This is a genomic window from Micromonospora sp. NPDC006766 (assembly GCF_040636055.1).
GTDB lineage: Bacteria > Actinomycetota > Actinomycetes > Mycobacteriales > Micromonosporaceae > Micromonospora.
The window spans coordinates 57672-170219 of record NZ_JBEYIX010000004.1 but is presented as its reverse complement, the minus strand read 5'-3'; the positions used below and the strand labels follow the sequence as shown (position 1 = coordinate 170219).

General features: G+C 71.9%; 112 protein-coding genes, 3 pseudogenes and 1 riboswitch (2 of these 116 running past the window's edge). Of the genes and pseudogenes, 77 read left to right on the top strand and 38 right to left on the bottom strand.

All coding sequences use genetic code 11. The features are described 5' to 3' along the window. From ABZ671_RS08055 to ABZ671_RS08040, 4 genes are all read left to right on the top strand, one after another. Positions 1-820, top strand: partial view of an aldehyde dehydrogenase family protein gene (locus ABZ671_RS08055; RefSeq protein ID WP_357853118.1) — the 3' portion only. 662 nt of this gene lie to the left of the window's left edge; the window shows 820 of its 1482 coding nt (coding positions 663-1482); its start codon lies beyond the left edge, outside the window; it ends in the stop codon at positions 818-820. Continuing rightward, a complete protein-coding gene (gene lhgO, locus ABZ671_RS08050) occupies positions 820-2022 on the top strand; it encodes an L-2-hydroxyglutarate oxidase (protein ID WP_357853115.1) in 1203 nt (400 codons plus the stop codon). The genes ABZ671_RS08055 and lhgO overlap by 1 nt, the downstream gene beginning before the upstream one ends. 2 nt (positions 2023-2024) lie before the next feature. Then, entirely contained in the window at positions 2025-4940 is a 2916-nt protein-coding gene (locus tag ABZ671_RS08045) for an FAD-linked oxidase C-terminal domain-containing protein (RefSeq protein ID WP_357853112.1), read from the top strand. 118 nt (positions 4941-5058) lie between these two features. Then, positions 5059-6138 (top strand): prenyltransferase, encoded by a 1080-nt coding sequence (locus ABZ671_RS08040; RefSeq protein WP_357853109.1) that lies wholly within the window; start codon positions 5059-5061, stop codon positions 6136-6138. 101 nt (positions 6139-6239) lie between these two features. Here the strand turns inward: ABZ671_RS08040 and ABZ671_RS08035 are convergent, their stop codons facing one another. Then, positions 6240-7682, bottom strand: a complete 1443-nt coding sequence (locus ABZ671_RS08035) for an APC family permease (protein ID WP_357853106.1) — start codon at positions 7680-7682, stop codon at positions 6240-6242. A gap of 258 nt (positions 7683-7940) precedes the next feature. Between ABZ671_RS08035 and ABZ671_RS08030 the strand changes: the two genes are divergently transcribed. Continuing rightward, a complete protein-coding gene (locus ABZ671_RS08030; protein ID WP_357853103.1) occupies positions 7941-8594 on the top strand; it encodes a GPP34 family phosphoprotein in 654 nt (217 codons plus the stop codon). Between the two features lie 36 nt (positions 8595-8630). Here the strand turns inward: ABZ671_RS08030 and ABZ671_RS08025 are convergent, their stop codons facing one another. Next, entirely contained in the window at positions 8631-9152 is a 522-nt protein-coding gene (locus tag ABZ671_RS08025) for a GNAT family N-acetyltransferase (RefSeq protein ID WP_357853100.1), read from the bottom strand. A gap of 597 nt (positions 9153-9749) precedes the next feature. On the opposite strand from ABZ671_RS08025, the gene ABZ671_RS08020 reads away from it, so the two are divergent. The 3 genes from ABZ671_RS08020 to ABZ671_RS08010 are packed head-to-tail and all read left to right on the top strand — an operon-like array spanning position 9750 to position 12115. Continuing rightward, positions 9750-10502, top strand: a complete 753-nt coding sequence (locus ABZ671_RS08020; RefSeq protein ID WP_357853097.1) for a DUF2306 domain-containing protein — start codon at positions 9750-9752, stop codon at positions 10500-10502. 46 nt (positions 10503-10548) lie between these two features. Next, positions 10549-11205, top strand: coding sequence for a hypothetical protein (locus tag ABZ671_RS08015; RefSeq protein WP_357853094.1), 657 nt, complete (start codon positions 10549-10551; stop codon positions 11203-11205). A 16-nt stretch (positions 11206-11221) separates the two neighbouring features. Beyond that, complete coding sequence (locus tag ABZ671_RS08010; RefSeq protein WP_357853091.1) at positions 11222-12115, top strand: nucleotidyl transferase AbiEii/AbiGii toxin family protein; 894 nt, start codon at positions 11222-11224, stop codon at positions 12113-12115. Between the two features lie 430 nt (positions 12116-12545). Here ABZ671_RS08010 and ABZ671_RS08005 read toward each other — a convergent pair whose 3' ends face one another. Continuing rightward, on the bottom strand, positions 12546-13409 hold the full coding sequence (locus tag ABZ671_RS08005; protein WP_357853241.1) for an SAM-dependent methyltransferase: 864 nt from the start codon (positions 13407-13409) through the stop codon (positions 12546-12548). 308 nt (positions 13410-13717) lie between these two features. On the opposite strand from ABZ671_RS08005, the gene hpnC reads away from it, so the two are divergent. The 7 genes from hpnC to hpnH are packed head-to-tail and all read left to right on the top strand — an operon-like array spanning position 13718 to position 22312. Beyond that, a complete protein-coding gene (gene hpnC, locus ABZ671_RS08000) occupies positions 13718-14575 on the top strand; it encodes a squalene synthase HpnC (RefSeq protein WP_357853088.1) in 858 nt (285 codons plus the stop codon). After that, positions 14572-15441, top strand: coding sequence for a presqualene diphosphate synthase HpnD (gene hpnD / locus ABZ671_RS07995; RefSeq protein ID WP_357853085.1), 870 nt, complete (start codon positions 14572-14574; stop codon positions 15439-15441). The genes hpnC and hpnD overlap by 4 nt, the downstream gene beginning before the upstream one ends. Then, a complete protein-coding gene (gene hpnE / locus ABZ671_RS07990; RefSeq protein ID WP_357853082.1) occupies positions 15438-16805 on the top strand; it encodes a hydroxysqualene dehydroxylase HpnE in 1368 nt (455 codons plus the stop codon). The genes hpnD and hpnE overlap by 4 nt, the downstream gene beginning before the upstream one ends. Continuing rightward, positions 16802-17809, top strand: a complete 1008-nt coding sequence (locus ABZ671_RS07985) for a polyprenyl synthetase family protein (protein ID WP_357853079.1) — start codon at positions 16802-16804, stop codon at positions 17807-17809. Before hpnE ends, ABZ671_RS07985 begins: the two co-directional genes overlap by 4 nt. Continuing rightward, complete coding sequence (gene shc / locus ABZ671_RS07980; RefSeq protein WP_357853076.1) at positions 17809-19761, top strand: squalene--hopene cyclase; 1953 nt, start codon at positions 17809-17811, stop codon at positions 19759-19761. Before ABZ671_RS07985 ends, shc begins: the two co-directional genes overlap by 1 nt. Continuing rightward, positions 19758-21311: a 4-hydroxy-3-methylbut-2-enyl diphosphate reductase gene (gene ispH, locus ABZ671_RS07975; protein ID WP_357853073.1), complete on the top strand. Its 1554-nt coding sequence runs from the start codon at positions 19758-19760 to the stop codon at positions 21309-21311. The genes shc and ispH overlap by 4 nt, the downstream gene beginning before the upstream one ends. Positions 21312-21313: 2 nt before the next feature. After that, positions 21314-22312, top strand: a complete 999-nt coding sequence (hpnH, locus tag ABZ671_RS07970; RefSeq protein WP_357853238.1) for an adenosyl-hopene transferase HpnH — start codon at positions 21314-21316, stop codon at positions 22310-22312. 34 nt (positions 22313-22346) lie between these two features. On the opposite strand, the gene ABZ671_RS07965 is transcribed toward hpnH, so the two are convergent. Continuing rightward, the gene (locus tag ABZ671_RS07965; protein WP_357853070.1) at positions 22347-22667 is read right to left on the bottom strand and encodes a DUF6596 domain-containing protein; all 321 of its coding nucleotides are present in this window, start codon (positions 22665-22667) and stop codon (positions 22347-22349) included. A gap of 20 nt (positions 22668-22687) precedes the next feature. Then, a complete protein-coding gene (locus ABZ671_RS07960) occupies positions 22688-23317 on the bottom strand; it encodes a sugar O-acetyltransferase (RefSeq protein WP_357853067.1) in 630 nt (209 codons plus the stop codon). Positions 23318-23348: 31 nt separating this feature from the next. On the opposite strand from ABZ671_RS07960, the gene ABZ671_RS07955 reads away from it, so the two are divergent. Then, positions 23349-23684 carry a class I SAM-dependent methyltransferase gene (locus tag ABZ671_RS07955; protein WP_357853064.1) on the top strand — a complete coding sequence of 112 codons (336 nt, stop codon included), beginning with the start codon at positions 23349-23351 and terminating at the stop codon, positions 23682-23684. Positions 23685-23918: 234 nt separating this feature from the next. Here ABZ671_RS07955 and ABZ671_RS07950 read toward each other — a convergent pair whose 3' ends face one another. Further along, a complete protein-coding gene (locus tag ABZ671_RS07950) occupies positions 23919-24668 on the bottom strand; it encodes an SDR family oxidoreductase (protein WP_357853061.1) in 750 nt (249 codons plus the stop codon). Next, positions 24659-27217 (bottom strand): wax ester/triacylglycerol synthase domain-containing protein, encoded by a 2559-nt coding sequence (locus ABZ671_RS07945; protein WP_357853058.1) that lies wholly within the window; start codon positions 27215-27217, stop codon positions 24659-24661. Before ABZ671_RS07945 ends, ABZ671_RS07950 begins: the two co-directional genes overlap by 10 nt. 144 nt (positions 27218-27361) lie before the next feature. Here ABZ671_RS07945 and ABZ671_RS07940 point away from each other — a divergent pair, with 144 nt between their 5' ends. From ABZ671_RS07940 to ABZ671_RS07930, 3 genes are all read left to right on the top strand, one after another. Further along, positions 27362-28072: a phosphatase PAP2 family protein gene (locus ABZ671_RS07940; protein ID WP_357853055.1), complete on the top strand. Its 711-nt coding sequence runs from the start codon at positions 27362-27364 to the stop codon at positions 28070-28072. A 66-nt stretch (positions 28073-28138) separates the two neighbouring features. Beyond that, positions 28139-29008 carry a DMT family transporter gene (locus tag ABZ671_RS07935; RefSeq protein ID WP_357853052.1) on the top strand — a complete coding sequence of 290 codons (870 nt, stop codon included), beginning with the start codon at positions 28139-28141 and terminating at the stop codon, positions 29006-29008. Positions 29009-29088: 80 nt separating this feature from the next. Next, positions 29089-29538, top strand: a complete 450-nt coding sequence (locus ABZ671_RS07930; RefSeq protein WP_357853049.1) for a VOC family protein — start codon at positions 29089-29091, stop codon at positions 29536-29538. Positions 29539-29575: 37 nt separating this feature from the next. Here the strand turns inward: ABZ671_RS07930 and ABZ671_RS07925 are convergent, their stop codons facing one another. Beyond that, positions 29576-30832, bottom strand: a complete 1257-nt coding sequence (locus ABZ671_RS07925) for a hypothetical protein (protein ID WP_357853046.1) — start codon at positions 30830-30832, stop codon at positions 29576-29578. A 69-nt stretch (positions 30833-30901) separates the two neighbouring features. Between ABZ671_RS07925 and ABZ671_RS07920 the strand changes: the two genes are divergently transcribed. From ABZ671_RS07920 to ABZ671_RS07890, 7 genes are all read left to right on the top strand, one after another. Beyond that, entirely contained in the window at positions 30902-31483 is a 582-nt protein-coding gene (locus ABZ671_RS07920; RefSeq protein WP_357853043.1) for an RNA polymerase sigma factor, read from the top strand. Continuing rightward, positions 31476-32192: a hypothetical protein gene (locus ABZ671_RS07915; RefSeq protein ID WP_357853040.1), complete on the top strand. Its 717-nt coding sequence runs from the start codon at positions 31476-31478 to the stop codon at positions 32190-32192. Before ABZ671_RS07920 ends, ABZ671_RS07915 begins: the two co-directional genes overlap by 8 nt. Positions 32193-32336: 144 nt before the next feature. After that, the gene (locus ABZ671_RS07910; RefSeq protein ID WP_357853037.1) at positions 32337-32849 is read left to right on the top strand and encodes a hypothetical protein; all 513 of its coding nucleotides are present in this window, start codon (positions 32337-32339) and stop codon (positions 32847-32849) included. 119 nt (positions 32850-32968) lie between these two features. Next, a complete protein-coding gene (locus tag ABZ671_RS07905) occupies positions 32969-33517 on the top strand; it encodes a phosphatase PAP2 family protein (protein ID WP_357853034.1) in 549 nt (182 codons plus the stop codon). A gap of 145 nt (positions 33518-33662) precedes the next feature. Then, entirely contained in the window at positions 33663-34712 is a 1050-nt protein-coding gene (locus ABZ671_RS07900; protein WP_357853031.1) for a glycosyltransferase family 39 protein, read from the top strand. 333 nt (positions 34713-35045) lie between these two features. Further along, positions 35046-36716, top strand: coding sequence for a glycosyltransferase family 2 protein (locus ABZ671_RS07895; protein ID WP_357853028.1), 1671 nt, complete (start codon positions 35046-35048; stop codon positions 36714-36716). Further along, on the top strand, positions 36710-37885 hold the full coding sequence (locus ABZ671_RS07890; protein WP_357853025.1) for a glycosyl hydrolase: 1176 nt from the start codon (positions 36710-36712) through the stop codon (positions 37883-37885). The genes ABZ671_RS07895 and ABZ671_RS07890 overlap by 7 nt, the downstream gene beginning before the upstream one ends. A gap of 43 nt (positions 37886-37928) precedes the next feature. On the opposite strand, the gene ABZ671_RS07885 is transcribed toward ABZ671_RS07890, so the two are convergent. The 4 genes and pseudogenes from ABZ671_RS07885 to ABZ671_RS07870 all read right to left on the bottom strand — a co-directional run bounded on the left by ABZ671_RS07885 (position 37929) and on the right by ABZ671_RS07870 (position 39692). After that, positions 37929-38213 carry a BON domain-containing protein gene (locus tag ABZ671_RS07885; RefSeq protein WP_357853023.1) on the bottom strand — a complete coding sequence of 95 codons (285 nt, stop codon included), beginning with the start codon at positions 38211-38213 and terminating at the stop codon, positions 37929-37931. A 173-nt stretch (positions 38214-38386) separates the two neighbouring features. Beyond that, positions 38387-38914, bottom strand: a pseudogene (locus tag ABZ671_RS07880) (STAS domain-containing protein); the annotation flags it as partial. Positions 38915-38980: 66 nt separating this feature from the next. Then, positions 38981-39259, bottom strand: coding sequence for a hypothetical protein (locus ABZ671_RS07875; RefSeq protein ID WP_357853020.1), 279 nt, complete (start codon positions 39257-39259; stop codon positions 38981-38983). A gap of 34 nt (positions 39260-39293) precedes the next feature. Beyond that, entirely contained in the window at positions 39294-39692 is a 399-nt protein-coding gene (locus tag ABZ671_RS07870) for an STAS domain-containing protein (protein ID WP_357853017.1), read from the bottom strand. A 152-nt stretch (positions 39693-39844) separates the two neighbouring features. Between ABZ671_RS07870 and ABZ671_RS07865 the strand changes: the two genes are divergently transcribed. The 3 genes from ABZ671_RS07865 to ABZ671_RS07855 are packed head-to-tail and all read left to right on the top strand — an operon-like array spanning position 39845 to position 42428. Beyond that, positions 39845-40519, top strand: coding sequence for a response regulator transcription factor (locus ABZ671_RS07865; RefSeq protein ID WP_357853014.1), 675 nt, complete (start codon positions 39845-39847; stop codon positions 40517-40519). After that, positions 40516-41868, top strand: a complete 1353-nt coding sequence (locus ABZ671_RS07860; RefSeq protein WP_357853011.1) for a HAMP domain-containing sensor histidine kinase — start codon at positions 40516-40518, stop codon at positions 41866-41868. Before ABZ671_RS07865 ends, ABZ671_RS07860 begins: the two co-directional genes overlap by 4 nt. After that, positions 41865-42428 carry a GerMN domain-containing protein gene (locus ABZ671_RS07855; RefSeq protein WP_357853008.1) on the top strand — a complete coding sequence of 188 codons (564 nt, stop codon included), beginning with the start codon at positions 41865-41867 and terminating at the stop codon, positions 42426-42428. The genes ABZ671_RS07860 and ABZ671_RS07855 overlap by 4 nt, the downstream gene beginning before the upstream one ends. Before the next feature lie 51 nt (positions 42429-42479). Here ABZ671_RS07855 and ABZ671_RS07850 read toward each other — a convergent pair whose 3' ends face one another. Further along, positions 42480-42638 carry a hypothetical protein gene (locus tag ABZ671_RS07850; protein ID WP_357853005.1) on the bottom strand — a complete coding sequence of 53 codons (159 nt, stop codon included), beginning with the start codon at positions 42636-42638 and terminating at the stop codon, positions 42480-42482. 145 nt (positions 42639-42783) lie between these two features. Here ABZ671_RS07850 and ABZ671_RS07845 point away from each other — a divergent pair, with 145 nt between their 5' ends. Then, the gene (locus ABZ671_RS07845; RefSeq protein ID WP_357853002.1) at positions 42784-43227 is read left to right on the top strand and encodes a PPC domain-containing DNA-binding protein; all 444 of its coding nucleotides are present in this window, start codon (positions 42784-42786) and stop codon (positions 43225-43227) included. Between the two features lie 45 nt (positions 43228-43272). On the opposite strand, the gene ABZ671_RS07840 is transcribed toward ABZ671_RS07845, so the two are convergent. Next, complete coding sequence (locus tag ABZ671_RS07840; RefSeq protein ID WP_357852998.1) at positions 43273-43662, bottom strand: DUF2267 domain-containing protein; 390 nt, start codon at positions 43660-43662, stop codon at positions 43273-43275. Positions 43663-43774: 112 nt separating this feature from the next. On the opposite strand from ABZ671_RS07840, the gene ABZ671_RS07835 reads away from it, so the two are divergent. Further along, complete coding sequence (locus tag ABZ671_RS07835; protein WP_357852995.1) at positions 43775-44656, top strand: NAD(P)-dependent oxidoreductase; 882 nt, start codon at positions 43775-43777, stop codon at positions 44654-44656. 32 nt (positions 44657-44688) lie between these two features. Here ABZ671_RS07835 and ABZ671_RS07830 read toward each other — a convergent pair whose 3' ends face one another. After that, positions 44689-45285: a TetR/AcrR family transcriptional regulator gene (locus ABZ671_RS07830; protein WP_357852992.1), complete on the bottom strand. Its 597-nt coding sequence runs from the start codon at positions 45283-45285 to the stop codon at positions 44689-44691. 22 nt (positions 45286-45307) lie between these two features. Between ABZ671_RS07830 and ABZ671_RS07825 the strand changes: the two genes are divergently transcribed. The 5 genes from ABZ671_RS07825 (at position 45308) to ABZ671_RS07805 (ending at position 50741) form a co-directional block, all read left to right on the top strand. Continuing rightward, positions 45308-46021 carry an alpha/beta fold hydrolase gene (locus tag ABZ671_RS07825; RefSeq protein ID WP_357852989.1) on the top strand — a complete coding sequence of 238 codons (714 nt, stop codon included), beginning with the start codon at positions 45308-45310 and terminating at the stop codon, positions 46019-46021. Positions 46022-46202: 181 nt separating this feature from the next. After that, positions 46203-48485 carry an FAD-dependent monooxygenase gene (locus ABZ671_RS07820; protein ID WP_357852985.1) on the top strand — a complete coding sequence of 761 codons (2283 nt, stop codon included), beginning with the start codon at positions 46203-46205 and terminating at the stop codon, positions 48483-48485. Positions 48486-48508: 23 nt separating this feature from the next. Next, the gene (locus tag ABZ671_RS07815; RefSeq protein ID WP_357852983.1) at positions 48509-48802 is read left to right on the top strand and encodes an antibiotic biosynthesis monooxygenase; all 294 of its coding nucleotides are present in this window, start codon (positions 48509-48511) and stop codon (positions 48800-48802) included. Continuing rightward, on the top strand, positions 48799-50025 hold the full coding sequence (locus ABZ671_RS07810; RefSeq protein ID WP_357852980.1) for a cytochrome P450: 1227 nt from the start codon (positions 48799-48801) through the stop codon (positions 50023-50025). The genes ABZ671_RS07815 and ABZ671_RS07810 overlap by 4 nt, the downstream gene beginning before the upstream one ends. 53 nt (positions 50026-50078) lie before the next feature. Beyond that, complete coding sequence (locus ABZ671_RS07805) at positions 50079-50741, top strand: TcmI family type II polyketide cyclase (protein ID WP_357852977.1); 663 nt, start codon at positions 50079-50081, stop codon at positions 50739-50741. 41 nt (positions 50742-50782) lie between these two features. On the opposite strand, the gene ABZ671_RS07800 is transcribed toward ABZ671_RS07805, so the two are convergent. Continuing rightward, positions 50783-50950 (bottom strand): hypothetical protein, encoded by a 168-nt coding sequence (locus ABZ671_RS07800; protein ID WP_198940372.1) that lies wholly within the window; start codon positions 50948-50950, stop codon positions 50783-50785. Between the two features lie 155 nt (positions 50951-51105). Here ABZ671_RS07800 and ABZ671_RS07795 point away from each other — a divergent pair, with 155 nt between their 5' ends. Together ABZ671_RS07795 and ABZ671_RS07790 are read left to right on the top strand one after the other, a co-directional pair. After that, positions 51106-52146 carry an RNA-guided endonuclease TnpB family protein gene (locus tag ABZ671_RS07795; RefSeq protein WP_357852972.1) on the top strand — a complete coding sequence of 347 codons (1041 nt, stop codon included), beginning with the start codon at positions 51106-51108 and terminating at the stop codon, positions 52144-52146. A 186-nt stretch (positions 52147-52332) separates the two neighbouring features. Then, a complete protein-coding gene (locus ABZ671_RS07790; protein ID WP_357852969.1) occupies positions 52333-52815 on the top strand; it encodes a macro domain-containing protein in 483 nt (160 codons plus the stop codon). Positions 52816-52822: 7 nt separating this feature from the next. Here ABZ671_RS07790 and ygiD read toward each other — a convergent pair whose 3' ends face one another. Further along, positions 52823-53692: a 4,5-DOPA dioxygenase extradiol gene (ygiD, locus tag ABZ671_RS07785; protein ID WP_357852965.1), complete on the bottom strand. Its 870-nt coding sequence runs from the start codon at positions 53690-53692 to the stop codon at positions 52823-52825. A gap of 243 nt (positions 53693-53935) precedes the next feature. On the opposite strand from ygiD, the gene ABZ671_RS07780 reads away from it, so the two are divergent. The 6 genes from ABZ671_RS07780 (at position 53936) to ABZ671_RS07755 (ending at position 59435) form a co-directional block, all read left to right on the top strand. Next, a complete protein-coding gene (locus ABZ671_RS07780; RefSeq protein ID WP_357853235.1) occupies positions 53936-55912 on the top strand; it encodes a heavy metal translocating P-type ATPase in 1977 nt (658 codons plus the stop codon). An 86-nt stretch (positions 55913-55998) separates the two neighbouring features. Further along, positions 55999-56400, top strand: a complete 402-nt coding sequence (locus ABZ671_RS07775; protein WP_357852962.1) for a TOBE domain-containing protein — start codon at positions 55999-56001, stop codon at positions 56398-56400. Next, a complete protein-coding gene (gene modA, locus ABZ671_RS07770) occupies positions 56397-57179 on the top strand; it encodes a molybdate ABC transporter substrate-binding protein (RefSeq protein ID WP_357852959.1) in 783 nt (260 codons plus the stop codon). The genes ABZ671_RS07775 and modA overlap by 4 nt, the downstream gene beginning before the upstream one ends. Continuing rightward, the gene (locus ABZ671_RS07765) at positions 57176-57970 is read left to right on the top strand and encodes an ABC transporter permease (RefSeq protein WP_357852956.1); all 795 of its coding nucleotides are present in this window, start codon (positions 57176-57178) and stop codon (positions 57968-57970) included. The genes modA and ABZ671_RS07765 overlap by 4 nt, the downstream gene beginning before the upstream one ends. Next, positions 57967-59028 (top strand): ABC transporter ATP-binding protein, encoded by a 1062-nt coding sequence (locus ABZ671_RS07760; protein ID WP_357852953.1) that lies wholly within the window; start codon positions 57967-57969, stop codon positions 59026-59028. The genes ABZ671_RS07765 and ABZ671_RS07760 overlap by 4 nt, the downstream gene beginning before the upstream one ends. A gap of 137 nt (positions 59029-59165) precedes the next feature. Beyond that, a complete protein-coding gene (locus ABZ671_RS07755) occupies positions 59166-59435 on the top strand; it encodes a hypothetical protein (protein ID WP_357852950.1) in 270 nt (89 codons plus the stop codon). Positions 59436-59484: 49 nt separating this feature from the next. On the opposite strand, the pseudogene ABZ671_RS07750 reads toward ABZ671_RS07755, so the two are convergent. Next, positions 59485-60207 (bottom strand): annotated as a pseudogene (locus ABZ671_RS07750) (CDP-alcohol phosphatidyltransferase family protein); the annotation flags it as partial. 78 nt (positions 60208-60285) lie between these two features. Here ABZ671_RS07750 and ABZ671_RS07745 point away from each other — a divergent pair. From ABZ671_RS07745 to ABZ671_RS07720, 6 genes are read left to right on the top strand one after another with little or no spacing between them, the layout of a single operon-like run. After that, the gene (locus ABZ671_RS07745) at positions 60286-61290 is read left to right on the top strand and encodes a dehydrogenase (protein ID WP_357852947.1); all 1005 of its coding nucleotides are present in this window, start codon (positions 60286-60288) and stop codon (positions 61288-61290) included. Further along, on the top strand, positions 61278-61676 hold the full coding sequence (locus ABZ671_RS07740) for a 6-carboxytetrahydropterin synthase (protein WP_357852944.1): 399 nt from the start codon (positions 61278-61280) through the stop codon (positions 61674-61676). The genes ABZ671_RS07745 and ABZ671_RS07740 overlap by 13 nt, the downstream gene beginning before the upstream one ends. A gap of 4 nt (positions 61677-61680) precedes the next feature. Then, positions 61681-62718, top strand: a complete 1038-nt coding sequence (locus tag ABZ671_RS07735; protein WP_357852941.1) for a glycosyltransferase family 4 protein — start codon at positions 61681-61683, stop codon at positions 62716-62718. Continuing rightward, positions 62715-63614, top strand: a complete 900-nt coding sequence (locus ABZ671_RS07730) for a class I SAM-dependent methyltransferase (RefSeq protein ID WP_357852938.1) — start codon at positions 62715-62717, stop codon at positions 63612-63614. Before ABZ671_RS07735 ends, ABZ671_RS07730 begins: the two co-directional genes overlap by 4 nt. A 2-nt stretch (positions 63615-63616) precedes the next feature. Then, positions 63617-64270: a GTP cyclohydrolase II gene (ribA, locus tag ABZ671_RS07725; protein WP_357852935.1), complete on the top strand. Its 654-nt coding sequence runs from the start codon at positions 63617-63619 to the stop codon at positions 64268-64270. Next, positions 64267-64959, top strand: a complete 693-nt coding sequence (locus ABZ671_RS07720; RefSeq protein ID WP_357852932.1) for a dihydrofolate reductase family protein — start codon at positions 64267-64269, stop codon at positions 64957-64959. The genes ribA and ABZ671_RS07720 overlap by 4 nt, the downstream gene beginning before the upstream one ends. 23 nt (positions 64960-64982) lie before the next feature. Here ABZ671_RS07720 and ABZ671_RS07715 read toward each other — a convergent pair whose 3' ends face one another. The 4 genes from ABZ671_RS07715 to ABZ671_RS07700 form a co-directional block, all read right to left on the bottom strand. Beyond that, positions 64983-65726, bottom strand: coding sequence for an amino acid ABC transporter ATP-binding protein (locus tag ABZ671_RS07715; protein ID WP_357852928.1), 744 nt, complete (start codon positions 65724-65726; stop codon positions 64983-64985). Next, positions 65723-66508, bottom strand: coding sequence for an amino acid ABC transporter permease (locus tag ABZ671_RS07710; protein WP_357852925.1), 786 nt, complete (start codon positions 66506-66508; stop codon positions 65723-65725). The genes ABZ671_RS07715 and ABZ671_RS07710 overlap by 4 nt, the downstream gene beginning before the upstream one ends. Before the next feature lie 35 nt (positions 66509-66543). Then, positions 66544-67398 (bottom strand): ABC transporter substrate-binding protein, encoded by an 855-nt coding sequence (locus ABZ671_RS07705; protein ID WP_357852922.1) that lies wholly within the window; start codon positions 67396-67398, stop codon positions 66544-66546. A gap of 100 nt (positions 67399-67498) precedes the next feature. Next, the gene (locus ABZ671_RS07700) at positions 67499-67630 is read right to left on the bottom strand and encodes a hypothetical protein (RefSeq protein ID WP_357852919.1); all 132 of its coding nucleotides are present in this window, start codon (positions 67628-67630) and stop codon (positions 67499-67501) included. 32 nt (positions 67631-67662) lie between these two features. Next, a riboswitch (SAM riboswitch) is annotated at positions 67663-67775 on the bottom strand. A 320-nt stretch (positions 67776-68095) separates the two neighbouring features. Here ABZ671_RS07700 and ABZ671_RS07695 point away from each other — a divergent pair. The 4 genes and pseudogenes from ABZ671_RS07695 (at position 68096) to ABZ671_RS07680 (ending at position 71259) form a co-directional block, all read left to right on the top strand. Beyond that, positions 68096-68653 (top strand): GNAT family protein, encoded by a 558-nt coding sequence (locus tag ABZ671_RS07695; protein WP_357852916.1) that lies wholly within the window; start codon positions 68096-68098, stop codon positions 68651-68653. A gap of 354 nt (positions 68654-69007) precedes the next feature. Beyond that, positions 69008-69094: pseudogene (locus ABZ671_RS07690) on the top strand (type II toxin-antitoxin system Phd/YefM family antitoxin); the annotation flags it as partial. Between the two features lie 96 nt (positions 69095-69190). Beyond that, positions 69191-70297: a transporter substrate-binding domain-containing protein gene (locus tag ABZ671_RS07685; protein WP_357852913.1), complete on the top strand. Its 1107-nt coding sequence runs from the start codon at positions 69191-69193 to the stop codon at positions 70295-70297. Continuing rightward, the gene (locus tag ABZ671_RS07680) at positions 70204-71259 is read left to right on the top strand and encodes a hypothetical protein (RefSeq protein WP_357852909.1); all 1056 of its coding nucleotides are present in this window, start codon (positions 70204-70206) and stop codon (positions 71257-71259) included. Before ABZ671_RS07685 ends, ABZ671_RS07680 begins: the two co-directional genes overlap by 94 nt. A 52-nt stretch (positions 71260-71311) precedes the next feature. Here ABZ671_RS07680 and pgi read toward each other — a convergent pair whose 3' ends face one another. Together pgi and ABZ671_RS07670 are read right to left on the bottom strand one after the other, a co-directional pair. Then, positions 71312-72946: a glucose-6-phosphate isomerase gene (pgi, locus tag ABZ671_RS07675; protein ID WP_357852906.1), complete on the bottom strand. Its 1635-nt coding sequence runs from the start codon at positions 72944-72946 to the stop codon at positions 71312-71314. 78 nt (positions 72947-73024) lie between these two features. Beyond that, positions 73025-73339 (bottom strand): hypothetical protein, encoded by a 315-nt coding sequence (locus ABZ671_RS07670; protein WP_357852903.1) that lies wholly within the window; start codon positions 73337-73339, stop codon positions 73025-73027. Between the two features lie 104 nt (positions 73340-73443). Between ABZ671_RS07670 and ABZ671_RS07665 the strand changes: the two genes are divergently transcribed. Then, the gene (locus ABZ671_RS07665; RefSeq protein ID WP_357852900.1) at positions 73444-74493 is read left to right on the top strand and encodes an aldo/keto reductase; all 1050 of its coding nucleotides are present in this window, start codon (positions 73444-73446) and stop codon (positions 74491-74493) included. On the opposite strand, the gene ABZ671_RS07660 is transcribed toward ABZ671_RS07665, so the two are convergent. Then, a complete protein-coding gene (locus ABZ671_RS07660; RefSeq protein WP_357852897.1) occupies positions 74441-75004 on the bottom strand; it encodes a hypothetical protein in 564 nt (187 codons plus the stop codon). The genes ABZ671_RS07665 and ABZ671_RS07660 overlap by 53 nt on opposite strands. Before the next feature lie 110 nt (positions 75005-75114). On the opposite strand from ABZ671_RS07660, the gene ABZ671_RS07655 reads away from it, so the two are divergent. Together ABZ671_RS07655 and ABZ671_RS07650 are read left to right on the top strand one after the other, a co-directional pair. After that, a complete protein-coding gene (locus ABZ671_RS07655; protein WP_357852894.1) occupies positions 75115-75564 on the top strand; it encodes a hypothetical protein in 450 nt (149 codons plus the stop codon). A 41-nt stretch (positions 75565-75605) separates the two neighbouring features. Beyond that, positions 75606-76145: an RNA 2'-phosphotransferase gene (locus tag ABZ671_RS07650; RefSeq protein WP_357852891.1), complete on the top strand. Its 540-nt coding sequence runs from the start codon at positions 75606-75608 to the stop codon at positions 76143-76145. A gap of 5 nt (positions 76146-76150) precedes the next feature. Here ABZ671_RS07650 and ABZ671_RS07645 read toward each other — a convergent pair whose 3' ends face one another. From ABZ671_RS07645 to ABZ671_RS07620, 6 genes are all read right to left on the bottom strand, one after another. After that, positions 76151-76666 (bottom strand): NUDIX domain-containing protein, encoded by a 516-nt coding sequence (locus tag ABZ671_RS07645; protein ID WP_357852888.1) that lies wholly within the window; start codon positions 76664-76666, stop codon positions 76151-76153. 163 nt (positions 76667-76829) lie between these two features. Further along, positions 76830-77504: a peptidoglycan recognition family protein gene (locus tag ABZ671_RS07640; protein WP_357852885.1), complete on the bottom strand. Its 675-nt coding sequence runs from the start codon at positions 77502-77504 to the stop codon at positions 76830-76832. 103 nt (positions 77505-77607) lie between these two features. Continuing rightward, complete coding sequence (locus tag ABZ671_RS07635; protein WP_357852882.1) at positions 77608-78354, bottom strand: lysozyme; 747 nt, start codon at positions 78352-78354, stop codon at positions 77608-77610. A 339-nt stretch (positions 78355-78693) separates the two neighbouring features. Further along, a complete protein-coding gene (locus tag ABZ671_RS07630) occupies positions 78694-80187 on the bottom strand; it encodes a long-chain fatty acid--CoA ligase (RefSeq protein ID WP_357852879.1) in 1494 nt (497 codons plus the stop codon). A 10-nt stretch (positions 80188-80197) separates the two neighbouring features. Then, positions 80198-81061 (bottom strand): alpha/beta hydrolase, encoded by an 864-nt coding sequence (locus tag ABZ671_RS07625; protein WP_357852876.1) that lies wholly within the window; start codon positions 81059-81061, stop codon positions 80198-80200. A gap of 27 nt (positions 81062-81088) precedes the next feature. Next, on the bottom strand, positions 81089-81742 hold the full coding sequence (locus ABZ671_RS07620; RefSeq protein WP_357852873.1) for a TetR/AcrR family transcriptional regulator: 654 nt from the start codon (positions 81740-81742) through the stop codon (positions 81089-81091). 132 nt (positions 81743-81874) lie between these two features. Between ABZ671_RS07620 and ABZ671_RS07615 the strand changes: the two genes are divergently transcribed. Both ABZ671_RS07615 and ABZ671_RS07610 read left to right on the top strand, forming a co-directional pair. Then, complete coding sequence (locus ABZ671_RS07615) at positions 81875-82876, top strand: PHB depolymerase family esterase (protein ID WP_357852870.1); 1002 nt, start codon at positions 81875-81877, stop codon at positions 82874-82876. Positions 82877-82991: 115 nt separating this feature from the next. Then, a complete protein-coding gene (locus ABZ671_RS07610) occupies positions 82992-83702 on the top strand; it encodes a VOC family protein (RefSeq protein ID WP_357852867.1) in 711 nt (236 codons plus the stop codon). Here ABZ671_RS07610 and ABZ671_RS07605 read toward each other — a convergent pair. After that, a complete protein-coding gene (locus ABZ671_RS07605; protein ID WP_357852864.1) occupies positions 83684-84628 on the bottom strand; it encodes a hypothetical protein in 945 nt (314 codons plus the stop codon). The genes ABZ671_RS07610 and ABZ671_RS07605 overlap by 19 nt on opposite strands. A gap of 276 nt (positions 84629-84904) precedes the next feature. Between ABZ671_RS07605 and ABZ671_RS07600 the strand changes: the two genes are divergently transcribed. The 4 genes from ABZ671_RS07600 to ABZ671_RS07585 all read left to right on the top strand — a co-directional run bounded on the left by ABZ671_RS07600 (position 84905) and on the right by ABZ671_RS07585 (position 89106). Then, complete coding sequence (locus tag ABZ671_RS07600; protein WP_357852861.1) at positions 84905-86449, top strand: plasmid pRiA4b ORF-3 family protein; 1545 nt, start codon at positions 84905-84907, stop codon at positions 86447-86449. A gap of 226 nt (positions 86450-86675) precedes the next feature. Then, entirely contained in the window at positions 86676-87647 is a 972-nt protein-coding gene (locus tag ABZ671_RS07595; protein ID WP_357852858.1) for a DUF559 domain-containing protein, read from the top strand. 145 nt (positions 87648-87792) lie between these two features. After that, entirely contained in the window at positions 87793-88257 is a 465-nt protein-coding gene (locus tag ABZ671_RS07590; protein WP_357852856.1) for a MarR family transcriptional regulator, read from the top strand. Between the two features lie 9 nt (positions 88258-88266). Continuing rightward, complete coding sequence (locus ABZ671_RS07585; RefSeq protein ID WP_357852854.1) at positions 88267-89106, top strand: alpha/beta hydrolase; 840 nt, start codon at positions 88267-88269, stop codon at positions 89104-89106. On the opposite strand, the gene ABZ671_RS07580 is transcribed toward ABZ671_RS07585, so the two are convergent. Both ABZ671_RS07580 and ABZ671_RS07575 read right to left on the bottom strand, forming a co-directional pair. Continuing rightward, positions 89099-89401, bottom strand: coding sequence for a hypothetical protein (locus ABZ671_RS07580; protein WP_357852851.1), 303 nt, complete (start codon positions 89399-89401; stop codon positions 89099-89101). The genes ABZ671_RS07585 and ABZ671_RS07580 overlap by 8 nt on opposite strands. Continuing rightward, positions 89398-89676, bottom strand: a complete 279-nt coding sequence (locus ABZ671_RS07575; RefSeq protein WP_357852847.1) for a DivIVA domain-containing protein — start codon at positions 89674-89676, stop codon at positions 89398-89400. Before ABZ671_RS07575 ends, ABZ671_RS07580 begins: the two co-directional genes overlap by 4 nt. A 286-nt stretch (positions 89677-89962) precedes the next feature. Here ABZ671_RS07575 and ABZ671_RS07570 point away from each other — a divergent pair, with 286 nt between their 5' ends. The 4 genes from ABZ671_RS07570 to ABZ671_RS07555 all read left to right on the top strand — a co-directional run bounded on the left by ABZ671_RS07570 (position 89963) and on the right by ABZ671_RS07555 (position 93709). After that, a complete protein-coding gene (locus tag ABZ671_RS07570) occupies positions 89963-90202 on the top strand; it encodes a winged helix-turn-helix domain-containing protein (RefSeq protein WP_357852844.1) in 240 nt (79 codons plus the stop codon). A 139-nt stretch (positions 90203-90341) separates the two neighbouring features. Continuing rightward, positions 90342-91196: a hypothetical protein gene (locus ABZ671_RS07565; RefSeq protein ID WP_357852841.1), complete on the top strand. Its 855-nt coding sequence runs from the start codon at positions 90342-90344 to the stop codon at positions 91194-91196. A gap of 238 nt (positions 91197-91434) precedes the next feature. Beyond that, positions 91435-92367 (top strand): HNH endonuclease, encoded by a 933-nt coding sequence (locus ABZ671_RS07560; protein WP_357852839.1) that lies wholly within the window; start codon positions 91435-91437, stop codon positions 92365-92367. 142 nt (positions 92368-92509) lie between these two features. Continuing rightward, positions 92510-93709 carry a hypothetical protein gene (locus tag ABZ671_RS07555; RefSeq protein ID WP_357852836.1) on the top strand — a complete coding sequence of 400 codons (1200 nt, stop codon included), beginning with the start codon at positions 92510-92512 and terminating at the stop codon, positions 93707-93709. 224 nt (positions 93710-93933) lie between these two features. Here ABZ671_RS07555 and ABZ671_RS07550 read toward each other — a convergent pair whose 3' ends face one another. Next, positions 93934-95124, bottom strand: coding sequence for a low temperature requirement protein A (locus ABZ671_RS07550; protein WP_357852833.1), 1191 nt, complete (start codon positions 95122-95124; stop codon positions 93934-93936). A 63-nt stretch (positions 95125-95187) separates the two neighbouring features. Next, the gene (locus tag ABZ671_RS07545; protein WP_357852830.1) at positions 95188-96231 is read right to left on the bottom strand and encodes a zinc-binding dehydrogenase; all 1044 of its coding nucleotides are present in this window, start codon (positions 96229-96231) and stop codon (positions 95188-95190) included. 277 nt (positions 96232-96508) lie between these two features. On the opposite strand from ABZ671_RS07545, the gene ABZ671_RS07540 reads away from it, so the two are divergent. Beyond that, entirely contained in the window at positions 96509-97714 is a 1206-nt protein-coding gene (locus ABZ671_RS07540) for a cellulose-binding domain-containing protein (RefSeq protein WP_357852827.1), read from the top strand. Positions 97715-97760: 46 nt separating this feature from the next. Here ABZ671_RS07540 and ABZ671_RS07535 read toward each other — a convergent pair whose 3' ends face one another. Further along, on the bottom strand, positions 97761-98252 hold the full coding sequence (locus tag ABZ671_RS07535) for an ATP-binding protein (protein ID WP_357852824.1): 492 nt from the start codon (positions 98250-98252) through the stop codon (positions 97761-97763). A 179-nt stretch (positions 98253-98431) separates the two neighbouring features. On the opposite strand from ABZ671_RS07535, the gene ABZ671_RS07530 reads away from it, so the two are divergent. Next, positions 98432-99064 carry a DedA family protein gene (locus tag ABZ671_RS07530; RefSeq protein WP_357852821.1) on the top strand — a complete coding sequence of 211 codons (633 nt, stop codon included), beginning with the start codon at positions 98432-98434 and terminating at the stop codon, positions 99062-99064. Between the two features lie 150 nt (positions 99065-99214). Beyond that, complete coding sequence (locus ABZ671_RS07525; RefSeq protein WP_357852818.1) at positions 99215-100027, top strand: SigB/SigF/SigG family RNA polymerase sigma factor; 813 nt, start codon at positions 99215-99217, stop codon at positions 100025-100027. Between the two features lie 21 nt (positions 100028-100048). On the opposite strand, the gene ABZ671_RS07520 is transcribed toward ABZ671_RS07525, so the two are convergent. Next, positions 100049-102082 carry a glycosyl hydrolase family 28-related protein gene (locus ABZ671_RS07520; RefSeq protein WP_357852815.1) on the bottom strand — a complete coding sequence of 678 codons (2034 nt, stop codon included), beginning with the start codon at positions 102080-102082 and terminating at the stop codon, positions 100049-100051. A 141-nt stretch (positions 102083-102223) separates the two neighbouring features. Here ABZ671_RS07520 and ABZ671_RS07515 point away from each other — a divergent pair, with 141 nt between their 5' ends. The 7 genes from ABZ671_RS07515 to ABZ671_RS07485 all read left to right on the top strand — a co-directional run. Beyond that, positions 102224-103225 carry a LacI family DNA-binding transcriptional regulator gene (locus tag ABZ671_RS07515; protein WP_357852811.1) on the top strand — a complete coding sequence of 334 codons (1002 nt, stop codon included), beginning with the start codon at positions 102224-102226 and terminating at the stop codon, positions 103223-103225. Positions 103226-103439: 214 nt separating this feature from the next. After that, positions 103440-104819: an extracellular solute-binding protein gene (locus ABZ671_RS07510; RefSeq protein ID WP_357852808.1), complete on the top strand. Its 1380-nt coding sequence runs from the start codon at positions 103440-103442 to the stop codon at positions 104817-104819. Positions 104820-104897: 78 nt separating this feature from the next. Then, positions 104898-105854, top strand: a complete 957-nt coding sequence (locus ABZ671_RS07505) for a sugar ABC transporter permease (RefSeq protein ID WP_357852805.1) — start codon at positions 104898-104900, stop codon at positions 105852-105854. Between the two features lie 11 nt (positions 105855-105865). Beyond that, positions 105866-106753, top strand: coding sequence for a carbohydrate ABC transporter permease (locus ABZ671_RS07500; protein ID WP_357852803.1), 888 nt, complete (start codon positions 105866-105868; stop codon positions 106751-106753). 24 nt (positions 106754-106777) lie between these two features. Then, complete coding sequence (locus ABZ671_RS07495; RefSeq protein WP_357852800.1) at positions 106778-108400, top strand: glycoside hydrolase family 13 protein; 1623 nt, start codon at positions 106778-106780, stop codon at positions 108398-108400. A gap of 117 nt (positions 108401-108517) precedes the next feature. Then, positions 108518-111385, top strand: a complete 2868-nt coding sequence (locus tag ABZ671_RS07490) for a discoidin domain-containing protein (protein WP_357852797.1) — start codon at positions 108518-108520, stop codon at positions 111383-111385. A 73-nt stretch (positions 111386-111458) separates the two neighbouring features. Next, positions 111459-112548, top strand: the start of a protein-coding gene (locus ABZ671_RS07485) for a discoidin domain-containing protein (protein ID WP_357852794.1). Its footprint extends 3194 nt past the window's final position; the window shows 1090 of its 4284 coding nt (coding positions 1-1090); its start codon is at positions 111459-111461; its stop codon lies beyond the right edge, outside the window.

The window sequence follows — 112548 nt, the reverse complement described above, 5'->3', positions numbered from 1 at the left end:
CTATGGCGAGCTGGGCAGCGTCAACCCGGCCGTCGTGCTGCCGCACGCCGCCCGTACCCCGGACGCGGTGCTCGAGCCGCTCGTCACCTCGATGCTCACCCGCGGCGGTCAGGTCTGCACCAAGGCCGGTCTGATCTTCCTGCCCGACGACGCGGACCAGCTCGCCGACCAGCTGCGCCAACGGATGGCGGACGCCCCGCACCCGGTGCTGCTCAACGAGTCGATCACCGCCGCGTACCTGGCCGGCACCGCGCAGCGGGCGGCGCTGGACGGCGTCGAGGTCCGCTGCGGCGACGGCGCCGCGGCCGGCGACGATGCGCGCGGCCCGGTGGCACCGGTGCTGCTCGCCACCACCGTGGCGGGCCTGCTCGCCGACGCCAACGCGGAGCTGCGGCAGGAGTGCTTCGGTCCGTACGCGGTCCTGGTGCGCTACCGGTCCGTGGCGGAGCTGCGCACCGCCCTGGCCGCGCTGCCGTCCTCGCTGGTGGCCGGGGTGTACGCCACCGACGACGACCTGCCCGACGCCCGTGACGTGCTGCCCGTGCTGGTCGACCGCGCCGGCCGGGTGGTGTGGAACCAGCCGACCAGCGGGCTGCGGGTGGGCTGGGCGACCCAACACGGCGGCGGCTACCCCGCCTCCACCGCCGCCGGCACCACCAGCGTGGGGGCCACCGCGATCCGGCGCTGGCTGCGCCCGTCGGCGCTGCAGAACTGGCCGGCCGCGCTGCTGCCCGCCGAGCTGCGCGACGCGGTCGGCGGGGCCGAGCCGGGCCTGCCGGTACGCCGCGACGGCCAGCTGCACCTGCCGGAGGCGGTGTGATGACCCACGTCGTCGTCGGCGCGGGCATCGTCGGGTTGGCGGTCGCCCGGGAACTGCTCATCCGTCGCCCCGGCAGCACCGTCGTGGTGCTCGAGAAGGAGCGCCAGGTCGGCCAGCACCAGACCGGCCACAACAGCGGTGTCGTGCACGCCGGCGTCTACTACCAGCCGGGGTCGCTGAAGGCGACGCTGTGCCGGCGCGGGGTCGCGTTGCTGCGCGAGTACACCGCCGAGCACGACATCGCCTACCAGGAGCTGGGCAAGGTCATCGTCGCGCGGGACGCGACGGAGAAGGCCCGGCTCACCGACCTGTTCGGCCGGGCGCGGGACAACGGCGTACCCGGCGTGCGGCTGCTGGGGCCGGACGGCCTGCGGGACCGGGAGCCGCACGCGCGGGGCCGGGCCGCCCTGCTCTCGCCGCACACCGCGGTGGTCGACTTCGGCGCGGTCGCCCGGTCCCTCGCCGCCGACGTGGCCCGGCTCGGTGGCGAGGTCCGGCTGGGCACCGCCGTCACCGGGTTCACCCGGCGTGGCGAGCAGATGGTGCTCGCCACGACCGGGCAGAACGTCGTGGCCGAGCAGGTCATCCTCTGCGCCGGGCTGCACGTCGACCGGCTCGCCACGCTGGCCGGCGGGGACCCCTCGCCGCGGATCCTGCCGTTCCGCGGCGAGTACTACCGGCTGCGGCCGGAACGGTCGTCGCTGGTGCGGGGCCTGATCTACCCGGTGCCCGACCCGCGGTACCCGTTCCTCGGCGTCCACCTCACCCGCCGGGTCGACGGCACCGTCGACGTCGGCCCCAACGCCGTGCTCGCCCTGGCCCGCGAGGGCTACCGCCGCCGGGACGTCCGCCTCGGCGACCTGTTCGCCACGCTGGGCTATTCGGGATTCCCGCGGCTGGCCGCCCGACACTGGCGTACCGGCGTGCAGGAGATGCTCGGGTCGCTGCTCAAGGGCCGGTTCGTCGCCGCCGCCCGGCACTACGTGCCCGAGCTGGCCGCCGCCGACCTGGTCCGCGCGCCGGCCGGTGTCCGCGCCCAAGCCGTGGACCGGCGGGGAGACCTGGTCGACGACTTCCGCATCGAGATCATGGGGCGGGTCATCGCGGTACGCAACGCCCCCTCGCCCGCGGCGACGTCCTCGCTGGCCATCGCCGAGCACGTGGTGGAGCGGGCGCTGTCCGCGGCAACCGAACGGGAGTAACGATGGGTACGGGTTCGATCGACACGCCACGTCGGACGCCGGACACGGCGGCCGTCCGCGACCTTGCCGGCGCGCTGCGCCGCGCCGGCCTCGCCGAGGTCGACGACTCGCCGCTGCGCCGTTCGCTCTACTCCTCCGACGCGTCGCTCTACCGGATCTCGCCGCAGGTGGTCGTCCTGCCCCGGCACGTCGACGAGGTGCTCGCCGTGCTGGCCGTGGCGACGGAGCATCAGGTCGCGGTGACGATGCGCGGCGCCGGCACCTCGATCGCCGGCAACGCGGTCGGACCCGGCATCGTGGTGGACACCAGCCGGCACCTCGACCGGGTGCTGGAGATCGACCCGGAGACGCGGACGGCGCTGGTCGAACCGGGTGTCGTGCAGTCGAGCCTGCAACGGGCGGCGGCCCCGTACGGCCTCCGCTTCGGCCCCGACCCGTCGACCCACAACCGGGCCACCCTAGGCGGAATGATCGGCAACAACGCCTGCGGCTCGCGGGCCCTCGGGTACGGGCGCACCAGCGACAACGTTCTCGGCCTCGACGTGGTGGCCGGCACCGGCGAACGCCTGCGCCTCGGCGCGATCGACGGGGCCACCGACGACTCGCCGCTGCTGACCGACCTCCGGCAGCTGGTACGCGGAAACCTGGCCACGATCCGGACCGAACTCGGCCGATTCGGCCGCCAGGTCTCCGGTTACTCCCTGGAGCATCTGCTGCCCGAGCGGGGCTTCGACGTCGCCCGCGCGCTCGTCGGCTCCGAAGGCACCCTGGCGCTCACGCTCGCGGCCCGCGTCCGCCTGGTCCAGGACGCGCCCGTCCGCGTCCTGGTGGCGCTCGGCTACCCGTCCATGGCGGAGGCCGCGGACGCCGTGCCGGCCATCCTGCCGTACGCCCCGATCGCCTGCGAGGGCCTGGACGGGCGGATCGTGGACGTCGTCCGCGCGCGTCGGGGTGCCGCCGTGGTGCCCGACCTGCCCCGCGGCGACGGCTGGCTGCTGGTGGAGCTGGCGGGTGACGAGCGGTCCGCGGTGCTGGACACGGCGCGGCGCCTGGCCGCCGGGGCAGGCGCACTCGACGCGATGGTGGTCACCGACCCGACCCACGCGGCGGCCCTGTGGCGCATCCGGGAGGACGGGGCCGGGCTGTCCGGCCGTACGCCCGCCGGCGCGCCCGCCCACGCCGGGTGGGAGGACGCGGCCGTACCGCCCGAGCAGCTCGGCGCGTACCTGCGCGAGTTCGAGGCGCTGATGGCCGACTACCGGCTGACCGGGCTGCCGTACGGGCACTTCGGCGACGGCTGTGTGCACATCCGCATCGACTTTCCCCTGGACGCCCCCGACGGCACGAAGGTCTTCAAGGACTTCCTCTACGCGGCCGGTGAGCTGGCCGCCCGGCACGGCGGGTCGATGTCCGGTGAGCACGGCGACGGGCGGGCCCGCGGCGAACTGCTGCCGCTGATGTACTCGCCCGACGCGATCACGCTGTTCGAGCGGGTCAAGGCGGTCTTCGACCCGCACGACGTGCTCAACCCGGGGGTCATCGTCCGGCCGGCGCCGCTGGACGCCGACGTGCGGGTCGCCGCCGCGCCGCCGCTGCGCCGCACCGAACTGCCCGGCCTCGGGCTCGCCTACCGGCACGACCGGGGCGACCTGTCGATGGCCGTGCACCGCTGCACCGGTGTCGGCAAGTGCCGCGCCGACAACACCGGGTCCGGTGGCGTGATGTGCCCGTCGTTCCTGGCCACCCGGGACGAGAAGGACTCCACCCGGGGCCGGGCGCGGGTGCTGCAGGACGTGGTCTCCGGACGGCTCGGCCCGGACGGCTGGCGGTCCGCCGCGCTGCACGACGCACTGGACCTCTGCCTGTCCTGCAAGGGCTGCTCCGCCGACTGCCCGACCGGGGTGGACATGGCCGCCTACAAGGCCGAGGCGCTGCACCAGCGCTACCGCCGGCGGTTGCGTCCCCGGTCGCACTACGTCCTCGGCTGGCTGCCGCGCTGGGCGCGGTTGGTGGGCCGGATGCCGGCGGTGACCCGCCTGGTCAACGCGATGATGCGCTCGACCGTGCTGCACCCGCTCATCACCTGGTCCGCCGGGGTCGACGCCCGGCGTACGCTGCCGACCTTCGCCACCACGACGTTCCGCCGCTGGTTCGCCCGCCGTGACCGGCTGTCCACGCCGGGACGCCACGGCGACGTGGTGCTGTTCGTCGACACCTTCACCGACGCCTTCTCACCCGAGGTCGGGCGGGCCGCCGTGGCGGTGCTGGAGCAGGCCGGCTACCGGGTACGCGTGACGGAGAAGCCGGTCTGCTGCGGGTTGACCTGGATCTCCACCGGCCAGCTCGACGGCGCCCGCCGGCAGGTCCGGGCCACCGTCGCCGCGTTGGCCCCGCACGTGCGGGCCGGCGCCACGGTGGTCGGCCTGGAACCGTCCTGCACGGCGGTGCTCCGTTCCGACGCCCTCGAACTGCTCGACGGCGCGGACGCCGACGCCGCCGCGCAGGTGGCGGCGGCCACCCGCACGCTGGCCGAACTGCTGGCCGCCACGAGCGACTGGACGCCGCCGGACCTGTCCGGGGCCACCGCCGTCGCCCAGCCGCACTGCCACCAGCACGCGGTCATGGGTTGGGACGCCGACGCGGCGCTGCTGAAGCGGGCCGGCGTCGAGGTCCAGCGGCTCGGCGGCTGCTGCGGCCTCGCCGGCAACTTCGGGGTCGAACGGGGCCACCACGAGGTGTCCGTCGCCGTCGCGGAGCACGATCTGCTGCCCGCGGTACGCGACGCGGCGTCCGATGCCGTCGTGCTCGCCGACGGGTTCAGCTGCCGTACCCAGCTCGACACCCTCGCTGACCGGTCCGGCGAGCATCTCGCCCAACTGCTCGCCCGCCACCTGCCGCCGGAGCCGCCGAACCGGTGAGCGGGGGTCCCCGGTGGACCGCGTGCGGTTGCGTATCCGACACGGCCTGTCATTCACGTCGCTCGGCGGATAGATTCGGTGACGGTCCGACTACGGGGAGGCGTTGCCGGTGGCTGCGATGCGAGGACCTCGCCTTGTTCCGCGCCCCCGCCGTGCCGCCGCCGGGGCCACGAAGCGTGGCCCCGGCCAGTGGCGGGCGCTGATTCGCCTGGCCCGGCTTCGCTTCCTGCTCTACAACCTCCTGCCGGTGGGGCTCGCCGTGGCCGTGTCGGTCCACCGGGGCCACCCGCTCGACCTCACCTGGTACGCCGTCGCGCAACTGTTCGCGTGGACGGTCCACGTCATGACGCACTACTGCAACGAATACTTCGACCTGGAGGCGGACCGGGCGAACGTCTATTTCACCCCGTGGACCGGAGGCAGCCGGGCACTGGTGGACGGCGCGGTCGCGCCGGTGGTGTCGCTCGGCGCCGGGTTCGTCCTGTTCGGCCTGTCGACGGTGCTGGTGGCGGTCATGCCGTCCCTGCCCGCGCGGGTGCTGGCCGCCACAGCCGTGGTGCTGGCCTGGTTCTACACCGCGCCACCGGGTCGGCTCAACTATTGGGGCGCGGGTGAGCTCACGGTCGCCGCGATCCTCAACGGACTGTGGCCCGCCGTCGCGGTGGTCCTCCAGGCGGGCACCGTGCCGTGGCTGCTGGTGGCCGTGCTGGCACCCACCGCCGTGCTGCAGGTGGCGCGGATGATGGTGATGAACCTGGGGGACCGCCGATCAGACGCCACGGTCGGCAAGCGCACCCTGCCGGTCATCCTCGGCTACCGGCCGGCGGTGCGGCTGATCATCGCCGCGCAACCGATCGCGTACGGGCTGCTTACCGTCTTCGCGGTGCTCGGCTGGGTGCCGTGGCTGGTGTGGGCGGCGATGGCCGCCACCGCGCCCCTGTCGCTCTGGCTCGTCAGGCAGCTCCGTGGCGGTGCGATGCGCGACCTCGACCCCGTCCGGATGACCCCGGTGGTGTTCTGGGCCTCCAACCACGTCTCCCTGATCGTCGCGGCGGCCATGCTCGGAGTGCTCCTGGACGCGGTCCGCGGTTCCGCCAGCGTCGGCGCGCTGGCCGTGCTCGGCGCGGTTCTCGCCGGCTACGCGTTGCTGTTCGCCCACCGCCTGTGGTTGGCGCGTCGCGTACGGGTCACGGTCTGACCGCGCCGGCGAGCATTTCCGACCGGGTCCGCCTCGCGGCCCGACACGACGGCCCACCTGAGGCGATCAGGCGGGCCGTCGAGGGTGGATCAGGGGCGCGGCTATCGCTGACCGGCGTGCGCCCACCGGTCGGGTTCCGGGGCCGGGTGCAGGGCCGGATCGTGCAGCCCGTCCTCCGCGACCCGCCCGATCCGGGCGTACGCCTCGGGGCGGATCGACTTCAGTACGACGCCCCAGATGAGGCCGATCACCCCGGCGGCCACCGGGAACATCGGCAGCAGCCACTTCAGGTAGCTCGGGTTCTCGGGGTCGAGCAGAGCGTCGAAGTTGAACAGCAGCACCACCAGCACAACGCCGAGCAGGATCGTGCCGAGCACCGGCGCGAGCAGCCGCTGCCAGATGGTCTCCGGCCCGGGCCGGCCGTGGAAGAACCCGACCACGGAGGCGGAGGTCAGCGTCATCAGCAGCACCACACCGACCGCCGCCGAGCCGGACAGCCAGGTGAACAGGTCGACGATGGGGTCCCGGTCCGCCATCGCGAAGATCAGGAAGACCACCACCGCGAGCGCGCTCTGCACGAGCGAGCCGGCCAGGGGCGCGCCGCTGCGTGCCGACGTCGCGGCGAGGAAGCGCGGCAGGACCCGCTCCCGGCCCAGCGCGAAGAGATACCGCGCGACACCGTTGTGGAAGGACAGCAGCGCAGCCAGCACCGAGGTGATGAACAGGACGCTCGCAATGTCGGCGACGGCCGTGCCCGCGTACTGCTCCAGCGCACCGAAGACGACGCCCGGGCCGTCCGCGGAGGCCTGGGCCACGTTCTCCGGGCCGGTCAGCACGCTCAGCGCCCAAGCGGAGACGGCGTAGAACAGGCCGGTGAAGGCGACCGCGAGGTAGGTGGCTCGAGCCACCGTCCGCCGTGGATCCTTGACCTCTTCGCTGTAGATGGCACCGCTCTCGAAGCCGGTGAACGAGGCGATCGTGAACGCCAGCACCGCGCCGATGCCGGCGGTGAACAGGTTGCCCGGGGCGATGCCGGCACCGCTGATCGTGCCGCCCGCCGGGTGCGTGAAGGAGATCGCGTCGAAGATCAGGACGACCACGCACTCGAGGCCGAGCAGGATCGCCAGCACGGTGGCGTTCAGGTCGATCCGCAGGATGCCGAGCAGGCCGACGAAGGCCCAGGCGAGGAGGGCCCAGATCCACCAGGCGAGATTCAGGCCTGCCTTGTCGGCGAAGAACTCCTGGAGGATGGCGCCGATCAGGCCGTACAGGCCGATCTGGATCGCGTTGTACGCCGCGAGGGCGACCGCCGAGCCGGCCACCCCGCCGGCTCGGCCGAGCCCGTTCGCGATATACGCGTAGAAGGCGCCGGCGTTGGCCACGTGACGGCTCATCGCCGCATAGCCGGTGGCGAACACCGCCAACACCGCGGCGAGGAGCACATAGCCCAGCGCCGCGCCGACGTTGCCGCTCACGGCGAACATGGTGGTGACACCACCACCGAGCACGGTCAACGGCGCGGAGGCCGCGACGGTGAAGAACACCAGGTGCGCCGTGCCTAGGCGGCCACGGCGCAGACCACTGTCAGAAAAATAGTCAGCCGACAAGACTTCTCCAGGGCGTGCGAAGGGGTTGAAGCCCGTGTTAGAAGAGCCGGGAGCAGAGTATTGGTGATCACGGATCGTCACAACCCCGCTTCACGGTGATCATCCGTTGGCTGAACGACCGTCCGGATTGAACTGCGCGTGGTCATGCCGTACCGTGCCGTGTCGATGTTCACGGCCGTCTGCTGAGGATGGATGATGACCTACTCCGGCGCACCCCCGACGTACCGGCTGGCCGACGCGTTGTTCCTCATCGGTCATGACGAGTTTTCCGGCAAGCCGCACGGGGCAACTGATCGGCTCGACTGCGCGCTCGCCGGGGCCGCGCTCGCCGAGCTCATGTTCGAGCGCCGGATCGCCGTCGAGGACGGCAGGGTGGTCGCGATCGACGGACGTCTGTGGCAGGAGCCGCTGACCGATCTGCTGATCACCGAGATCATGCGACGGGAGGGCGCCCACCCGATCCGGCTGTGGATTCGGTATCTGCGGGAGCAGCTCAACATCTGCGAGCGGGTCGGCACCCGGCTGGCGACCGCCGGCGTGGTGCGGCGGGAACAGGGCCGGCTGCTCGGCCGATCGATCCGCTGGCCGGCGGTCGATCCGAACCAGGCCGCCACGCCACGGGTGCGGCTGACCGCGCTGCTGATGCGTCAGCCCAGCACCGACCTCGACGTGGAAACCCTCCTGCTGGGCGCGCTCATCGAGCCGGTGAACCTGGGCCCGAACGTCTTCGACGCCCAGGTGAGCGCACGGATGCGGGAGTGCGGCAAGCTGCTGCCAGGGGTGCTGCAGAGCCTCCTCGGGGCCGTCGTCGCCGCACTCGACGCGTCCACCGTCAGCATCCGGCGCTGAGCCGCCTGCCCCGCCGTGGCGGGGCAGGCGGGCCGGTCAGGCTGGTTTACGCCACATCGGATAGAGGCTCGGCCCGCCTGGGAGATCCAGCGTGGACGCACCGAACGCGAACCCGTACCGCTCGTAGAGCGCCGCGTTACGTGGCGAGCTCGCCTCCAGGTAGGCTGCCGAGCCGGCCTCGTCGAGCTGGGTGAGCTTGTGTCGTAGCAGGGCTGAACCCACCCCCCTGCTGTGCTGGGCGGGGTGCACCGCGATGAACGGCAGATACCAGTGCGGCTCACTCGGGTGGTTGGCCGCCATCAGCCCGTCGAGGACCGCGAACCGTTTTGTCGCGTCCGCGCCGACAGCGGCTTCCAGGGCCTGCAGCAGTTCCGGTCCCTCGTCGGGCTCATCGCTGCCGTCAACGGGCAACCACAGGGTCACGCCCGCGCCCTCGCCGGCCAGATAGACCTCTCCCGCCTCAAGAGCGAGACCGACGAACTCTCCGAAGAACGCGGGATGCGCCGTCGCTCGATGCTCCTCGTCCGGGAAGATCCATTCGCTGACCGGATCGCGCATGAACGCTTCCGCCAGGACCATCCCTATGAGCGCCGCGTCGGCGCTCGACGCTCGGCGGATGTCTTCCTGCGAACCAACCACTCCTGCTCCCCACGTTGGTGTCACTGACTTGATCGATAAGCGCCGAGTACGCTACCAGCCGCGATACCCCGCGTTGCCCACCGAAAGTCCTCTGCGGGATGCCCAAAGCGACCTATGTGGAGCGGCGGGCAACATCGCAGCTGACGCAGCCGTGGACAGAGGTGACAGTGCGACCGCGCTGATTTCCCGGCCGCGTCGGCTCGATGTATCGGCGGCCAGTCTCAAGCTGACGACGACAAGGGTGGGCTTGTTCCCATCACCTCATCTCGGCGCCAGGCGGCGGCGGATGTCACCCGCCACCAGGTCAGGCCCGAAGGTAGGGCCAGCACCACCGGAAAGGAGGGACCTGGCACCGCTGACCCGGCGGCCGGCGCGGCGCAGAGTGGATTGCATCCGGCACGTCACCAACGGCACATCCAGGTGAGTCGCGGGCCTGGCCGAACGGGTCGGGCGGGTGAACGCCGGACCGCCTCGGCCAACAGGGGCCAGGTGGTGCCAGTAGACAGGGGAGGCAACATGCCCACGACGGTCGACAACTCGTTGACCCCGCCCGCCACCGGCGCGCCGTCCGGTCGCCCGGCCGGTCGCCGGCGCGCGCGGCAGTTGCGCTGGGTGGTGCCGCTGCTGCTGGCCGCGGTCGCGTTTGTGCTGTACGCGCTGCCCCCGTATCTGACGTTGGACCCGAGCCGCTCCCGGCTGCCTGTCCCGCAGGGCTACCCGCCGTACTACCCCCTGCTGGTGGCGCACATCGTCTTCGGCTCCGTGGCTCTGCTCGCCGGCTGCTTCCAGGTCTGGCCGTGGTTCCGCCGGCGTTACCCGGCCGCGCACCGGTGGATGGGTCGGACGTACTTCTTCGGCGGCGTCTTCCCGGCGGGGATTGCCGTTCTGGGCGTCGCGCCGGTGAGCAGCACCGGCTTCGTCTCACAGGTCGGCAACACGATGCTGGCGCTCCTGTGGCTGGCCACTGCGGTCGCCGGCTACCGGATGGCGCGGCAACGCCGGTTTGTCGAGCATCGTCGGTGGATGATCCGCAGCTTCGCGCTGACCACGTCGATTGTGGTGAACCGGGTGTGGTTGATCCTTTTCGTGGTCCTGCTGCTTCCTCAGCTTGATACGACGTACGGCGGTGATCAGGACGCGATGATCCGGGCTGCGGCCGGCGCCAGCGTCTGGATGAGCTGGGTGCTCAACCTGCTCGTCGCCGAGTGGTGGCTGGAGCGCGGCAATGCCCGCCGTCGGGGTGCCGGCCGCCGCCGCGAGGCGGCCTGACATAAACCGTGTCCCCGGCCTGAGGGTGGTGCCATAGACTCCGGCGATGCGTGAGGTGTCGGGAGACTTCGAGATCCACATTACGGCTCACGCCCATCAGGCCGAGGAACTGTCGGCGTTCGCCACCCGGCATCGCGTCAAGTTCGTCCACATTGTGCTTGATCGTGGCGCGTACGCCTCTCAGCCGATGCTCACCCTGAGCGGGCGAGGCAACCTGGCCGACCAGCATGCCGCGGTGCAGCGTTGGCAGCGCGAGCTGGGCGAGGCAGGGATATACCCGTGCCGGTCGAAGATCGAGGCGGCGCCGTGGTGCGTCGGTGTGCCGCAGTCGGATGAGCAGGCCGCGGTCGAGCCGGGTGGCCGGTATTTCGAGCATCACGTCAAACTGTTGCTGCCCGGTGCGACGGCGGCGGATCTGGTGGCTCTCACCGATCTGGTCGCGCCGCATGGGGCGCGGCTGTCCCGTAACGCTCGCCGGGAGTTCGCGGACGGCGCGCAGGAACGGTTCGTCAACCAGCGCTGCCACGGTGTCGGGCTCGCCACGGCCAGGCAGCGGCTCGACGAGCTCGTCGAAACGCTCCGGGCCGCGGGCCACGAGCCCACGACAGTGGAGCAGGAGTACGTTGTCTTCGACAGCGACCTCCACCACGACCAGGGCTGGCTGGACTCGCCGGGCCCGAGCCGGTTGAAAGTTGGAGCGTGAGAACAGGATGAGGTTCGTGCCGGCTGGTGCCCCGGGCTACCCGCCGACCTACCAGCCACTGCCCGCCAGCCCGACCGTCCGGCAGAGGGCGGCATTCGACCCCGCTCTCAAGCAGTACCCGAACGCATACCGGCCCGGTGAGCCCGAGTTCCTCGTGGCGGCCACCGGCCAGCAGTGGACCGCCGCCCGACGCGCCGCCATGCACCACGTCCTGGCGGCCATCGCTGCAACCACCTGGCGCCAGCATCTGGTCCTGCGCGGCAGCGTCACCATGGCGGCCTGGGTCGGCGACGCCGCCCGCGAGCCGGGCGACCTCGACTTCGTCGTCACCCCGCACACCATCGCCAGCGACAGCGCCGACGCCCGGGCGCTGCTCGACGGCATCAAGGCCGCCGTCCGAACCGCACCCGGTGCGGGCCTGCGACCAGACCGGATCACCGAGTCCGCCATCTGGACGTACGAACGCGCTGACGGACGCCGGCTCGTCATCCCCTTCAGCACGCCGGAGGCACCGGACGGCCACGTACAGATCGATGTTGTCTTCGGTGAAACGCTTCCCCTCCCACCAGAGGTGCTGATCCTGCCCGACGTCGATGAGCCGGTACTGGCCGCGCCCGCCTCGCTGGCGCTGGCGTGGAAGCTGCTGTGGCTGGCCACCGACATGTACCCGCAGGGCAAGGACCTCTACGACGCGGTCCTGCTCGCCGAACACACCACCGTCGACCAAGCCCTCGTCCACGAGCTCATGCGACCGGAACTCGGCGCGGAGGCCGACACCTTCACCGCCGAGACCGTGCTGTCCTGGCGGGTCGACTGGACCAACTTCACCGACGAGTACCCCGGAATTGCCGGCACCGCCAAGCAGTGGACCAGGCGCCTGGCGTTGGCCCTCGATCAGGCCTGGGCCTGACCAAGCCCGAAACCGCTACCCTCGTCGGTCGGGTCCGGATCGCCCGGAAACCCGCCAGCCGGCGGTGTTCAGTGCTGCCGGGTCACCGTGTTACCGGCCCGGTGCGAAGCGAAGGCGAACCACACCACTACGGCGGCCGCGGAGAACAGGTATCCGGTGCAGGTTGGGCGGCAGCCACGCCAGCGGCCCCCTCCCCGACGGAGAGCGCACCTCGGACACATCCGAGATGTTCGCATGCACGCCACGAAGGCTCTGCCAATTCACCGAGTTGATGCACCAGTGCAGTTCTGGCGGATGGTAGCCGACGCCCTGGTGCTGGCCCGCCGCACCGCACGTGCCATCCACGGGGCAAGCGTGTCGAGAACCATCACGCCTTCGGGAAACCTCTCGGCGCAGGCGCGCATGCCAAGTGCTGTCGCCGGGCACCGGCTCAGGGCTTGCGCGCGACGGCCGCGTACATGGATGCCTGCGCGGGGGGTGTCCGGAGCTCGGGCGGGACGTCCGGGCGCCACTCGGTGACCGGGCTGATGCCCGGCGGAACGAGTTCCAGGCCGTCGAAGAACGCGGCGAACTCGTCCCTGGTCCGGAAGGCCATGTCGATCATGCTGGTCGTGGTGACCGGCGCGGCGGCGGCGGCGATCTCTCGTGGCACCAGGTCGGTGGTGGCGTGCGAGATCACCACGTAGCTGTTCGACGGGAGCGCCGCGATCAGCCGACGGGTGATCCCGTACGGATCGTCGTCGTCGGTGAGGAAGTGCAGGATCGCCACCAGCATCAGCCCGACCGGTCGGTCAAGATCGATCGTGGCCCGGATGTCCGGGTGGCTCAGGATCCGCTCCGGGTCGCGCAGGTCGGCGTCGACGTACGCGGTGGCCCCCTCCGGCGCGCTGGTCAGCAGGGCGCGTGCGTGCGCGAGCACGATGGGGTCGTTGTCGACGTAGGCGACCCGCGAGCCGGCCGCGATCTGCTGGGCGATCTCGTGCATGTTGGGGCTGGTCGGGATGCCCGTGCCGATGTCGAGGAACTGTCGGATGCCGGCCGTCTCGGCCAGGTGACGGGTGGCCCGCTGCATGAACCGCCGGTTTTCTATCACGGTGGTCCGGATCGCCGGGTAGGCTGCGGCGACGGCATCGCCAGACAGTCGGTCCGCCGCGAAGTTGTCCTTGCCGCCGAGCCAGTAGTCGTAGCGGCGGGCAGGATGCGGCACGGACGGGTCGATCCGTGTTGACGGCGACTGCTCCGGTGCTGGGCGTACCCCCGGTGTCGTGTCCGTCACCGTGACCTCCCCGTCCATGGTGGGCATCCACCGAGATCATAACGACTCGGCCCGTGGCCGGGGGCCCGCTCGAGTCGCGCTGTCGTCCCAGCCACCCACCACGGCCGAGCCGGGGCCATCGCCCCGCCCGTCTCGGCTCAGGGGATTTGGCGCGAATCAGGGAATTGGCACCGATCTGCATGGTTAAGGTGAATTCACGCTGGCTTCGGGGATCGGCGTTCCCCCGGCGCCGCCCGCGCCGCCCATCGCCGCGCGCGGTCCTGCACCGGGCGCTGCCCGGATGAGCAGACACCGTCGGCCCCGTGCCCGGCCAGGAAGGAATGCTGATGAGCCAACGCACGGCCGTCGCGGCGCTACGCCGGGTCGAGCAGGCCCGGTCGCAGGAGAACTTTCCGGTCGCGCTGCGGGTCCTGCCCGGCCGGTACCGTCGCCACCTGCTCGCGATCTACGCCTACGCCCGCCAGATCGACGACATCGGGGACGAGCCTCTGCCCGACACCACCGATCGACTCGCCGCGCTCGACGAGATCGAGGCCGAGCTGCGGGCCCTCTACGCCGGCCGCGAGGTGACCCATCCGGTGGTGCGCGCCCTCGGGCCCACCGTGGTCGAGTGCCGGCTGCCCCTCGACGCGCTCGTCCGGTTGATCGAGGCGAACCGGGTCGACCAGCGGGTGACCCGGTACGCCACCTTCGACCAACTGGTCGAGTACTGCACCCTGTCGGCGAACCCGGTCGGCGAGCTGGTGCTGCACGTATTCGGGCAGGTGGGATCGGCCAGGATCGCGCTGTCCGACCGGATCTGCACAGCGTTGCAGCTCATCGAGCATCTGCAGGACGTGGCCGAGGACCACCGCCGGAGCCGGATCTACCTGCCGGCGGAGGACCTGGACCGGTTCGGCGTCACCGAAGCCGACCTCACCCGCCCCACCGCCAGCCGCCAGCTCCGCGACCTGATCGAGTTCGAGGCGGAGCGGGCCTGCGCCTGGCTCGACGCCGGCGCACCGCTCGTGGCGGCCCTGCACGGCTGGGCCCGGCTCGCGGTGAGCGGCTACCTGGCCGGCGGCCGGGCGACCCTCGACGCGCTGGCGGCGGCCGGCCACGATCCGCTGCCCGCCACCGTTCGCCCTGAGGGCCGGCGCATCCTGCGCCGCTGGCTGTCCGCAACTGTGAGGAGCGCTGGATGACGACGATCTGCGACGTCGACACGGCCTACCGGCGCTGCGAGCAGATCACCCGCAGCCGGGCCGCCAACTTCGCGTACGGGATCCGGCTGCTGCCGCCGATGAAACGCCGCGCCCTGTCGGCGATCTACGCCATGGCCCGGCGCGTCGACGACATCGGCGACGGCACGCTGCCGCCGGACGAGAAGCTGGACCACCTGGCGCGTACCCGGGAGGCGCTGCACCAGTTACCCGGCAACGACGACGGCGATCCGGTGCTCACCGCGCTCTCCGACGCCGCGCTCCGGATGCCGATCCCCCTGGCGGCCTTCGACGAACTCATCGACGGATGCGCCGCCGACGTGACCGGCCGGGTGTACGCCACCTTCGACGACCTGCACTGGTACTGCCGCTGCGTGGCCGGCTCGATCGGCCGGCTCTCGCTCGGGGTGTTCGGCGCCGCCGACCCGGCCCCGGCCGAACCGCTGGCCGACGCGCTGGGCGTGGCGCTGCAACTGACCAACATCCTGCGCGACCTGGTCGAAGACCGGGTCGACGGGCGTATCTACCTGCCGGCCGAGGATCTGGACCGGTTCGGCTGCACCCTGCAGCTGGACGGAACCCGGTTCACCGACCCGCCCGAGCGGCTGGTCGAACTCGTTCGCTTCCAGGCGCGCCGAGCCGCCCAGTGGTACGACACCGGGCTGCGGCTGCTGCCCCTGCTGGACCGGCGCAGTGCGGCCTGCACCGCCGCGATGGCCGGCATCTACCGCCGGCTGCTCATCCGGATCGCGGCCGACCCGCTGGCGGTCACCCGTAGCCGGGTGTCCCTGCCCGGACGGGAAAAGGCGTGGGTGGCCGCACGCGCGCTCGTCGGACGCTCCGCATGACCGCCCCGCAGGTGCCGGACGGAGCCGGCCGGGTCTGCGTGATCGGGGGCGGCCTGGCCGGAATCGCCGCGGCGATCCGGCTCGCCGAGCAGGGGTTGCCGGTGACGCTGCTGGAAGGCCGGCCCGAACTCGGCGGGGCGACCTACTCCTTCCGTCGCGACGGGCTGACCGTCGACACCGGCCAGCACGTCTTCCTCCGCTGCTACCACGCCTACCGTGGTCTGCTGGACCGGCTCGGCGTCACCGGCGACACCGACGTGCAACCACGGTTCGCGGTGCCGGTGCTGCTGCCGGGACGGGCCCCGCACCTGCTGGCCCGCCGCCGGCTGCCGGCACCGGCGCACCTGCTGCCCGCGCTGGCCGGCTACCGGCTGCTCACCCCCGGGGAGCGGCTCGCCGCCGTGCGGGCCGCCGCCGCGCTGCGAACGGTTGACCCCGACCTGCCGGCGACCGACGCCCGCAGCTTCGGCGACTGGCTCGCCGAGCACGGCCAGGGCGAGCGAGCCGTACGCCGACTCTGGAATTTGATCACCGTGGCCGCGCTGAACCTGCCCAGCACCCATGCGTCGCTGGCCCTGGCCGCCCGCGTCTTCCGCACCGGGCTGCTCGACGCCGCCGACGCCGGTGACATCGGCCGTCCCACAGTCCCGCTGACCGACCTGCACGCCGTGCCGGCCCGGCGGCTGCTGCACCGGCTCGGCACCCAGGTGCACACCCGGTCCCGCGTCCGGTGGATCCACCCGGAGGACCACGGCTTCCGCGTCGGCCTGACCGACGGCGAGATCGCCGCGGACGCCGTCGTCCTGGCGGTGCCGCACCAGGCTGCCGCCGCGCTGGTGCCGCCGGCCGCCGCGCCCGGCGCCGGCGACTGGCACCGGCTCGGCGCGGCGCCGATCGTCAACGTGCACCTGCGCTACGCCCAGCGGGTCACCGAGCTGACCATGGCCGCCGCCGTGGAGTCCCCGGCACAGTGGATCTTCACCCAGTCCGGCCCGGACGACACGCAGCAGGTGGTGGTGTCCCTGTCAGCCGCCGACGCCGAGATCGACCGACCCGCCGCCGAACTGGTGGCGGCCCAACGCGCGGCGCTCGCCGCGCTGTTCCCCGCCGCGCGGCACACCCCGGTACGCGACGCGTTCGTCACCCGGGAGCCGCGGGCCACCTTCCGGCAGGCACCCGGCACCCGCGCGTACCGGCCGGCCACGACGACCCGCCTACCCGGGCTGGTGCTGGCCGGCGCTTGGATCGACACGGGCTGGCCGGACACGATGGAGGGCGCGGTACGCAGCGGCCAGGAGGCCGCGGACGTCGTCGCCCGCCAGCTCGCGTCCCGGCCCCGACACCATACGGAGGCCGCACGATGACCATCGCGCACAGCCACAGCACCAGCCAGATCCACACGCACGTGGAGCCGGCGATCCGGGTGCTGCTGGACCGGCTGGACCCAGGTAACCGGCTGGTCGCCGGCTATCAGATGGGCTACTGGAACGCCGACGGGTCGCCCGCTGCCTGCCGGGGCAAGGGACTGCGCCCGGCGCTGGCCCTGCTGTCCGCCCAGGCCGCCGGGGCCGAACCCGAGGCCGGCGTGCCGGCCGCCGCCGCGGTCGAACTCGCGCACAACTTCTCCCTGCTGCACGACGACGTGATGGACGGCGACACCGAACGTCGTCACCGGCCCACCGCCTGGGCCGTGTTCGGCGTCAGCCGCGCCATCCTCGCCGGGGACGCCCTGATCGGGCTCGCGTACGAGGCCCTTGCCGAGGTCACCGGTGGTGGTCCGGCGGTGCGGCGGCTCGCCCTGGACGTGCGCGCCCTCATCCGTGGACAGGGCGCCGACCTGGCCTTCGAGCACCGTGACGACGTCTCCCTCGACGAGTGCCTGACCATGGCCGGGGACAAGACCGCCGCCCTGTTGTCCGGCTCGTGCGCGCTCGGGGCGCTGCTCTGTGCCGGCCCGACCGGGCTGGTCGACGGGCTGTCCCGGTTCGGCGTGCACCTCGGGCTCGCCTTCCAACTCGTCGACGACCTGCTCGGCATCTGGGGTGACCCGCGCCGCACCGGCAAGCCGGTCGGCTCGGACCTGCGTGCCCGCAAGCGCACCATCCCGGTGGTGCGGGCGGTGACCGACGGTGGTCGCGCCGGCCGGGCGCTGGCCGAGCTCTACCGGTCGCCGGCACCGCTGGCCGACGAGGACGTCGCCCACGCGACCGCACTGATCGAGGCGACCGGGGCCCGCGAGTGGACGCGGGAGCGGGCGGCGCGGGAGACCGGGCGGGCCCGGGCGGAACTGGCCGCCCTGGACCTGCCCGACCACGTCCGCCGCGAACTCGCCGACATCGCCACCTTCATCACCGGACGGGATCACTGATGACCGAGCTGCTGTCGCCGAAGCCCGCCGGGGCCGTCGTCACCGCCCCGCTGGCGGGTGACACCGCATCCGACGCCGCCCGGGAAGCCCTGCGCCGCGCCCGCGAACACCTGCTCGCGCTGCAGGACGACGCCGGCTGGTGGAAGGGGGACCTGGCCACCAACGTCACCATGGACGCCGAGGACCTTCTGCTACGGCAGTTCCTGGGCATCCGCACCGCCGAACAGACCGCCGAGTCCGCGCGCTGGATCCGCTCCCAGCAGCGACCCGACGGCGCCTGGGCCACCTTCCACGGTGGCCCGGGCGACCTGTCCACCACGATCGAGGCGTATCTGGCGCTGCGGCTGGCCGGTGACCCGCCCGAAGCACCGCACATGGCGAACGCCGCCGGGTTCGTCCGCGAGCACGGCGGGCTGGCCGCCAGCCGCGTCTTCACCCGCTTCTGGCTGGCCCTGTTCGGCCACTGGCCCTGGTCCCGGCTGCCCGCCGTGCCGCCCGAGCTGGTGCTGCTGCCCCCTTGGGTGCCGTTCAACATCTACGACTTCGCCTGCTGGGCCCGACAGACCATCGTGCCGCTGTCCATCGTCCGGGCGCTGCGCCCGGTGCGGGACCTCGGCTTCACCGTCGACGAGCTGCACGTCGCCGCCGCGCCGCCGCGGCCGCCCCGGCTGCTGTCCCGGCCCGGCGTGCTGCACCGCCTCGACCGGCTCGCCGCCGGCTACGAGCGGATCGCCCGCGGCCCGCTGCGCCGCAACGCGCTGCGCCGAGCCGCCGAGTGGATCGTGGCCCGCCAGGAGGCCGACGGATCCTGGGGCGGGATCCAGCCGCCCTGGGTGTACTCGCTGATGGCGCTGCACCTGCTCGGCTACCCGTTGGACCACCCGGTCCTGCGCAGCGGCCTGGCCGGGCTGGACCGCTTCACGGTGCGCCAGCCGAGCCCGGACGGCCCGCTGCGCTGGCTGGAGGCCTGCCAGTCACCGGTCTGGGACACCGCCCTCGCGGTCACCGCGCTCTCCGACGCCGGGCTGCCGGCCGGGCATCCCGCCCTGAAGCGGGCCGGCAGGTGGCTGCTCGACGAGGAGATCCGGGTTCGCGGCGACTGGGCGGTCCGCCGGCCGCACACCCCGCCCGGTGGCTGGGCCTTCGAGTTCGAGAACGACGGGTACGCCGACACCGACGACACCGCCGAGGTGATCATGGCGTTGCGGCGTACCGACGTGCCGGCCGACCCGGCCGTGCTGCGGGCCGTCCGCTGGCTGCTCGGCATGCAGTGCCGCGACGGCGGCTGGGCCGCCTTCGACGCCGACAACACTCGCGAGGCGCTCGGTGATCTGCCGTTCTGCGACTTCGGCGAGGTCATCGACCCGCCCAGCGCCGACGTGACCGCGCACATCGTCGAGGCCCTCGCGGCGGAGCAGTTCGCCGACACGGTGCCGATCCGCCGCGCCGTGGCCTGGCTGCTGCGGGCGCAGGAGCCGGACGGGTCCTGGTTCGGCCGGTGGGGGGCCAACCATGTCTACGGCACCGGGGCGGTGGTGCCGGCCCTGGTGGCCGCAGGCCTGCGGCCCGGGCACCCGGCGATCCGCCGCGCCGTGGACTGGCTGCTGGCGCACCAGAACCCGGACGGCGGGTGGGGCGAGGACCTGCGCTCCTACCGGGACCCGGCCTGGATCGGGTGCGGTGAATCCACTGCCTCGCAGACCGCGTGGGCGTTGCTCGCGCTGCACGCCGCCGGACACGGGTCGGGGGAGGCCGCCACCCGCGGGGTGCGCTGGCTGGTCGACACCCAGCGGCCGGACGGCGGCTGGGACGAACCGCAGTACACCGGCACCGGCTTTCCCGGCGACTTCTACATCAACTACGGCCTGTACCGGCTGGTCTTCCCGATCAGCGCACTCGGCCGGATCCTCGACGCGCGCGCCACCGGCCTCGACGCCGAGGCACTGCCGTGACCGCACCGGCGGACAGTCCGACCTGGACGCTGTACGCGCCGATGCGCGCGGAAGCGTCCGCGCTGCGGCGCGGTCTGGCCCACCGCGCCTCGCCCGGACGACCGGTGCTGCGGCGCACCGGCGTCGGGCCGCGGCGTGCCCGGGCGGCCGCCGCCCGCCGTACGGCCGGCGGAACCCCGGTCGCCGTCGCCGGCATCGGGGGAGGACTGGCCCCGGACCTGGCCTGCGGCGATGTCGTCGTGGCCAGCGAGGTACGCCTCGACCCGCTGACCTCCGGCGGCTCGCCGCGCGTGCTGTTGCTGCCGGACGCACCCATGCTCGCCGCCGCCCTGCGCCGGCGCGGGTTGCGGGTGCACGTCGGCCCCGTGCTCAGCACCGACCGGCTGGTCGACGGCGCGGACCGGACCCGGCTGGCCGCGACCGGCGCACTGGTCGCCGACTGCGAATCCGCGTGGCTGCTGGCCGGTCGTGGCGACCGGCCGGGCGCCTGCGTCCGGGTGGTCGCCGACACCGCGGCCGGATCGCTGTACCGGCCGGCCACGCTCCGCCGCATCCGCACCGCGCTGGCCGTGCTGCCCGCCGTGGCGTCGGCGCTGGCCGAGTGGGCCGCGGCGAGCAGCCTTCGGCAGGTCGTGTTGGCTTCGCCCCGCTCCTTCTGTGCCGGCGTGGAGCGGGCGATCGCGGTGGTGGAGCAGGCGCTGCGACGACACGGCCCGCCGGTCTACGTCCGCAAGCAGATCGTGCACAACGCCCGAATCGTGGCGGACCTGCGGGCCCGCGGCGCGGTCTTCGTGGACGAACTCGACGAGGTGCCGGACGGCGGCGTGACAGTCTTCTCCGCCCACGGGGTGGCGCCCGCGGTGCGCCAGGAGGCCGCCGAACGGCGGCTGCCGGTGATCGACGCCACCTGTCCACTCGTGGCGAAGGTACACGCCGAGGCGCGCCGGTTCGCCGGCCGGGGCGACACCGTGCTGCTGATCGGCCATGCCGGCCACGAGGAGACCGACGGCACGCTCGGCGAGGCGCCCGGACGGATCCGCCTGGTGTCCGACCCCGCCACGGCCGAGACGGTGCGGGTGGACGACCCGGGCCGGGTGTCCTACCTGGTACAGACCACCCTCGCGACCGACGAGGTGACCGGCGTCGTCGACGCCCTGCGCCGGCGGTTCCCGGCGCTGACCGGCCCCGGCTCCGACGACATCTGCTACGCCACCACCAACCGTCAGCAGGCCGTCACCGAGGTCGCGGCCCGGACCGACATCGTCCTGGTCGTCGGCTCGGGCAACTCCTCGAACTCGCGTCGATTGGTGGAGGTGGCCGAGCGGGCCGGTGCGCGGGCGTACCTGGTCGACGACGTGAGCCGGGTGGACCTGCGCTGGCTGGCCGGCGCCGCGACGATCGGCGTCTCCGCCGGTGCCTCGGCGCCGCCCGCGCTGGTCGACGAGGTGGTGGCCGCGCTCACCGCGCTCGGGGCGGGGGAGGTGAGCGAGCACACCACGACCGTCGAGGACGTCGCTTTCACCCTGCCGAAGGAGGTACGTCAGCCGTGAGCATGCCGTTGCGCCAGACCCTGCGGATCGCCGGCTACCTGATGGAACAGAAGGTGCGCGGACGCAAGAAGTTTCCGCTGCTGCTCGAACTGGAGCCGCTGTTCGCCTGCAATCTCAAGTGCGCGGGCTGTGGCAAGATCCAGCAGCCGGCGGACCTGCTGAAGCGGCGGATGCCGGTGGAGCAAGCCGTCGCCGCGGTGGAGGAGTGCGGCGCGCCGATGGTCTCCATCGCCGGCGGCGAGCCGCTCATGCACCCGCAGATCGACACTCTCGTCGCCGAGCTGGTACGGCGCAAGAAGTTCGTCTTCCTGTGCACCAACGCCGTCCTGCTACCGAAGCACATCGAGAAGTTCCGCCCCTCGCCGTACTTCGCCTTCACCGTGCACATCGACGGGCTGCGGGAGCGGCACGACGCGGCGGTCTGCAAGGACGGCGTCTTCGACGCCGCGGTGGCCGCCGTCCAGGACGCCAAGCGGCGTGGCTTCCGGGTCACCACCAACACCACCTTCTTCAACACCGACACCCCGCAGACTGTCATCGAGGTGCTCGACTACCTCAACGACGATCTGGGCGTGGACGAGATGATGCTCTCCCCGGCGTACGCCTACGAGAAGGCGCCGGACCAGGAGCACTTCCTCGGCGTCACGGAGACCCGCGAGCTGTTCCGCAAGGCGTTCGGCGGGGGCCGGCGCCGCCGCTGGCGGCTCAACCACTCGCCACTGTTCCTGGACTTCCTCGAGGGAAAGGTGGACTTCCCCTGCACCGCCTGGGCCATCCCGTCGTATTCACTGCTGGGCTGGCAGCGGCCCTGCTACCTGATGACCGACGGGTACGCCGCCAGCTACCGGGAACTGCTGGACTCGACGGACTGGGACAGCTACGGCCGGGGACGCGACGCACGGTGCGCCAACTGCATGGCGCACTGCGGGTACGAGCCGACCGCCGTGCTGGCCACCATGTCCTCGCTGCGCCAATCGGTGCGGGCCATGCGCCGCTCATGATATAGATGCGCACCGGGAAGCCGGTCCGAGGCGATCAGCTCGTCCACGATGGCCAGGGCTTGCGCCGGGCCCGAGGCCATGGCCACGGCGACGGCCCGGTTGAGCTCGACCACCGGCGAGGGTGCGACCCGGCCGAGTGCCTCGTAGAGCACCAGTGAGCCGTCCGGGCCGGGAAGCGCGCGGCCGTCAGCTCGCACCACGCGAGCAGGCCGTGCACCTCCGGCTCGGCCGGTTGCAGCGCGGCCAGCGCGCGAGCCAGCCGGATCGCCTCGTACGCGGCGTCGGGGCGCAGCAGCCGGTCACCCGAGGTGGCCGTCGACCCCTCGGTGAAGATCACGTAGATGACGCTGAGCACGTCGCCCAGCCGTCACGCTCTCAGGCGTCTGCAGTGGACGCCGGCTTCAGTCGCTTGCGTTCGACAACGCTTGTTGCTGTCACCACACTCAGCGGCGGCACGTCCTTCGCGACAACGGCACCCGCGCCGACGACCGAGCCGCGACCGATTGTCACTCCCGGGGTGATCGTGGCTGCGGCGCCGATCCACACCTCATCCTCGATGACGATGGGCGCGTGCGTGATGAAGTCGTACCGTTCGTCGAGCTCGACGGGGTGGCCGGCCGTGCTCAGAGTCACTCGGGGCCCGATCAGGACGCGGTCACCGATGGTGATGCCCCCGTAGTCGAGGAAGAAGCATCCCTGGTTGATGAACACACGCTCCCCGAACGACGCTCCCAGCCCATAGTCGCAGTAGAACGGGGGCAGGATGGACAGCGAGTCAGGGATGGGTTTACCAAAGATCTCGGTCAGCACCGCCCTACGCGCGTCGAGGTCGTCAAACGGCAACATGTTGAGGCGCGAGGTCAGGCCCATGACGACCTGCACGCGCTCCGCGAAAGCTCGGGACTCGGGCGTCCGTGTTCGTAGACGTTGCTCGTTGCGCACGAGGCGATGCTCGCACAGCGAGTCGGAGACCCAACGCTGAACGTCCTCATCGTCGTCGCGCACGGGCCGCTTGGCATGAAGCCCGAGTTCGGACGTGCACCGGACTCGGCCGATCGCGGCCCCGATCTTCGGTGTCAACCTCAACCGGCCCCTGCGCCGAGCGGACCGCGAACCGGCGGCTCGTGTCCTCGACCTCGGCTGCGGAGAGGGAGCGCGGGCGCTGCAGGCCCTCGCTCACTACCCCGATGGGCACGCGGACGGCGTGGACCTCAGCCCGTACGCCCTCGAACGCGCCGCCGGCGCCGCCGCCGAACGCGGCCTCGCCCACCGGCTCACCTGCACCAGCGGGACGCCGGACGTACGTGCCGGACGGCGACTACGACTTGGTGCTGTGCGTTGGTTCGACACACGCGTTCGGCGGATTCGGTGAGACGCTGGAGTTGGCCGGTCGGCATGTGAATGCCGACGGTGTCCTGATGGTCGGTGCGGGATTCTGGCAGGTCCCGCCGACTCCGGAGGCACTCGCCGGACGCCAGCGGGGCGCTTACCGCCGTTCGAGAGCACCGCGATCAGTGGTCGCGCGGTTACCGCAACGTTCTGGGCTTCGTGACGCTGGTGCTACGCCGGATCTGATCGTGACGGTCGCCCCCATGGTCCGATCCTGTCAGCCGAACCTGGCCGCCAGGCGTCGGTACACCGCCGGCTGCAGCGCCCGCACCGCCACCGGCAGGCGCAGCCAGCCCGGCACGTACACCTCGGCCCGGTCCCGGACGATCGCGGCGGCCAGCGCGTCCGCCACCCGCTCCGGCGGCAGCGGCCGGGGCCGCCGGCGGTGGTAGGCCTGCCCCCGGCGGGCGAAGAACGGCGTGTCCACGACCCCGGGGACCACCACGCTGACGGTGACCCGGTGCCGGGCCAGCTCCAGCCGGAGGCTCTGCGCGAAGATGTCCAGACCGGCCTTGCTGGCCGCGTAGACCGCCTCCTGGCCCACGCCCAGCCGGCCGGCGATCGACCCCACGAAGGCCAGATGGCCCCCGTGGCGGCACATCCCGGGCAGCAACGCCCGGGTCAGCTCGATCGGCGCGCGAAGGTTCACCGCGATCAGCTCGTCGGCGGCCCCGTCCGGCATCTCGGCGAACGGCCCCGCCCAGCCGACGCCGGCGTTGTTGACCAGCACGTCCACCCGTGGGTGCCGGGCGAGGACCCGCTCGGCGAGATCCCGTCCGGCGTCGGGCCGGGCCAGGTCGGCCGGCAGCGCCGCGGCACCGGTCTCGTCGGCGAGCCGGGTGAGTCGTTCCGGGTGCCGGCCGACGGCCAGCACCTGGCTGCCCGCCCGGGTGAGCCGCCGCACCACCGCCGCCCCGATGCCCGAGGACGCGCCGGTGACCAGGACCACCGCGCCGGTCAGGCGCACCGCGCCACCCCCGGCGACGTCGGCCCTTCCCGCCGTCCGGCCGGCCCGCCGGCCGGCACCCGGTCGGTCGGCCCGCCGCCGGTCGCGGGCTCACCGGCGTCGACCTCGTGGAGCAGTTCGGCCAGGCCGGTGCGCAGGGCGGCGACGAACTCGTCGCCGGTGTCGGCCAGCGACTCGTCCATCAGCGCGCCGATCTCGAAGCTGTCTCGGCACCGCAGCACCCCGATGCCGAGGGGTACGCCTTCGGCCAGGGCAACCACCGGGGTGGGGGCCAGCAGCGGGGCGTCGGCGAGCAGCCGGGTGCCCCACGGCAGCGCCATGTAGGACACGATGACGTTGAGATGCCGGTTGGTGTAGACGCGTCGGGCCAGCGCGGCGTGCAGCGGCGCGGGTAGAACGCCCATCGCCCGCATGACCAGGCCGGCCGCCTCGGCTTCCCCGCTGGCCAGCGCGGTGCGCATGGACTGCCGTACGGCGGCGACCCGGTCCGTCGCCGCGCATGGCCCCAGCGGCAGGTCGAGGGTGACCGCGCCGGTCCAGTTGCCCTGGGTGGGAGCCCGCCGTCGGGGGTTGCGGGAAACCGCGAACATCGCCCGCAGCCGCGGCGGCCGGTCGGCCGGTCGGACGGCGGCCAGCGCCGCGGCGGTGAGCGCGAGCATCAGTTCGCTGGCGTGTGCCCGGCAGGCGCGCGCCGCGCGAAGCACCTCGCTGGCCGGCAGGGACGCGGTGACCAGCCGGCGGTCCGGTGAGCGGGCCGGACGGTTGAACCTGGTGGCCGGCGCCCTTCCCTGCGTGGCCAGCCGGGCCAGCCCCCGTGCGGTGAGCCGGAGCCGGTGGACCAGCTCACCCGGCTCGGACCCGCCGACGCCGACCCGCTCGGGCGCGCCGGGCGGGCGTTTCGCGCCGACCGCTCGGCGGTCGGGCCGGTCGAGCAGCCGGTCCAGGACGCCGATCACGGACACCCCGTCCCCGAGGCAGTGGTGCAGCTTGACCGCCAGCCGGGTACGCCCGTCAGGAAGGCCGCTGATCAGCATCATCCGCCAGAGCGGACGGTCGTCGGGCAGCGGCTGGGACCAGAATCGGTCCAGGACGGCGCTGCCGTCGTCGCCGGGGCCGACCGAGACCTCGTCGAGGTGGGCGGTGGGGTCGATGTGCCGGTCGATCACCCAGCCGGGCCGGTGCCACCGGCCACGGACGACCAGGCGGCGGCGCAGGGTGGCGATGGCGGGCAGCCGCCGGGACAGCAGGGCTACGAGATCCGTCGCGGTGAGCGCCTGGCCGTCGGGTCGGGGGTTGAACTCCAGCAGCGTGCCGATGTGCTGCGCCACCGTCTCCGACTGCACGTGCAGGAAGAACGCGTCCTGGGAACGCAGCGGCCAGCTGGCCGGGCGGGTGACCGTCGCCGGGCGGGTGTCGTCGGTCGATCTCCGCGCGTCGGCCAGCGCGGGCAGCCCGAGGTCCGGCAGGTGAGAATGCGCGGCGGGGGCGGGTGGTTCGGCGGCCTGCGGGCCGACGAGCCGGCTGCGGACGCAGGCGACGAGGGCGTTCGGGCTGCGGGCCGTCTCGGCCAGGCCGGCGGCGGCCATCAGCGAGGCGTTGGCCATGCCGTGCGCGGCGATGGGCCGGTACATCACGATGGGGGCGCCGGAGGCCCACGCCTCCAGCGCGGTGGCCCCGCCCGCGTTGGTCACCACCAGCCGGGCGGCCCGCAGCAGGGTGGGCATGTCGTCCACCCACTGCCGGATCAGCAGCCGATCGGGCGGCAGGCGCAGCGCCGCCAGCTGGGCGAGCAGTTGCTCGTTGCGGCCGCAGACGGCGACCACCTGCACCGCGTCGCCGATGTCGACCAGCGCACGGATGGCCTCCTCGACGTGCCCGAAGCCGTACGAGCCACAGGCCACCACCACTGCCGCCCGATTCGGGTCGAGGCCGCAGCGCCGGGCGGCCTCGATGCGGTCACCGGGATGGAACCGGTCGACCACCGGGGGCGCGCACACGCCCAGCCGTACGCCCGGGGCGGCGACCGCCGCGACGGGCAGCGCCGCCGGATGGACCACCAGATCCAGATCCAGGTCCCGGTAGACCCAGGACGGGTGCGGCGCGAAGTCGCAGATCCACGCCCCGATCGGGACGCCGAGGCCCCGGCGGCGGCGCAGCCAGGCGAGCCCGGCGCTGCCCAGCGGATAGCTGGAGACGATCAGGTCCGGGTCGAACGTCTCGACGACCGAAGCGAGTCGGCGACCGGCCCAGGCGCCCGTGAACCACTTGGAGGCGGTGGCGAACCAGCTGTGCCGCCAGATCGACGCCCAGAAGAATTCGTAGAGCCACGGCGTGGCCGCGACATTGGTCAGGTAGGTGCGCCGGAACAGGTGGCCGACCCCCGGGCCCATCACGTCGAGGGTGTCGATCCAGCCCACCTGGCTGCCCGGCCACAGTTTGTGCACCCGTTCGGCCAGAGCTCGCCCGGTGGCATCGTGCCCGCCGCCGATGTCGGCCGACACGACCAGCACCCGCCGGCCGATCGGCTCGGGGCGCATGGTCGCTGACATGTCGGATGCTCCCAGGCAATGCACGGAGAGGGGCGCCAGGAGCGCCTCTCGGGGGCGTTCATCAGCTTAACTGCTGGTTTAGACAAATCTGGGATACCTTCAAACATCGGACGGCCGACGGGCAGCAGCACGCCGGGGAGGACCATGACAGCGGGAACGCTGGAGCCGGGGCGGGCGCGACCCCACCCGCTGGGCGTACCCGCGCTGTCGCCGGTCCCACCCGGCTGGTGGTTCGACAGCCTGCTGGTCGCCGCCTTCGCCGCGCTCACCGCGGCCCTGGTCTGGTGGGCGCCGCTGCTGCGGCTGGACATCGCCGTACGGGACTGGTCCGACGCCCACCGGCCGACACCGGTGTACGTGCTGATGCGCGCCCTCGACTACCTCGGCCAAGGGGGCGCGCTGATCGTCGTCACCATGCTGGTGTCCGGCCGGCTGGCCTGGCGTCACCGGACGGCGCGCCCCGTCATTCTGGCCGGACTGGCTCCGATCATCAGTACACTGCTGATCGTCGGCCTGAAACGAGGGACCTCGCGAGGCGCGCCGCACCACGGCTCGGTACGCCTGTTCAGCCACGGTCCGGAGGTGGAATACCCGTCCGGGCACGTCAGCAACGCCATCGTCTACTACCTCGTGCTGGCGGTGCTGCTCGCGCCCTACCTGGCCGTGCCGGCGCGGCGGGTCCTGCAGTGGCTGCCCGGTGTGCTGACCTTCATCGGCACCACCTATCTGAACTACCACTGGCTCACCGACAGCATCGGTGGATACCTGCTCGGGCTGCTGATCGCGCGGCTGCTCCTGCGGGTGCCGTGGCGCACCGTTCCGCTCCCGCGCTGGCTGGACCGAGTACCGCCGTGATCCGCCGCCACGTTCGTACGAAGAAGGGGGTCAGATGACCGGGCGGGCGAGCGCATGATGCACGACGTGGGACAGTTGGTGGCGGGCGCCCCGCTGGCCCTGTGCGCCGCCGCGGCGTTCGGCGCGTCCTCGTTGCTGCAGTTCCAAGCCTCACGCAAGGTGCCCGAGGAGCGGGCCGGACAGCCGAGGCTGCTGGTACGGCTGCTCCGCGTTCGCGGCTGGCGCTGGTCGGCGGTGCTCGCGGCGATGGCGTTCGCCCTGCAGGTCGCGGCCCTGAGCCTGGTGCCGCTGATCCTCGTGCAGCCGCTGCTGGTGACCGGCCTGGTCTGGTACGTCGTGTTGTTCGCCGCGTCCCACCACCGCCGGCCGGACCCGCGGATCCTGCTGGAATCGGGGTTGTGCCTGCTCGGGCTCGGCCTCTTCCTGTCGGTCGCGCAGCCGGCCCGCGGCCAGGGCCGGGGGCTCGACTCGTTCGGGTCGGTCGCGCTGCTCGGCGTCGCGCTGGTGATCGCTGTGAGCGCGTGCCTGCTCGGTGCCGTGAAACTGGGCCGCAAGTGGCGTCCCTTGCCGCTGGCACTCGCGGCCGGCGTGGTTTACGGCGTGACAGCCGGGCTCATCAGCAGTCTCGGGCTGCAGCCCGGGCTCAACATCCTGGGAGTGTTCGGGCATTGGCAGATCTACGCCCTCGCCGTGCTCGGGCCGTTCGGCGTCCTGCTGAGCCAGAACGCCTACCAGGCCGGCCCGCTGGGCGCACCCGCCCTGGCCACGATCACCGTCACCGACCCGTTGGTGTCCATCGCGATCGGGCTCTTCTGGCTCGACGAGCGGATCATCACCGACTCCTGGGCGGTGCTGGGCGAGGTGCTCGGCTTGGCGATGGTGGTCGTCGCGGTCTTCCTCCTCGCCCGGCGGGCGCCGCACGTCGCCGGTGCGTAGTGGGCGCATCCGCCCCGTCCGGCGGGTGTGCGACCGGCGGCCCCGGGTACCCGGGGTGCTGAGCCAGGGGAGGCGGCGGGATGACGCACGAAGCACCGGACTACTTCCAGCCGGAGCACGGCATGGTGCTCACCCACCTGCTGATCGTGCGGGACGTGGACCGGTCCCGCGAGTTCTATCGGCAGGTGCTGGGCGCCACCGTGATCCGCGAGCGCGAGCCGGCGATCCTCCGGCTCCACAACGGCTACGTTGTGATCAACAACGAGGGCGGCCCCACCGACGACAAGCCGACCGTCCGGGCCCAGGCGCCGCCGGACCCGGACTCGCTCAGCTCTGCGATCAACATCCGGGTCACCGACGTGTGGGCCGTCTACGAGCAGTGGCGCTCCCGTGGCGGGGAGTTCCTCACCGAGCCGAAGGACCACGGGGTCGAGATCCGCTGCTATCTGCGCGACCCGGACGGCTACCTGATCGAACTCGGTCAGGGCACGGGCATCATCGCCCAGATGACCGGTACGCCCGCGCGCTGAGCGCGGCCGACACGATGCCCGGCAACCGGGGCCGGGGTCAGGCGCGTCCGGCGAGGCCGTGCAGGACCACCAGGCCGGGCACCTCGACGCGGCCGAGTTGCTCGCCCGTGGCCGAGTCGTGCCAGCTCACGGCGTTCTTCTGGCCCACGTAGAGGCGCCTGCCGTCGGGGCTGAGCACGAGGCCGGTGACGGGTTCGCGGACCGGCCATCCGGCGGCGGCGCTGAGGCGCTCCACGTCCAGCGTGCGTACCTCCGTGCCGGTGCCGACGAAGAGACGGTCGTGGCCGACGGCGGCGTGGCTGGCACCGCTGGCCGGAGGCAGGGTGGCCGTCCTGCGCACCACGAGCTCCTCGGTGGAGATCTCCGCGACGTGGCCCGAGGTGACGTCGAGGACGTAGAGCCGGTCGCCGGCCGGGCTGATCGCCATGGCGTGCCCGCTCGCGGGCGCCTCCCCGAACGGGTGTGGCAGGTCGACGCAGTACGCCCAGCGTTCGACGAGGTTCAAGGTGTGGACGAACGCGTGCGCGTTGCCGGGCCGCCCGCTGACCAGATCGCGGGTGTGCCGGTGGTCGGGCTGGTGGGTGTAGAGCGTGTAGAGGGTGGTGCGGTTGGGCGCGAGCACGGCCTGGCGCCCGTCGCCGCGCATTTCCTCCTCGGCACCGGGCGGGACGGGTGTCTTGAGCCGGGTGGACAGCGGGCCGGGTGCCCTCGTGGCGAGATCGACGACGCGGACGCGATAGCGGTCCGGTGCCCGCGCCGGCAGCCACTCGAGGACGAACAGCCCGGCGAGATCCGTGGTGAACGCCTCCGGCACGAAGTTGCCCCGTAGCTCGAAGCGGTGCCGGACCCCGGTGACGTCGGCGATCAGCACCGGGGTCACGTCCCGACCGTCCGGGCGCCCGTTCGTGGCATTGGCGGCATTCGAGGTGAGCGCCACCTGCGTGCCGTCGGCCGAGACCGACTGCGGCAGCCACTGCCCGGGCACGGTGACCCGCGTGGAGGCGCTGCCCGTGGCGGTGTCGATCCGCCAGAACGCGGTGCCCGCGCCGTCGGGTGCGGTGGCGTACACCGCCTGGCCGTCGGGGGCGGCGACCGCGTGCGGGATCGTCAGCCGTTCGCCACCGCGCAGCACGCCGAGCCCGCCGTCGACCTCGACGAGCAGGGTGTCGGGGATCGGGGTGGCCGCGCCCGCCTGCCGGCTCCCGGCCGGGTCGCAGCCGATCAGCGCCACCGTGCCGGTGCCGGCGAGCGCGGTCAGCAGGGTACGTCGCGAGATCGTCTTCTCTGCCATCATGCCGGAGTGACACCGCCGGAACGGCCGGGGTTCCGCGTCCGGTGGAACCCGCGTGGCGCGGCCGGTGTCATGAGTTCGTCCCCATCGGAGGTTGTCCTGGACGACGAAGATTTGGTCATCCGCGCCCGGGCCGGTGACCTGGAGTCCTATGAGCTCCTGGTCGCCCGGCACACCGCGTCCGCGTACCGGACGGCGGTGCTGCTCGGCGCGGGCTCGGACGCGGAGGACGTCATCCAGGAGGCGTTCGTGAAGGGACACCGCAGCCTCTCCCGCTATCGGGGAGAGTCGTCGTTCCGCTCGTGGCTGCTGGCGATCGTGGCCAACGAGACCCGCAACCTGCACCGGTCGCGCAGCCGGCGGGACGGTCTCGTGCTGCGCGCCGGCGCGGCCGAACCGCTGTCGGAGATCGCCGGGGACGTCGCGGTCGAGGCCGTCCTCGCCGGGGAACGCCGCGCCGCGCTGGTCCGGGCCCTGCGCCAGTTGCCGGTGCGGGACCGTGAGGTGATCGTCTGCCGGTTCTTCCTCGACCTCAGCGAGGACGAGACCGTGACGATGCTGGGTTGGCCCCGGGGCACGGTGAAGTCGCGGACGTCCCGGGCGCTGGCGAAGCTCCGTGGCCTGCTCGACCGCGAGGAGGTGCGGCGTGGATGACCTTGAGCGGGAGCTGCGCGACCTCGCCGGCTGGCTGCAGACCCCCGAACCGCCCGAGGTGGCGGCCCGCGTACGGGCACGGCTCACCGCGCCCGCGCCCGCGCGACGCCGTTGGCGCTACCTCGTCGCGGTGCTGATCGCCCTGCTCGTGGCGGTGCTTCCGCCGGCGCGGGCCGCCATCGCCGACGCGGTGGGAGGGCTGCTGCGCTTCGCCGGGGTCACCATCGCCACCTCGTCCGAACCGGCGTTGCCCACCGGCTCGCCGTCGCCGCTGCCGGCGCAGCGGCCCGCGGCCCTGGTCGAGGCGCAGCGGAAGGTGCTCTTCCCGATCCGGCTCCCGGCGAAGCTGGGCTCGCCCGAGCAGGTGCTGGTGGCCGATCCGGATTCCACGGGCACCTGCCGCGTGGCCACGTTGCTGTATCGCGGGGGAGCGCTGCGGGTCGACGCCTTCGACGGCCGGCTCGACCCGGCCTTTCAGAAGCAGGCCAGCGGGCTGGAAGTGCAGTGGGTCCAGGTCAAGGGTGACTTCGCCATCTGGATCGATGGGCCCCACGCTGTGACCTATGTGGACCGAACCGGCGCGGTCCGGGTGGAGACGGCCCGGCTCGCCGCCTCGACCCTGATCTGGCAGGAGGCCGGCGTGTCCTATCGGCTCGAGGGCGACCTCGCCATGTCCGAAGCGATCGAGGTCGCCAACTCGCTGGGCTAGCGCGGCGTCCAACCTGTGCACGATGCGGGGCCCAGACGGGTCCGGACATCGGGTGCGGGAACCCGAGGCGCCCGGCCGGTGTCCTGACAGTGGGTACGCACGAGCCGGATAGCCGGGCCGGCGCAGGCAGGTCGGGGAGGCACGATGAGGGCACGGGGCCGGGTATTGCTCGGGGCGGTGGTTCTGGCGGCGGGCTGCACGACGCCCGTCCCGGCGGTGCTTCCGGCCGCCACCCCCGCGACCGGCTGTGCGTCGCCGGTCGAGACGGGGGCGCTGCCCGACTGGGCGGACGAGGGCTTCAGCGACGTGTCCGCCAAGATCCCGCATGTCCTCGGCGCCGGGGGTGAGATCGTCGCGGTGCTGTTCGCCCACCCGCTGACCTGGGAGCGGACGGACGGCGCCAACAACAAGATCCTCTGGGTCTCCCGTCCCGCCCCGACGCCGTCCGCCCCGACAGGCGTGGCCGACCTGTTGATCACCGCGACCCTCGACGGCACCGATACGCGGGTGACGCGGGAGGTCCGCGGGGGGCCGGGCCCGTCGATCATCGACCTTCCGCACGCGGGCTGCTGGCACCTTGACCTGCGTTGGTCGGGGCGTACCGACACGGTGGATCTCGTCTACGCCGACGGTCGGGCCGCGTCGCGCGGCGGGTGAGCCGGCCGAGCCGACCGAGGCGCGCCGGGGCCAGCCGTTTCAGGTCCCTCTCAGCTGCCAGGGTGCACGCTGTATGCAGCCGGCCGGGTGGGGGAGCCGGGTGCAAGGAGTGAAAACGGATGAACTACCACCTTTTCCAGCTCATCAACGCCGCAGCCGGACGAAACGACCAGGTCGATGACGTCTTCGAATGGTCGGCCGTCTGGTTGATCTACGTGCTCGGCGTCGTTGCGGCGGTGCCCCTGCTGGGCGGCCTGCGGCAGGCACGGCCGGCGGTGGTACGCGTCGCGGCGGTGCTCGGCGTGGCGTTCGTGACCGGGCAGGTGGTGGCGGCCGTCAGCAGCGAGGTGCGACCGTTCCAGACCCACACCGTGCACCAGTTGATCCCGCACGATCCGGGGCCGTCGCTGCCCAGCGACCACGCCACGGCTGCGTTCGCGGTGGCGTTCGCGGTCGGCGCGTTCCTGTCCTGGCGCTGGGGAGCGGCGCTGTCCGTGCTGGCCGTGATTGTCGGGTTCGCCCGTATCTGGACCGGCGTGCACTACCCGGCGGACGTGCTCGTCGGCGCGCTCATCGCCGCCGCGGCGGTCGGCGTCGTGGGCGTCGGCGGGCGGACGTACGACCGATGGGCGCGGCGACGCGGTCCCAGCGCCGCCATCGGCCACTGACCGGCGTCTGCCCCAGCCCCTCCGTTGCCCTGCGCACCGAATGTTCCTTTAGTCGCGTATGCCGGATATAAGGCTCGTTGTCGAACTTGCCTCACTATGCTCCGAGGTGACATCCGCCCGGAACCACGGAGAAGCGTGAGTCACGATGAACGACGCGGAGACCATGGTCCTGCCCCGGCTCGGGCCGGCGGCGGCCAGCGTGGAAGACCCCTGGGGAGAAGGGCGTGCCGCCCCTCCCGGGCGTCCGCCGGTCGTCGCCCCGGCCCGACGGGTCGTGGCGTGGCTGGCACCGGCGCTGATGATGGCCGTGCTCAGCCTGGCCCACGCCGGCCGGCCCGGGCTCCGGGTTGAGGAAGCCGTGGCCTGGCGGGCGGCCACGTCGTCCTGGCGGGACATCCTCCACTCGGGCAGCACCGCCACGCCCTACCATCTGCTGATCCGGGCGTGGGCGGAGGCGTTCGGCGCCTCCGCATCCGCACTGCGCGTACCGTCTCTGCTGGCCATGACCGCTGCGGCCGCGCTCGTCGCCGCGACGGCGGCCAGGATGTTCGGGCCGGGCACCGGTCTCCTGGCCGGTGCGATCTTCGCGGTGCTGCCGACCTCGGCGCGGTACGCGCAGGAGGCCCAGCCGTACGCGTTGGCTTTGTTTGCCGCCGTGCTCGCCACCTCGCTGCTGCGGCCGGCCATCGAACGGCCCACGTTGCGTCGGCTCGTCGGATACGGCGGCTCGATCGTGCTGCTCGGCCTGTGCCACGTCGTCGGGCTTCTGCTGCTCGCCGGCCACGTCTGGACGGTCCTCGCCTTCCGGCGCAAGGCGGCGGCCCGATGGCTGGTGGCCGCCGCAGCGGGCCTGTTGCCGGCAGCCGCGCTGCTCTGGTCCGGGTGGGGACGCGACACACGGATCGGGCCGGTCTCCCACCCGAGTCCGCAGTTGCTGGCCGAGCTGCCGGGGCAACTGTTCGGCACCGCCGCGGTGGGGGCCGTGCTGCTCGGGCTGGCGCTGTTCAGCCTCCCGCTGCGCTACCCCGCCGCCATCTACTCGGCGTGGGCGGTGGTGCCGCCACTCGCCCTGTTGCTCGTCGCGCAGGCGACGCCGATCTGGGATCCGCGGTACCTGCTCTTCACCCTGCCGGCCTGGGCGACGCTCGGCGCGGTCGCCCTGGCCCGGCTGCCCGCCCGACGGGCGAATCCCTGACCGGTCGCCGCGCCCGCGATGTTCGCGCCACCGACGTTTCGATGTGCCCGCTCAGCATCAGCCACCGCCGAGTTCATGACGAGCAAGATCCAGACTCATGGGGGAACCGTGGCCGTCGCCGCCCAAACACGCCTGTCTCCAGCCAGGAAGAGAGGGCCGTCCCGCGACGGTCCAGGGCCCTCGGCGCGACCGCCGACCGGTCCGCGCCCGGACCGCCGTCAGCTGAACATCAAAGCCCGTCTCGCGTACGCGAGGTGCGGTGCGATCGCCGGTCCGCTGGCCGAGCCCCGGCACCCTCGGGCGGCGGTCGAGTTCCGCCACGTCGCCTCGCCCGTGGCACGGGCGATCCTCACCCTGCTCGTCCTCGTCAACAGCGCGGCTGGGCTGCTGTTCATCGGCTGGCTGCTGCTTCCCGAGCACGTACCCGGATCGGGGGTGATCGGGCTCGGCGACCCGCGGACGATGGCGGCCCGGCTCGGCTTCTGCGTGGTCGTCGGCGTCGAGCTGATCCGCCTCGCGCAGAACGTCGTCGTCTGGGTGTTCGCGTTCCACGCCAAGGACCCGGTCCCGGTGGATCCGCCGGTCGGCCTGCGGGTGGCCCTGCTCACCACGATCGTGCCCAGCAAGGAGCCGCTCGACGTCGTCGAACGGACCCTGCGCCGGCTGCGGCAGCTCGTGTACTGCGGCCAGGTCGACGTGTGGATCCTCGACGAGGGCGACGACCCGGCGGTGAAGGAGATGGCCGCGCGGCTCGGCGTACGCCACTTCAGCCGCCAGGGGAGGCCGGAGTACAACCAGCCCACGGGCGAGTTCCGCGCCCGGACGAAGTCGGGCAACCACAACGCCTGGCGGGCCGAACACGAGCACCGGTACGACGTGGTGGCCAACGTCGACCCGGACCACGTGCCCCTGCCCAACTTTCTCGAACGGACACTCGGCTACTTCCGCGACCCGGACGTCGCCTTCGTGGTGACACCACAGGTCTACGGCAACATGCACCAGAACTTCGTCGCGCACGGCGCCTCGGTCCAGCAGTACCTCTACAACGGGCTCATCGCCCGCGGCGGCAACGGCCTGGACGCGCCGCTGCTCACCGGCACCGGCCACCTCTACCGGCCGGCGGCGTGGCAGACCATCGGCGGCTACCAGGATTCGATCATCGAGGACCACCTGACCAGCATCCGCGTCCACGCCGCGGTCAACCCGGAGACGGGCAACCAGTGGAAGGGCGTCTACACCCCCGACGTGGTGGCCATCGGCGAGGGCCCGACGTCCTGGGCCGACTATTTCAACCAGCAGAAGAGGTGGGCGGCCGGCATCTGCGAGATCCTCGTCCGTCCCGAGCTGCGCGCGCCCCGAACCCTGCGGTCCCGGCGGCGCTGGCAGTACCGCCTGCTGCAGTTCTACTACCCGAGCGTGGCGGTCAGCCTGCTGCTGGGCAACGTCGCCACGGCGATGTACCTGCTCACCGGGGTCAGCACCGCGCGGCTCGACGTCACCGTGTGGTCGATGCTGTGGGGCTCGACCATCTGCACCTGGTTCGTGCTGTGGCTCTGGCTCCGCCGCTTCAACATCGCCCCCCACGAACGGGAGGAGATAGGCATGGTCGGTATGGCGCTGGCGCTGTTCGCCGGGCCCGTCTACGTGGCCGCCGGCGTCGCGGCGCTGCTGCGTCGCAAGCTCGGCTTCGTGGTGACGGCGAAGGGAAAGCTGCGCACCATCGAGTCGTTCGGGACCTTCCGGCTGCACCTCTGCTGGGCGGCCGTCGCCGCGGGACTGCTCGGCGCGAGCTTCGTGTTCGGCAACGACCTCGCCCTGCTCCGGGTGTGGCCGGTCCTGACGATCCTGACCGGTCTCGGTCCGCCGCTGATAGCGCTCGTTTCAAGTCTGCGGGCCAGGCGGCAGCAGCGCGACGACCCGAGCGGGCTTCTCGCTCGCGCCAAGAGCGAGGAACGGTCCGCGCCGACGGCACGGGTGGCGGCGGACGGGGGTGTGCGGTGCTGAGACTGACGGTTCCGCGGGTCGCGATGGCGTTGATCGGCGCCGCGCTGCTGACCTACACCTTCGCCCTGGCGCCGGCCGCCCTGCCCGGGAAGCGGGACCAGGCCATGCCCGACCGGCTGGCGCGCGCCGAACCGCACGCGGTGGTGACGGCCGAGGCGGTGGCGGAGACCGAACCGAGCCCGTCGCCGCCGCCGGCCCCGCCGGTCTTCCCGCCGGTCGGCAAGGCGTTCATCGGGGTCATGACACAGAAGGGCCCGTACGACTTCGCCGCGGTGGACGCGTTCGCGAAGGCCGCGAAGCGCCGGCCGCAGGTGATGCTCTTCGGCGCGGGGTGGGCGTCGGACCGGTTCAACCGGAAGCTGTTCGACCGGATCAGCGGCCGGGGCATGCTGCCGATGCTGGGCTGGGAACCGTGGGACTACGGTGTGGACGCCGCAGCGCGCAAGAAGGGACTGGCCCGCCGGCAGATCGACAAGCTCCGGTCCGAGCAGGCCGACTACCGGTTGTCCCGGATAGTGCACGGCGACTTCGACAACTACCTGCGGTCCTGGGCCGAAGGGATCAGGTCGCTCGGCTACCCGGTGGCCATCCGGCTCGCCCACGAGATGAACGGCAGTTGGTACCCGTGGTGCGAGATGTCCAACGGCAACCGCCCGGGCGACTACGTCAAGGCGTGGCGGCACGTGCACGACCTGTTCCGGAAGGCCGGCGTCAGCAACGTCATCTGGGTGTGGAGCCCGAACGCCAAGTGGAGCGACCACACGGCGAAACTCGCCACCCTCTATCCGGGCGACGCCTACGTCGACTGGGTGGGCATCAGCGGCTACTACGGCATGGGAGCATTCTCGAAGTACCGGTCCTTCGACGCGATCTTTAACGAGACCATCACGGAGATCCGCGCATTCAGCAAGAAGCCGCTGGTCATCACGGAGACCGGCGCCTCCGAGAACGACGGGCGCAAGGCCGAGTGGATCAGGGAGACGTTCCGGATGCTGCCGGCCCACCAGGACATCATCGGGCTCATCTGGTTCGAGGTGAACAAGGAACAGGACTGGCGCATCGAAAGCTCGCCCGCCGCGGCGACGGCCTTCGCTCAGGCGGTCGCCGAACCCCGGTACGACCTGACATGGGCACCGGACCTGCCGCCGCGCACGGAACTCGACGGGTAGCGGTTGTCACGCCCAGGCGGCGGCTCGATGACCGCCCGTCACCTCATCGTCGGCCACGTCCGCGGCCGTACAGGGTGAGGGCGTTGCAGACGTCGAAAACGCCGGTGACGTCCCAGGCCAGGTCGCCGGCCGCCCGCCGGGTGGCCGGGTCGGCGACCATCCCGGTGAGGATGACCACCCGGTTCTGCACGCTCACCGAGATCTGCTGACGACGGGTGGTCCAGTCGGCGCTCAGCCGTTGTGCCACCAGCGCGGCGATGCGCAGGTCCTCCTCGTGGACTCCGTCGTTGCCCAGGTAGGGGTTGTGCTCGGGGTATGGCCAGGGCATCACTGGGCGGCCTCCGTGGTCGTCACCGGCGCGGCGGGCGCCACCGGACTGTGCTGAACGGGCGGGTGCTCACCGGGCGGCCGATTCTGCCGGGCCCTGCCGGTCGTGGGCACCGGGCGGCTGGGTTCCGCCGACGGCTTGGCGGTTCGTTGGAAAGCAACCGTACGGGTGGGGATGACCGGGAAGACGCTGTCCAGCCGCATCGTGTGCAGCACGGTCCGGACGAAGCGGGACGGCGCCACCAGGCAGAGCACCTTGCCGTCCTGTCGCGCCTCCTGACGGGCGCGCACCAGCAGGCCGAGACCGGCGGAGTCGATGGTGCGCACCTCGGCGAGGTCGACCAGCACCTGCCGGTCGAGGGTGACCGCTTCGGTCAGCGCCCGCCGCACCGCTTCCGCCGACCCCGGGTGCCCGGCCGCCCGATCGTCGCCGGCCCCGTCGAGGTCGTCGACCCCGAGCGCGTCGTCGCGGCCGGGCATCCGCCTCCCGCCCGCGCCGTCGTCACCGCCGTCATCCGGTTGTCGGCCGCAGCGAGGGCAGAGGTGAGGACCGGCGGCGAAGGGGGAACCGGTCCAGCCGTGCTCGAACACCAGTGTCCAGACGACCTCGGCGTCGGGCAGGACGGAGGCGTTCCCGGTGACCGTGTCGCCGCAGTCGTCGCAGATCAAACTCATCAAATGGTCCGCCGGTACGACCGTCATGCCTTTCCTTTCGCGCTGTGCCCGTACCGACGTGCGGGCTTGGCGGTTGCCGGATGGTGTGCGGGCTCAGGACCGGGTGACATCGCCGCCCCGGCGTCCCGCGGCGACGACCCCGAGCACCACCGCAGGAACCGCGAAGCCGATCTGGGCGAGCAGTCGGGGAAGCGTCGGGTCCACGTCGACGCCGATCAGGCGGATGGTGACGGAGCCCAGTAGCGCGGCGGCCACACCGAGGGCGACCGTCAACCACACGGGGGCGGCCTTCGGCCCCGGCAGAACCAGCCTGCCTACGATGCCGACCACGAGGCCGACGGCGAGGGCGCTGAGGAGCGCACTGCCGGTCACTGATTCCTCCTTGGACTTGGCTTCGGCGGCGGGTTCAGGGCCGCGTGACGACCCGAGCCCGCCCGAGCGCCGGTCTCGCCGGACCGCCGCCGGCCGGGTCATTCATGGCGGGGGTGGCATCGGCGACCTGCCGCGGCTGGTCAGGACCGGCGGTGTCCAGGATGCGGCGGATCCGCGGGTGGGGATCGCGGAGCGTGAGAACGCCGCCTCGTCGAGTCATCCGTCGCTGGGCGTCGAGCAGTAACCCGATGGCGGCCGCGTCGAGGTGCCGGCACTCGGACAGGTCGATCACCACCTCCCCGGGTTGCAGGGACAGGATCCGGTCCAGAACCGCGCCGACCTCCGACAGCCGGGACAGGGCGAGTTCCGAGGTGATGTCCAGCTCGACCCGGGGCACCCGGCACTCCGCTGGGAGTGGTTGGTGCGTGGTCACTCAGGGCTCCTCTGCGGCTTGGTTTGCTGCTGTTCCACACCCTGCGTGCTGATCGTGGAGTTCGTCGCGCGGTGGTATGACAGTTGTGTGACAAATCCGCATCGAAAATTGCGGGGTTGGTGATCCGGGGTTCGGCCAGGGATGATGCCCGGGTGACAGCCGTACTGGTGATCGAGGACGACGACCGGATCCGGCTCGCGCTGTTGCTCGCGCTGGAGGAGGAGGGTTACACGGCGTACGGGGCAGCGAGCGCCGAGGAGGGGCTGCGCCGGCAACGCCAGGACCCGGCGGACAACGTGCTCGTCGACCTCATGCTGCCCGGGCTGGACGGATTCGATTGCATCCGACAGCTTCGCCGCGACGACGACGTACCGATCGTGGTGGTCAGCGCCCGCGACGACACGCACGACATCGTGGCCGCGCTGGAGGCCGGCGCCGACGATTACCTGGTCAAGCCGGTGGCGATCAAGGAGTTGTCCGCCCGATTGCGGGCGTTGCGCCGCCGGGGCCGGGCCGTCGTCACGTCCACCGCGGTGCAGGTCTTCGGCGATCTGGAGATCAGCGCGGACGCTGGTGAGGTCCGCCGCGCCGGCCGACCCGTCGCGGTCACCAGGACCGAGTTCCGTCTGCTCTGCGAGCTGGCCCAGCACGCCGGCAAAGTGCTGTCCCGCCAACAGTTGCTGCAGCGGGTGTGGGGATACGACACCGGCGACGAGCGGCTGGTCGACGTGCACGTGGGCCGGTTGCGTCAGAAGATCGAGGAGGATCCGGGCAACCCGCGCTACCTGGTGACCCTCCGTGGCCTCGGCTACAAGCTGCAGAGATGAATCGTCTCGGACTGCGCGCCCGGGTCACCGCCGCGTTCGCCATCGGCGCGCTGCTGCTCGCTGCGGCGATGGCCCTCTTCTCGTACGACCTGACCCGGCGGTCCCTGCTCGACGAGCGGGAACGCGCCGCGATCCGGGCGGCCCACTTCGACGCCGCGGTCGTCCGTGCGGGCCTGGACACGGATACGCCGGACGTCGCCGAGGTGCTTCGTTCGCTGGACACCGGCAGCGCACGGCGGCCCCTGCTGCAGCGCGACGGCCGGTGGTACGCCCGTACCGCGGAGATCGGCGCCAGTTCGGTTCCGCCCGAGCTGCAGCGAATGGTCCGCTCCGGCGAGCCGGCCGTCCAGCGGATCCGGACGGACGGGCAGCCGGCCCTGCTGGTCGGCGTTCCGCTCTCGCCGACCACCAGCTATTACGAACTGACCTCGCTGCGCGAGGTCGAGCAGACCTTTCAGCTGGTCGGGCTCACCCTGACCGCGGTCGCCATCATGGTCGCCGGCTCGGGTGCCGCACTCGGCTGGTACGCCACCCGGCACAGCCTCCGCCCGCTGACCGCCGTCGCCGACGCCGCCGAACGGATCGCTGCCGGTGACCTCAGCACCCGCCTCGATCCCGCCACCGATCCTGACCTCACCCGCCTGTCCACCTCGTTCAACCGGATGGTGGAGCAACTAATCCGGCACATCGAGCGGGACCGACGTTTCGCCGCCGATGTCAGCCACGAACTGCGTTCTCCGCTGCAGACGCTGGCCGCGGCGGCGAGCGTGCTGGACCGCCGCCGCGAACATCATGACGAACGCACCGCCACTGCCGCCGGCCTCGTGGCGGACGAGATCGCCCGCTTCCAGCGGCTGGTCGACGACCTGATCGAGCTGGCCCGCACCGAGCAGCCCGTGCACCGTGAGCGCGTCGACGTCGAGGCGTTGGCCCGGGACGCCTGCCGGACACACGGGCTGCCGGACGAGCTGGTGCGGTCCGCCCCCGCCGGCGGTGAATGGCTGGTCGACCGGCGCCGCGTGGCGCAGATCCTGCTCAATCTGGTGGAGAACGCGGTCCGTTACGCCGGGGGGCCGGTGGAGGTGCGGTTGGCCTGCGACGACGAGGGCACCGGCATCATCGAGGTGGACGACGACGGTCCGGGGGTGCCGGCGCCGGATCGTGAGGTGATTTTCGCCCGCTTCGTCCGGGGTCGGGCCGCCCACGCCCGGGCCGGCACCGACGGGACCGGCCTCGGTCTCGCGCTCGTCGCCGGACACGCGGCCATGCATGGCGGCCGGGCCACGGTGACCGACCGCCCCGAGGGTGGAGCCCGGTTCCGGGTGGAGCTGCCGGGGTGCCTGCCGTGAACCGGCGCGTGTCGATCGTGGCCGTGGCGGCGTTGCTGCTCGCCGGGTGCGGCGTACCCGTGGACGAGGAGCCCCGCCGCGTGCCGGGCCCACCCCGGGCCTACAGCCCGCCGGCCGGCGACGGTGCCGCGTCGAACGCCGGACGGGTGAACGAGTCACTCTGCTTCGTCCGGGATGACCGCCTGCGGACCGTCGTGCGACGCGTGGACTACCTGCCCGACGTCGACACGCACCTGCGGCACCTGCTGGCCGGGCCCGGGGACGCGGAGCGGGACGTGGGCTTCACCAGTGCCCTGGCCGGCACCACCTCGGTGGCCGGCGCCCGGCTCAGCGGCGGCGTCGCCGAGGTCGAGGTCGGCGGGCCCAGCGACGAGACCGGACGCAGCGACCAGATCGTCGCGTACGGCCAGATCGTCTGCACGTTGTCCAGCCGCGCCGACGTGCACGGTGTCACGTTCAGCCGGTACGGTCAGCCGTTGGCGGTGCCGCGGGCCGACGGATCGCTTTCCGTGGTGCCGCTCACCGCGACCGACTACGCGCCGTTGATCGGGCGGCGTTGAGCCGCCCTCGACGCCGGCACCCCGACGGGATGCCGGCGTCGAGCCGCCCGGTCAGCCCTTGGCCTGCCGCTTGGCCATTTGCGGCGACTCGCCTTTGCCGGCGCTCTTGAGCGCCTGCTGCAACTGCCCCTCGGTCATCTTGGAGTTGCCCTCGATGCCCGCGTTGTGGGCCTGTTTGCGCAGGTCGTGAAGTCGCTCCTGGTTACCCATGTCAACCTCCCGCCTCGACGGCGGCGCGGTTACCGGATCCGCGCCATGGCAACACTCGGCTTCCCGACCGGGCCGACGGCAAACCGTCCTGGCGTCACCGCCCGCGTCGATAACGTGGCGGGTGGACGGCGAGATGAGGGTGGCAATGAGGGAAGTCGAGCTGAGCGGCGGCGACCGGCGCGTCCTGGTGGTCGTGGTCGACAAGGGCGAGGACGCGGTGGCCGCCGTGAACGAGGTGGCGCAGCGGCACCGCATCCGTGGCGCCCGGGTCACCGCCGTCGGCGGGTTCGCCGCCGCGGATCTGGGCTACTTCGAGCGCGAGAAGCGTGACTACCGGACCATCCCGGTCCGGGAGCAGGTGGAGGTCCTGTCCCTGCTGGGCGACATCGCTGAGCACGAGGACAAGGCAGCGCTGCACGTGCACGCGGTGCTGGGCCGCCGCGACGGATCGACCGTCGGCGGCCACCTGCTGCGCGGCGAGGTGTGGCCGACGTTGGAGGTCATCATCTCCGAGGTCGGGGCGAACCTCGCCAAGCGGGTCGACCCGGAGACCGGGCTGGCGCTGCTGGCGGGAACGACCCGCCCGTGAGCGAGCCGTACGCGCACCCGGCGAGGAACGTTGTCGGCCCGCGCGTCAGCCCGACACGCCGGGCCGTCCGAACAGTTGCGCGTAGCCGGATGGCAGCTGGGTCACCACGTCGTTGAGTTCTCCGCCGGACACGGCGTCGGCGATGGTGGACAGGACTGCGCTCGCGTCCCATTCCGCGGTGCGCTCCGTGGCGCCGATGCCGTCGCTGACCCTGTCGAGGAACTCCGTCACGCCGATGCGTGGGGCGCCGCCCGGGGCCGATTTCAGGAAGTCACCGAGCTGCGCCGGCAACTGCGAGCCGAGCTGTCTCGCCTCGTCCGGCGTCAACCGTTCCGCCAAGCAGGCCACCACCACGCTGATGACCTGTTGGGTCTCGGCGGCGCTGTCGTACTCGCCCCGCTCACGAACCTGTGCCACGAACTCCGGATATTTCATCAGGTCGATACCTTTCCGTGGGCTGCCGCAGGTGACTACCCCGCGCGGGTGTCGTCATTCGGGGGCCGCGGCCGCCCGCTCCGGCCTACGCTGCCGGAGGGAAGGTGGGCAGATGACGCAGACCCGGCGGGTGGCGGTGCTCGGCCTCGGCGGCATGGGCGCGCCGATGGCCCGCAACATTCTGCGGGCGGGCCTGCCGACGGCCGTCTGGAACCGCCATCCGGGGCCCGCCCATCAACTGGCCGACCAGGGCGCTCAGGTCGGGTCCAGCCCCGCCGACGCGGCGCGGGGGGCCGACGTGGTGATCACGATGGTGACCGACGTGGACGCCGTCCGCTCCATCGCCTTCGACCAGGGAATGCTGGCCTCGATGGCCGACGGCGCGATCTGGGCACAGATGAGCACCATCGGCGTGGCCGACACCGAACGCCTCGCTCGGCAGGTCGCTGCCGAGCACCCCGGGATCGTCCTGATGGACGCGCCGGTGGCCGGCAGCCGAGGCCCGGCCGAGCAGGGCAAGCTCGTCGTCTTCGCCTCCGGGCCGGAACAGGCCCGGGAGCGAGTCGCCCCGGTCTTCGACGCGGTCGCTCAGCGTACGGTCTGGGTCGGGCCGACGGGCCACGGCTCCCGCCTGAAGCTGGTCAACAACCTGCTGCTCGCCTTCGTGGCCGAGGGGCTCGCCGCGTCGGTCGCGCTCGGCGACGCCCTCGGGTTGGAGCGCCCGGCGGTGCTGGCGGCCCTGCGGGGCAGCCCACTGGTGTCGCCCTGGGCGGCGGAGAAGCTGGAACGGATCGGCCGAGACGACTACACCGCCCAGTACCCCCTGGCCCTCGCCGTCAAGGACGTCAACCTGGCGCTGCGCGAGGTCGATGCCGGCCGGTTCCCGGCCGCCGAGAGCCTCGCCGCCGAGTGGCAGCGGGCGATGGCACAGGGGCTCGGCTCCGCAGACCTCACCGTCGTCACCCGCGCCCTGTCGCCCACCCACCCGGCGTAACGAAAGTCGCGACCGGGTGATGGTGCCGTTGTTCACGATGCCGGTCCGGTGGCTTCGCGCTCAAACAGGCGGTCGAGGTGGTAGGTGAGAACGGCTAGTGCCGTTTGGCCGTCGCGCTGGCCCCCCAGGACGCTGGAGCCGAGTCCGTTGGTGAGGGCCAGCAGGCCGGCAGCCGTTGTCTGCGGATCGACGGTGCGGTCGACCTGATCCGCCTCCTGCGCGGTGCGAAGTTGGGTGGCGATCAGTCGTTCCACCTTGTCCGGGTAGGTGGCGCCGTGCCGGCTCGCCAGATCGGGGTCGGTGAGGGCCAGCGTGTAATAGCCGGTGTACGTCCTGGTCAGTTCAAGGCTCTCGGCGTCGATGGGCAGGATGGCGGTGAGCGTGCCGTACACGACGCTGCGCGGTGTCACCGGCCCTTGGGCGCGGATGCGACTCTCGACCCGGGCGGTCAGCCGTTCGCCGAGGTAGGCCAGGGCGGTGAGAAGTAGTTCCTCCTTGGTATGGAAGTAGTACTGCACCAGGCGGAGGGAGACGCCGGCTTCCGCCGCGACTTCCCGCATGCTGGCCGACTGCAGTCCGCGGGCACTCGCGATGCGCAACAGCGCCTCTCCGATCTGGCGGCGGCGCATCTCGTGGTCTACGCGTCTGGGCATGGTGATCCCTTGCGGTCGGCAGCGTTTCGCCCGGACCTATGCGGACATGCGGCAACGACGGCTGCCGGCCGACATGGTCGAGGTGGACGCTCAGACCAGCTTCGGCGTGACCCGCACGTACACGACCGGCGGTGACGGGGTGCCCTTCGTGCTGCTGCCGGGCGCCGGCGGCAATGCGTTGTCGTGGCACGCGTACGTGCGCCGGCTGCGGACGGCCCGGCCGGTGATCGCCATCGACCCGGTCGGCGAGCCTGGCTGCTCCGTCCAGGAGAAACCGTTACACGACGGTGACGACTGGGCACGCTGGCTGGACGAGACCCTGGCCGCCCTGAACGTGGAACGTGCACACCTCGTCGGCATGTCCTTCGGCGGCTGGGTGGCCCTGGAATACGCCCTGCACCGCCCGGGCCACGCCGAAACGATCACCCTGCTGGATCCCGCCGGCTTCGGTCGTGTCACCGGACGCTTCCTCGCCTGGGTCATGCTGGGCGGCCTGGCGGCATTCGCTCCCCGCCCAGTCCGTCGCCTCGCGATGCTCGGCGAGCGCAGCCAGTACGACGCCGGGTCGGTGGCGTCGAGGATTCAGGCACAGATCCCGACGGCACGCACAGCGGTCTTCCCTGACGCCGGCCACGACCTTTCCGTCCGCTGCGTGGACCTTGTTATCGACAGCGCAATTCGCCTCGCCGACGCCGCAGAAGCGCGAGCGTGACCAGCGACATCGGAAGCGTCGGATCAGTCGGGCCGTCCCGGCCGCGTCAACGGTCGCGGACTCGGCACCGCCCGCCAGTGACGGCGGGTTGACGCGACCTCCGGCAGGGTCGCAGGACGACGTCGGACCGTACGCGCCTCGACCGGTCCAGCGTCTCCCGTACGCCGTCGGAGGAGGCTTCATGATCAGGACGATGGTCCGGATGCGCGCCCGCCCGGGACTCGAATCCGACGTGGAATCGGCGTGGCGCGAAGCCGCCGGGCAGATCGGGGGCCTGGCCGGCAACCTCGGGCACGGCCTGCTGCGCGACGCCATCGACCCGCGCGCGTTCGTCGTCGTCACCGAATGGGCCGACGAGCCGGCGCTGCGGGACTACCTGGCCGGCCCGGTCGCGGCGCGTCTCGCCGCCGCCGTCCGGCCGTTGATCGGGCCAGCCGGGCCGGAGAACCAGCGGGTCATGCACGACGGCGACGGTGGCGGGCCGAGGATCTTCGTGGACGTCGAGCTGACCGTGCCGGCCGGCCGGTACGCCGAGTTCGCCCGCGGCTACCCCGAGGTCACCGCCCGGATGGTCGGGGTGCCCGGGTATCTGCGGGAGGAACTGCTGCGCGAGCCCGACTCGAACGTCTTCCACATCTTCGCGGAGTGGAGCAGCGAGGCGGAGTTCCACCGCTGGATCAGCGACCCGGCCCACGCCGAGCGGGAGGCCGGACCGATCGCACCGTTCCTACTCGACATCCGGCGGCGCCTCTTCCACGCTGCGGCCGACACCGGAAGCGAACCTGAAGCGACCACGGGCAGGGAGGTAGCTGCTGTGCATAGGACAACGGACATACTCGTGGTCGGCGCGGGACCCACCGGGCTCACCGTCGCCGTCGAGCTGGCCCGGCGGGGCATCGAGTGCCGGGTGATCGACAAGCTGGCCACTCCGGCGGGGCAGGCCGACAAGGCCATCGGGGTGCACTGCCGCACGATGGAACTCTGGGAGGACCAGGGCATCGTTCGGGAGGCCATGGACGCCGGGATCTGGCTGACCGGCAACGTGGTGTTCGTCAACGGTGTGCAGACCCACCGGATGAGCTGGGAGCTGCCGGAGCTGCCGTACGCACACCTGGGCCTGCCCCAGTACGAGACCGAGCGGCTACTCACCCAACGCCTGGCCACCCTCGGCGTACGCCCGCAGCGTGGCGCCGAGCTGACCGGGTTCACCCAGGACGACGACGGTGTGCTCGCCACCGTCGCGACCGCCGACGGCGGCACCGAGACTGTACGCGCGACGTACCTTGTCGGCTGCGACGGCGCGCACAGCCGGGTCCGCGAGCTGCTCGGGCTGACCTTCACCGGCGGGCTGGGCCGCTTCCCGCAGCTGTTCATGCTCGGCGACGTCGACGTGGACTGGGACATGCCGGACGGTCACCTGCTGCGGTTCCTGCACGAGACGGACGGCCGGATGGACGGCATGCTGGTGTGCGTGCCGCTGCGCGGCGAGTCCCGGTACCGGATCGCGACGCTCGCGCCGCCCCGGTTCTTCGCGCAGACCGGCGGGCAGGACGCCCCGCCCGGGTTCAGCGAGGAACTCGCCGAACCGACCCTCGCCGACGTCCAGGCCGCACTGGACCAGTTGGCCCCGCCCGGCACGCGGGCATCGAACCTGCGCTGGTCGTCGGTGTTCCGGATCAGCCACGGCATCGTCGACCGGTATCGGGACGGCCGGGTGTTCGTGGCCGGCGACGCCGCGCACCTGCACCCGCCCGCCGGCGGCCAGGGCATGAACACCGGCATCCAGGACGCCTGGAACCTGGCCTGGAAGCTGGCGCTGGCGGTGCGTGGCATCGCGGCGCCCGGACTGCTCGACAGCTACGAGACCGAACGGCGCCCGGAGGGCGAGGAGGTCGTCGGGCGCGCCGTCCGGCTGGCCTTCACCGACGAACTGGACCGCGAGGACCTGAAGCGTCAGTTCCTGCAGGAGATGTCCCTGCTGCTCAGTTACGCCGACAGCCCCCTCGTCGGCGAGTGCGTGTCCGATCCCGACGCGCTGCGCGACGGCCCTCGGCCCGGTGATCGCGCCCCCGACGTCGGCGGCCTGCGCCGGCCGGGGGTCGGGCACCCGCTGCGGCTGCGCGACCTGACCCGCGGCACCCGGCACACCCTGCTGCTCTACGCGGACGCCTCGGCCGACGAGGGGACGCTGGCCACGCTGGAGAAGCTGTACGCCGAGCTGCGCCGGCACACCGCCGAGGAGGTCGACGGATATCTGCTGCTCAGCCCGGACGCCCGGGCGCCGCGGCTGCTGGCCCCGCCCATGGTGCGCGACGCCGACGGCGAGTTCCGGGCGACCTACGGCGTCAGCGGCGCGGCCCTCTACCTCGTCCGGCCGGACGGGCACGTCGGGTTCCGCAGCCAGCCGATCGACGCGGACGCGCTCCGCAAGCATCTGCACCTGGTGTTCGGCGGTGCGCGATGACCCGGGTCCGCACCGTGCTCGCGATGCGTACCAGGCAGGGCTGCGAGGAACGGTTCGAGAAGGAGTGGCTCGCGGCGGCCGAGGAGATCCGTGCGCTGGACGGCTGCCTGCGCCAGGACCTGGTCCGCGACGCCGACGATCCGCGCAGTTATCTGATCATCAGCGACTGGGCGGACCGCGAACGGCTGGACGCCTTCGGCCGCAGCGAGCACCGTGACCGGCTGCTGCGCGTGATCCGTGAGCTGCGCGAATCCGCGCAGCGAAACACGTACCAGGTCCTGCACACCGTGCGCGCCGAGCTTGAGGAGTCGCGTTGACCGACCATGCCGTACGCGGATCCGACCTCTACACCGACGAGTTCGCCGCCGATCCCTATCCCACCTTCGCCCGGCTGCGGGCGGACCGGCCGGTGTGCCCGGTCAGCTCGCCGCGCTTCGACTCGTACCTGATCACTCGTTTCGACGACGCCCGGGCGGCGTTGACCGACCCCCGGCTGTCCAAGGACCTGTACGGCCCCGGTCAGCACTACCTGCGGATCTTCGGGCCGAACTCCGAGGGACTCAACCGGAACATGCTCAACTCGGACCCGCCGGAGCACACCCGGCTGCGGCGGATCGTGTCCCAGGCGTTCGCACCGCGCCGGATCGAGGCGTTGCGGCCCCGGGTGGCGCAGATCGTCGGCGACCTGCTCGACAAGGTCGTCCCGCAGGGTCGGGCCGAGCTGATGCGCGACTTCGCGATCCCGCTGCCCATGACGGTGATCTGCGAGCTGCTCGGCGTACCGGTCGCCGACCACGAGCAGGTGCTCGGCTGGACCCAGGTGATCAGAACATCCGGATCGTCCCGCCGCAGCCCGCAGGAGGAGCGGGCGGCCGTGCAGGAGGCCCAGCTGCGGCTGCACCACTACCTCGCCGACCTGGTGCGAGCCAAACGAGCGCGGCCCGGCGACGACATGATCAGCGCCCTGATCGACGCCTGCGACCAGGACGGGGCACTGGCCGAGCCGGAACTGGTCACCACCACCTTTCTGCTGCTGTTCGCCGGGCACCAGACCACCGCCGACTTCATCGGCAACGCGGTGTTGGCCTTGCTCACCCATCCCGACCAGCTGGAACTGCTGCGCGCCACACCCGGGTTGCTGCCCTCGGCGATCGAGGAGCTGCTCCGGTTCGACGGCCCGTTGCCGGTGGCCAGCCCCCGGATCGCCACCGACGACGTCGAGTACCGGGGCGTACGGATCCCGTGCGGCTCGGTCGTCGGCGTAGTGATCAACTCGGCGAACCACGACCCCGCGCATTTCGCCGACCCGGACCGGCTGGACATCCGTCGGGTACGCGGCCCGCATCTCGGCTTCGGGCACGGCGTCCACTACTGCCTGGGCGTCTCACTGGCCCGAATGGAGGCGCAGCTCGGCATCGCGGCGCTGCTGCGCCGGCTGCCCGGACTGCGGCTCGCCGTGCCGCTCGCCGAGGTACGCCGGCTGCCGGCCGCGTCGCCGTTCCGGGGCCTGCTGGAGCTACCGGTCACCTTCGCCGCTTGAGCACCCGTTCTTCCTGCACACCCAGGTACCAAGAACCCACCCAAGGAGCAGCCATGGTCTTCCGGAACGTGATCGTCTGCCACATGGTTCCCGGCAGTGAAAGCATCGTCGGCGACGTCTTCGGCTACTACGACCGGACCACCCGACCGCAGGACCTCGGTGTCATCGGGCGGATCCTGCTGTCGCACGAGGACCTCTATCTCCACGTCATCGAGCGCAGGCAGGACCCCAAGGTGTCGGGCCAGACCCGTGGCCTGCCGGCGTTCCAGAAGATCGCCGAGGAGATCGGCCCGTACGTGACGCCGTACCCGAGATACTGGAAGAACCCGTCCGACTCGGTGGCGAAGGAGTTCTACCACTGGGCGCCGGACGGGCCGGAGCCCGAGGACACCACGCTAACCGTGATCGTGGGCCGGCTCAAGCCGGGCGCCGAGCCCGACGTGGCGCGCGTCTTCGGTGAGTCCGACGCCGGCTCGCTCCCCGCCGAGCTGGGGGTCACCGGGCGCTGGCTGTACTCGATCGACGACGTCTACGTGCACCTGCTGGAGCAGGACACGTCCGTCGCCGAGTCCCTGCGGCACCACCATCACAAGCCGGCCTTCAGCAAGGTGATGGAAGAGCTCAGTCCGTACATCAGCCCCTACCGTCCGGACCGGTGGCACGGCCACCAGGATTCGCTGGCCAAGGTGTTCTACCGCTGGCGAGCCGAGGACTGAGCGACCGTGGTGGGGGCGTCGGTGGACGCCCCCACCCGCCGTCACTCGTCGACGACGGTGTCCGTCTCGCCGTCGTGCTGGAACCGGACCGGCTGGTGCTCGTCGGGTCGGGGGTTCTGCGACGGCGTGTGGTGCGGGTCCCCGTCCGGGGAGAAGAGCACCTCGTCGGTCTTGTGGGTCTTCTCCTCGTCCTCTTCCGGCTCCGTCACCTGTTACCTCCGGAGGATGCCCCAGCCTTCAGGCTGGGGAGGAATTCGGACTCCGTCAGGAGCGGCCCGGCGAAGCCGGGACGGTCCGAGAACGAAGTTCGCAGGCACACGGCCCGCTTCTTACAGAACAGATATGGTTGGGTACGGTCAGTCCTATGCGGACGGCGTACAAGTGTCGGGCCTACCCGACGCCCGAACAGGCGGCAGTGTTGCGCCGCACGTTCGGATGCGTACGCCTCGTCTGGAACCGCACCCTCGCCGAACGGCACGCCGCCTACCACCAGCGGGGCGAGAAAACCTCGTACCGGCAGACCGACGCCGCGCTCACCGGATGGAAGAAGACCACCGAACTGGCGTTCCTGTCCGAGGTGTCGTCGGTGCCGTTGCAGCAAACCCTGCGGCACCAGCACACCGCGTTCACGAACTTCTTCGCCGGCCGCGCCCGCTACCCGCGCTACAAGTCCCGCAACAGCCGCCAGTCGGCGCACTACACCCGCTCGGCGTTCCGTATGAAAAACGGCGCGCTGCATGTGGCGAAGACGAACGGGCCACTGCCGTTCGTGTGGTCGTTCGACGACGTCGACCTGGCTGCGCTGAATCCGACCATGGTCGTGATCTCCCGCGACCCGGACGGCCGTTGGTACGTGACGTTCGCCGTCGACACCGACACGCCGCGACCGCTCGACGCGACCGGACACGGGATCGGCGTTGACCTCGGCGTCAAGGATTTCGCCGTCACCAGCGACGGCGACAGGATCGCCAACCCTCGCCATCTGGAGCGTAGGGCCCGCAACCTTGCCCGCTACCAGCGGCGCATGGCCCGATGCCAGCGCGGCAGCGCGAACCGGCGCAAGGCCAAGGCGAAGGTCGCTCGCGCGCATCGCAAGGTCCGTAACGCTCGTGCCGACTTCCTCCACCGCACCAGCACCCGCTTGGTCCGGGCCGCGGACACGATAGTGATCGAAGACCTCGCGGTCGCGAACATGGTCCGCAACCGCAGCCTCGCCACGTGCCCAACCTGCCGCACCCGCCACGATCGGGATATCAACGCGGCGAAGAACATCCTTGCGGCTGGTCGAGCCGTAGCCAGGGAGAACCCTGGTGATGCCTGTGGAGCTGATGTCAGACGGCAAGGGTCCTCCCTTCCGCAGTCGGCTGTGAAACAGGAACCCCGCGCTGTGAGGCGCCCGGCATGAGCCGGACCGGCCGCAAGGCCGATGGGACTCCGCCTCCATCAGGAGGGGGAGGAAGTCAAGTCCGCTCCTCGCCTGTGTTTCCACCCTAGGTCGGCGGGGCGGACCGGCGCAGGCGTTCACCGTTCGCCGCCCCGACCCCGGACTGCGGAGGTAATTCCCGGGCGCTCGTCGTACCCGACGGGCAGGATGTCGGCCGTGACACCGCTGACGATCATTAAAGGGGATGCGACCAGCCCGCAGGCCAAGGGCCGCAAGGTGATCGCCCACGTGTGCAACGACCTGGGCGGCTGGGGAAAGGGCTTTGTGCTGGCTATCTCCCGCCGCTGGCCGGAGCCGGAGCGGGACTACCGCGACTGGCACCGGCACCGTGCCGGCAACGACTTCGGCCTCGGCGCCACCCGACTGGTGCGGGTCGCCCCGGACCTGTGGGTGGCGAACATGATCGGCCAGCGCGGCATCCGGCGCGGCAGCGCCGGCCCGCCGATCCGGTACGACGCCGTCGAGCGCTGTCTGTCCTCCCTGGCTGACCAGGTCGAGGAACTGGGCGCGTCGGTGCACATGCCCCGGATCGGCTGCGGCCTGGCCGGCGGGACCTGGACCCGGGTCGAGCCGCTGATCACACGTACCCTCTGCGTCCGGGGCATCTCCGTCACCATCTACGACCGGTGATCCGCGGTCAGATGTTGGCCGAGTCGGCCGGCACGTCGCGGGGCAGCGCGGGCGCGCCGGGGGAGGGCTGCTCCGGCCCGCAGGTGAGGCCGAGGGTGTACGCGGTCATCGACAGCGACCCGTACGCGTACCCGTCGACCAGCACCTCCGGACGGGCCCTGTCGGCCCCGGCCAGCCCGGCCAGGTAGAGCAGGGGGATGAAGTGGTCCGGGGTCGGTACGGCGAGGTCGTAGTCGCGGTGCCCATCCAGCCGGGCCGCCTCGGTCGGGCTGTCCTGCACGATCTCCCGGGCCGCCTCGTCGAAGCGCCGCGCCCAGTCGAAGCCCTCGTCGGTCAGGCGGGGGTTCACCCCGCCCAGGTTGTGCACCACGTTGCCGCTGGCCACCACCAGAACGCCGCGTTCGCGTAGCGGCGCGAGCCGGGCACCGAGGTCGAGGTGGTAGTCCAGCGGCTTGAACGCGTTGATGCTCAGCTGAACCACGGGGATGTCCGCGTCGGGGAAGGCGTGGGTCAGCACCGACCAGGTGCCGTGGTCGATGCCCCACGAGTCGAGGTCGGCGCCGACCCAGGTGGGATGCACCACGTCGCTGATCTCCTCGGCCAACTCGGGCAGGCCGGGCGCGGGATAGCGTACGTCGAACAGCTGCTGCGGGAAGCCGTAGAAGTCGTGGATGGTGGGCGGCCGGGGCATGGCGGTGACGGCGGTGGCGCCGATGTACCAGTGTGCAGAGACCACCAGGATCGCCCGGGGCCGGGGCACCGCCCGACCGAACTCCCGCCAGGCGGCGGTGTAGCGGTTGACCTCCAGGGCGTTCATCGGGTTGCCGTGCCCGATGAACGCCGCCGGCATCAGCGTCTCAGTCGTCTGGCTGCTCATGCCGCCCCCCCGGATCCGTCGTGAGCCGAGGGTAACCCGGGACCGCCGGCGGCACCGGGCGTCCTTGGGGGATCAGCCCGCCGCCTCTCGGGTTTGTCGGTACGTCGGGCGCCGCGAGCCGTAGCGTGCGGAGGTGACCAGTGTGCGTCTGCCCCGGCTGCCGTTTCAGTCGCCGTGACGACCGGCAGTCGGGTGGCGGGCCCGCAACATCGGCACGACGAGCATGCCGGCCACGACCCGGCGATGTTCCGCCGCCGGTTCTGGCTCTGCCTGGCGCTGACCGTTCCCATCGTGGTCACCAGCCACCTGATGATGACCACGCTGCACTACTCGCTGCGCTTTCCGGGCGCCTCGTGGGTCGGGCCGGTGCTCGGCACGGTGGTGTTCGGCTACGGCGGTTGGCCGTTCCTGGTCGGGGCCGTGCGTGAGCTGCGGGACCGGGCGCCCGGCATGATGCTGCTGATCGGAATGGCGATCACCGTCGCGTACCTCGCCTCGGTGGCGACCACGATCGGCGTCTTCCACCTCGACTTCTGGTGGGAGCTCGCCGCGCTGGTCACGATCATGCTGCTTGGCCACTGGCAGGAGATGACGGCGATCGGCCAGGCGCGCGGCACGCTGTCCGCGCTGGCTGCCCTGCTGCCCGATGAGGCCGAGCGTGTAGGGCCGGACGGCAGCGTGCGGCGGGTGGCGGTGGCCGAGCTGCGCCCGGGCGATCTGGTGCTGGTCCGCCCCGGCGGTCGGGTGCCTGCCGACGGGCACGTCGTCGAGGGCGCCGCCGAGTTGGACGAGTCGATGATCACCGGGGAGGCACGGCCGGTGCCGCGCGCGACCGGGGACCGGGTGGTGGCGGGCACGGTCGCCACCGACTCGGCCCTGCGGGTGCGGGTCGACGCGGTGGGGGAGGACACCGCGCTGGCCGGTATTAAGCGGCTGGTCGCCCAGGCGCAGCAGGCCGGCGGCCGGTCTCAGGCGCTCGCCGGCCGGTTCGCCGCGTGGCTGGTCTACGCGGCCACCGCCACCGCCGGAGTCACCCTGGTCGTGTGGGCCGCGCTGGGTCGGGTCGACGAGGCCGTGGTCCGCACCGTCTCCGTGCTGGTGATCTCCTGTCCGCACGCCCTGGGCCTGGCCATACCGCTGGTCATCGCCCTGTCCACCAGCGTGGCGGCCCGGGGCGGGATCCTGGTGAAGGACCGCCTGTCACTGGAGCGGATGCGCGGCGTGGACGTGGTGCTGATCGACAAGACGGGCACCCTCACCAAGGGGCAGCACACCCTGACCGGGGTGGCCACCGCCGACGGCCTCGCCGAGGACGAGGTGCTGCGGCTGGCCGCCGGGGTGGAGGCCGACAGCGAGCACCCGCTCGCCCGGGCCGTCGTCGCGGCGGCCCAGCGGGTCGGCCCGGCTGCCGGCGCCGATTTCCGCTCCCTGCCGGGCCGCGGGGTGCGGGCCACCGTGGCCGGGACGGCGTACGCGGTGGGTGGACCCGCCCTGCTGCGCGAGCTGGCCGCCGAGGTCCCCGACGGGCTGCGTCGCGTCGAGGAGGAGTGGGCGGCGCGGGGCGTCGCCGTGCTCTATCTGGTCCGCCTCGACGCCGCCCCGCGGGTGGTCGGTGCGCTCGCGCTTGAGGACGAGGTACGCCCCGAGGCCCGCCAGGCAATCGTCGAGCTGCGCCGGCTCGGGATTCGGAAGATTGCGATGATCACTGGGGACGCGCGGCCCGTGGCCGAGGCAGTCGCGGCCGACCTCGGCTTCCGTCCCGATGTGGACGAGATATTCGCCGAGGTGCTGCCCGCCGACAAGGATGAGATCGTCGTGCGCCTGCGGGAGCGCGGCCACCGGGTGGCGATGGTGGGCGACGGCGTCAACGACGCGCCCGCCCTCGCCCGCGCCGACGTCGGGCTGGCCATCGGCGCCGGTACGGATGTGGCCATCGAGTCCGCCGGGGTGGTGCTCGCCTCCTCCGACCCGCGCGGGGTGCCCGCCGCTGTCCGGCTGTCGAAGGCGTCCTGGCGCAAGATGGTGCAGAACCTCGTCTGGGCGGCCGGCTACAACGTGGTGGCGATCCCGGTGGCCGCCGGGGTCTTCGCCTGGGCCGGTGTCTCGCTCAGCCCGGCCGCCGCCGCCGTGCTGATGTCCACCTCGACGATCGTCGTCGCCCTGAACGCCCAGACGCTGCGCTGGGTACGGCTGACCCCGGAGGCCCCGCGATCCCGCTGACCACCGCGATCGCTTCGCCTGCCCCTGGTATTTGCGAGCGCGATACCGTCCTTCCTGCCGCAGATGCGAGCGACTAGGGTGACCGCGTGACGATGTTCCGGATCGGTGAGGCCGCCGAGCTGCTCGGGGTCAGCGCGGACACGGTCCGCCGCTGGATCGACGCGGGTCGGCTGCCGGCGACCCGCGACGAACACAGCCAGCGGATCATCGACGGCGTCGACCTGGCCGCCTTCGTGCGCGCACCGGGGCACCCGGAGCTGTCGTCCGCCCGTAACCGGCTGCGCGGCATCGTCACAGCCGTCGTCAAGGACACCGTGATGGCCCAGGTCGACATCCAGGCCGGGCCGTTTCGGATCGTCTCGCTGATGAGCCGCGAGGCTGTCGACGACCTCGACCTTCAGGTCGGCTCGGTAGCCGTCGCCGTGATCAAGTCGACCACCGTCGTGGTGGAACGCGCCCCCGCGCCCAAAGGGAGGACCAGCTCGTGACCGTACGGTGGATCCGCGCCGCCCTCGCCGGGGCGGCCACGCTGGCCCTCGGCCTGACCGGCTGCGGCGGCGACCAGCCGGCGGCCACCGACGGCGGTGGCCCGGTGACCGTCTTCGCGGCCGCCTCGCTCACCGGTTCCTTCACGAAACTCGGTAAGGACTTCGAGGCCGCCCACCCCGGCACCACCGTCACCTTCAACTTCGCCGGCAGCTCCGCGCTCGCCACCCAGATCACCCAGGGCGCCCCGGCCGACGTGTTCGCCGCCGCCTCACCCGCCACGATGAAAATCGTCACCGACGCGGGCGACGCCGCCGGTGACCCGGTCACCCTGGTCCGCAACCAGCTCGTCATCGCCGTACCCAAGGGCAACCCGCAGCGGGTCGGCGGCCTGGCCGACCTGGGCCGGCCCGGGGTGAAGGTGGCGCTCTGCGCCGAGCAGGTGCCGTGCGGCGCGGCGGCGAAGACGGCGCTCGGCGCGGCCGGCGTGCGGCTCACCCCGGCCACCCTCGAGCAGGACGTCAAGGGCGCGCTGGCCAAGGTGAAGCTCGGCGAGGTCGATGCCGCCCTGGTCTACCGCACCGACGTCCGCGTCGCCGCCGGTGAACTGGACGCCGTCGAGTTCCCCGAGTCGGCGCAGGCCATCAACGACTACCCGATCGTCGTGCTGAAGCACGCCGGCAACCCGGAGCGCGCCCGCGCCTTCGTCGAGTACGTCCGCTCCGACGCGGGCCGTGCCGTGCTCACCGCCGCCGGCTTCCAGGCACCGCAGAGCCAGTGAGCCCGCGCCCCCGGCAACGGGTGCCGCTGGCCCTGCTGCTCCCCGCCGGTCTCGGCCTGATCTTCCTCGTCCTGCCGCTGCTCGGGCTGCTGGCCCGCACACCGTGGGCCAGCCTGCCCCGGCGGTTGGCGCAGCCGGGCGTGCTCACCGCGCTGCGGCTGTCGCTGGAGACCGCCACCCTCGCCACCCTGCTCTGCGTCGCCCTCGGCGTACCCCTGGCGTGGCTGCTCGCCCGGGTCGAGTTCCCCGGCCGGCGCCTGGTGCGAGCCCTGGTCACCGTGCCGCTGGTGCTGCCCCCGGTGGTCGGCGGGGTGGCGCTGCTGCTGGTCTTCGGCCGGCGGGGCCTGCTCGGAGCCGGGCTGGAGGCCGCCTTCGGGGTGACCCTGCCGTTCACCACCGCCGCGGTGGTGCTCGCCGAGGCATTCGTCGCCATGCCGTTCCTGGTCATCGCCGTCGAGGGCGCCCTGCGCGGCGCCGACCCCCGGTACGAGGAGGCGGCGGCCACCCTCGGCGCCGGGCGCTGGATCACCTTCACCCACGTCACCCTGCCGCTGGTCGCCCCCGGCGTGACGGCCGGCGCGGTGCTCTGCTGGGCCCGCGCGCTCGGCGAGTTCGGCGCCACCATCACCTTCGCCGGCAACTATCCCGGCCGAACGCAGACCATGCCGCTCGCCGTCTACCTGGCCCTGGAGACCGACCTGCAGGCCGCGATCGTCCTCAGCCTCATTCTGCTCGTCGCCTCCGTCGCCATCCTCGCCGGGCTGCGCGACCGCTGGGTGAGCAGCCCATGACCGCGCCGCCCCTGCTCGACGCGCACCTCGTCGCCGACCGGGGCGCCTTCCACCTGGACGTCCGGCTGCGGATCGCCGCCGGCGAGGTGGTCGCCCTGCTCGGCCCGAACGGCGCCGGGAAGACCACCGCCCTGCGCGCCCTAGCCGGGCTGCACCCGCTGCGCGCCGGGCACCTCACCCTCGACAGCATGGACCTCGACCGGCCCGACCGGCGGACGTGGATCCCGCCGGAACGGCGGGCGGTGGGCGTGGTGTTCCAGGACTACCTGCTCTTTCCGCACCTGACCGCGCTCGACAACGTCGCGTTCGGCCCGCGCCGGCGGGGCGCCGACCGGCGTACCGCCCGGGCTCGCGCACAGGCCTGGCTGGACCGGGTCGGCCTGGGCGGGCAGGCCCGGCACAAGCCACGCCAGCTCTCCGGCGGGCAGGCCCAGCGGGTCGCCCTGGCCCGGGCGCTCGCCGTCGAGCCGACCCTGCTGCTGCTCGACGAGCCGCTCGCGGCGCTGGACGCGCGGACCCGGCTGGACACCCGAGCCGAACTCCAGCGGCACCTCGACGACCATCCCGGCGCCACCCTCCTGGTTACCCACGACCCCCTCGACGCCCTGGTGCTCGCCGACCGGCTGATCATCGTCGAGCACGGCCGACTGGTCCAGGAGGGCGACGCGGCCACCGTCACCGCCCGGCCCCGCACCGACTACGTGGCCCGGCTGGTCGGGCTCAACCTGCACCGGGGCCGCGCCGACGGGCACACGATCACCGTCGGCGGGCTCACCCTCACCGCGGCCGACCGGGTGCACGGGGACGCTTTCGTCGCCTTCCCGCCCGCCGCCGTGGCGCTGCACCCGGCTCGCCCCGACGGCAGCCCGCGCAACGTCTGGCCGGCCACCGTGGCCGGGGTGCAGCGACACGGCGACAACCTGCGCGTCCAACTCGCCGGGCCGGTCGCCGTCGCCGCCGACGTCACCCCCACCGCGGCGGCCCAGCTGCGACTGCGCCCCGGGCAGACCGTCTGGGCGGCGGTGAAGGCGGCGGAAACCCGGGCGTACCCGGCCTGACCGGCCGTCACCAGCCCCGACCGGCGTCATCGCGGCGCGTGCTCCGCCGGCAAAGGTGACGGACGCCTCGTGGACGGGACACGATCCACGAGGCAGGTTTGACCTGGTCAGGGGTGCGACGACGAGAGGGGTGCCGGGTGCCCGACACGACCCACAACCGGTCCAGCCACGAGGTGGACCTGCCGGACGACGTGACCGACCCGCTGCTGTGGCGGCTGGCGTACGACGTCGCTGTGGCCCACCAGCCCGACGCGACGGGCCGTTGCCCCAGCCTGCTCTGCGCCAAGCAGAGCGCGCCCTGCGAGCCGCTGGTCAACGCCGAGCGGGCGATGCGCCTGGCCCAGGAGGTAACGCCGCAACCCGCGTGGAGCCCGGCGACCTGGCACTGGCGGCGCGAGGCGGCCTGACCGGCACGACCATCGGGTCGCCGGACCGGGTGGTCCCGGTCGTCGTGGCGGCCGTGCGGTTGCGCCACAGCCAGGCCACGTCGCGGCCGAACGACTCGACCAGCAGAGCCAGCGCGCCCGCGACCAGCGCGGTCGCCGCCACCGGGGGCAGCACCCCGGCGGCCGCGACCACCAACACCACGCCCTGCACCGCCGCGACGACCTTGCGCCAGTACCGCGGCGGCAGCGTGCCCCGCATCCACGGCAGCGGCCGGCCCGCCGCGACGAAGGCGTACCGCATGCCGCCGACGGCCAGCACCCACACGCCGACCACCGGCGCGAGGTGGACGCTGAGCACCAGGATCAGGAACGCGTCCACCTCCATGTCGAAGCGGGCGCCCAGCCCGCTCGCCGTGCCGGTCCGCCGTGCCACCCGGCCGTCGACCGCGTCCAGCGTCAGCGCCACGGCGGCGAGTGAAACCAGCACCGCCACCGGCGCCGGCCCGCCCGAGCCCGGCGCTGCCACCGCCACCGGCCCGCCCGAGCCCGGCACGACCAGGGCCAGCACCCCGCCGACCAGCACCGCCCGGGCCAGCGTCACCCGGTCCGCCGGGCCGAGCCGGTCCGTGCCCGCGGCCCGCAAACCGCGCCGGAGCAGCCCGCCGAGCGCCACACCGTACGCGAGCCCGGCGAGCCAGCCCGACACGCCGACACCGACCGTGCCGGCGAGCCCGGCCAGCAGCACGGACTGCCCGATCAGGCCGACCATTGGGCCAATTCGCACCGTGGACATCCGGCCTCCGCGTCTATGATCGACAACCCTGACATTCAACACGGGATGTCCGGCCGTCCGGTCCGGTCCACGTCGGAAATGGGGCAAACGGTGATCGGCGACGCTCAGGCCTTCTGGCTCCGCGCTCCCGGCGAGGGCGAGATCCGCCGGGTCGTCCTGCCGGTGCCCGGCCCCGACGAGGTGTTGATCCGGACCCGCTACTCCGGCGTCAGCCGGGGCACCGAGACCCTGGTCTTCACCGGCCGGATCCCCGCCGACCAGTACGCCACCATGCGCGCGCCCTTCCAGGAGGGCGACTTCCCGGCCCCCGTCAAGTACGGCTATCTGAGCGTCGGCACCGTCGAAGAGGGCCCCGCCGAGCTGCGCGGGCGCACGGTGTTCTGCCTGCACCCGCACCAGACCGCGTACGTGGTGCCGGCCGACGCCGTGGTGGTCGTACCCGATCACGTGCCCGCCGCCCGGGCGGTGCTGACCGGCACGGTGGAGACCGCGGTGAACGCGCTCTGGGACGCGGCGCCGCTGGTCGGCGACCGGGTGACCGTGGTTGGCGCCGGCATGGTCGGCTGCTGCGTCGCCGCCCTGCTGGCCCGTTTCCCCGGCGTACACGTCCAGCTCGTCGACACGGACCCGGCGCGGGCCGAGGTGGCCGCCGCGCTCGGGGTCGACTTCGCGCCGCCCGCCGACGCGGCCGGCGACCGGGACCTGGTGGTGCACGCCAGCGCCACCGCCGACGGCCTGCAACGCGCCCTCGACCTGCTCCGCCCCGAGCGCACCGTGCTGGAGCTGAGCTGGTACGGCGACCGCCCGGTCACCCTCGCCCTGGGCGGCGCATTCCACTCGAAGCGGCTGCGCATCCGCAGCAGCCAGGTCGGCACCGTGTCACCCCGGCGGGCCGACCGAAGCTACGCCGACCGGCTGGCGCTGGCCCTGGACCTGCTCGCCGACCCGGTGTTCGACGCGCTGCTCACCGGCCCGTCCCGCTTCGCCGACCTGCCCGACGTGCTCGACCGGCTCGCCGCGGGACGGCTGCCCGCGCTCTGCCACCTCATCACCTACCCCGAGGAGCGACCGTGTTCAGCGTGACCGTGCGGGACCACATGATGATCGCCCACAGCTTCCGCGGCGAGGTGTTCGGTCCCGCCCAGCGGCTGCACGGCGCCACCTTCGTCGTCGACGCCACCTTCCGCCGGGCGGAACTGGACGCCGACGGCATCGTGGTCGACATCGGCCTGGCCACCGAGCAGCTCAAGGCCGTGCTCGGCGCGCTGACCTACCGCAACCTCGACGACGAGCCGGCCTTCGCCGGGGTGAACACCACCACCGAGGTGCTGGCCCGCACGGTCGCCGACCGGCTCGCCGAGGCCGTGCACGCCGGACGCCTCGGCGAGGGCGCCCGCGGGCTCGCCGGGATCACCGTCACCCTGCACGAGTCGCACGTGGCCTGGGCCAGCTACGAGCGGTCACTCTGAGGCGATGGCGACCGTCCACGTGGTGCTGCCCGGCGACATCGACGACCCGGCCACCCCCAGCGGCGGCAACGCCTACGACCGGCGGGTCTGCCAGGGGCTCGCCGCGCGCGGCTGGACCGTCCGGGAACATCCCGTGCCCGGTGGCTGGCCGCACCCCGGGGCGGGGGAGCGGGCCGCCGTCACCGGGGTGCTCGCCGCGCTGCCCGCCGGCGCGCTCGTCCTGCTCGACGGCCTGGTCGCGTCCGTGGTGCCCGAGGTGCTGACCCCGCACGCCCGGCGGCTACGCCTGACGGTGCTGGTGCACCTGCCGATGGAGGACACGGCCGAGGCCCGGTCCCTGGCCGCGGCGACCGGCGTGATCGCCACCAGCGAATGGACCCGCCGCCGGCTGCTCGACCGCTATCCGATCCCCGCCGACCGGGTGCGGGTCGCCGCGCCGGGGGTGGAGCCCGCGCCGTTGTCCCCCGGCTCACCGGACGGCGGCCGGCTGCTCTGCCTCGCGGCGGTCACCCCACGCAAGGGGCACGACGTGCTCGCCGCCGCGCTGGCCCTGCTCGCCGACCTGCGCTGGACCTGCCACTGCGTCGGGCCGCTCACCCGGGACCCGGGCTTCGTCCACCGGCTGCGCCGGCAGATCGCCGCCGCCGGCCTGGCCGACCGGTTCCGGCTGCCCGGTCCGCGCACCGGCGCCGCCCTGGACGCCGCGTACGCCGCCGCCGATCTGCTGGTTCTGCCGTCCCGGCAGGAGACGTACGGAATGGTGGTCACCGAGGCGCTCGCGCGGGGCGTACCGGTGCTGGCCAGTGACACCGGCGGGCTGCCCGAGGCGCTCGGGCACACGCCGGACGGCCACCGGCCCGGCTTGCTGGTGCCCCCCGACGACCCGGCGGCGTTGGCGGGCGCGCTGCGCCGCTGGCTCACCGATCCGAGCCTGCGGGACCGGCTGCGCCGCGCGGCCCGGCAGCGGCGGGACACCCTCACCGGTTGGGCGGTCACCGTGGACCGTCTCGCGGCGGCCCTGAAGGAGGCGACCGCGGCGTGACCACCCGACTCCCTTTCGAATTCGCCGACTGGCTGCGGTTGCGCGAGCCCGCCGACGCGGCGGCCCGGTCGGCCGAACTCGTGGACGTGCTCCGCCGCCAGCTGCCCGCCGAGCGGCCCGTGGTCGTGCACGACCTGGGCAGCGGCACCGGCTCGATGGCCCGCTGGCTCGCGCCCCGACTGCCCGGCACGCAGCACTGGGTGCTGCACGAGTGGGACGCCGGCCTGCTGGCCCGCGCCCCCAGCGAGCTCCACGCGACCGACGGCGGCCCGGTCACCGTGGCGACCCGCAACTCCGACATCACCCGGCTGACCGCCGCCGACCTCGCCGACGCCCACCTGATCACGGCGTCGGCGCTGCTGGACATGCTCACCGCCGAGGAGGTCGAGCGGATCGTCGCCGCCTGCGCCGGCCACCCGACGTTTTTCGCGCTCACCGTGGTCGGCCGGGCGGAGTTCACCCCGGCCGAACCGCTCGACGCGGACTTCACCGCCGCGTTCAACGCCCACCAGCGCCGCACCGTCGACGGCCGGGCCCTGCTCGGGCCGGACGCCGTGGACGTCACCGTGTCGGCCTTCCGCCGTCAGGGGGTCGACGTGCGGGTCCGGTCCAGCCCGTGGCGGCTCGGACCCGAGCACCCGACCCTGACCGCCGAGTGGCTGGCCGGCTGGCTCGACGCGGCCGTCGAGGAACGGCCGGAGTTGGGCCGCGCGGTGGGGGCGTACCGCAACCGGCGGCTGGCGGCAATCGACGCCGGCCGACTGCGCGTGGTGCTGCACCACGTCGACCTGCTGGCCGGCTGCCTGCTCGGCGGGTCGGCAACCGTCGGTGATCCCGCCTACGGTGAGGGGAGGTGTGCGAAGCCGGCGCGTCCGGCAGCCCCGGACGGAGGATGACGATGGACGACACACTGCCCACGGCCACGGTCCGGACCCAGGTCACGGTCCCGCTGCGGTTCCCCGACGGTTACGTCACCACCGCCCGGGTGCACTCCTTCCACGGCCTGGTCGACGGCCGCGAACACCTCGCCTTCGGGCTCGGCGACCGGGCGGGCACCGCGCGGCGGCCGGCGTCGCACACCGAGCTGCCACTGGTCCGCCCGCACAGCGAGTGCCTCACCGGCGACGTGTTCGGCAGTCAGCGCTGCGACTGCGGGCCGCAGCTGCGGGAGGCGGTCGAGCGGATCGCCGAGACCGGCGGATACCTGCTCTACCTACGCCAGGAGGGCCGGGGCATCGGCCTGTACGCCAAGCTCGACGCGTACGCCCTGCAGGACGGGGGCCTCGACACGTTCGAGGCGAACGTCGCGCTGGGTCGGGGCGCCGACGAACGCGACTACACGGTGGCCGCGCAGATGCTCGCTGCGCTGGGCGTGACTCGGGTGGCCCTGCTCAGCAACAACCCGGACAAGGCCGCCCAGCTCGACCGGCTGGGCGTGGCGGTGGTCGACCGGGTGCCGACCGGGGTGCACCTGTCGCCGGCGAACGCCGATTACCTGGCGGCCAAGATGACCCACGCCGACCATGCCCTCGACCTGCCCTTCGTGCCATGAGCGCCCGGCCGTACGTGCTGCTCAGCTGCGCGATGTCGATCGACGGCTACATCGACGACGCCACCGCCGAGCGGCTGCTGCTCTCCAACGACTCCGACCTCGACCGGATCGACGCCGTCCGGGCCGCCTGCGACGCGATCCTGGTCGGCGCGGCCACGGTCCGCCAGGACGACCCGCGGTTGCTGGTGCGCTCGGCCCGGCGGCGGGCCGAGCGGGTGGCGCGTGGCCTGCCCCCGTCGCCGGTGAAGGTCACCGTCACCGGCAGCGGCGACCTCGACCCGACCGCCCGCTTCTTCACCCTCGGCGACGGCGCGAAACTGGTCTACTGCCCGACCGGCTCGGCGGAGCGGACCCGGGAGCAGGTGGGCGCGGTGGCGACCGTGGTCGACGCGGGCGAACCGGTCACCCCGGCGGCCGTGCTCACCGACCTCGCCGCCCGGGGCGTACGCCGGCTGATGGTGGAGGGCGGCGGCAGCGTGCACGCCCAGTTCCTCACCGCCGGCCTCGCCGACGAGTTGCATCTGGTGGTCGCGCCGTTCTTCGTCGGGGACCGCCGGGCGCCCCGGTTCGTTCGGGACGGGCGTTTCCCGTGGCATCCGGGCCGCCGGGCCCGCGTCGTCGAGGTACGGCAGATCGACGACGTGGTGCTCACCCGGTACGCCCTCTCCGACCGCTGCCCGCCGGGCTGACCCTCGATCCGCGCGGCGGCCCGTCAGAGCACCTGGGACAGGAACCGGCGCAGCCGCGGGTGCTCGGGTGCCTCGAAGACGGCGGCCGGCTCGCCGGCTTCGATGACAACGCCGGCGTCCATGAAGGCGACGGTGTCGGCGACCTCGCGGGCGAAGCCCATCTCGTGGGTGACCACCACCATGGTCATGCCGGCGGAGGCGAGGTCGGCCATCACCCCGAGCACGCCCTTGACCAGCTCCGGGTCGAGCGCCGAGGTGGCCTCGTCGAAGAGCATCACCTGTGGGCGCAGGGCCAGCGCGCGGGCGATCGCCACCCGTTGCTGCTGCCCGCCGGAGAGCTGCGCCGGCCGGGCGTCGGCCTTGCCGGCCAGCCCGACGAGCGACAACTGTTCGCGGGCGATCTGCACCGCCTCGTCCTCGGAGAGCTTCTTGAGCCTCCGCAGGGCGAGGGTGATGTTGCGCAGCACGGTCATGTGCGGGAACAGGTTGAAGTGCTGGAAGACCATGCCGACCCGCTGGCGCAGCGCGTCCGGGTCGTCGCGCAGCACACTGCGGCCGTCCAGCAGCACGTCGCCATGGTCCGGTTCGATGAGCCGGTTGATGGTGCGCAGCAGGGTCGACTTACCGGAGCCGGACGGCCCGATCACGCAGGCGGTCGCCCCCCGCTCCACCGCCAGGTCGGCGCCGCGCAGCACCTTGTTGGCGCCGAAGGCCAGGTGCACGTCGCGGACGGCCAGGCTGACCGAGGTGGTCGTGGCGGTGCTCATCGAGGATCCCTCCGAGCCGGGGCCGGCGCACCGGCGGGAGCGAGGTCGAGGTCGGGTTCCGGGTCGGGCGGGGAGACCGCCCGGCCGTGGCGCAGCCGCCGGTCGATCCAGTTGACCGCGTGGGTCAGCGGCACGGTCAGCGCCAGGTAGCACAGGCCGGCCAACAGCAGTGCCGACTGGTTGCCGGTGTTCGCCGCGTAGTCCTGGCCGATGCGGAACAGTTCGCGCTGGCTGGCCAGCAAACCGAGGAAGTAGACCAGGCTGGAGTCTTTGATCAGGGCGATGAGCTGGTTCACCCAGGCGGGCAGCACCCGTCGTACGCCCTGCGGGATGATGACCAGCCGCATCGCCTCGCCCCACGAGAAGCCGAGCGCCCGGGCCCCCTCCAACTGGGCGGCCTCCACGCTCTGGATGCCGGAGCGGAAGATCTCCCCGATGTAGGCGGCGGCGATCAGCGACAGCGCCAGGATGCCCAGCGGGTAGGGATTCGGCCCCCACACCTGCATGCCCAGCGGCGCCAGGCCGACGCCGATGAGCAGGATGGTCGCCGCCGCCGGCAGGCCGCGGAAAACATCTGTGTAGACCCGGGCCGGCCACCGCAACCACCGGGTACGCGAGATGCCCGCGACGGCCAGCAGCATGCCCAGCAGCGAGCCGAGCAGGGCGGCGGAGACCGCCAGGATCAGCGTGTTCGGCAGCCCGACGGTCAGCATCTCGGGCAACGCCTCGCGCATGGACTCCCAGTCGAAGAAGGTCTCCCACAGGGTGCGCAACGGATCCATCGTCTTCTCCTACCGCCCTGCTCGTTCGTCGTATGTCAGGAAGCGGCCGACGGCGACGGCACCGCGACCGTGCCGCTGCCTGGCTTGAAGTCGGCCGGGATCGGCCGGCCCGGGTAGTACTGCTCCTGCAGCCGGCTCCAGGTGCCGTCGGCGATCACCTCGTCGAGGCCCTTGTTCAGCGCCTCGCGCAGCTTGTCGTTACCCTTGGCGACCGCGTACGCGGTCGGGGCTGGGCTGATCTGCTTGGCCGCCACCTTGATCTTGCCGTTGCTGTCGGCGGCGGACTTGTCGCCGATCTCGGCCGGGGCGATCCAGGCGTCGGCGGTGCCGGCCTTGAGCTGGTTGATCGCGCCGTTGTAGTCCGGCACCCGCACCGGGTTCAGGTTCTGCTTGGTGGCGTAGTCGTCCTGCACGGTGCCCTGCACGACCACGACCCGCTTGCCGGCGAGCTGGTCGAAGCTGGTGATTGACGAGTTGGCCGGCACGTCGAGCCCGAAGTAGCCGAAGTCGTAGCCGTTGGTGAAGTCGACGGTCTTCTTCCGTGCCTCAGTGATGGTGATGGACGAGCTGCCCACGTCGAACTTGCGGTTGTTGACCTGGGAGAGCAGGGCCGAGAAGTCGGTGCCGACGAATTCGACCCGCAGGCCCACCTTCGCGGCCGCGGCGGTGAGCAGGTCGTTGTCGAAGCCGGTGAACTTGCCGTCCTTCAGATAGATGTTCGGCGGGGCGTCGGTGAGCGTGCCGGTCCGGAGCACGCCAGGCTGGAGCAGGCCGTACGGGTTGTCGGCCTTGCTGGAGTCGTCGCCACCGCAGGCGGTGAGGCTGGCGGCGGCGAGCGCGGCGGCGGCGCCGAGCGCGGCGACGCGGGTCAGGGCAGAGAGGAATCGCACGATTGTCTCCAGGGTCCGATGGCGACGTGGGCGCACGCCGCTGACGGCACGCCCGGGCGGGCGAGCCGGAAGGGTGGTTCGGGAAGGAGGAGGCGGCGTGTCAGCGCGCGCCGGCGCGGCGACAGCCGTCGGTGCACACCCGCATCAGGTCGACGTGGCGGCGCTTGACCAGCGTGAAATCGGCCGGGTAGGCGACGCCGTCAACGGGCGGGGTGCGAAAATGAGCAGACATGGTTCCCCTTGGTCGGTGATGACCTGGGTACCAGGCCACGCTTGCATCGGCGTCCCTGCCGATGCCTGGTCTTCACCCGGGGCACCCCACCGCGGAGGAGGGTTGCCGGCCAGCGAGCCGGGGCTTGGCGCTGGCGCTCATGACCTGCCGCAGAGGTTAGCAGCAGCTCCCCCCGCGACGTCCAGCCGTTATGACCACCCTCACGTGCGGTGCCGTACTCGCGCTTCCTTCCCAGCAGCGGCCCGTCTTCCATCCGCTACGAAATTGATGACGTGAACGGATCACCGGGTCGTTGAATCGTTCACGTCATCAAGTTCGTAGCCGGCGGCGAGGAGCCGGACGAGCCGCCGGGCATCGGTCACCAGCCGGCTCCCGCCGCCCCGCGCCACCACGTCAGTAACGCCGGCACCTCGATCCGCACTCCGATCGCGGGCGGCTGCGCTCACGGGCTGCTAATTTTTTCCGATGTTCGCCCTACCCCTGACCGACGACGCCGAGCTGCGGCCGCTCGAACCGTGGCACGCCGACGAGTTCCTCGCCAACCTCGACCGGTGCCGGGAGCACATCGCCCCGTGGGTCGGCGCGTCCTTCGTGGCCACCGACGCCGAATCCGCCCGCCGGGTCCTGCAGAACTACGCCGACCGGTGGGCGCGCGACGACGGCGGGATCTGGGGCATCTGGCAGCGTGGCCGCCTGGTGGGCGGCGTGTTGTTCGTGTCGCTCAACACCACCACCGGCGTCTGTGAGGCCGGCTGCTGGCTGGAAGCCGCCGCCGAGGGGCAGGGCCTCGTCACCCGTGCCGCCCGCGTGATCATCGACTGGGCGGTCCGGGACCGGGGCATCCACCGGGTGGAGTGGGTGACCAAGGCCGACAATGAGCGCAGCATCGCCGTCGCGCGGCGGTTGGGCATGCGCCGCGACGGTGTCCTCCGCGAGGTCGCCCCGGGGCCGACCGGCCGCGCCGACATGGAAATCTGGTCGGTGCTGGCCCCCGAGTGGACGTCGCAGCCGCCGGCCCGCTGATCGCCTCCGGTGGACACGCGACGTGATTTTGTCGTACCCGGACGTCAATATGTGTCCATGGCTGCCCCCGCACTGGCCGACCGGTCCCCTCAGCCGCGCGCCCTGCCGCTGCGTGAGGTCCGCACCCGGCTCACCCAGCTCGTCGCCCTCGCCGAGCTGACCGACACCGTCACCGTGGTCACCCGCGACGGTGATCCCCGTCCGATCGCCGCGCTCGTGCCGGCCGCGGCCGCCCGCACGGCAGCGCAGGCCCGCGCCGACGCCGAACGGCTCGCCGCGATCAGCGCCGGCTGGTCCCGCCGCCTTGAGGAGCTGCACCGGCAGAGCAGCCGGCGGCACGCGGCCGAGCGGCGCGCGCTCACCGACGCTCTCGCCGAGGTCTGGGCCGAGCTGGACCGCCGCGCGGCCGGTGACCCGGCACTGGCCCGGCTCCGCGCTGTGCACGAACAGCTGATGAACGGCTGACCGCGCGGATGCCTACGGTCCGTGGCCGATCCGCCACAATGGAAGCTTCCCACGGAAGGCGGGAGGACGGACGTGAGTCAGGTCAGCGAACCGGGCATCACCGCACCGACACCGCGCAGCACCCCGGGGCGTGCCGCCCGGCTCCGGCTACTCCGGTTGTCGGCCCTGCTGGTGGTGCTTGTGCTGCTCGCCGTCGCGGTGGTCGGCGTGGTCACCGCCACCGGTCCACCCACCCTGGCCGACCTGCGCCGTCAGGCCGGCCTCGACGGCAAGCAGGAGCTGCTGATCGGGGTCAAGGACGACCAGCCCGGGGTCTCCCAGCTCATGGAGGACGGCAGCTACCGCGGCTTCGACATCGACATCGCCTACATGATCGCGGCTGACCTCGGATTCAAGCGCCGGCAGGTGAGATTTCTGCCGATGAAGAGCGAGGACCGGGCCCGCCGGCAGGCGAAGGACGGCAAGGCCAACTTCGTCACGGTCGACCTGGTCATCGCCTCCTTTAGCATCACCTCAGACCGCCTGGAGCAGGGCGTCGTCTTCTCCGAGCCCTACCTGGAGACGGAGCAGTCGGTGCTGACGCTGCGCAGCTACCCGGACCCGGTCAACGATCTGCGCGACCTCAGTGGACGCCGGGTCTGCACCCTGGCCACCTCCACCTCGGAGCAGCGGCTGCCCAAGGGCGTCACCGAGGTCATCAAGAATCGGATCAGCGAGTGTGTGCAGGACCTCTACAACGGGACCGTCGACGCGGTGACCACCGACGCCGCGATCCTCGCCGGCTTCGTGGCGCCGTTGGCCCCGGACGCGAAGCCGGAGAAGCCGCTAACCGGGGTGAAGCCGCTGCGGCACTGGGACATCGGCGAGGACAAGGCGGAGATGTGGGGGGTGAACACCGGCCCGAACCCCGCGATGAAGGAACTGGTGGACTGGTCCCTCTACCAGGCCGCCACCCGGCCGGGCCGGGACGCCTGGGACGCCGCATTCGAGACCAACCTGGCCCGGGAACAGCCCGCCAACCTGCCGCAGCAGGTGGCGGTGGGGCAGCAGCCCAAGTGTCGGAAGGTGAAGGTGCGTCAGTGGCCGTGGGAGTTGATGGTCCTCGCCCCGTCGGACCCCGCCCGGCGAGCGGCCCGGCGCGTCGGCCGGGCGCGCGGCAGGGGCAGCAGTGGTTACTGACGCTGCTGCCGGCGTTCCCCGTCCTACTGCTGGTCCTGCGCCTGTGGCAGCTCAGCCGGCAGGACATGCCGACCATGCTGCTGCTGGTGCAGTACGTCAGCCCGCTCGGCCTGCTCAGCGCGCTGCTCATTGCCCTGGTCTGGGCATTCCCGCTGGTGGTGCTCGGCACCGGCGTGCTCGGCTCGGTGCTGCGGGTCAGCGCCCCCGAACGCTTCGACCCGGACCGGTCGCTGCTGGCCTACGCCACCGCGCGTACCCCGGGCTGGGTGCTGGCTGCGGCGTCGGTGCTGGCGGCGCTCACCTGGCAGATGCGCTTCCTGCCGGCGCTGCTGATGATCATGCTGTGGCTCGTCGGGCTGCGTGTTCGGCACCGGTATCCGGACCGCACTGACCTGCTGCTCGCCCTCGGGCTGGTGCTGCCGCTGCTCGCCGGTCTGGTCGCGTACCTCTGGCTGGCCCCGGCGATCGTCTCGGCGCTGCGGCACGGTGAGCTGGCCACGGCGGCGCTGCTCGGGGTGCCCCCGGCGGCGGCCGTGATGCTCACCGGGCCGCTCCCACGCCGGTCCACGCCGCTGCTCACCCAGCTGGCGTCCTACGTGGTCGCCGCGGTGGTGCCGCTGGTCACCGGCACGGTGTTCCTGCGGGTGCCGCTGCTGCCGGCGGTGGCGGTCGAGGTCGGTCCGCCGCCGCCCGAGCCGGCGGTCGAGGTGGTGCCCGGCCAGGCGGTCACCGTGACCGACCGGATGACCATCGTACTGGACCGGAGCAGCCGGGTCCGGTTCATTCCCAACGAGCAGGTACGGGCCCAGCTGCTCTGCCCAGGCCCGGAACGGATGCCGGTCAGCGAGGTCACGGTGCACGGCTGGCCGGTCGAGCAGACCGCGCTGAACTGGATGATGCCGCGGCAACGACCCGAGCCGATCGACAGCCGCTGCTCCGGCCGGCTGGAGGAAGCGGGCTGACCCCGCCGGTGGCGGCGACCGCGACCCGGGCCCCCGCCACCGGCGTACGCCGTCAGGACCGGCCGCGCTCGGCCCGGTAGCGGCGGATCAGCGCGGCCGTGGAGGAGTCCACGTCGCCGAGTTCCGGGGCGCTGCCGCTGAGCTTCGGTGCGAGCTGGTTCGCCATCACCTTGCCCAGCTCCACGCCCCACTGGTCGAACGCGTTGATGTCCCAGACCGCCGCCTCGGTGAAGACGATGTGCTCGTAGAGGGCGATCAGCTGGCCGAGCGTCGACGGGGTGAGTTTCGGCGCGATGATCGACGTGGACGGGCGGTTGCCCGGCATCACCCGGTGCGGCACCACGTCGGCCGGGGTGCCCTCCGCCTCGACCTGCTCCCGGGTACGCCCGAAGGCGAGCGCGGCGGTCTGCGCGAAGAAGTTCGACATGAACAGGTCGTGCATGTCCCCGAGGTCGTGGTTGGGCTGGCTGAACGCGATGAAGTCGGCCGGAACGAGCCGTGTCCCCTGGTGGATCAGCTGGTAGAAGGCGTGCTGACCGTTGGTGCCGGGCTCACCCCAGAAGATCTCCCCGGTCGGGTACGTCACCGGCGTGCCGTCGACCGTCACCGTCTTGCCGTTGCTTTCCATGGTGAGCTGCTGCAGGTACGCCGGGAACCGGTGCAGATATTGCGCGTACGGCAGCACCGCGTGGCTCTGTGCGTCGAGGAAGTCGGTGTACCAGACGTTGAGCAGGCCCAGCAGCGCCGGCACGTTCCGTTCCAGCGGCGTGCCGCGGAAGTGCTCGTCGACCGCGTGGTAGCCGGCCAGCATCTCCCGGAACCGCTGCGGCCCGATCGCCAGCATCACCGACAGCCCGACCGCCGAGGGCAGCGAGTATCGGCCGCCCACCCAGTCCCAGAAGCCGAACATGTTCTCCGGGTCGATGCCGAAGTCGCGGACCCGCTGCTCGTTGGTGCTCACCGCGACGAAGTGCCGGGCGATGGCGGAGTCGTCCGCGTCCAGCCCGGCGAGCAGCCAGCGCCGGGCCTGATTGGCATTGGCCAAAGTCTCCTGGGTGGAGAACGTCTTGGAGGCCACGATGAACAGCGTGCTGGCCGGGTCCAGGTCGGTCGTCTTGTCATGAATGTCGGTGGGGTCAATGTTGGACACGAACCGGCAGGTGATCCCCGCGTCCCGGTACGCCTTCAACGCCTCGTACGCCATCACCGGCCCGAGGTCGGAGCCGCCGATGCCGATGTTGACCACGGTGCGGATCCGCTCCCCGGTGTGACCGCGCCAGGCGCCCGAGCGGACCCGGTCGGCGAAGGCCGACATCCGGTCGAGCACCCGGTGTACGTCGGCGACCACGTCCTGCCCGTCGACGGTCAGCGACGCGTCGGGCGGCAGGCGCAGCGCGGTGTGCAGCACGGCCCGGTCCTCGGTGGAGTTGATGTGCTCACCGGCGAACATGGCGGCGATCCGATCGGTCAGCCGGACCCGCTCGGCGAGCGCGGTGAGCAGGCGCAGCGTCTCGTCGGTGATCAGGTTCTTGCTGTAGTCCACGTGCAGGTCGGCGACGTCGCCGGTGAGCCGCTCACCCCGCTGCTCGTCGGCGGAGAACAGCTCCCGCAGGTGGGTGCCGCGCAGCGCCTCGGCATGTTTGCGCAGGGCCTGCCATTCGTCCGTGGTGGTGATGTCCACAGCCATCGGGTTGATCTTCTCCTTCGCGACGAGGTCTGCCAGCGGGCCGCCGTTGCCCCGCTGTCGGCGGACTCGACCAGCGTCTCACCCCTGGGGGGCTGGCGCGACGTGACACGGCATCGCCCACCCTGCGGACACCGGCGAGTTAGCCGCGCTCGCCGCGTTGTGCTTCGCCACCAGGTCCGGGAGTTCGTCCAGCGCATCGATGCGGAACAGGCACCACTGCGACACGGCCGCGGCCGACGTGTCGATCACGTCCACGGAGAGGCTGAGAGCGCGGAGGGTCATCTCCGGCATGAGCAGGCTGGTTGCCGGCAATCCCACGAACAGGCCCTGTTCCTTCAATGAGGTCAGGCACGGCCTTGCATGCGGGATCGTCAGGACAGCATGCATGATCATCGCGGGGCATCGGGGCCGCGAGTGTTCCTCAAATTCCTAGTAGGCTGGTCGTGGCATCCGCCGCCCGGTGAGCGCGGCGTAGCCCTTCAGGAAGGGAGCGCACCGTGCGCTACCGCGTGCTCGGCGGCACCGGAGTTCAGGTCAGCGTCCACTGTCTCGGCACGATGATGTTCGGCGCGGTCGGCAACCCCGACCACGACGACTGCGTCCGCATCATCCACGCCGCTCTCGATCAGGGCATCAACTTCGTGGACACCGCCGACATGTACTCGGCCGGCGAGTCCGAGACCATCGTCGGCAAGGCGCTGCGGGGCCGCCGCGACGACGTGGTCCTCGCGACCAAGGTGCACTTCCCGATGGGGGAGCGCCCGAACCTGGGCGGCAACTCGCGGCGTTGGATCGTCCGCGAGGTCGAGGAGAGCCTGCGCCGCCTGCGCACCGACTGGATCGACCTCTACCAGGTGCACCGGCCCGACCACACCACCGACGTGGAGGAGACCCTCGGGGCGCTCACCGACCTGGTCCGGGCCGGCAAGATCCGGGCCTTCGGCTGCTCGACCTTCCCGGCCGAGGAGATCGTGGAGGCGCACCACGTCGCCGAGCGGCGGGCGCTCGGCCGGTTCCGCACCGAGCAGCCGCCGTACTCGATCCTGGCCCGGGGGGTCGAGGCCGCGGTGCTTCCGGTCTGCCAGCGGTACGGCATGGGCGTGCTGGTCTGGAGCCCGCTGGCCTCCGGGTTCCTGTCCGGCCGGTACCGGCAGGGTCGGTCCGTGGATCTCACCGCCGGTCGGCCGGCGCTCACCCCGGCCCGGTTCGACCCGGCGCTGCCCGGCAACGCCGCCAAGTACGCCGCCGTCGAGGAGCTGGTCGCGCTCGCCGACGAGGTCGGCTGCACCCTGCCCGAGCTGGCCGTCGCGTTCACCGTCGCGCACCCGGCGGTCACCTCGGCGATCATCGGGCCGCGCACCATGGAGCAATTGGAGGGGCTGCTCAAGGGCGCCTCGCTCACGCTCGACGACGCGGTGCTTGACCGGATCGACGAGATCGTCGCGCCCGGCACCAACCTCTACCACCCGGACGGGTCCTGGTCGCCGCCGGTGCTCACCGACCCGGCTCGCCGCCGCCGCCCGCTGCCGGACCGGGCCGCCGCCTGACCGTGTCCGCCCGCGCCGCCGCTATCGCGGCCACCCTCGCACTGCTCGCCGCCGGCTGCTCCCGGCCGGACACATCCGTTGCCGGGTCGCCGCCCGCCACCTTCGCACCAGCCACGTCGGTGGCGGCGGTGCCGGCCGGATCAGCCACGCCGTCGCCGATGCCGACCGCCCGCGCCGGGCTCGGCGCCCGGCCGAGCCCGACCGTCCGGGCGTGCACGGTGTTTCCGGCGGACAACGTCTGGCACGCGGACGTGTCCCGGCTGCCCGCGCACGCGAGGTCCGCGGCGATGGTCGGCGCGATCGGCGCCACGGCCACGGTCCACGCCGACTTCGGCTCCGGCACGTGGGAAGGGGCGCCGATCGGCATCCCGATCACCGTCGTACCCGCCGGGCAGCGGCGGGTCCCGGTGACCTTCGGGTACGCCGACGAGAGCGACCCGGGGCCGTACCCGGTCCCGCCGGACGCGGCGGTCGAGGGTGGACCGCGCGGCACCGGCGACCGGCACGTCATCGTCTGGGACCGGGCCGCGTGCCGGGCGTACGAACTGTTCGACGCGCACCCGGTCGGCGGCGGCTGGCGGGCCGGCTCGGGCGCGGTCTTCGACCCTCCGGTCGAACCGGATGCGCCCGGCCGGCTGGACCTCCGCGGACGCGGCAGGGCTCTCCATCCTGGCCGGTCTGGTCCGCTACGACGAGGCGGCCGCCGGCCGGATCGACCATGCCATCCGGGTGACCGTGCCGCGTACCCGAACCGGCTGGACCTGGCCGGCCAGCCACTCCGCCTCGTCCGCCACCGACCCCGCCCTGCCGCAACTCGGCCAGCGGCTGCGGCTCAAGCGATCGGTGGACGTGTCCCGGCTGCCCCGGCAGGCCCGGATCGTCGCCGAGGCGATGCAGCGGTACGGGTTGATCGTCGCCGACCACGGTTCGGCCTGGTACCTGTCCGGCGCCCCGGACCCACGCTGGGACAACGACGCCCTGCACGCCCTCGGCGGTTTGCACGGGAGCGACTTCGAGGTGGTGGACGTCGCGGGCCTGATGGTCAACGCCCGCACCGGCGCCACCCGCTGAAATTCGTCGACGGTCGCGGCCACGTGCGTCAGACTGGCGGCGTGCAGCATCGTGACCTGGTCCGGGTGAGCAAGAAGATGTCCTTCGCGCTGCGACACGACCCGGCCCGGTTCAGCCTGGCCCTCGACCGGGCGGGCTGGACGCCGGTCGCCGACCTGCTCGCCGCGCTGGGGATCACCCGCGTCCAGCTCGACGCCGTGGTCGCCGGCAACGACAAGCAGCGCTTCGCCGTCGAGCGCGGGCCCGACGGCGTCGACCGGATCCGGGCCAACCAGGGCCACTCCGTCCCGGTCGACCTCGGCCTGGCGCCGGCTACGCCGCCCGACCTGCTCTATCACGGTACGAGCGAGAGTGCCGTGCCCGCGATCCGCGCCGAGGGGCTGCGTCGGGGCCGCCGGCACCACGTACACCTGTCACCGGACGTGGAGACCGCCCGCCGGGTCGGGGCGCGCCGCGACGGTGCGGTGATGGTGCTCACCGTCGATGCCGCCGCGATGGCCGACGACGGCTTCGTGTTCTACCGCAGCCCCAACGGCGTGTGGCTCACCGCCTCCGTGCCGCCGGCCTACCTGCACGCCTGAGACGGTCACGCCTGAAGCTGCTCGGCGAGGAAATCGGCGAGCACCCGGGTGTGCGTGGAGAAGGCCAGCTCGACTGGCTCGGTGACGATCAGCCACTCGGTGGCCTCCTCGGTCGGTGCCGACGGTGGCAGATCGTTGATTGCCTGCTCGGGCAGTACGCCGAAGACCATCATGGTGCCGCCGGCCGGCGCCCCGTGCACCGCGAACAGGCGTGCGTCCTCGGCCTCGGCCAGCAGGCCGGTCTCCTCGCGTAGCTCCCGGACCAGCGCCTCGTTCCACTCCTCGCCGTACTCGATGAATCCGCCGGGCAGCGCGAGCTGCCCGCGGGCCGGTTCGATGTCCCGGCGGACCACCACCACACCGAGGCCGGTCGGCGTGCGTACCGGCAGCACCGCGACCGCGACGGGCAACGGATTCCGCCACCTCGTCGCACCGCAGGTCGCGCAGACGCGCGGCCAACCGGCCTCCGCCGGGTAGGCGACGCCGCAGTGTGAGCAGTACGAGTGCGGTGTTGCGGTCACGCCGCAGCACGTTACCCGCCCGGTCGGTGAGCCGCCGGCCTTCGCCCCTGATGGCTGCTGGCCACCACTGGCTCAGGCGTCGATCATGGAGTTGTGGTGGTTCACAAAGGCGACCAATGGGAGTTGAACGGACACCACAACTCCATGATCGACGGGTGGGGGGTTAGCCGTTGAGGTGGGTGGCTGTGGCGGTGCGGAGTTCGGGGAGGCGGGCGTGGAGGAGGCCGGGGCATTCGGTGTTGTTGAAGTCCTTGTGGCCGTAGATCTCGCTGGGCGGGATGCCGTACTGCTGGCAGGTGAACGCGCAGAACCAGACCAGGCTGTCCCAGAGCGCCTTCGGCGGCTGCACGTCGAGGTAGATGCCGTCGTTCTCGATGCCGATGGCCGTGCTGTTCTGCCCGACACAGTGTGCGCCCTGGACCATCGTCTGTCCGTGCAGCAGCGCGTACAGGCTGCCGTGCCGGCCCTCGGTGAGCAAGCCGCCCCGGCTGTTGGTGAAGTGCTGCCCGGAGTCAAGCCAGCCGTTGGTGTCCATGTGCAGGTTCTGGATGTCGCGGGAGTTCCGGTAGGCCTGCGCCAGGCTGTAGTCGGTGGTGTTCGGGAACGCCGTGTGGTGAATGATGATCTTGTTGGGCTTGCTCTGCACCACGCTCACGTTGGACGAGGGCGGGCGGGCGCCCCAGGTCGCGCAGTTGGCGATCTCTGGCTGGTCAACCCGGGTGGCGGCGGCCCGCGCGCCGCCGTCGTCGCCGAACTGGGTGAACGCCGTGGCGCCGGCGGCGGCGCCGAGCAGGACCGCGCCGCGCAGCACGGTCCGGCGGGGGACGGGGAGGGACATCGGGGCCTCCTGGAGAGGTACGGACGCCGCCGGTGGCGGGTCGCTGCTCCGGGTCGCGGCGTCAGACGCGCCGAGCCGAACAGCGGCCCGCCACCGGTGCGGGTCAGCAGTTTCCGTTGCAGGCCAGCACCTTGAGCCGGTCGATGGTGCCGTTCCAGACGTTCTGGTCACCCGGGAAGACGCCCGAGTCGGCCCACTGCCAGAAGGAGTACGTCCCCCAGCCGGCCGGCAGGGTGCCGACGCTGCTGGAGTAGCGGGCGATCCACAGCGGGTTGTTGGCGGCGAACTGCGAGGTGTTGCCGGTGCAGGTGTTCCACCAGTCGGTGGTGGTGTAGATGGTCGCCCACCGGCCGGTGCGGGCGTAGTACTGGTTGACGAACGAGGCGATCCAGCTGCGCATCGAGGCCTGGCTCAGCCCGTAGCAGGTCGCGCCGTACGGGTTGTACTCGATGTCCAGCGCGCCCGGCAGGGTCTTGCCGTCCTTGGACCAGCCACCGCCGTGGTTGACGAAGTAGTCGGCCTGGACGGCGCCGCTGGACCGGTCCGGCAGCGCGAAGTGGTACGAGCCCCGGATCATCCCCACGTTGTAGGAGCCGTTGTACTGCTGGGCGAAGTACGGGCTGGTGTAGCCGGTGCCCTCGGTGGCCTTCACGTACGCGAACCGGGCGCCGTTGTTCCAGGCGGCCTGCCAGTTCACGTTGCCCTGCCAGCTGGAGACGTCCATGCCGGGCAGGCCGGCCGGCGCGGCGCTGGCGGGCGTCGCGCCGACCAGGGTCGAGGCGGCCACGGCGACCGCGGTGAACAGGGCGGCGCCGGCCGTACGCAGCACCGTTCGCAGGTGACGCTTCATCTTTCCTCCCTGGGGGTTCGCCGCGGTGCGGCGGGGGTGAAAGGAACTGTCAGTATTAGGACATAGCATGGAGGGAAATTTCAATAGATAGATGGAAGATCATCACTCGGTTTTCGTCCGAACACCCGATGTGCGCGGGTACCTGATCAGCACACCGATGGGCCGTTCGTCGGGGGCAGGGAGCACCTGGGCGGCATCACGACCATCACCGCGCCCGATCTCGACGCCGCCCTGCAGTGGGGCCTTCCGCGCGCAGTACGGCCGGACCCGCCTGACCCGCCCTCGGCGGCGGGTGCCGTCGCGGTGACCTCGGCGGCGGTCACCGCGACGGATCGGCGGTCAGCCGGCCTCGGGCGGCGGGACGGTGATGGACCGCTTGAGGATCTTGCCGGTGGGTCCCTTCGGCAGGGCCGGCACGATCCACACCTGACGGGGATACTTGTACGCGGCGAGCTGCCCCTTTACGTGCTCCCGCAGTTCCTCGCCGGTGGCGGAGGCCCCGGGCCGCAGCGCGACCACCGCCACCACCTCCTCGCCGAGCGTCGGGTGCGGAGCGCCCAGCACCGCCGCCTCGGCGACCGCCGGGTGCTCGTAGAGGACCTCCTCGACCTCGCGCGGGTAGACGTTGAAGCCGCCGCGGATCACCAGATCCTTGGTCCGGTCGACGATCCGGTAGTAGCCGTCGGCGTCCCGGGTGCCCAGGTCTCCGCTGTGGAACCAACCGTCGACGATCGCCTCGGCGGTCGCCTCCGGCCGCCGCCAGTAGCCCTTCATGATGTTGTGCCCGCGGATGACGATCTCGCCGACCTCACCGGTGGGGGCCGGCGTGCCGTCGGTCGTACGCACGTCCATCTCCACCCCCTCGATCGGGGTGCCGATGGTGCCCGGCTTGCGCGCCCGGTCCGGATGGTTGAACGAGGCGACGGGGGAGGTCTCGGACAGCCCGTAGCCCTCCAGGATTACGCAGCCGAACTTCTCCTCGAACCGGCGCAGCAGCTCCACCGGAAGCGCCGCCCCGCCCGAGACGCAGGTCCGCAGCGCCGACAGGTCCGGCTCGTCCGCGCCGGCGGTGGCCAGCAGCGCCGCGTACATGGTCGGCACACCGGCGAAGACGGTGGCCCGCTCGCGGACCATGGTCGCCAACGCCTGCGCGGCGTCGAAGCGGGGCAGCAGGGCCAGGCACGCCCCGGCCGCGACCGCGCAGTTCAGCGCGACGGTCTGGCCGAACGAGTGGAACAGCGGCAACCCGCCGAACATCACGTCCTCCGGGCCCAGCCCGAGCAGGGTGGTCCGGGTGACGTCGACGTTCCGCCGCAGGTTGTCATGGGTCAGCTCGGCGCCCTTCGGCTGCCCGGTGGTGCCGGAGGTGTAGAGGATCACGGCGGTGTCGTCGCCGTCGCGCTCGACGAACCCGGCCACCGGCTCGTGCTCGGCCAGCAGCGTGGCGAAACCGTCGGGCGTCACCGCCATGCTCACCCCGTCGGCCCGGTCGACGCCGGCCTGCTCGGTGGTGTGCCAGGCGAGGATGCCACGCGCCCCGGAGTCCGCCAGGTAGTAGTCGACCTCCCGCGGCTTGAGCAGCGGGTTCATCGGTACGACCACCGCGCCCGCGCGCAGGATCCCGTAGTAGCCGACCGCGAACTCGGGCACGTTCGGCAACATCAGCGCCACCCGGTCACCGGGTGACACCCCGTGTGCCCGCAGGTAGCCGGCGCACCGGGCCGAGGCGTCGTCCAACTCGGCGTAGCTGACCGTCCGATCGCCCAGCTTCAGCGCCGGCCGCTGCGGCGAACGCGCGGCCGAGTCGACCAGGTTCGAGGCGAGGTTCGTCATCTTTCCTCCATCACTCGGCGGTCAGGTGACGGACGATAGCGGTCGCCGGGCCATCGGTCATCAGGATCGTGTAGTGATTGGCATCGACCAACTCGGTGACCAGGTGCGGCGCCCGCTTGCGCCAGTGCCCGACGACCTCCTCGGGCAGCAGCCCGGGCGCCTGGCCGAACATGCCACGCGGGGCGTGCAGCAGCGCCACCGGCACGGCCAGCCCGACCAGGTCGGCCCCGAACGAGTCGGCCTCGACCAGCAGGTCCCGGCCGTCCTGGCGGACCGCCTCCCCGTTGCACCGGGAGCGGATCGCGCCCTCGGGGCCGGTCGCGTCGTAGCGGACGTACTGGGCCATGTCGTCGTTCCACTCGGCGGCCAGTGCGGGGTGGGCCCGGAAGAAGTCGACGTACGCCTCCGCCGAGGGGAACGTGTCGCTGAGCCGGGTGATGGCCGGGCCGAGGGTGGCCGTGAGCACCACGTCCGGGTCGACCCCGACCGGCACCGGCAGCGGCAGCCCGCCGTCGACCAGCACCAGCCGGGTGAACAGCTCCGGCCGGCGGGCGGCGGCGCGCAGGGCCGCGTACGCCCCCATGGACTGGCCGACCAGCGCGACCGGCCGGCCCTGGCCGAACTGGACGGCGGCCGCGCAGATGTCCTCGGCGTGCCGGGTCATCCCGTACGGGCCGGGCAGCCCGGCGCTGCCGCCCCGACCGCGTAGGTCCAGCGCGATCAGGCTCCAGTCCTCGGGCAACCGCCGGGCGACGGACCGGTAGGCCATGCCGGAGGCGGTGATGCCGTGCGCGGCGACGGCGATCTTCGGGCCGGTGCCGAACCGGAGAGCTGTCAGTGCGCCGTCCGGTACCTCGATCTTCACCTGTTCCATCGGGCAACCTTTCGTGAGGGGTGCCGGTCAGCCGTGGGGGAGTGGGCTGCCGACGAGACGCAGGGCGAAGCCGACGAAGGTGTCGGCGACCTGTTCACGGGTGTACGGCTGGTCGGGGCCGAACCAGTTGGCGACCCGCATGCCGAGGCTGCCGATCGCGATGCCGGCGAGGGCCACGTCGGCGACGTCGAACGCGCCTGCGGTGGCGCCCCGGTCCAGCACGGACAGCATCAGTTGCCGTGCCTCCGCGCGCAGTTCGAGCGCGGGCGCGGCGCGATCCGGGGAGAGGGCGTGCAGTTCGTTGTTGGCGACCAGGGCCAGCAACGGGTAATCGGTGTGCACCAGCACCTGCGCCCGGACCAGCGCGGCGAGCTGGGCGGCCGGGTCGTCGCCGGCCTCGGCGTACGCCTGGCGCAGGCGTTGCCGTAGTTCTTCGTGACCGAGCCGGATCAGCTCGGCCAGCAGGTGCTCCTTGCTCGGATAGTGCGCGTAGAGGGTGGCCGAGTTGATGCCGACGGCCCGGGCGATGTCCCGGATCGAGGCGCCGAAGAAGCCGTACTCGGCGAAGAGCTTCAGCGCCGCCTGGAGGATGCGCCCCCGGGTGCCCGGCGGGGTGACACCCTCGGGCAGGTCGGCGGCGACGGCGGTGAGCCGACGGGGTTCCCAGGCGATGTGCGTCACCGGGCGGCGCTCCTTCGAGGCATCCAACCGAACGATTGGTTGACACCGTAGTGCACCGCGCGGATAGTGACCACCATCACTTTTCCAACCGAACGATCGGTAGCCACCCCCGCCCAGCAGAGGAGCACGGTCATGCCCGATCCGGTTCCCGCGCGGCGCCGCCCCACCCGGGCCCGCCGCGTCGCCGCCACCGTCCTCGCCGTCCTGCTCGCCCTGGTGGCGGCCCCCGCCGCCCCCGCCCACGCCGCGACCGGCAGCTACTTCGCCGGCGTCTACACCAGCCTCGCCGGCGCCCGCGACTACCACGGCTACGTGCCCTCGACCTACCGGTCCGGCACGCCGATGCCGCTGCTGGTCGCGCTGCACGGCTGCACCGAGAACGACGTCGGCTTCGACCTGCTCACCGGGCTGAGCGCGCTCGCCGAACGACGCGGCTTCCTGGTCGTCTTCCCCGACCAGACCGCCCTCGCCAACCCGGCCAAGTGCTGGAACTGGCCGCTGACCGTCAACCAGCACCGCGGCCTGGGCGAGCCATCGATCATCGCCGGCATCACCAACCTGATGCGCTCCCGCTACACCGTGGATGCTGCCCGGGTGTACGTCACCGGCGTCTCCGCCGGCGCGGTGCTGTCCACCATCATGGCGGTCACCTACCCCGACCTGTACGCCGCCGCGGCCATCGTCGCCGGCTGCGAGTACGAGTGCGACCTGCTCCGGTTCCGTACGCCCGATCAGGCCGGCCTCGACGCGTACCGGGAGATGGGCAGCCGCGCCCGACCGGTGCCTGTGCTGATCTTCCAGGGCACCGCCGACCTGGTGGTGCCCCCGGTCACCGCCGACCGGATCGTCGGGCAGTGGGCGCAGACCGACGACCTGGCCATCGACGGGCGGGACAACGACGACGTCTCCGCCACCCCCAGCCTTGTCCAACGCGGCCAGGTCCCTGGCGGTCGCACCTACACCCGCTCGATCCATCGCGGCCCGGACGGCACCGTGCTGATCGAGAAGTACCTGATCGACGGGGCCGGGCACGCCTACCCGGGCGGCTGCTCGTGCAGCCTCTACGGCGACCCGTCCGGCCCGGACGCCAGCGGCCTGAGCTGGGACTTCTTCCTCGCCCACCCGCGCCGCTGACGGTCGCCTCGCGGCCGGGCCGCCGCCCGGCCGCGAGCGGGGCGGCCATTCGCACGCACCGCAAAACCTGATCCCCAAGACGTGATTTGAACTTCGTAACGGGTACAGTGGTGCGGTGCAAAACGGAGTGCAGGCGCAGGTGCCGGTGCTGTACGTCGCGGACGCCGACGCCGCGAAACGGTTCTACGAGGTCTTCGGCTACTCCGAGCTGCGCAACGGCGGCGACGGAGAATCCCGCTGGTCATACCTGCGGTGCGGGGAACTGGCCCTGCTGCTGGCCGCGGTGACCCCGCGCCTGATCACCGTCGAGCTGCCCCTGCTCCTCTACCTCTACGTGGACGACCTCACCGCCACGATCGGCCGCCTGACCGCCGCCGGGTACGCCGTCGAGCGGACCGGACATCCCGAGCACGCCCCCGGCGGCGAGTGCCGCACCACCGACCCCGACGGCAACGTGGTCGTCTTCGGGCAGCGCCGGGCCGTACCCGAGCAGGCCCGCGGCCCGCAGGACGGCCAGGCGGCCCGGTTCTCGCTGATCCAGGAGGCCGCCAAGCAGGTCAGCCGGCGCGGCGGCGCGCCGGCCCGCTGCCAGATCGGCGGCCCGCGCGGCGAGACGTGTTCCGAGCCGGCCGAGGTGAAACTCGCCGACTCGTGGGGCGACACGGTGTGGGGCTGCCTGGCACACGCCGACGAGACCCTGCTCATGGCGCGCGGCGCGTTCCTGGCCACCGAGGACCGGCTCGGGCTGGGCACCTTCCTGCGTAATCGGCGGGCGACCCCGGCGACCCGGACCGGCGCCGGGCGGCGTCAGCCCCGATCGTCCTGACCCGACTCCGGCCCGGCCCCTTCGGCTGACCTCGCCCTCGGCGCGCGCTCCGACGAGTCTCCGGCGGGGCCGGCCGCCTGCTGCGGAACGATGGGGATGGCGCTGAACGGCTCGAAGATCCGGTCGAAGCGCCGCCGGTCCCGCAGGAGTTCCGCACTCCACTCGGCGGCGGCCCGCTGCTCCGTGGCCATGTGCCGCCGCGCCCGGGTCAGCTCCTCGGTGATCGCCGCTGCCTCCTCACCGCCGGCGGGATCGTCGACCAGCTCGTTCAGGAGCGCCACCCACCGCCGGTTCAGCTCCTCCGCGTACCGGGCCCGGGACAGGTACAGCTCGTACTCGCACTCCAACTCGATCAGGCGGTCCCAGTGTGGCTGCAGCGCCTCCCGTACCCGATCGTCGTGCTGCACCGACCACACCTCCGGCCGGCACTCGACCTCCAGGCCGGCGGGTCCGTAAGTCCACGGGGGCTCCGCGTCCAGCGCCGCCTGCAGCGCCACCGCCAGATCACCCGCCCGGTGCGGGGCGACCTCGCGCGCCCGGTCCCCGGCGAGGCGCCGCAACCGCTGGATCACCGCGGGCCGGAACTGGCCCGCGCGCCAGGCCAGTGCCTCCTGCCGCAGGCCGGTCGCCGACCAGGTGAGGACGGGACGGACGGTGAAGGAGAAAACATGTCCCTTCGCGGGTACGCGGATCGGGCCGTACATCTCCCGGTGTTCGAGCCGGAGCCCCACGTCGGGCGCGGGAGACAGGACGTCTCCGTCCGCCGCCGCCCACAGCTTCTGCAGCAGCGGCAGCAGGCCGGCCCACAACATACGCAGGGCGCCCTGCACACGGGGGCCGGCGGCGCGGGCCAGCTTCCGCCCCCGGTCGGTCCACCGTGGCCACCGGCTCGGCGAGGGCACCTGCCCGCCCGGCGCGTCGGTCATCTGAACCCCCCTCAGCACCGTCAGCCGGTGCCAGCGCCCGGCTCGCTGATGGCTGGTCGAGGGGTGTCGCGCTGTCGGCGCGAACCAGCCGATACCTGTCGATGGTGACGAACCTCAACCCACGCTAACAAGACGGACCCCCGCCCGCCCGCAGCCGCGCTCAGCCCGATGGCTTGCGGCGCGTCGGGTTGGTCGTCCGCTTCCTGGCCGACCGCCGGAGCACCGTCGGTGTGCCGGGTCGCCGCCGGACCGATGGGATGCGGCAGACTGTGCGGTGTGAGTCCAGTGAGTCGTAATCGGCGTCGCAACATCAAAAAACGCACGGTCCGGAGCGGCGCGCCGCTCGTCGTGGTCGGCGCCCCCGAGGAGGAGTGCGACTGCCCGTACTGCGCCGGAGAGCAGCCGGTGCCGGACATCGCCGAGCTGATCCCGACGGCGCTCGACATCGACGCCATGGCGGATTCGGTCGAGCTGGAGCTCGTCGCCGCGACGCTGGTGGCGATCGGGGCCAACCTCGGCGACGACTTCGACGTGGCGCTGCGGGAACTGTTCGTGCCGACGTTCGAGGCGCAGGCCAGCCCGGAGGCGCGAGCCATGCTGGCCGCCCTCGCCTCGATCTGCGACGGCGAGACCCGCCATAACGCGACCGCGGCGGCTCGCCGACTCGCCGACGCCGGTGTCGGCGCGCCACCCTGGCTCGCCGAGCTGGACGCTCCGGTCACCGTGCAGGAGTGCATCCGCTTCGCCGACCCGGAGGGGTACCCGTTCCTACTGGTCGGCCGGTTTCAGCGGGCCGGCCGGTCGCACGTCATCGGCGTTGCCCTGGACGACTGCGACTGCGGCGGCGCCGGTGAGATCCTGTGGCTCGACGCGGACGACTGGCCGGACGCGCGCGAGGCGCTCCTGTCCGACCTGCGCGCCGGTGGCGTCGAGGTGACCGCGGAGACGCTGGCGCCGGCGGACTTCCGCCAAGCCGTGGAGGGCGCGCTGGACGCCCGCGCCGAGCACGACCGCTTCGACCCCGAGTCGCGCGACGAACCCGTCGATGAGGAGGGCCCCGGTTACCCCGCACTGGCCCTGCTGCTGCGCAGCCGGCTCCGGACGCTGCCCGCGCCTCGGCAACGGCAGCGAGGCCAACTGCAGGGCGGCGAACTGGACGTCGCGTCGATCTTCTCGCTGCGCGACCTGATGCGCCCGGCCGGGCGGGGCGACGCCGTGCCGGCCCAGCGTCGCCCCGCCAGCCTGCCCCCGAAGCGCAAGAAGTCCGCCGGCCCGGCACCCATCTACCAGATCAAGGTGGGCTTGCGCGGTGCCCGCCCGCCGATCTGGCGGCGGCTCGAGGTGCCGGCCGACGTCAGCCTGGCCCGGCTGCACGAGCTGATCCAGTCGGCCTTCGACTGGGACGACAGCCACCTGCACGTCTTCGAGACCGCGTACGGCAGCTTCGGCCGCCCCAACGCGGAGCTGGGCCACCGGGCCGAGTCGCGGGTCACCCTCGAACAGGTCGCCCCCGCCGCTGGGGACAAGCTGCGTTACACGTACGACTTCGGCGACGACTGGGAACACGACATCGTCGTGGAGAAGGTCCTCGACCGGGACGCGTCGGTGGCGTACCCGCGCTGTGTCGGCGGGCGGCGGGCCGCGCCGCCGGAGGACTGCGGCGGCGTCAGGGGGTACGCGGAGCTGGTGGAGGTCCTCGCCGACCCGACCCACCCGGAGCACGGTGACCGGCTGGACTGGCTGGGCCTGGACAGCCCGGCTGATTTCGACCCGGCCCGCTTCGACGCCAAGGCGGTGACCGAAACCCTTCAGCGGCGCTAGTTCCCGCTGAGCGACGTCCGGTCTGGCCCCGCCCCACGCTCCGCCTGATCTTTGGCGGCTGGGTGGTGCGACACGCCGACGGCTGCGCAGCTAAGGCGTCAACGATCACGGCTCGCCATAGCAGAGCGGCGGCGGGCCGTGGGGGTTGTTCACAGCGGGGGTGGGTGTCCACAGGTGGGGCATTCGTGGTTGCCGGCCCGCCGGCCAGGGCGACACGGTCGCAGGCGTGAATCCTGTGCTGACGGAGCTGGTGACGAGAAGTGGCGGGCTGGTGATCCGGGCGGCAGCCGTGCAGGTGGTTCCCGAGTCGACCTTGCGATGGGCGTGCCGCAGTGGGGAGCTGGTGCGGGTGCTGCCCGAGGTGTTCGCGGCGGCGTACCTGTTGGACAGCCGACGGGGAACCGGCCCTGCCCTCAGCCAACTCGACCCCGCACAGGGGCGCCGCGCGGCTCTTGCCTGGGCCGACGGCCGCGGTGCGCTCAGTCATCTCAGCGCCCTCGCAGTCTGGGGGCTGCACCGGCAGGAGGTTGGCGACCTGCTGCACCTGAACGTACCGGCCGGCGTGGGCATCCGCAGCCGGCCCGGGGTGGTCGTGCACCGACAGCAGGGCTTCATGCTTGAGCCGCCGCACGTCGTGGTTCGGCAGGGCATGGCGGTGACCCGCCTCGAGCAGACTCTCGTCGACTCCTGGCCCACGCTGCCGCCCGATGAGCGGCGGGTGCCGGTCATCGGGGCGGTCAACGGCCGGCTGACCACGCCGGAGCGGCTGGCGGCGGCCCTGGGGAGCGCGCCGAAGCTGGACGATCGGGCGGCGTTCCGGACGCTGCTCACGAGGCTGGCCGAGGGCTGCCGCAGCCCGCTGGAGATCTGGGGACACGAGCACGTCTTCACCGGTCCGGGGATGCCGGTGTTTCAACGGCAGGCGCCGATCCGGCTCGGCTCGCGTACGGTCTATCTCGACCTTTATGCCGAGCCGGAACGCGTCAACATCGAACTCGACGGCGCCATTACCCACGGCGACCCCCGCCAACGCGAGATCGACCTGCGTCGTGACGCACAGCTGGCCGCCCGCGGCATCCTGGTCGTCCACTTCGCCCGCCGTCGGCTGGTGCACGAGGTCGAGGACGTACGCCAAGAAACCCTCGCCATCCTGGCCACTCGCCGTGCCCGCACTGTCGTTCCCCGAAGGCTGGCCTGAGCACGACTCACCCCGGGCTGATGTCGATGCCGGTGAACGCGTCGCCGTAGGTCTTGATGTCGACGGTCCGGCCGGCAAGCGGACCGGATCGGAAAATGCCCCAACAGTAACTTGCGTTCCTAACTTAGTTTGCTAAGGTGTATCCATGAACCACACCAAGAACCTCGGCCTGGAGCTGCACACGCTGGTGTCCCGCCTGGAGCGTGCCGGCGATCGGATCCTGCGCAGCGAGCACGGCCTGTCGTACCGGCGGTTCATGGTCCTGGTCATGGTCGGCGAGTTGGGTGTGTCCACCCAGCGGGCGCTGGCCGACAGCCTGGCGGTGACCGAGCCGTCGGTGAGCCGGATGGTCGCTGCCCTGGCCGAGACCGGGCTGCTCACCGTGGTGCCCGATCCCGCCGGCGGCAACCGGCGACAGATCGCCCTCACCGACGCCGGCCGGGCGCTGGTCGACCGTGCCGGTTCGCAGCTGATTCAGCGGCTCACCGAGCTGGTCGAGTCCAGCGGCGTGCCGTTCGACACCTACTTCGCCCACACCCGGCGGTTGAACGCCGCCCTCGACGGCGGCGGCACCCGGCCCGCCCGCCGCGACACCCACGACTACCGTTAGGAGTCCACCATGACCGCCGTGCCTGCCGCGCTCGACGCGCGGACCGTCCGCTCCGCCGACGGCACCACCATCAGCTACCACACCAGCGGAACCGGCCCGGGGATCCTGCTCGTGCCCGGCGCGCTCAACGACGCCGACGACTACGCCGCGCTGGCCGCCGCGCTCGCGCCCCACTTCACCGTGCACACCGTCAACCGGCGCGGGCGCGGCGGCAGCGGCCCGCAGGGCCCCGACTACGGCATCCTGACCGAGTGTGACGACCTCGCCGCGGTACGCGCCGCCACCGGCGCCCGATACGTCTTCGGCCACAGCTACGGTGGGCTGGTGGCGCTGGAGGCGGCCCGGCGTGACCAGGGCATCGCCAAGCTGGCAGTGTACGAGCCCGGTGTCAGCGTCCAGGGTCTGATCCCGATGGACTGGATCCCGCAATACCGCCGGTATCTCGCGCAGGGCCGCCCGATCGACGCGTTCGCCACGTTCGCCATCGGCACCGGTCCGGCAGCGGCGCGCCGTAACCCCAGGTGGCTCATGTCCGCGATCCTGCGCCTGGCGTTCCGCGGCGAACAGCGAGCGAAGGTAGTCCAACTGCTCGAGGCGAACCTGCACGAGCACGAGGAGATCGGCCGGCTCGACGACAGCTACGCCAATTATCGCGAGGTGTCCGCGGACGTCCTGCTGATGGCGGGTGGCAAGAGCAACCTGCCGCACGTGGCCCCGGCCTTCGACCGGCTCACCGACGTACTACCTTCCGCGCGGGTCCACACGTTCCCCAAGCTGGACCACGTCGGGCCGCACCACAAGGGCCCAGTCGAAGTGGCTGAGGCGGTTACCGCGTTCCTGCTCAGCTGAGCTGGGCAGGCCGTCGACCGTCGGACGAGACACGGCTCGACCGGTTGGCGTTCGGTGCCGGCGGGCCGGCGGCGGTTGCCGGGCGCAGGCCGGCGAGTTGGACGTAGATTTCGCGTTTGGCGGTGGCGGTGCCGCGCTGGTTGATCACGTAGCCGGTGAGCCAGATCCAGCCGTGGTAGGTCGGGCGGTCGCAGACGGAGACGACGCGGAAGGTGAGGGCGCGGTCGCCGGCGAACTGCACGGAGGCGTCGCCGTCGACCCTCAGCAGGTTGCCGGGTTCCGGCCGCGCAGTCACCAGTGGCCCTCGTTCGGTGGGCGGCACTCGCGGGCGTGCATGGTCTGCCAGTCGCGCAGGGCCCGCTTGAGCCGGTCGTTCTCCTCGGTGAGCAGGCGAATCTGCCGGTGCAGGTCGGTCAGCTCGTCGGCGAGCTGGGCTTGGAATTCGCGTACCTGATCGGGGTCGACGCCTCGGCGGCGCGGGTCGAACGTGCGGGTCCGTACCTCGTGCGGGGTCAACCGGTTCGGGAGGCCGGTGCCGTAGAGCTGGCCGGATCGATACACCTGGGCCACGACGGATCCTTTCCGGGGCAGGCGGAAGGGCGGGCCGTCCGCACGCCGGCCGCGGCCGGCAGGCGGACGGCCCCGCCGCCGCAGCCTGAATTCAGCGGTACGACAGCGGAGCAGTCCGATGGGTCGGGACGGGCACGCGCACCCGCCCCGACCAGGGGGATGAGCCGAACTCGTTGCCACGCGAGGACGACCTGGACCCAACTTAACTAGGGAACACAGGGAAGTCAAAGAACATTGTTTAGGTATTCGAGCTGTGATCGAATTCGGGTGCCACGCGAGGAGTGACATGCCCGAATCAGCCGAATATCTCCGCATCGCCGACGATGTGATCGCCGACGTCAGGTCGGGGAAGCTCAAGCCAGGCGACCGGCTGCCGTCGGTCGCGCAGACCCGCGAGGACTATGGCGTCAGCTATGGGACCGTGCAGTTGGCATACGTCCGCCTCGAAGCCCTGCGGGTCATCCGGCGTCAGCAGGGCAAGGGCGTCTTCGTCACCGACCCGAAGACCTGGATGCGGGAGCCCTGAGCCTGCCCTGAGCGTCCTGGCGTGACTTTTCGTCGCCGTAGCGGGCTCGCCTGCGGGCGGGCGGGCGGTGCCGGTGCCGGGCACTTGCGGTGGTGAAAATTGGTGGGAGCCGTCCGGTTCCCGGCTGCGTCGAAGTGGCATGACCAAATTTCGAGGTAGGTGGGTAGCGGTCGTTCCGCTGCTCCTGCTCACCGCTGCCTGCGCCCAGCAGGTCGGACCCAGCGCCGCGGACAGTGCTGGCGCAGCCTTCTACCCCGCCGACGTGCCGGTGGTCCGGATCGGCTACACGGGTGGCTACGTGTCGCCCGTCGTGACGGCCACCCGACTCCCCGGCGTCAGCGTCTACGGCGACGGCCGGGTGATCAGCGAGGGGCCGGTCCTCTTGATCTATCCCGGCCCGGCCCTGCCCAACATCCAGGTCGGGAAGATCGGCGCCGCCGAGGTGGCGAAGCTGGTCGAGCAGGCCCGCGCCGCCGGGGTGGGCACCGCCGTCGATCTGGGCACCCCGTCGATCACCGACCTCGCCACGACCCGGTTCACCATTCGCGGCCCGGTCGGCATCGAAGAGTTGGAGGTCTACGCCCTCAACGAGGCGACCGGCCCCGACTCCGGCCTGACCGCCGAGCAGCGGGCCGCCCGCGACAAGCTGCGCGCCTTCGCCGAGAAACTGACCAACCTGACGGGCACCACGACGCAGCCGTACCAGCCGACCGCCATTGCGGCCGTCGCCCAGCCGTGGGCCGCCAACGAGGCAGATCAGAAGCAGGCCGAGGTGCCCTGGCCCGGCCCCGCGCTGCCCGGCGCCAGCCTCGGTGACGGCCTCGAACTGGGCTGCGTGACGGTCACCGGTGCGGCCGTACAGCAGGTGATCGACGCCGCCACCAAGGCCAACGCGGCAACCCCGTGGACCTCCGGCGGGAAGCGCTGGACGGTCACCCTCCGGCCGTTGCTGCCCGACGAGACCGACTGCGGGAGCCTCTCCGCCGGCCGCTGACCAGACCGGGTGGTCGGCCTGTTCGCGGGCCGACCGCACCGTGCCACGCGAGGAGTGCCATGCGAGAAGAGCCGGACTACTGGCGCATCCGGACGGTGCAGATGGCCTATGCCCGGCTGGAAGCTCTCCGGGCGTCAGCAGGGCAAGGAATCTTCGCCACCGATGCCAAGACCTGGATGAGGGAGCCTTGACCGTTCAGGGGTAGCAGGAAGATCGACTGTGCTGCACGCTGATGGACGTGAAGACCTTCGTCGGCGTTACGGACGAGAAGTGGTACCGGTTTCTGGCCGCGCGTCCCGGCCTGACCGAGGTCAACTTCTGGCGGCCCTCCGGTGGAAGCTTCCGCGCGCTCACTCCTGGTGAGCCCTTCTTCTTCAAGGCGCACTACCCGCTCAACCGGATCGTCGGCGGTGGCTTCTTCAGCGGTTTCACCCAGTTGAGAATTTCCGAGGCGTGGGAGTTGTTCGGCGAGGCCAATGGTGTCGCCAGCCTCGATGAGATGCGCCGCAGCGTCGGCCGTTACCGCAAGCAGCCGATCGAACCCGAGGAAGATCCGATCATCGGCTGCATCTTCGTCCGCGACAGCGTCTTCTTCCCGGAAGACTCGACTGCCGACCCACCTCCGGGCTTCGCGTCCAACGTGGTGCAGGGCAAGACGTACGATCTCGCCGATCCGGCGGCAGCCGGGTACTTCGACCTTTTGCTGCACCGCCTCCTAGGAGTGGCCGTCGAGTTGGACCTCGGCGAGCCCTGGCATCGGCCCGGTTCGGTGTACGGTGATCCGCGGCTCGTGCCGCAGCGCTTGGGCCAGCAGTCATTCAAGGCAGTGGTGCTGGGTGCCTACGGGCGGCGGTGCGCCATCACGGGCAACAAGGTCCAGCCGGTGCTGCAGGCGGCTCACATCCGGCCGCTTCCCAAAGGCGGGGAGCACCGCATCGACAACGGCCTGCTGCTCAAGTCTGACGTGCACATCCTCTTCGACCGGGGCTACCTGGGCGTGGATCCCAAGTACCGGTTGATGGTCAGCCCTCGTCTGCGCAGCGAATTCGGCAACGGTGACCAGTTCTACGCGAAGGCCGGCACAGTCATCGCGTTGCCGGATCGGCGAGTCGATCGGCCCAACGTCGAGTTCCTCGAGTGGCACCTTGACACCGTCTTCAAAGCTGCATGACTGGTGCAGCCACTGCCAGCATTGAAGGGCCCACTCGACATGTCCGTTACCCGCGAGCAGGAGGACGGCTGGGCCGACGACCGTCTGCACCTCACAGCGCAGAGCTTCGCTGTTTACCCTTTCCCCGCGTCAGGAGTCGACGATGGATTACGAGATTCACCTGATCAGTGACGACGATGGCCTGGCCGTCATCGGTGACCCGGCGGCGGTCGAACGCTTCCTCGTTTCTGAAGGGCTGTCGTCGAAGGACCTCGGACTGCATCGGCTCGGACCTGCCCTCAGTGCCGGGGCCGCAGCCGCACAGGCAGGTTCCGAGATCGCCGCCAACTCGGGTCGCTGGATGAAATTGACCGAGGAGTCCGCGAAGATCGCGGAAAAGTTCCCGATGGTCACGAACTCGGTCTCCGGCAACGCCCATGCCACGCTGAGGGCAGAGAACGGCCAATTCGTCAAGAATCTCCAGTTCGTCAAGGGATCGCCTCTGACCAACCCGGCGCTTCTGGCTGGTGCTGCGGGGATCATGGCGCAGCTTGCGATGCAACAGACCATGAAAGAGATCACCGACTATCTCGCCACGATCGACGAGAAGGTCGACGATGTTCTCCGCGCCCAGGAAGACGCTGTGCTGGCGGACATGATCGGGGTGGGATTCGTCATCGAGGAGGCCATGACCATCCGGGAGCAGGTGGGCCGGGTCTCCGAGGTCACGTGGTCGAAGGTGCAGGGCACGTCGATGACGATCGCCCGAACCCAGGCGTACGCGTTGCGTCAGCTCGACGCGCTCGCGGAGAAGTTGGAGCACAAGACCGCGATCGGTGATCTCGCCAAGGCGGCCAAGGAAGCGGAGTCCAAGGTTCAGGAGTGGCTCGTTGTCCTGGCTCGCTGCTTTCAACTGCAGGACGCGATCGCCGTCCTTGAGCTCGACCGGGTGCTGGACGCGTCTCCAGGGGAGTTGGACGGGCATCGCCTCGGGCTGAAGGCTGCCAGGAAGAACCGGCTGGAACTCATCTCGCGGTGCACCGAGCACCTGATGGATCGCATGGCTGCGGCTGCGGGCACGGCCAACAGCAAGGTGCTGCTGCATCCGATGGACTCCCCGGCTGTGGTGCAGTCGAGCAACCATGTCTCGACCGCCATCGTCGACTTCCACGGGCGGCTCGGGATCGAGCGCGCGAGCCAGTCATCGGAGGCGAGACGATGGGCGGACGCGGCCATGGAGGTGAGGGACAAGGCGCTCGAGACAGGAGCAGACGGCGTTGGCGCCGCCGTGCGCCTCGGCAACGAGACCTTCGGCCGGGCCAAATCGGTGACGGGCAAGCTCTTCAGCCGGTTCGCCGAGTGAGCGCTCCGTCGCCGCGGGACGACGTTGTGCACGAGCGCGCGCTGGCGACGGAGGCAGACGGGTCCCGGGCTACCTGAGTTGATACGCCGCGCCGACGAGGGGCGTGACGGCTTCTACCGCGCCGCTCGCGGCAGTCTGGGGTGACACCGCCAGCTGAGGCGGTGCTCGCCGAGGCCGTACGGCTCGTCTAACTGACCTGAACCTCGGCCGCCCGGCCAGCTCGGTCAACGGGCCGGGGTGTGCGGCGGGGCGAGCGCCCGCGGGACCAACCGCCACGCGAAGACGTTGGACAGGGCGATCGCGGCCAGCACCACCGCGACGATCATGGCGACCACGATCGGTGGCAGCCGGAGCGCCGCCGGGGCCAGCGCGGCGAGCAGGAGAACCCCGATTGGCCGGGACCAGGAGACGCGGCTGAAGGCCACGTAGTCGAGCATGCTCCGCCCGATCAGAAAGAGCACGGGACCACCGAAGATGACCGTGACCGAGGCCCACGTGGAGTGCCCGGTGGGGTGCGCGATGATCAGCGTGTCGCCCACGGCGCTGAGGCTGACGCCGATCACCATGACCAGGTGCGCGTACGCCGCGAGTTCGCCAACGCGGGCGGGAGCCGACGCCGAGCCGATGGCGGCGCGCAGCAGTGCCCCCGCCCGGTAGTAGTAGAGCTGCCAGAGCAGCACCGTGATGAAGAACGACACCAGCAATGCCGCCGTCCGGTCCCGCTGGAAGCCGTACGGGCTGAACTGGACGCCAGAAGCCAGCACCGCCTCGCCGAGCGCGATGATGAGCAGTTGGCGGCAGCGCTCGGTCAGATGCTCCTCCGAGATCGGCTGACCCCGGAGCCCCGCGCGGCCGAGCCGTGGTGTCGGGAAGTCGAGCAGCCCTCCGCCGTAGTCGATGATGATCGCCCCGGTCCACAGGGCCAGCCGCGGGCCGTCTCGGGCGAAGGTCCCGGCAATCCACGGCACCGCCGACATGGCTGTCCAGAAGAGGATGCGGATGTTGACGAGTGGCGGGTAACCGTTCTTGCCGCCGAGCAGCAGGAGCCAGAGCTGGCGGAGCGCCTGGACGGCGACGTAGACCCCGGCGAAGACCGCACCGCTCTCGGTGAGCGCCGCCGCGGGCACCGCGGCCGACATCAGCAGGCTGCCGAGCATGGTCAGGATGACCATGAGCTGAATGGCTGGTCGGTCCGGGTCGTACCTGTTGGTCGTCCACACCATTCGGTACCAGAGCCACCACATGGCCAGCATCAGCACCAGCGTCGTCCAGGAGTTCAGCAGGGTGAAGTCCTCGACCAGGCGTTCGGAGAACCGGGTGAACGCGAAGACGAACGCCACGTCGAAGAACAGCTCGACGAAGCCCACATGCTGCCGGCTACCCACCGTCGTGGCCGAGCCACCCGAGCTGGCCACGCTGGATCACCCGCCTTGCCCATTTTCTAGCGATATTCTTTCCGGCATCAGCCACCACTCGTGCTACGGCTGCTTCGGGTCGATCAGCACCTTGGTGTGCTTGCTGCGGCCTGAATCGAGTTCCTCGAGGATGTCCTGCAGCGATGACAGGCCGAAGGTGCCGGTGTGTAGTGGCACCACGTCGATCCGGCCTGCGGCGATCCCGTGCATGGCGCCAACGAAGTCCTCGTGGTGGTAGGCGAGGGACCCGATCACCGTCAGTTCGCGGCTCTGCCAGTCGCCGTAGCTGACGCTCGAGTTTTCCAGCGGATAGCCGAGCAATGCGAGCGTCCCGCCCCGGCGCACCAGCTCCGCCGACGGCTGCAACAGCGATGGAACGCCGGTGCACTCGTAGACCACGTCGGCACCCAGGCCGCGCGTGAGCTCGTCCAGCACGGTACGGAGTTCGGCAGGCTCGACCACGTGGGGGAACCCCAGCTTGGTGGCCAGGGCGCGGCGGGCCGGCGAGGGCTCGGAGATGATCATCGGGCCGGCTCCGGCGTTACGCGCGTTCTGGGCGGTGAGCAGCCCGATCGGGCCGGCGCCCTGGACCACGGTGATCGCGCCGTACTCGGCCGCCACCCGCCGCACCGCGTGGAAGGTGACTGCGGTTGGCTCCACCAGCGCCGCCTCCACCTCGGAAAGGCCCTCGGGGACCGGGATCACCCGCCGTGCCGAGACCTGCACCCGCGTGGCGAAGGCGCCGTAGGCCGGCGCGTCGGCGTCGACCCCGTTGGCCTCGGCGAACACGGTGTCGCAGTTGCGGGTGTGCCCGGCGACGCACTGGGGGCAGCGGCCGCAGGCCGGCCCCACGCCACCGACTACCCGCTGGCCGACCTGCAGCCCTTCGACGCCGTCGCCCAGTGCCGAGATCGAGCCGGTCCACTCGTGTCCGAAGACCGCCGGCGGCAGCATGTGCCCGTCGGTGTAGCCGTGGATGTCGGTGCCGCAGATCCCCGTATAGGCGATGTCGACCACCACGTGGCCCGGCCCCGGCTTGGTCACGGCGACCTCGCCCTCGCGGAGCGCGCGTGGACCGGCGACGGCGAGATAGCGGTCGACAGGCATGCGGATCCCTTCCTCGGCGCCTGCCCACAGTCTTCCACTCGGCGAGCGTCGCCTCGACGGGTTCGCGAATCGCCGCCGCAGGACTGGCGTGGCTGACCCACCCCTTGCGGCATATCGACGACAGTGACTAGATTGACCGTTGGGTGTCGCCCTTATGGCGGCTGCACGTCGAGCCCGAGCCGGGCATTCCGTACGCGCCGTCGCGCGCGTCGGCACGCGAGGTCCCCGCACGTTCGTGCCGTCGGTCACCGACCGGCGGTTCGTCGAGAGGACCCCGATGAGGATCTCCCGCGCCCGTCTCACCCCGTTCGTCGCAGCTGCGGTCACTCTGGTCGCCGCCGCCGCCGCCGTCGTCACCCCGCTGGCCGCCGGCCCGGCCACTGCCGCTCAGGGCTGCCGGATCGACTACCAGCCGAACGAGTGGCCCGGCGGCTTCACCGCCACCGTCCGCGTCGCCCCGGGCGACACGTCGCTGAACGGCTGGACGGTCACCTGGACGTACCCCGGTGATCAGCGGATCACCAGCGGCTGGAACGCCGTGGTCAGTCAGTCCGGCAAGACCGTCACCGCCCGCAACGCGGACTGGAACGGAAACGTGCCGGCGGGCGGCGCCACCGAGTTCGGCGTGCAGGGCACTGTCGGCCCGGCCGCGCCGCCCCCGACCGGCTTCGCCCTGAACGGCGTACCGTGCAACGGCGCCACGCCGCCCCCGACCACCGCCCCGCCGACCACCACCGCCCCGCCGACCACCACCGCTCCGCCGTCGACGGCGCCCCCGACCGGTACGCCGCCGGCCGGCTGCGGCGGCGCGGTGCTCTGCGACGGTTTCGAGAACCAGACCGGATCAACCCCGACCGGTGACTGGACGGTGGTCCAGCCGGACTGCGCCGGGGCCGGCGTCGCCGCCGTGGACACCACCACGGCGCACAGCGGCTCCCGGTCGATCCGAATCAACGGCGCGGGTGGCTACTGCAACCACGTCTTCATCCGGGCCAACCGGGACCTCAGCACGCTCGGACAGGTTCGCTACGGCCGGCTCTGGGTCCGGCACACCACCGCGCTCCCCGTCGACCACGTGACGCTGCTCGCGATGAACGATGCCGCGGACGGCAACCGGGACCTTCGGATGGGCGGCCAGAACCGGGCCCTCCAGTGGAACCGGGCCTCCGACGACGCCACGCTGCCGGAGCAGAGCCCGGCCGGGGTGGCGCTGAGCGTGCCGCTGCCCACCGGTCGCTGGTCCTGCGTGGAGTTCATGGTGGACGGGAACGCCGGCCAGTTGCGCACTTGGCTGGACGGCGTCGCGGTCGCCGGTCTTACCGCCGACGGCGTACCGACCCACGATATCGACGGGCAGTGGTACAACCGCACCTGGCGGCCCCGGCTCACCGACCTCAAGCTCGGCTGGGAGAGCTACGGCGGGGCGGCCGACACCCTCTGGTTCGATGACGTGGCGCTCGGCGTTGCCCGGATCGGCTGCTGACCATCCCGGGCCGGGTGTCCCGCGTCGGGCGCCCGGCCCGTGACCGTCAGCCGCGCGACAAGCGCTTGACCAGCCGTACCGTCGTCCCCTCCGGGGTGCCGACGACGGTCGCCTCGTCCATCAGCCGCGCCATGATCAGCCGCCCTCGGCCCCGGTCCGCGTCGAGCCCGTTCGCGCTCGCCCGCCAGCCGCCGTGGTCGCGTACCTCGATCTCCAGCCGGTCGTTCCGCAGCTCGGCGCGGAGGGTGAAGCTCTCGCCGACGGCGAATCGGTAGCCATGTTCGATGGCGTTCGCGCACGCCTCCCCGGTGGCGATGAGCACCGCCTCGACGTCCCGCTCGGCCACGCCGGAAGCGTGCAGCCAGCCGCGCAGGCGCTCCCGGGTGGGCGCGAGCTGGCCCGGGTCGGCCGGCACGGCGGTGGTGAAGATGCTCGCGGCGCCGCCGATGGGCGGTGCGGTGGTGGCTGTGCCGTTCTCCACGTTCGGCCCCCGTCCCGCGCACGTCCGGCGGGCCTGGCCGATCGCTGGCGCTGTCACCGCCCCCATCCTCGCCCCATTGTCCCCGGTGAGACCGTTGTTCATTCCTCGATCCGAGGGTTCGTCCCGCTCGGGTGAACCGAGACTGAGGGTGCTCCAGCTTGATCGGCGCGTGCCGGGTTGTCGGAAGCTGGGCTGCCTCGGGGGGATTCGGCCCGGCCGCGGGTGACAATCGGCGGATGGACCGGGTGTTGAATGTGCTGGCGGTGCTGCCACCGGCCCTGGTCCTGGCCCTGGTCTTCCTGCTTCCGGCGTTGGAGGCGTCGACCTTCGTCGGGCTGGTCGTGCCCGGGGAGATCGCGGTGCTGGTCGGCGGCGTGGTCGCCAACCAGGGGCGGCTGCCGCTGTGGGCCGTGGTGGTGGCCGCGATCGCCGGGGCGGCGCTCGGCGACCAGGTCGGCTATCTGATCGGCCGCCGGTATGGCCCTCGGTTGCTCGACCGGGTGCCCCGCCGGCTCGTCCGCTCGGCCGACGTACGCCGGGGATTGGATCTGATCCGCCGCCGGGGCGTCCTCGCGGTGGTGCTGGGCCGTTGGGTGGCGGCGCTGCGCACACTGGTGCCCGGCCTGGCAGGGATGAGCGGCATGACGCACGGCGCCTTCACGATCGCGAACGTGACCGGCGGCGCGGTCTGGGCGGTGGCGGTGGCGGTGGCGGGATACCTGTTCGGGGCGTCGTACCGGCTGCTGGAACGGCGGCTCAGCTGGATCAGCGAGGCACTGCTGGCCCTCGTGGTGCTGCTGGTGCTGATTCGGGTGATCCGGGCCCGCCGGGGCGCCCGCCGCGAGAAGCAGGCTGCCCCTCGCGAATAGGGGAAACGCGGCCGGGGGTGCCGAACATGCGCTAGAGTCCGCCTTGTCCATCGTCCTTTCGGTTGAGCTGGCAGTGGCGTTTGGTCTATGGTGTCTGGCACGAATGGATCCTGGAAGGGCGCCGTTCTCCCTCAGGAGAGGAAGGGCAACATGACCACGACGACCATCGCGCCGACGACGACCACCGAGGTGCACCGCTCGGCGGTGACCGCCGAAGAGACCCGGGCCAGCGAGCTGATCGCCGCACTGTCCGCGCTGCCCGACGGGCACCCGGACCGGCCGGCCCTGCGAAACCAGGTCATCGAGGCCTGGCTGCCGCTGGCCAACCACCTCGCCGCGCGCTACGGCGGCCGCGGCGAACCGGCCGGCGACCTGGCCCAGACGGCGGCGCTCGGCCTGATCAAGGCGGTGGACCGGTTCGATGCCTCCCGCGGCGTCGACTTCGCCGGCTTCGCCATCCCGACCATTCTCGGCGAGATCAAGCGGCACTTCCGCGACCGCACCTGGAGCATCCGGGTTCCCCGGCGCCTTCAGGAGTTGCGGCTGCGCATCTCTGAGGCGAACGGCAGCCTCACCCAGGCGCTCAACCGGGCGCCCACGGTCGCCGACATCGCGGCCCACCTCGACCTCACCGAGGAAGAGGTCCTCGAAGGTCTGGAAGGCGCCCGCGCCTACAACGCCGTCTCGCTGTCCACCCCGATCGGCGACGGCGACAGCGCCACCGAGCTGGGCGACACCCTCGGCACGGAGGACAACGAGTACGAGCTGGCGGAGCTGCGGGCCTCGCTCGGCCCGGCGCTGGCCACGCTCGACGAGCGGGAGCAGAAAATTCTCACCCTGCGCTTCTACGGCAACCTGACGCAAAGTGAGATCGCCGCCCGGGTCGGCGTGTCCCAGATGCATGTCTCCCGGCTGCTCGCCCGCGCGCTCACCACACTGCGCGGACAGCTCGCCGAGGTGTGATCCGCCGCAGGTGGGCACCGCTCACCACCGCGCCGGCGCCGGCGGCGGCACGACCGGCGGCCGGTCGTCGCAGGTGATGGTGTTGGGCAACAGCCAGGGGACGAGCCACCCGCCGTCGTTGCCGCCGAGATCGGTCACGGTGAACTCCGAGCCGGCCGGGGTGAAGTGGAACGAGCCGCAGTTGTTGACCCCGACCGCCCCCACGTTGCGGGCGTCCACGTTGGCGAAGGACGCGGAGCCGGACGCGCGGGCGCTCACCACCGAGGTGCCGGTCCCGTCGATCCGGATGTCGCGGAAGTGCACGTTGCTGATCGCGTGCAGGTCTTTGACCGGCCAGTCGCTGACCAGCATGATCGCGTTGTACGTGTTGTCGAGGAAGGCGTCGCCGACCACCTGGGTGTCGGCGTCGATGCTGCCGTCCAGGGCGTAGAACCAGATCGCCCCGAGGCCGATGTTCCAGTTCAGCTCGTAGCCGCCGGCGCGGACGGTGGTGTTGTCGGTGATCCACAGGTGACCGGTGAACGGCTCGGCGCCGAACCGGGAGCCGACCTGGATGGCACTGCCCTCGCGGACCGGGTCGGCGACCAGGTTGTTGGAGATCGTGTTGTCGGTGCCGCCGTACAGGGCGATGCCGTTGGCCAGCACCGGTGACTGCACGGTGTTGTGGTCGAAGGTGTTGTGCGCGTTCGCGCTCTGCTCCGACCACATGGCCAAGCCGTCGTCGCCGGTGTTGCGGACGAAGGTGTGCGAGACGGAGGAGCGGGTGACGCCGGTGTGGAAGTTGACCCCGTCGGCGATCTGGTCGGCGATGACGGTGTTGGTGATCCGCACGTCGGTCATCGGCCCGTCGAACCACATCCCGACTTTGGTGTGGTGCAGGTACAGGCCGTCGATGGTGGAGTGGTTCAACGCCCCGCCGATGGCGTTGACCTGGTCGGTGTCGACGCGTTCCCGCACGTCGCCCTCGATCGCGAAGTCGGCCAGGTGCACGTTGCTGCTGCCGCCGTCCGCCGCGTCCCGGCCGTAGAAGCCGACGCCGGTGTGCACCGAGCCGTCGGGGGTCGGGGTACGCAGGGCGACCTCGCGCCCCCGGACGACGGTGTACCAGCTGCCGGCCCCTGCGATGGTCACGTCGTCGACGACGAGGTGCCGGTTCACCTGGTACGTCCCGGGCGGCAGGTAGAGCGTGCGGTGTGCCCGGCGGGCGTACGCCACGGCCCGGTCGAAGGCGTCGGCCGACTCCCGCCGTCCGGTCGGGTCGGCGCCGAAGGCGAGCACGTTCACCGCGCCCGGCACCACCCGAGGCGGGGCGACGAGGTGCGCGTCGAGCAGATCGACGACGGTCCACGCGGCGCCGCCGCGAGCCGGGGCGGTCAGCCGGACCGTCTCGCCGGCCCGGTAGGTGTGGCCCAACAGCAGGCGCTGCTCGTCATAGAAGTGATGCGGGCGGAAGGGTTTGGTGATGGTCGGCGACGGGGTGGTGTCGGCCGGCACGCAGGAGCACTCGGTGATCCACCAGTCGGGGTGCAGCAGCCCGGCGTCAGGATCGTTGGAGAACGGGTACTGGTTGTAGAGCCAGGCGTACTGGGAGGTCAGGGTCATGGTCCGGGTGGGGCCGGGGCCGACCGTGACGTGCAGGGGCGCGGTGCTGCCGCCGCCGCGCGGCGAGTCGGGGATGCTGTAGCGGACGGTGATCGCGTTGGTCGCCCGGGGCAGGGTGAACTCGACGTACTGGCCGGGGGCGAGCCGGACCGCGCGACGTCCGGAGGCCTCCCCGGCCAGGGTGTAGGCGGCCCGGTCCGGCCCGATCACGGCGCCGGTCGTCCGGGCGTGCTCCGCCTCCAGCTCGACGAAGTCGACGGCCGCGCCCCGGCCGGTGACCAGCGCCGGATCGAGGCCGGCGCGGGTGACCACCGGGGCCGGGGCGGTTCGGCCCGCCGCGGTGGCGCTTGCGCCGGGCACGGCGAGGGCGACGGTCGTGGCGGCTACGACGAGCTGGGCGAGGGGGCGGCGCGGGCGCCGGCCCGCCATGGCTGCGGACACGCTCCGGTGCATCGGCTTACCCACTCTCTGGGAGACGGGGGAGGGGATCGTGGCGTCGGCGCGGCGTGCTCATGTTATTCCTGACCGCTGTCGATATTCAAGCGGCTCTTTGCTCAAATCTTTCAGGCACTTCTGACCAGTACGATGGCGGCCGTGACGAAACGGTTGACGGAGGTGGCCCGCAAGGCGGGCGTCAGCGAGGCGACCGTGAGCCGGGTGCTCAACGGCCGCGGCGGCGTGTCCGAGGCGACCCGGACCGCCGTGCTGACCGCGCTCGACGTGCTCGGCTACGAGCGCCCCACCAAGCTGCGCGGCGAGCGGGCCCGGCTGGTCGGACTGGTCCTGCCGGAGCTGCAGAACCCGATCTTCCCGGCGCTCGCCGAGGTGGTGACCGGCTCCCTGGCGCAACGCGGCTTCACCCCCGCGCTCTGCGCCCGCACCATCGGCGGGGTGTCCGAGTCGGACTACGTCGAGATGCTCCTCGACCACCAGGTCTCCGGGGTCATCTTCGCCGGCGGGTCCTACGCGCTCGCCGACGCCTCGCACGAGCACTACCGGCGGCTCACCGACCGGGGGCTGCCGGTGGTGCTGGTCAACGCCGGCGTGGACGCACTCGGGTTCCCCCGGGTGTCCACCGACGACGCGGTCGCCGTCGAGCAGGCGTACGGGCACCTGCGCTCGCTGGGGCACGACCGGATCGGCATGGTGCTCGGCCCGGACGGGCACGTGCCGTCCCGGCGCAAGCTGGAGGCGATGGTCCGGGCCGCGGGCTGGGCCGGCGAGCTGGAACACGTCGAGCGCTCCAGCTTCTCCATGGAGGGGGCGCGCGTCGCCGCGACCAAGTTGGTCGAGCGCGGCGTGACCGGCATCATCTGCGCCAGCGATGTGCTGGCCCTGGGCACGATCCGGGCCGCCCGGCGGCTGGGTCGTGCGGTGCCGACCGACGTGTCGGTGGTGGGTTTCGACGACTCCGCGTTCATGACCTGCACCGACCCGCCGTTGACCACGGTGCGGCAGCCGATCGAGACGATGGGGCAGGCCGCGGTGGACTTGCTGGTCACGCAGATCGAGGGGGCCGGCGTGCTGCACGACGAGTTGCTGTTCGAGCCCGAGCTGGTGGTACGGGGTTCCACCGCTCCGGCCCCCAACCGCTGACCCGGCTCGCTCCGGCCGTCGACCGCTGTTCGCGGTCGACGGCCTTTTCGTCGTTGCCGGCTCACCAGCAGCTCACCCGACAGTCGCGATCTTCCGCCAAGCAGTCGGATCCTTTCATTCACATATCGAAACCTTGCTGTAATCGGTTTGCCTGATTACAGTGACTCCACTCACACCTGGTCATGGAGACACCCGTTCCCGAAGGGATGGACAGATGTCCGTACCGCAGTACCGGAAGGCTGTGGCGTTAGCGCTCATGGCCGGCCTGGGGCTCAGCCTCACGGCCTGCTCCACGAAGAGCGACGACGCGACGAAGGATGCCAGCGGCAAGGTCACCATCACCGTCGACTGTCAACCGGTCGGCGCCCAGAAAGAGCTGTTGCAGAACTGGAACGAGGACGTGGCCGAGTTCCAGCGGCAGAACCACGACATCACCATCAAGAGCGTCAGCGTCGGTGAGCAGTGCAACAACCCGCCGGACTTCACCGCCCGCCTCGCCGGCGGCACCGTCACCGACGTGTTCTACGGATACATGACCGATCTCCAGCAGGTGCTCGACTCCGGTCAGGCGATGGACATCACCTCGTACGCCAACAAGGACACGGTCCCCACCTGGGACAGCGTCGACCCGGCACTCAAGGAGGTTTTCACCGACGGCGGCAAGCTCTACGCCGTCCCGGTGAAGAACTACTCGATGGGCCTGGTCTACAACAAGGTCCTGTTCCAGCAGGCCGGGCTCGACGTGAACAACCCACCCAAGACCTGGGCCGAGGTCCGGGACGCCGCCAAGAAGATCTCCGCGCTCGGCAACGGCATCGCCGGCTACGCGGAGTACAGCGCCGGCAACACCGGCGGCTGGCACTTCACCTCCCTGCTCTACTCACAGGGCGGCCAGGTGCTGACCCCGGACGGCAAGAAGGCGGACTTCAACAACGCGATGGGCAAGCAGGTCCTGCAGAACCTCAAGGACATGCGGTACGGCGACAACAGCATGGGCGCCCGCCAACTGCTCCAGTGGGGCGACCTGCTCACCAACGCCGGCGCGGGCAAGGTCGGCATGTTCATCGGCGCGCCGGACACCACCCAGGCGATCGTCAGCCAGTTCCAGGGCAAGTTCCAGGACTGGGCGATGGGCCCGCTGCCCGGCCAGGACGGCCCGGCGAAGGGGACGCTCGGTGGCGGCGAGGGCTACTTCTTCAAGAAGGGCCTGACCCCGGATCAGGTCAAAGCCGGTCTGAAGTGGATCGCGTACCAGAAGCTGACGCCGGGCAAGGGCCAGTTCGACTACGCCCGGGCCAAGCCACAGAACTACCCGGTGGGCCTTCCCCAGCCGCTACTCTTCACCAACGGCAGCGACGCGCAGAAGCAGGAACTCGAGCTGCGTAAGGCGAACGCGAACATCGACACCGCCAACTTCGCGGTATTCGAGGCGAACCCGGTCCCGATCAAGGGCGAGCCGCGTAACGCACAGGCGATCTACGCGGTGCTCGACGCCGCGATGTCCGGGGTGCTGACCAACCCGAACGCCAACATCGACGCGCTGCTCAAGACGGCCGAGGACAAGGTCAACCAACTCCTGTCGGCCGAAGGCTGACCCGACGGGGTGGGGGCCGGCCCCCGGCCGCCACCCCGCGCCGTCACCGTCCGGCCACCGACTTCCGCAGGAGTTGTCTTGGCGATCACCACCGCCCCGGGCACCACCGGAAAACCGGGTCGCCCCGCGCCGCCGTACCCGGCCGGGTCTCGGCACGCCAGCCTCGGCCGCAAGCTACGGGACAACCTCACCGGGCACGCGTTCCTGCTCGGCGCGCTGCTCTGCTTCGTCGTCTTCTCCTGGTACCCGATGATTCGCGGCGTCGTGATGAGCTTCCAGCGCACCCGGCGCGGCGAGACCACCTGGGTCGGCTGGGACAACTACGCCCGCATCATTCACGAGCCCAGCTTCTGGGCCGCCTGGAAGAACACCTTCTACTTCACGGTTCTCGCGCTCGTCCTCGGGTACGCGGTGCCGTTCCTCGTGGCGATCCTGCTCAACGAGTTCCGCCACGCCCAGGGGTACCTGCGGATCCTGGTCTACCTGCCGGTGATGCTGCCCCCGGCGTCGGCGCTCTTCCTGTTCAAGTTCTACGCGTACGACCCCAGCGACGCGGGACTGTTCAACGCGATCCTCAGGGCGCTGCACCTACCGACGTCGGAGTGGATGCAGTCGCCCGGAATGACGATGCCGGCGATGGTGATCGCGTCGACCTGGATGAACATGGGCGGCGCGGTGCTGATCTACCTGGCGGCGCTGCAGAACATCCCCGGCGACCTCTACGAGGCGGCCGAGCTCGACGGCGCCGGGATCTGGCGGCGGATCGCGCACGTGACGATCCCGCAGACCCGGTTGATCCTCGCGCTCATGGCGATGCTGCAGATCGTGGCCACGATGCAGCTGTTCATCGAGCCACTGATCCTCGCCAACGGCGCGGGCGCGGAGGACTCCGCGACCTCGGTGGCGTACCTCATCTACCAGCACGGGTTCTTCCAGAACGACCTCAACGGTGCCGCGGCGCTCGGCGTGATCATGCTCGTGGCGCTGGCCGGCTTCTCCGCCGTCTACGTGCGGCTGACCTCGCGACAGGACTAGGACGGCGAGACATGGCGCAGGACTCCGGCAACCGGACACTGATCTCACCCGCCCAGCTCCGGCGGGGACGCGGCAGGACCATCTACTGGACGCTGCTCGCCGTCGTCGTGCTGGTGTTCACGCTCATCTTCCTCGGGCCGCTCTACTGGATGGTCACCGGCGCGCTCAAGTCCGGCCAGGAGATCGCGCAGACCCCGCCATCGCTGTATCCGAAGGATCCGCAGCCGCGCAACTACGTCGATGCGTGGACCAACCTGGACCTCGCCAAACTGCTGTTCAACACGTTCTACTACGCGGCCGGGGCGCTGATCTTCCAACTCGTCCTCGACACCGCTGCGGCGTACGCCCTGTCGAAGCTTCGACCGGTGTTCGGCAACGTGATCCTCGGGATGATGCTGGCGACGCTGATGATCCCGGCGATGGTCCTCATCGTCCCGCAGTACGTGACCGTGATCGACTTGCCGATCCTGCACCTCAACCTGCTCGATTCGCCGTTCGCGATCTGGCTGCCCCTGGTCGCGAACGCGTTCAACATCTTCCTGCTGAAACGCTTCTTCGACTCGATCCCCGAGGAGCTGATGTCCGCGGCCGTCATGGACGGGGCCACGCCGCTGCGCACCCTGTGGTCGATCATCCTGCCGATGTCGCGCCCCATCCTCGGCGTGGTCTCGATCTTCGCCGTGACGGCGGTCTGGAAGGACTTCCTCTGGCCGAAGCTGGTCATGCCGTCGCCGGAGACCCGGACCGTCAGCGTCGGCATCTACGCCTTCTCCGGCGGCACCCCGATGAACGTGGTGATCGCCGCCTCGGTCATCGCGGCGATCCCGACCGTCATCCTCTTCCTGATCTTTCAGCGGAACATCATGTCCGGCCTGACCACGGGCGGCCTCAAGGGATAGCCCCGACGCAGAAAGCAGGTGCTCGTGTCCACAACAGACAGCGGTCCGTGGTGGCGTGGCGCGGTGATCTATCAGGTGTACCCGCGCAGCTTCGCCGACGGCGACGGCGACGGCATCGGCGACATCGCCGGCATCCGGTCCCGGCTGGACCACCTCTCCGCGCTCGGCGTCGACGCGATCTGGTTCAACCCCTGGTACCCGTCCCCGATGGCCGACGCCGGCTACGACGTGGCCGACTACCGTGACATCGACCCGGTGTTCGGCACCCTCGCCGAAGCAGAGGCGCTGATCACAGAAGCACGCGCGCTCGGCATCCGGACCATCGTCGACGTGGTGCCGAACCACTGCTCGCACGCGCACCCCTGGTTCCAGGCGGCCCTCGCCGGCGGGCCGGACGCGCCCGAGCGGGAGCTGTTCTGGTTCCGCCCCGGCCGGGGCCCGAACGGCGACCAGCGGCCCACCGACTGGGTCGGCGAGTTCGGCGGCCCGACCTGGACCCGGACCGTCAACCCGGACGGCACCCCCGGCGACTGGTACCTGCACCTGTTCGCCCCCGAGCAGCCGGACTTCAACTGGAACCACCCACGGGTCCGGGCCGAGTTCGAGGACGTCCTGCGGTTCTGGTTCGACCGGGGAGTCGACGGCATCCGGATCGACTCGGCCGGGCTGCTGGTCAAGGACGGCACGCTGCCCGAGACGATCCCGGACCGGCCACACCCGTTCCACGACCTCGACGGCGTGCACGAGATCTACCGCGACTGGCGGCGGATCGCCGACGAGTATCCCGGCGACCGGGCACTAATCGGTGAGGTGTGGCTGCCGGACCGGCAGCGGTTCGCCAACTACCTGCGCCCGGACGAACTGCACGCGGCGTTCAACTTTGACTTCCTCGGCTGCGCCTGGGACGCCTCGGCGCTGCGCGAGAGCGTCGACGGGACGCTGAGCGCCCATGCGCCGGTCGGCGCTCCGGCCACCTGGGTGCTCTCCAACCACGATGTCACCCGACAGGTCACCCGCTACGGCCGGGCGGACACCACGTTCAGCTTCGCCGCCAAGCGCGAGGGAATCCCCACCGACCTGGAACTGGGCACCCGGCGCGCCCGCGCCGCCGCGCTGCTGGCCCTCGCGCTGCCCGGCGCGGCGTACGTCTACCAGGGGGAGGAACTGGGCCTCTGGGAGGTCGAGGACATCCCGTACGAGCTGCGCCAGGACCCGATGTGGGAACGCTCCGGCCGGGTCGACCCCGGCCGGGACGGCTGCCGGGTGCCGCTGCCGTGGACCGGCGACGACCCGCCGTTCGGGTTCAGTCCCGACGGCGCGACGGCCGCACCCTGGCTGCCCCAGCCGGCCGACTGGAAGGACCGCACCGTCCGGGCGCAGACCGGCGACCCGCACTCGATGCTGGAGCTCTACCGGGCGGCCATCGCGCTGCGCCGGGCCGAACCGGCGCTCGGCGACGGCACGCTGACCTGGCTGCCCGCCCCCGAGCGGGTGCTCGCCTTCGCCCGTGAGCCCGGATTCGCCTGCCTGGTCAACCTCTCCGATGCGGCGGTGCCGCTGCCCGACCACGACCGGCTGCTGCTCGCCAGCGGGCCTGTCGAGGACCTGCTCCCGCCGGACACCGCCGTCTGGCTGCGGGTCCGCTGATCCGTCGCGGCGTCGGCGGCCCGTCCCGGCCGTCGGCACCGCCGCCACAGGAAGGAGAACCGGAGCGACAGACGCACGGGGGAACCGGGCCATCCGATGAAAGGGAGCACACCCCTCATGGCCGACCACACCACCCCGCACCATCCGAGAAACCGGCTCCGCGCGGGCCTCGCCGCCGCCGCGCTGGCCGCCACCTCCGTCACCGTCGTGGCGCTCACCTCCACCGCGACTCCGGCCCGGGCCGCCGGGCTGTCGCCGTTCGACATCGTCGGCCGCGGCGCCACCGTCCCGTTCGTCGAGCAGGAGGCCGAGCGGGCCGCGTACACCGGCACCCGGATCGGCCCCGACCGGCGCTACGGCACTCTGGCGTCGGAGGCGTCCGGCCGGGAGGCGGTCACCCTCAACGCCGCCGGTCAGTACGTCGAGTTCACCCTCACCGCCCCGGCCGACGCGATGACCTTCCGGTACAGCCTGCCGGACAACGCCGCCGGCACCGGCCGGGACGCCACCATCGACGTGCGAGCCAACGGCACCCTGGTCAAGGCCGTTCCGGTCACCTCCCGGTACGGCTGGTTCTACGGCGGGTACCCGTTCAACAACAATCCCGGCGACACCAACCCGCACCACTTCTACGACGAGACCCGCACCCTGTTCGGCACCACTTACCCGGCCGGCGCAAAGATTCGTCTGCAGGTCTCCTCGACCGCGCAGTCACCCACCTTCACCATCGACCTGGCCGACTTCGAGCTGGTCGGCGCGCCGATCGCCAAACCCGCCGGGGTGCTGGACGTGGTGACCGACTTCGGTGCCGACCCGACCGGCGCCACCGACTCCACCGTCAAGTTCCAGGCCGCCGTCGACGCCGGCAAGGCGCAGGGCAAGACGGTGTGGATCCCCACCGGCACCTTCACCCTCTGGGACCACGTGGTGGTCGACGGGGTCACCCTGCGCGGCGCCGGCCCCTGGTATTCGGTGCTCGGCGGCCGGCACCCCACCGACCGCAAACGGGCGGCCGGCATCTACGGCAAGTACGTCGCCGGCGGCGGCTACAGCGGGCAGATCCGGTCGCATGAGGCCGGCGGCCCCAGCCGCAACGTCACCCTGCGGGACTTCGCGATCATCGGCGACATCCGGGAGCGGGTCGACGAGGACCAGGTCAACGCCCTCGGCGGGGCGTTGTCCAACTCGGTGGTCGACAACCTCTGGTTGCAGCACACCAAGGTCGGCGCCTGGATGGACGGGCCGATGGACAACCTGACCATCCGCAACAGCCGGATCCTCGACCAGACCGCGGACGGGGTGAACTTCCACTGGGGCGTCACCAACTCCACGGTCACCAACACGTTCGTCCGCAACACCGGCGACGACGGCCTGGCCATGTGGGCGCAGAACGTGCCCAACGTCAACAACGCCTTCACCTTCAACACCGTGGGCGTCACCGTCCTGGCCAACAACCTGGTCACCTACGGCGGCCGGGACATCCGGATCACCGACAACGTGACCGCCGACTCGGTCACCAACGGCGGCGGTATCCATGTCGCCAACCGCTACCCGGGCGTGAACGGCCCGACCGCGGTCGCCGGCACGATCACGGTGGCCCGCAACACCCTGATCCGCAACGGCAACTCCGACTACAACTGGCAGTTCGGCGTGGGCGCGCTGTGGTTTTCCGCGCTCAACGAACCGATCCAGGGCGCCACGATCAACGTCACCGACACCGACATCCTGGACAGCTCCTACGCGGCCCTGCACTGGATCGAGGGGCAGACCAGCGGGATCAAGCTGAACAACGTCCGCATCGACGGGGCCGGGACGTTCGCCCTTCAGATGCAGGCACCCAGCCAGGTCAGCTTCACGAACGTCCGGGCCACCGGCGTCGCCCAGGCCAACCCGATGTACAACTGCGTCGGCGGCAGCTTCCAGATCACCCAGGGCGCCGGCAACTCCGGCTGGTACTCGGCCAACCCGTACTGCGGGCCGTGGCCCGAGCCGCAGTGGGGCAACGGCCCGTCCACCCCGCCCAGCGCGACGCCGACGACCCCGACCGTCAGCCCCACCCCGACCGCCAGCCCCACGCCGACCGCCAGCCCCACGCCGACCGGGCCGCCGCCGTCGGGCGGCAACCTCGCCCTCGGCCGGCCGGTCACCGCGTCGAGCAGCACCCAGACGTACGTGGCGGCCAACGCGGTCGACGGCAACCCCGGCACCTATTGGGAGAGCGCCAACAACAGCTTCCCGCAGACGCTGACCGTGGACCTCGGCGCGGCGCGTGCCGTTGACCGGGTGGTGCTGAAACTCCCGTCCGGCTGGGAGCGGCGTACCCAGACCCTCTCCGTGCTCGGCTCCACCGACGGGTCGACGTACGCGACGGCGAAGGCGTCGGCCGGCTACACCTTCGACCCGGCCACCGGCAACACCGTGTCGATCCCGCTGCCGGCGGGGGACCGGCGGTACGTACGGCTCAGCTTCACCGCCAACACCGGCTGGCCTGCCGGGCAGGTCGCCGAGTTCGAGGTGTACGGCGGGACGAGCACCACCCCGCCCCCGACCACCGCCCCGCCGCCCAGCGGCAACCTGGCCGTCGGGCGTCCGGTGACCGAGACCAGCCACGCCGACGTGTACGTGGCGGCCAACGCGGTCGACGGCAACCCCGGCACCTATTGGGAGAGCGCCAACAACGCGTTCCCCCAGTCGCTCACCGTCGACCTCGGCGCGGCGTACCCGGTGTCCCGGATCGTGCTGAAGCTGCCACCTTCGTCGGCCTGGCAGACCCGGGTCCAGACCCTGTCCGTGCTCGGCTCCAGCGACGGGTCGACGTGGACCACCGTCAAGGCGTCGGCCGGCTACACCTTCAACCCCGCGACCGGTAACACCGTCACGATCACTTTCTCCGCCACCAGCCAGCGGCACCTGCGGCTGACCTTCACCGGCAACACCGGCTGGCCGGCCGGCCAGCTCAGCGAGTTCGAGGCGTACGCCAGCTGACCACCCCGGGTCCCCGCAGCGCCGCGGGGACCCACCCACCTCTTCACCACCCCCGGAAGAAGGTGTCTGCGCCATGTCCAAATTCCGTACCCGCCTGGTCGCGGTGCTCGCCGCGGTCGGGCTGGCCGTCACCGCCCCGCCCCCGTCCCCGGCCGCCGCGGCCGGCGGCCCCAACCTCGCCCTCGGCCGGACCGCCTCGGCCAGCAGCGCCAACGGCCCGTACACGGCGGGCAACCTGACCGACGGCAACGCCGGCAGCTACTGGGAGAGCACCAGCAACAGCTTCCCGCAGTGGGCGCAGGTCGACCTCGGCAGCGCCCAGACCGTCGACCAGGTCGTCCTGAAACTGCCCGCCTCCTGGGAGTCCCGTACCCAGACCCTGTCCGTGCAGGGCAGCACCGACGGCAACAGCTTCACCACCGTCGTCGCCTCGGCTGGCCGCACGTTCAGCCCCGGCAGCGGCAACACCGTCACCCTGTCCTTCACCGCCACCACCACCCGGTACGTCCGCGTCTCGATCACCGCCAACACCGGCTGGTCCGCCGCGCAGCTCGCCGAGCTGGAGGTGTACGGGGTCACCACCTCCACCACCAACCTGGCCCTGGGTCGGCCGATGGCCGAGAGCGGCCACGCCGACGTGTACGGCGCGGCCAACGCCAACGACGGCAACGCCGGCACCTACTGGGAGAGCGTCAACAACGCCTTTCCGCAGTGGATCCGCGCCGACCTCGGCGGCACCGTGGGGGTCAACAAGCTGCTGCTGAAGCTCCCCGCGAGCTGGCCGGCGCGCACGCAGACGCTCACCGTGCAGGGCAGCACCGACGGGACCACCTTCAGCACGCTCGTCGCCTCCGCCGGATACGCGTTCAACCCGACCGGCGGCAACACCGTCACCATCACCTTCGCCACCGCGAGCACCCGGTACGTGCGGCTGCTGTTCACCGCCAACACCGGCTGGCCCGCCGGGCAGCTCAGCGAGCTGGAGATCTACGGCCCGGCCACCGGGGACACCCAGCCGCCCACCGCGCCGGGCAACCTGACCCTCACCGAGCCGGCCCCCGACCAGATCACGCTGACCTGGACCGCGTCGACCGACAACGTCGGCGTCGTCGGTTACGACGTCTACGCCAACGGGACGCTGCGCACCAGCGTCGGCGGCACCA

Coding starts and splice junctions, on each gene's coding strand:
- ABZ671_RS07780 (WP_357853235.1), top strand. CDS start 53,936: ATGTTCCGCCGCCGGTTCTGGCTCTGCCTGGCGCTGACCGTTCCCATC.
- hpnE (WP_357853082.1), top strand. CDS start 15,438: ATGACCGCCCCGCAGGTGCCGGACGGAGCCGGCCGGGTCTGCGTGATC.
- ABZ671_RS07520 (WP_357852815.1), bottom strand. CDS start 102,082: ATGCACCGGAGCGTGTCCGCAGCCATGGCGGGCCGGCGCCCGCGCCGC.
- ABZ671_RS07655 (WP_357852894.1), top strand. CDS start 75,115: ATGCGCCCGGCCGGCTGGACCTCCGCGGACGCGGCAGGGCTCTCCATC.
- ABZ671_RS07545 (WP_357852830.1), bottom strand. CDS start 96,231: ATGCCTGTCGACCGCTATCTCGCCGTCGCCGGTCCACGCGCGCTCCGC.
- ABZ671_RS07615 (WP_357852870.1), top strand. CDS start 81,875: ATGCCCGATCCGGTTCCCGCGCGGCGCCGCCCCACCCGGGCCCGCCGC.
- ABZ671_RS07790 (WP_357852969.1), top strand. CDS start 52,333: ATGTCGGCCGTGACACCGCTGACGATCATTAAAGGGGATGCGACCAGC.
- ABZ671_RS07625 (WP_357852876.1), bottom strand. CDS start 81,061: ATGGAACAGGTGAAGATCGAGGTACCGGACGGCGCACTGACAGCTCTC.
- ygiD (WP_357852965.1), bottom strand. CDS start 53,692: ATGAGCAGCCAGACGACTGAGACGCTGATGCCGGCGGCGTTCATCGGG.
- ABZ671_RS07565 (WP_357852841.1), top strand. CDS start 90,342: ATGACCAAATTTCGAGGTAGGTGGGTAGCGGTCGTTCCGCTGCTCCTG.
- ABZ671_RS07555 (WP_357852836.1), top strand. CDS start 92,510: ATGGATTACGAGATTCACCTGATCAGTGACGACGATGGCCTGGCCGTC.
- ABZ671_RS07850 (WP_357853005.1), bottom strand. CDS start 42,638: ATGGGTAACCAGGAGCGACTTCACGACCTGCGCAAACAGGCCCACAAC.
- ABZ671_RS07570 (WP_357852844.1), top strand. CDS start 89,963: ATGCCCGAATCAGCCGAATATCTCCGCATCGCCGACGATGTGATCGCC.
- ABZ671_RS07845 (WP_357853002.1), top strand. CDS start 42,784: ATGAGGGAAGTCGAGCTGAGCGGCGGCGACCGGCGCGTCCTGGTGGTC.
- ABZ671_RS07920 (WP_357853043.1), top strand. CDS start 30,902: ATGAGTTCGTCCCCATCGGAGGTTGTCCTGGACGACGAAGATTTGGTC.
- ABZ671_RS07795 (WP_357852972.1), top strand. CDS start 51,106: ATGCGGACGGCGTACAAGTGTCGGGCCTACCCGACGCCCGAACAGGCG.
- ABZ671_RS07720 (WP_357852932.1), top strand. CDS start 64,267: ATGAGCGCCCGGCCGTACGTGCTGCTCAGCTGCGCGATGTCGATCGAC.
- ABZ671_RS07910 (WP_357853037.1), top strand. CDS start 32,337: ATGAGGGCACGGGGCCGGGTATTGCTCGGGGCGGTGGTTCTGGCGGCG.
- ABZ671_RS07715 (WP_357852928.1), bottom strand. CDS start 65,726: ATGAGCACCGCCACGACCACCTCGGTCAGCCTGGCCGTCCGCGACGTG.
- ABZ671_RS07840 (WP_357852998.1), bottom strand. CDS start 43,662: ATGAAATATCCGGAGTTCGTGGCACAGGTTCGTGAGCGGGGCGAGTAC.
- ABZ671_RS07830 (WP_357852992.1), bottom strand. CDS start 45,285: ATGCGCCGCCGCCAGATCGGAGAGGCGCTGTTGCGCATCGCGAGTGCC.
- ABZ671_RS07700 (WP_357852919.1), bottom strand. CDS start 67,630: ATGTCTGCTCATTTTCGCACCCCGCCCGTTGACGGCGTCGCCTACCCG.
- ABZ671_RS07905 (WP_357853034.1), top strand. CDS start 32,969: ATGAACTACCACCTTTTCCAGCTCATCAACGCCGCAGCCGGACGAAAC.
- ABZ671_RS07590 (WP_357852856.1), top strand. CDS start 87,793: ATGAACCACACCAAGAACCTCGGCCTGGAGCTGCACACGCTGGTGTCC.
- ABZ671_RS07510 (WP_357852808.1), top strand. CDS start 103,440: ATGTCCGTACCGCAGTACCGGAAGGCTGTGGCGTTAGCGCTCATGGCC.
- ABZ671_RS07630 (WP_357852879.1), bottom strand. CDS start 80,187: ATGACGAACCTCGCCTCGAACCTGGTCGACTCGGCCGCGCGTTCGCCG.
- ABZ671_RS07540 (WP_357852827.1), top strand. CDS start 96,509: ATGAGGATCTCCCGCGCCCGTCTCACCCCGTTCGTCGCAGCTGCGGTC.
- ABZ671_RS07835 (WP_357852995.1), top strand. CDS start 43,775: ATGACGCAGACCCGGCGGGTGGCGGTGCTCGGCCTCGGCGGCATGGGC.
- ABZ671_RS07490 (WP_357852797.1), top strand. CDS start 108,518: ATGGCCGACCACACCACCCCGCACCATCCGAGAAACCGGCTCCGCGCG.
- ABZ671_RS08020 (WP_357853097.1), top strand. CDS start 9,750: ATGCCCACGACGGTCGACAACTCGTTGACCCCGCCCGCCACCGGCGCG.
- ABZ671_RS08040 (WP_357853109.1), top strand. CDS start 5,059: ATGCGAGGACCTCGCCTTGTTCCGCGCCCCCGCCGTGCCGCCGCCGGG.
- lhgO (WP_357853115.1), top strand. CDS start 820: ATGACCCACGTCGTCGTCGGCGCGGGCATCGTCGGGTTGGCGGTCGCC.
- ABZ671_RS07885 (WP_357853023.1), bottom strand. CDS start 38,213: ATGCCCTGGCCATACCCCGAGCACAACCCCTACCTGGGCAACGACGGA.
- pgi (WP_357852906.1), bottom strand. CDS start 72,946: ATGGCTGTGGACATCACCACCACGGACGAATGGCAGGCCCTGCGCAAA.
- ABZ671_RS07805 (WP_357852977.1), top strand. CDS start 50,079: ATGGTCTTCCGGAACGTGATCGTCTGCCACATGGTTCCCGGCAGTGAA.
- ABZ671_RS07815 (WP_357852983.1), top strand. CDS start 48,509: ATGCGTACCAGGCAGGGCTGCGAGGAACGGTTCGAGAAGGAGTGGCTC.
- ABZ671_RS07640 (WP_357852885.1), bottom strand. CDS start 77,504: ATGTCCCTCCCCGTCCCCCGCCGGACCGTGCTGCGCGGCGCGGTCCTG.
- ABZ671_RS07695 (WP_357852916.1), top strand. CDS start 68,096: ATGTTCGCCCTACCCCTGACCGACGACGCCGAGCTGCGGCCGCTCGAA.
- ABZ671_RS07530 (WP_357852821.1), top strand. CDS start 98,432: ATGGACCGGGTGTTGAATGTGCTGGCGGTGCTGCCACCGGCCCTGGTC.
- ABZ671_RS07735 (WP_357852941.1), top strand. CDS start 61,681: ATGGCGACCGTCCACGTGGTGCTGCCCGGCGACATCGACGACCCGGCC.
- ABZ671_RS07940 (WP_357853055.1), top strand. CDS start 27,362: ATGACAGCGGGAACGCTGGAGCCGGGGCGGGCGCGACCCCACCCGCTG.
- ABZ671_RS07760 (WP_357852953.1), top strand. CDS start 57,967: ATGACCGCGCCGCCCCTGCTCGACGCGCACCTCGTCGCCGACCGGGGC.
- ABZ671_RS07900 (WP_357853031.1), top strand. CDS start 33,663: ATGAACGACGCGGAGACCATGGTCCTGCCCCGGCTCGGGCCGGCGGCG.
- ABZ671_RS07945 (WP_357853058.1), bottom strand. CDS start 27,217: ATGTCAGCGACCATGCGCCCCGAGCCGATCGGCCGGCGGGTGCTGGTC.
- ABZ671_RS08005 (WP_357853241.1), bottom strand. CDS start 13,409: ATGGACGGGGAGGTCACGGTGACGGACACGACACCGGGGGTACGCCCA.
- ABZ671_RS07670 (WP_357852903.1), bottom strand. CDS start 73,339: ATGATCATGCATGCTGTCCTGACGATCCCGCATGCAAGGCCGTGCCTG.
- ABZ671_RS07825 (WP_357852989.1), top strand. CDS start 45,308: ATGGTGATCCCTTGCGGTCGGCAGCGTTTCGCCCGGACCTATGCGGAC.
- ABZ671_RS07860 (WP_357853011.1), top strand. CDS start 40,516: ATGAATCGTCTCGGACTGCGCGCCCGGGTCACCGCCGCGTTCGCCATC.
- hpnD (WP_357853085.1), top strand. CDS start 14,572: ATGACGACGATCTGCGACGTCGACACGGCCTACCGGCGCTGCGAGCAG.
- ABZ671_RS08045 (WP_357853112.1), top strand. CDS start 2,025: ATGGGTACGGGTTCGATCGACACGCCACGTCGGACGCCGGACACGGCG.
- ABZ671_RS07930 (WP_357853049.1), top strand. CDS start 29,089: ATGACGCACGAAGCACCGGACTACTTCCAGCCGGAGCACGGCATGGTG.
- hpnH (WP_357853238.1), top strand. CDS start 21,314: ATGCCGTTGCGCCAGACCCTGCGGATCGCCGGCTACCTGATGGAACAG.
- ABZ671_RS08015 (WP_357853094.1), top strand. CDS start 10,549: ATGCGTGAGGTGTCGGGAGACTTCGAGATCCACATTACGGCTCACGCC.
- ABZ671_RS07820 (WP_357852985.1), top strand. CDS start 46,203: ATGATCAGGACGATGGTCCGGATGCGCGCCCGCCCGGGACTCGAATCC.
- ABZ671_RS07605 (WP_357852864.1), bottom strand. CDS start 84,628: ATGACCGACGCGCCGGGCGGGCAGGTGCCCTCGCCGAGCCGGTGGCCA.
- ABZ671_RS08025 (WP_357853100.1), bottom strand. CDS start 9,152: ATGCGCGATCCGGTCAGCGAATGGATCTTCCCGGACGAGGAGCATCGA.
- ABZ671_RS07745 (WP_357852947.1), top strand. CDS start 60,286: ATGGGGCAAACGGTGATCGGCGACGCTCAGGCCTTCTGGCTCCGCGCT.
- ABZ671_RS08030 (WP_357853103.1), top strand. CDS start 7,941: ATGACCTACTCCGGCGCACCCCCGACGTACCGGCTGGCCGACGCGTTG.
- ABZ671_RS07525 (WP_357852818.1), top strand. CDS start 99,215: ATGACCACGACGACCATCGCGCCGACGACGACCACCGAGGTGCACCGC.
- hpnC (WP_357853088.1), top strand. CDS start 13,718: ATGAGCCAACGCACGGCCGTCGCGGCGCTACGCCGGGTCGAGCAGGCC.
- shc (WP_357853076.1), top strand. CDS start 17,809: ATGACCGAGCTGCTGTCGCCGAAGCCCGCCGGGGCCGTCGTCACCGCC.
- ABZ671_RS07710 (WP_357852925.1), bottom strand. CDS start 66,508: ATGGATCCGTTGCGCACCCTGTGGGAGACCTTCTTCGACTGGGAGTCC.
- ABZ671_RS07500 (WP_357852803.1), top strand. CDS start 105,866: ATGGCGCAGGACTCCGGCAACCGGACACTGATCTCACCCGCCCAGCTC.
- ABZ671_RS07635 (WP_357852882.1), bottom strand. CDS start 78,354: ATGAAGCGTCACCTGCGAACGGTGCTGCGTACGGCCGGCGCCGCCCTG.
- ABZ671_RS07985 (WP_357853079.1), top strand. CDS start 16,802: ATGACCATCGCGCACAGCCACAGCACCAGCCAGATCCACACGCACGTG.
- ABZ671_RS07585 (WP_357852854.1), top strand. CDS start 88,267: ATGACCGCCGTGCCTGCCGCGCTCGACGCGCGGACCGTCCGCTCCGCC.
- ABZ671_RS07660 (WP_357852897.1), bottom strand. CDS start 75,004: ATGACGTGCCGGTCGCCGGTGCCGCGCGGTCCACCCTCGACCGCCGCG.
- ribA (WP_357852935.1), top strand. CDS start 63,617: ATGGACGACACACTGCCCACGGCCACGGTCCGGACCCAGGTCACGGTC.
- ABZ671_RS07925 (WP_357853046.1), bottom strand. CDS start 30,832: ATGATGGCAGAGAAGACGATCTCGCGACGTACCCTGCTGACCGCGCTC.